Below are 115,343 nucleotides of genomic sequence, written 5' to 3' on the forward strand. Positions count from 1 at the left end.
GACCACGGCCTCGTCGGGCTTCTACTACGTGTTTGTGACGCAGGGCGGCTGCACCGACTCGGCCAGCGTGCGCGTGCTGGTGAACCCGCCGGTGAGCACGACGCTGGCGATGGGCACGTTCTCGGGCCAGTTCTGCGCCGGCACCAACTATGCGGTGAACTACACCGTGGGCGGCGCGGGCCTGAGCAACGGCAGCCTCACGGCGCAGCTCTCGGATGCCAGCGGCTCCTTCGCTTCGCCGGTTGCGTTGGCCAGCATCAACTTCAATGGCACCGGCTCGGGCAGCCTGGGCTTCACCCTGCCGGCCTCGACGGCGGACGGCGCGGGCTACCGCATCCGGCTGGTGAGCACCAACCCGGCACTGACCAGCAGCGACAACGGTGCTAACCTGACCATCTCGAACCTGACCAACGTGGTGGCCGGCTCCAACTCGCCGGTGGCCGCGGGCGCAACCATCACCTTCAGTAGCAGCGGCGTGCCGGCCGGCGCCACCATTGCCTGGACCGGCCCGAACAGCTTCAGCAGCACCCAGCCCAGCCCCAGCATCCCGAACGCCAACGCGGCCAACGCGGGCACCTACAGCTTCACGGCCAGCCTGAACGGCTGCTCGGTGACGCGGCAGGTGCAGGTGGTGGTGGGCGCGCCGGTGCTGGCCCTCAGCACGGGCACGGTGAGCGGCTCGCTCTGCCCCGGCTCGCCCATCACGGTGCCTTACACCGTGACGACGGGCAGCGTGAACGGCGGCAACACCTTCACGGTGCAGCTTTCCAACGCCAGCGGCTCGTTCAGCTCGCCGGTACTTATCGGCTCCTTGAGCAGCAGCGCGGCCAGCGGCACCATTGCGGCCGTCATCCCCGCCAGCACCCCGGCCGGCAGCGGCTACCGGGTGCGCGTGGTGGCCGACAACCCGGCCGCCGTGGGCTCCGACAACGGCACGAACCTGACCGTGGGCGCGCTCACCTTCGCCTGGACGGGCGGCGTGAGTACCGACTGGTTCGACGGCCGCAACTGGAGCTGCGGGCAGGTGCCCACTGCTACCAGCGTGGTGGTCATCAACAGCGGCGCCGGCTTCTATCCGGTCATCAGCGGCAGCACGGCGGCCTTGGCCCTCAACCTGACCATTGCCAGCGGCGCCACGTTTACCAACAACGGGATTTTCAACCTGTATGGCAACGTGACGGTGGACGGCACGGTGCTGGCCAGCAGCACTTCCAGCTGGTACTTCGCGGGCGGGATTACGCAGTTCATTTACGGCACCAACCCGCTGCAGGTGGGCAACGTGTACATCAACGCGGGCTCGACCCTGACGATGAACAACGTGCTGAACGTGTACGCCAGCTGGTACAACTTCGGCACCTTCGTGGGCGGCACGGCTTACAACGTGTACTTCAACGGCACGGGCACGACGCAGGTGATTGGGGGCACGTCCGTGACCACCTTCTACAACGCCTACGTGAACAATGGCGCGGTGGTAAACCTGGGCTTGAACACCGTGTTCCTGAACAATTTCGTGGTGAACGGCACCTTCTCGGCCGTGACCTATGGCGTGGTGTTCGGCGGCGCGGTGGCCCAGACCATCGGCGGCTCCGGCAGCAGCACGTACTACACCGTCACCATCAACAACACGGTGGGCGTGACGCTGGTGAGCAACATCACGGTGCTCGGCGACTGGATTAACAACGGCCTGTTCTCGGGCGGCACGTACTCGGTGATTTTCGCCGGCACGGTGGCCCAGATTATCGGCGGCACGCAGGTAACGAATTTCTACAACGTCACCTTCAACAACCTGATTTCCGTGACGCTGCACCAGAACATTTACGTGCTGGGCGGCTTCGTGAACACCGGCATCTTCTACGGCTGGTACTTGAGCGGCGGCAGCACCCTGGGCTACTTCGTGCGCTTCGGCGGCAGCGTGGCCCAGGTGATTAATGCCAACGCTACGACCTACTTCTACCACTTCTACGCCGACAACGCGGCGGGCGTGAGCCTGGCCACCAACATCTACATCGCCGGCAACTACTACCTGTACTCGGGCACCTTCAGCCCCGGCACCTACACGGTGTTCTTCAACGGCAACGAGCCCGGCGTGGTGCAGACGGTGGGCGGCTACGCGGCGCTCAGCTTCTACGGCTGGAACATCGGCGGCACGTCCTCCGTGCGGCTGCTGCAGAACGTGACCCTGCTGGGCGGCTTCGCCAACCTGGGCACCTTCTACGGCTACAACCTGGTGGGCAGCGTGTACACGGGCTACACCTTCACCTTCGGCGGCTCAGCGGCGCAGAGCCTCACGGGCGGCGGGGTGTACGAGTTCTGGCACGTGACCTGGAACAACCTGGCGGGCATCACGCTGGGCCAGAACATCAGCGTGTGGGGCAACTGGCTGAACAACGGCGGCTACCTGGCCAATGGCTACCTCGTCAATTTCATTGGCAACGTGGCCCAGACCATCGGCGGCTCGGTAAATACCGTGTTCCACCACGTCACCATCACCAACAACGTCTCGGTGAGCCTGCTGCAGGCCGTGACGGTGCTCGGCAACTGGGCCGGCACGGGCGTGTTCCTGGGCAATGGCTACCTGGTGTACTTCAACGGCACGGCGGCCCAAACCATCCTCGCCGGGCTGAACACGCGCTTCTTCGACCTGCGCTTCAACAACCCGACCAGCGTGACGCTGCTCTCGAACATCTACCTGAACGGCAACTGGACCCACGACGGCGGCTTCGTCGCCAACGGCTTCCGGGTGTTCTTCTCAGGCAATGCCTTGCAGACCATTGCGGGCACGGTGCTCACGCAGTTCCACCACCTCACCATCGTGAGTGGCGCCAGCGTGCAGCTGGCCCGCGTCGTCACCATTCTCGGCGACTGGACTAATGACGGCAGCTTCCTGCACGGCAACTACACGGTGACCTTCGCCGGCAGCGGCGCCCAAAGTATCAACGGCGCTGTAGTCACGAACTTCTCCGGCATCACCTTCCTGAACACGGGCACCGTGACGCTGGGCAGTAATATCCGCGTGGCGGGCACCTGGACCAATAGCGGCGTCTTCGCCCCAGCCACCTACACGGTGTTCTTCAACGGCAGCGTGGCGCAGCTCATTGGCGGCACGGCTACCACCACCTTCTTCGGGCTGAATATCCTGAATACGGCGGGCGGCGTGAGTTTGAGCGGCCCCATCTTCATCCGGGGCAACCTGGTGAACGACGGCCTCTTTAGCTGCGCGAGCTACCTCGTGACTTTCAACGGGACGGCCCTGCAGAACATCGGCGGGACCAGCACGACCATCTTCGGCAACCTCACCACCAACAACGCGGTGGGCGTGGCGCTGGGCCAGAACATCCGGGTGCGCGGCGACTTCCGCAACCTGGCCCTGTTCACGGCCGGCGGCTTCACCACCTACTTCGACGGCAGCGCGGCTCAGGGGATTTACTCCACCGGCACGCTCACCTTCCACGACGTGGTGTTTGCCAACCTGGCCGGCGTGACCTTGCAGAACAACGTCTTCCTGACCGGCAGCTGGACCAACAACGGCGGCTTCCTCGCCAACGGCAAATTAGTGACCTTCTCCGGCACGGTGCTGCAAACCATCGGCGGCGCGGTGGCCACGGTGTTCCACCACTTCACCATTGCCACGGGCGCCACGGTGCGGCAAGACCTCGGCATTACACTGCTGGGTGACTGGACCAACAACGGCAGCTTCCTACCCAACGCGCTGCTGGTGTACTTCAACGGCACCGCGTTGCAAACCATCGCCGGCGCGGCCCTGACGACCTTCTACGACGTGACCTTCAACAACGCGGTGAACGTGAGCCTGGGCCAGAACATCGACGTGACGCGCAACTTCGTGAACCAGGGCGGCTACTGCGGCTGCGGCTTCCGCACCCGCTTCAACGGCACGGTGGCGCAGAGCATCACCTGCACCGGCGGCAGGACGCACTTCCACGATATCACCTTTGCCAACGCGGCCGGCGTGACGCTGCTCGACGGCATCTACGTGAGTGGCTTGTGGGTGAACAACGGCGGCTACCTGGCCAACAGCCAGACGGTGATTTTCGACGGCACGGCCCTGCAAACCATCGGCGGCACGGTGCTGAGCGCCTTCTACAACGTGGGCATCACCAACGCGGTGGACGTGCAGTTGCTGCGCGACATCACCGTGACCGGCTACTGGAACAACACCGGCATCTTCCACGGCCAGAGCTTCGGCGTCACCTTCAACGGCACGGCGCTGCAAACCATCACGACCACCGGCGCCACGGCCCGCAGCTACTTCCACCACATTACGTGGGCCAACCTGGTGGGCTGCGTGCTGGGCGGCGACATCTACGTGGCCGGCAACTGGCTCTGCAACGGGCCCTTCAACCCGGCCACCTACACGGTGTACTTCAACGGCACGGTGGCCCAGACCTGCGGCGGCAGCCAGCAAATCCGCTTCTTCGGCCTGAACTGCGCGAACCCCGCCGGCGTCAGCTACTCCGGCCCGGTGTACCTGCTCGGCAACTTCGTGAACACCGGCCTGGTGAACTGCGGCGCCTTCGGCTGGTACTGCATCGGCACGGGCCCGCAAACCATCGGCGGCATCTCGACCACGCCCACGCGCTTCTACGACCTGTTCATTCAGAACGCCAGCGGCGTGACGGCCACCGACAACTGGTTCCTGACCCACCTGCTGACCCTGACCACCGGCAACCTGGCCTCCAACGGCCACCTCACCCTCACGAGCAACGCCGGCGGCACCGCCATGGTGGTGAACCCCGTGGGCGGCGGCGTGGTGACGGGCGTTTCGACCATGGAGCGCTTCATCACCGGCCTGAGCGGGGCGCCCGGCTACCGCCACTACTCCTCGCCCATGAAGCTGAGCGCCGCCGGCATCAGTACCACCGTGCAGGAGTTTGCCGACGACCTGCCGGTGTTCGAACTGAACCCGGCCTACAACTCGGCCGGCAACACGGCCACGCCGTTCCCCACCTTCTTCCAGTACGACGAAACCCGCCTCACGGCCTCCAAACCCGGTTTCGACGACGGCTGGATGGTGCCCACCGCCACCGACGACCTGCTGCCCCTGCGCGGCTACACCGCCCAAACCCTGCCCACCACCACGGTGGACATTTCGGGCCTGCTGCAAACCGGCAACGTGAGCTACAGCCTGGGCCGCGGCAGCCTGGCCAACTCGGGCTGGCACCTGCTCGGCAACCCCTACCCCGCCCCCATGGACTGGGACGTGGCCCGCAGCACCACCGGCATGCTCAGCGGCGTGGCCGATGCCCTCTACGTGTTCGAGCCCAGCGGCCAGTACACCGGCACCTACAAGGCCTACGTGAACGGCCTCGGCCAGAACGGCGGCACCAAGGACCTGGCCGCCATGCAGGGCTTCTTCGTGCGGGCCACTGCCCCCACGGCCAGCGTGAGCCTCACCAACGCCGTGCGCGCCACCAGCTACCTCTCCCCCACCTTCAACCGCCAGGCGCCCACCGGCACCGGCCCGGTAGCAGCCAGCAGCCCGAAACCCGTGCTGCGCCTCGAAGCCCGCAACCTGGCCACCGCCACCGCCGATGAAACGGTGGTGTACTTCGAGCCCGGCGCGGCCCTCGGCTTCTCGGCCCGGCACGACGCCTACAAGGTGCAGCTCAACGGCAACGGCCGCCCCAGCCTCTGGAGCCAGGCCGGCGCCGAGAGCTTCGCCATCAACGGCCTGCCCGACCTGGCCACGGCCCCCGTCATCCCCCTCGGGGTGCGCGTGAGCCAGGACGGCGCCCACGAGCTGACCCTCATGGCGCTCGCCGATGCGCCCGCCGGCACCCAGGTGTGGCTCGAAGACCGGGTGCTGAACCGCCGCCAGAACCTGGCCGCCAGCCCCACCTACGCCTTCACGATGCTGGCCAGCTACACCGGCCAGCGCTTCTACCTCAACTTCGTGGCCGCCTCGCCGCTGGCCGTGACCACCGGCAAGCTGGAAGCCCGCACCGCCCTCTACCCCAACCCCACCACCGGCCGCACCACCCTGGAGCTGGCCGGCCTGCGCGAGCAGGGCCCGGTGCAGGTAGAAGTGGTGAACGTGCTGGGCCAGACGGTGCGCCAGCTGAGCACCCGCCCCAAGCAAGGTTTCCTCTCCGAAACCATCGACCTCAACGGCCTGGCCACCGGCGTGTACACCGTCCGCATCCACACCCAGGAAGGCACGGTGGTGAAACGCCTGGTGAAGGAGTAAGCGCCGAAACCCGAGCAACGAAAAGCCCCGCCAGTGTCTGGCGGGGCTTTTTGTTTGTGACGGCAAGTAAAATCAGGAAATTTATGTGATTGACTCTAAGCACTAGTCAGCCGGTTTTAACGAACCGTCCAAGTTGAAATGTTTGCAGGTATGGTACCGATTGTTGCCGAGTTCTGCATCGGAGTACTTGTAAGCGCCTTGGCCAAAATAGTAGAGTAAAATGACATCTAGCTGCGGGGTAATAAGCCAGACCGAATCCCGGCCGTTTTCTTCTGTCAGCCGGAGCGCAACGCATTGGTTTAGATAAGCGGTTGATACTCCTTGAAGACAATCGCGCCCCGACAGTTGATATTCCTTCATTTTCTCGCTCAGCGAACGGATGTTGTTGAAAGAGACAATGGCCCGCCGGGCGGTATCGGCCGCTAGGAACGTCATTAGGAACGGCACTTGCTGCAGCTGCTGGATATAACGAGGCGCTTGGTGGAGCAGCGAGTCCACTGGAAACAGCTTCCCATTCGTGATAGTAAGGGCAACCCCCAGGTAGACCCCTTGCTTCATTGTGGCATTTTTAGCTTGGAAGTACAACCGGTTTTCTCCGTTCCACTGCCAATCATAAGACCGTTCCTGTTCACTTATCGCCCCAATGACGTAGCGTTTTTGCAGCTGTTTAAATGACTTTCGATAGGTGTGCCAAGACATTAATCCGACCACCTTGGCGCAACGGTCTTGATAGATTTGCTCGGCCAGCTCTGGCACCAAATCCTCTGGTTGAAAAGCGGTCCAGTTAGCGCTAGGCACTGCGGGCAGCAAAGCGAGCAGGCTTTGGGAAATGCCGACGTTGTAATACAAGGCCCCATGCTCATCTTTCCAAGGAATGCCATACTTGTTGCTGCTGGCGGTGAGCGTGGTCTGGTGGTCAGGATATAATAGCGAGACGGTAAAGGTTCGGCCTCCCGAACTATGCAACCGCGTATAGCGGTGCCGCAGAACATACCGCAGAATAGCATAGTCAATGTTTTCCGGCTTGGCTAGCTCTTTTCGGGTGAACCGGATTTGCTCCCGCGTCCACGTCATGCGGTACTGCTTATAATATTTGAACAGGTGCCGCTTTTTAAAGTCAGCGTAGCTAACGTGTAAATCAGCGGGCGTTACGCTGTGCCGTGGCTGGTCCAGTTCATCCAACAGTTGTACCACGGTGGAAGTGGGTACCGCCTGCAAAAACTTTTTTGCAAACGTAGAGTCGTCTCCGACCCGTTGACCAGTTTGATAGACTTGGTAATTTCCGTTCTCCGCTATCAACTCATAGAAGTACTCGTGGCTTCCATAGTACTTGTCGTACGACCGGTCGGCTATGAGAACACGCTTTGGCAGCGGTGCCCCTATGGCCAGGGATGGAATGAGTACCACCCCAAGGAATAGCGCATGGCAGCCCAGCAAAAAACGTTGGAGAGAAGTCACAAGCAGGGATAGAGAATCGGAACAGTGGCAGATATTCATGCGCCGGGCTTCGTCCTGCAAGGTACACTGGACTGGTACTCCAAGTCACTTCTGCAGCGTGGCAATCCGCAATTCTGTGGCATAATGAAACGCTTAAGAAAAGAGTGGGATTCATATCATAAACTTTCGCCTTTTACTAAAATCGAAGAAGTAAAAAAAAGCCCCGCCAGCAACTGGCGGGGCTTTTCGTTTCGCTCGCGGCTTAGGCGGGCTTCTTCGCGTCGGGGTCGTCTTTGGGGCCGCCCCCGCCGAGGACGATGAGCCTGGTGTAGCCCTGGAAGCGCAGCCACACCTCGTGCTTGGTGGGCGAGTTTTCGGAGGGCGTTTTCTATCTTTGAACAGCACGCAACCGCCCGCCCGAACTTCCCGGCTACCCGGCCCGTTTTCACCAAAACGCTTCTCCCATGTCGTTCCAACCCGCTGCCCCATCTGCGCCGCTGAATGAGCTTCAAGTCAGCCTGCTTCGGCTGTTTGGCCACGGCATGACCGATGCCCAGGTGCTGGAGCTGAAGCGGGTGCTGGTTCGCCACTACTCGGCCCAGCTGCAACAGGAAGCCACCCGCGCTAGCGACGAGCGGGGCTACACCGCCGATGATTTTGACCGCCTACTCAATCAGGCGTCCTGATGCGCCGGGTCGTCGTCGACACCAACTGCCTGCTGGCTTCCATCTCCCCGCGCAGCCCCTATTATCAGCTCTATCGGCTTTTCGAAGCGGAGGCGTTTGAATGGGTAGTCAGCAACGAAATCCTGACCGAGTACGAGGAACAGCTCACCAAGCATTACTCGGCCGCCACCGCCCATTTGGTGCTCACCATCCTCACGGTGGCGCCCAACACCCATTTTCAGGAGGCCTATTACAACTGGCAGCTCATTGCGGCCGATGCCGACGACAACAAGTTTGTAGACGTAGCCATTGCTGCCGGTGCCGATTACCTTGTTACCAATGACCGCCACTTTCAGGTGCTGCACACGGTGGATTTTCCACGGGTGCCGGTGGTGTCTTTGGCAGATTTTCTAAAGCTATTCTCATCATAGCTCCGCGCATCTACGCCTGGGAAGTCACAGCCGCGATGGAAACGAAAGCCCCGCCAGTTACTGGCGGGGCTTTCGTTTCCATCGCGGCTTAGGCGGGCTTCTTCGCGTCGGGGTCGCCTTGGGGGCCGCCCCCCGCCGCGAAGCATATTAGCTTTGTCTAATGCAGCCACCGCCTACTACCCAACACGAACACCACATTCTGTTTCAAGCATTCAACACCTCGCCGGAACTGGCGGAGTTTTTACTCAACAACCGTTGGGAGAAGGTGCATGGGCTGACGCCCGGGGTTCGTCGGGTTGTGGTGGAAGTAGGCGGGACGCTCACGGTGAAGCCCCACCACGTTACCACGCTGGCCTGCTTGCTGGAGGAATACCGCCTCGCGGGCGTGGCTATTCGGTTTGAGCCGGGCAATGCAGTCGTGTACGGCTATTTGGAAAGCATTCACTTCTTCGCGCGCTTCGCCGAGTCCGGCGCGGGCAGCCGGGAATTTATGCAGCCGCATGACCCCACTTCTTTTGGCTTGTGGCCCGTAGAGCCGGAAGGCATGAATGACTTCGTGCGCAGTGCTTACCAGCACTACAAGGGTCATTTTTTTCAGGACAAAAGCCTCGATTTTCTGACCATCTACCTAGGCGAGATGTTCAACAACGTCTTCGACCACGCCTTTGCCGCCTCCGCTAGGGAGCGCATCGCCTTCGCGATGCTGCAATACTATCCAAACAGCAAGCGCCTGCTCATTGCCGTTTCCGATTTTGGCATGGGCATTCCCCAAACGGTTAACCGGTACCTGCAAAGCCAACGGCAGGAGCCTGTCACGGCACCCGAAGCCCTACGCAAGGCGCTGGAGTTTCGCTTCACGGCACAGTCCAAGCCGCATAACCAGGGACGGGGCCTCGACACCCTGCGCACTGGGGTCCGGGAGTTGAACGGTACGCTTACCATCCAAACCACCCGGGCCATTTACCATGTCAGCCGCGACGGGACCGAATTTATTCACGAATTATCCGACGTTGCTTTCCCGGGCACCACCCTGGCCGCCAGAATTTACCAGGATGGAATGCGCCCGGAAGAAAACGACTTGCTCGAAGACGAAACCGCGCTGTTTTAAACCAAAATGGCGTATACTAGCTTATTATTCCAACGACCACCCGCCCCAACTCATGTCCACCACAGCTCCTACCAGCCCGGTTCTGACGGTAGCTACCCTCACCCCCGGCACCATTTCCAACGCCGACGGCTACAAGCTGTTGCTGGCACTGAAGGAGGCCATGGCCGTGCAGCCGGGCCCCGTCACGCTCGACCTAACCGACGTCATTGGGTTCTCCAGCTCGTTTCTTAATTCTTCGCTTGGTGCCCTGTTTGAAGAAATGGGAGTGACCGGTTTCAAGCGTCTGCGCCTGAGCAACTACAAGCCCACGCAACTCAAGCAGCTAAAGGACTACATGGCCGACGTAGCGCAAACGCACAACGCCGAGTAGCCATAACACAGTAACAATCTCACAAAAAAGCCCCGCCAGCAACTGGCGGGGCTTTTCGTTTCGCTCGCGGCTTAGGCGGGCTTCTTCGCGTCAGGGTCGTCTTGGGGGCCGCCCCCGCCGAGGACGATGAGCTTGGTGTAGCCCTGGAAGCGCAGCCACACCTCGTGCTTGGTGGGCGAGTTCTGGTAGGCCTTGAGCTGCGTGCGCATTTCCTTGATGAGGTTGGCGTTGCGCCGCAGCAGGGCGATGAGGGTTTTGCGGTCGGTGGCGCCCGCTACCACGGCCGTGCGCTGGCCGGCCTGCTTCTTCTCGAAGCGGGCCAGCTGCTTGGCGGTTTCGGCCAGGTCGTCGGCCGTGAACTCGCGCTTGGCCAGCTGGGCGGCCAGGGGCTGGGCTTCCTTCAGCAGCGCCGTTACCATGGTGGCGAAGGTGGCATCGCCGGCCGCCGCCAGGTCGGAGCGGGAGGTGCGCACGCGGCCGGCCAGGTCCTCGTCGGTGTTGCTCTTGCTGGCGGCGTAGCCTTGCAGGGCGGCGGCCAAGCGGGGCGCCAGGGCCCGGAGCTGGGCTTTGGCGCTGGCCTTTTGCTGGGTGGCGGTGGCGCTGTCGTCGCCCATCACGGCGTCTTCCAGCAGGCGGGCTTTGGCCAGGTTGGCGGCGTGCTCGTCCCGCAGGGGAGCCATGTCGTCTTCCAGGGGTTGGTAGAGGGCCTGGTCGGCTTGCAGGCCGGCGGCGGTGGCGGTGTCGCGCCGCAGCTGGGCGTCGAGCTTGTTGTTGTCCATATCGCTGAGCGTTAGGGGTAGAAGTATTTCCAAACGTAGCAAATATTTCGGTATTGCCGGGCCTTTATTTTGGCGGTTGGAAGTGTTGCAGCAAGCTTGTCATGCAGAGCGCAGCGAAGCATCTCGCGTGGGGTAGCAATGCACTTGTCATGCAGAGCGTAGCGAAGCATCTCGCGTGGGGTAGCAGTTCAATCGTTGTAACATCAGTAATTACTTCGGCACGCGAGATGCTTCGCTGCGCTCTGCATGACAGGCTGGTAGCGGCATGACGGGCTGTGCTCTGCCTGACGGGCCAGTGGCTGTTTATAAATCAATTGCAGGGCCGGTCCAGGAATCCAAATCAATGGCTTCCCATTTGGGATTGAAGCCGATGATGAGCTTTTCTTTCTTGGCGCGGCTCCATCCTTTCAACTCTTTTTCGCGCGCAATTGCCTGGGTTGGGTCGGAGAGGAATTCAAAATAGACCAGCAGGTTTGCTTGGTAGCGACCCGTGAATTTTCCGTGGTTGCCAAGGTTATTGCTGTGTTCGTCAAGGCGGCGGGTTAGGTTATTCGTCACGCCGATATAAAGCACGGTCCGGCTGGGATTGGTAAGAAGGTAGATGTACATAAGAGGGCATTTTGGAACCGTAAGAACGTCATGCAGAGCGCAGCGAAGCATCTCGTGTGTAGCAGTAATCATTTACTCAAGCACGCGAGATGCTTCGCTGCGCTCTGCATGACGTTCTTGTTGCGCTTGTTGAGCTGGTAACGAGTGCTTAGCAGCCTCCAGATGCCCGCCAATGGCTTCAGGATGCCCGCCAACCGCTTCCGGACGCCCGCCAACCGCTTCCGGACGCCCGCCAATCGTTTCGGGACCACAAACCTTCGCTCCAGACGCCCGCCAACCGCTTCGGGACAAGAAACCTTCGTTCAGGACCACAAACCTTGAGTCCGGACCACAAACCTCGGCCAAGTAGTTGCCGGTGGTTGCCGCCCCCTACCGGATGCGGGCGCAGTTGCAATACACCCGAATGGCCCGCGAGCTACCGCTGCTGTTGCTCACGCGCAGCAGCCACGTAGAGCTGGGCGCGTTGGGGTCCGGGGAGCTGAAGTTGACGGTGATGTCCTGCTGGGCGCTGTTGAAGTCGCGGTGGCCCCCGCCCCGGTGACGAGGGAAGTGCCGGCAGGGCAGGTGGCGGTAAACTGGCCGTAGCTGTTGCCGTTGAGCGTGTAATCCGTGTAGCTCAAGGTCAGGCCCAGGTCGAGGGTGCCGGCGAAGCGGGCGTCGCCGTTGGCGCTCAGCTGCAGGGCATCGGTGAGGGTGCCGGCGTTGGTGGTGCGCAGGGTGAGGCCGATGCTGGTGCCAGCCCCGGGGCTGGGCACGCGGGCCTGCACGAAGGCCGTGCCGCTGGTGCCGCTGTAGGGGGCTAAGTAGAGATGGCCGGGCAGAAACACGCTCTGGCCGCTGCCGTTGTTGGGGTCGTCCACGAGGTAGCTGTCGCCGCCCCCGTTCACGTCAAAACGGCCCCGCGGCGCGTCGGGGCCGATGCCCACGTTGCCGGTGTTGCTGATGCGCAGGCCCGCGCTGCCGCCGTTGCCCACCAGGAAGTAGGGGCCGAGGTCGAAGTTGGCATTGGCCTTGGGGTTTTGCCAGGTGCCGTAGCCCACGCCGTCGGACATGAGCACCTTGCCCGCGCCCTGGCTGCCGTCCACGATGCGGATGACCCCACCCGAGCCCACGTAGCCCGGGTGCTGGGCCAGCCCCACCCACCGCAAGGGCCCGCCGGGCTTGCCCGCCGAAAAGATGCCGCCCCAGCCGTCGGCGCGGTAGGCGTTGCCCCACACGGCGTAGTCGATGTCCTGCCCATAAGGCCCCCGGCCGAACCCGGAAAGCATGGTCCGGCTGAAGAGGCGGTTGGATTTGCTGCGCGTCAGCAGGGCCGCACTGGGGTCTTGCACGTTGGCGCTGAGCTCCACCTGGGCCGTCGAGTCGCCCAGCGACAAGGTAGCCGCCCCGGTTAGGCGCTGGCTGTTCAGGTTGAGGGTTTGGGTGGCGGTGTGGTTGCCGAGGTTGTCGCCGCTGGTGCTGGCGTTGGGAATGCTGGTCCAGGCCCCGCCGAAGTAGTACCAGAAGCCCGGTTGGGTGCCGTCGGTCTGAAACACCATCAAGCCCACGGGCGGGTTGCTGATGGCGGTGCGCTGGGCCGCCGTCAGGCGCGGCACCAGCAGGCCCTTGTCCGTGGCCGAAATGTCGAGGGCCGCCTTCGGGTCGGGGGTGGTGGTGCCGATGCCCACCGATTGGGCCGAGGCGGCCAGCGGCAGGCTGAGGAGAGCGGGCAGCAGCCAGCTCCAGGCGTAGTTTTTCTTCATAGCGGTAAAAGCGTGGATAATGGACACAAGAACTGAAGCAGGACTTCAATGGCCAACCAAAAATACAAGCTAATCCCATTTTTGCCCTAGCGTGGTATGTAAACGACCGCAGCCGGTAAGTCGGCCCGGCCCACACGGAGTGCGGCTTCGCTGGCAGCGGGCCCGGGAGCCCTTTTCACGGCCGCAAAGCGGCAGGACACGGGCCCGCAGCCGGTCCCGGCGCACGGCCGCTGCCGGAGCGGCCCGCGGCACTGCTCATGCGGCACGCAAAGCCCCGCCAGCTGCCGGCGGGGCTTTGCGTTTCTCCGGCGGCTTAGGCGGCCGGCGGGTGGGGTGGCTTTTGGGGCCGCCCCGCACGATGAGCCGGGGGTAGCCCGGGAAGCGCAGCCGCCCCGCGGCTTGGGGGCGAGTTCTCGCAGGCCCGGAGCTGGGTGCGCATCGGCTTGAGGAGGCTGTTGTTGCAACGCAGTTGGGCATTGAGCTTGCTGTTGCGCCGAATCTCCGCCCATCTCGGCGGTGGTGGGCAGAATAACGCCGACCTTCGTATTCTATCTGCCGAACCCACCACCGCTGTGATGCCCCTGGCCGCCGCCCTGCCCGACCTGTTGCCCGTTTTCAACGCCACGCCCGGCGCCACGCTGCTGCTGGCGCCCGACTGGACGATAGTGGGTGCCAGCGACGACTACCTGGCCGCCACCCTCGCCGAGCGCGACGCCATTGTGGGCAGGTTCATCTTCGACGCCTTCCCCGACAACCCGCTCACGCCCGAGGCCAACGCCGTGGCCAACGTGCGTGCTTCCCTCACCCAGGTGATGGCCACCCGCCGGCCCCACGACATGGCCCCGCAGCACTACGACGTGCCCGACCGCGCCCGGCCGGGCCACTTTGTGGAGCGCCACTGGCTGCCGCGCCACACGCCCGTGCTCGACGCGGCCGGGCAGGTGCAGTACCTCATTCAATCGGTGCAGGACATCACCGCCAGCCGCGTGGCCGCCCGGCTGCTGCACGAAAGCCAGGCCAGCGAGCAGGCCGCCCGCGCCGAAGCCGCGCAGAGCCGCCACGAGCTCCAGCACTTTCTGGAGCTGGCCCCGGTGGCCGTGGCCCTCTACCGCGGCCCGCAGTTCCACATCGAGCTGGCCAACGCCGCCACGCTGGCCATCTGGGGCCGCACCCTCGATGCCGTGCTGCACCGGCCCGTATTTGAGGCCCTGCCCGAGGCCGCGACGCCCGACGTGCAGGCCCTGTTCGAGCGCGTGTTCACCACCGGCCTCACGCACACCTTCAGCGAGCAGCCCAGCACCATCTACCGCCACGGCCGGGAGGAAGTGGTGTACTGGAACATGGTGTTTGAGCCCCAGCGCGGGCCCGACGGCCGGGTGAGCGGCATTTTCACGGTGGGCACCGAAGTGACCGAGCAGGTGCGGGCCCGCCAGCAAATGGAGCAGCTCAACCAGGTGCTCGAAACCCGCGTGCAGGCCCGCACGGCCGAATTGCAGGAAAGCGAAGCCCGCTTCCGCACCATGGCCGACGCCGCCCCCAACATGGTGTGGGCCGTGCACCCCGATTCGAGCATTCGCTACGTCAACCGCGCGTTTCTCGACTTCGTGGGCCTCGACACCGAGCAGCAGTACGCCGCCACCGGCTGGGGCCCCTACCTGCACCCCGACGAGCTGGCCCTCACGCAGGACACCCTCACCCGGGCCATTGCCCGGCGCCAGCCCTACGTGCTGGAGCACCGCATGCGCCGCCACGACGGGCAGTTCCGCTGGCTGCTGGCCCAGGGCGCGCCCAGCTACCTGGCCGGCGGCGCGCTGTACGGCTACGTGGGCTCGGCCATCGACATCACCGACCTCAAGCAGGCCAACGAGCAGCTGCGCCGCACCAACGCCGACCTCGACAACTTCATCTACACCGCCTCGCACGACCTCAAGGCCCCCATCTCCAACATCGAGGGCCTGCTGGATGTGTTGCGCCAGGAGCTGCCCCCGGCCGTGGCCGCCGAGCCCGAAAGCATTGCCCCCACCCTTGCCCGCATGCTTGATTCGGTGGAGCGCTTCAAGCGCACCCTCAACCACCTCACCGCCGTGTCCGAGCTCCAGCAGGCGCACGAGCCGGCCCTGAGCGCCGTCGACCTGGCCGCCGTGGTGCGCGACGTGCGCCTCGACCTGGTCCCGCTGCTGCACGACACCCAGGCCCAGCTCCACGTGCAGCTCGACGGCCTGCCAGCGGTAGCGTTTTCGGAAAAGAACCTGCGCTCGGTGGTCTACAACCTGCTCAGCAACGCCCTCAAATACCACCACCCCGACCGACGGCCCCACGTGGACGTGCGCGGCCACCGGCGCCCCGGCTTCACAGTGCTTGAAGTGCACGACAACGGCTTGGGCCTGGCCACGCACCAGCTGCCCCGGCTGTTCACCATGTTTCAGCGCTTCCACGACCACGTGGAGGGCTCGGGCGTGGGCCTCTACATGGTGAAGCGCATGGTGGAAAACGCCGGCGGCCGCATCGAGGTGCATTCCCAGCTCGGCGCTGGCACCACCTTCTTCGTGTGCCTGCCCCACGCCGACGACAGCCGGGCCTAAGAGCGTATTCAGGAATTTAACAGAACGTCCTGCTGAGCTTGTCGAAGCATTGCTGCCGCGAAGAGTATATGCCAAGCCCAATTAGCGGGCTTTGTCAGGTAACTACAGAACAGTGGGGCCGGGCCGGGCGTGCTTCTTTGCGCCGTTCAACCCATTTCCCGCCCCATGAAATTTCTCCTTGCGCCGCTGGCGGCCTGCCTGGCAGCTTTTTCGCTCCACGCGCCCGCCCCTACGAAGGCGCCCGTCGCTCCCAAAGACTACGTCATCACCCAGTACGGGGCCAGCACCGACAGCACCAAGCTCAATACCCAGGCCATTCAGCAGGTCATCGACAAGGCCAGCGCAGCCGGCGGGGGCACGGTGGTCATCCCAAAGGGCGTGTTCCTGAGCGGGGCATTGTTTTTTAAGCCCAACACCCACCTGCGCCTGCAGGCCGGCGCCAAACTCAAGGGCTCCGATAACATTGCCGACTATCCGCTGGTGCCCTCGCGCATGGAGGGCCAGAGCCAGCCGTATTACGCGGCGCTTGTCAACGCCAAGCAGGTGAATGGCTTCAGCATCAACGGCCCCGGCACCATCGACGGCAACGGGCTGAAGTTCTGGAAGCGGTTCTGGTTTTACCGCGACTCGATGCAGAAGCTGGGCAAGTACGCCACCAACCTGGAGGTGCACCGCCCGCGCCTGGTGTTCATCTGGGGGTCGAACAACGTGACGATTAAGAACGTGAAGCTGCATAACTCGGGCTTCTGGACCACCCACCTCTACCAGTCCAACAACGTGCTCATCGACGGCTGCGACATCCGCTCGCCCTTCCGGCCCGTGAAGGCGCCCAGCACCGACGCCATCGACATCGACGTGTGCCGCAAGGTGACCGTGCGCAACTGCTACATCTCCGTCAACGACGACGGCATCGCCATCAAGGGCGGCAAGGGCCCCACGGCCCAGAAGCTGCCCGAAAACGGCCCCATCGAAGACGTGCTGATTGAGAACTGCACCTTCGGCGAAGTGCACGCGGCCCTCACCTGCGGCAGCGAGTGCCTCCACGCCAACCGCATCACCATGCGCAACTGCAAGATGGACAACGAGCGCCCCGTGCTGCTCTTCAAAATGCGCCCCGACACCTACCAGCTCTACGAAAACATCACCGTCGACGGCATCACGGGCAAGTGCGGCACCATCGTGACGCTCTCGCCCTGGACGCAGTTTTTCAACATGGCCGGCAGCACCGAAAAACCCTTCGGCACCATTCGCAACATCACCGTTTCGAACGTGAAAGTGAAGTGCAAGCAGTTTGCGGTACTGACTGGCAACCCCACCGACAAGGTGAGCAACATCACCTTCAAAAACGTGACGGCCACCGCCGACCAGGCCACCTTCCCCAACAAATACGCCGACGTGAAATTCGACAACGTGACCCTCAACGGCGAGCCCCTGAAAACCGGTGCCGCCAGCCAGTCGGCCCCGGCCACCACGCCGCTGAAGCCGGACTAGCGCACCCAAAGAAGCGAAACAAAAAGGCCCCGTCAGTAGCTGACGGGGCCTTTTTGTTGTGCCGCCGGCGGCGTAGCGGCCGGCGGGCGTGGCCTGCGGCAGAACAGCTGTTAAAAAAAGCCCGACCTTGCTGTAAGGCGAAACGTCCGGTGGCGTCTGGCTCCACGGCACCTCATCATTCCAGCCCCGCCTATGTCCCTGCTTACTCGTTTCACGGCCGCTTTGGCCCTGCTGGCTTCGCCGGCACTGGCTCAGTCGTCGCCCACCCCGGCGCTCACGGCCTCGGCCCTGGCGGTGGGCAGCGTGGCGCCCGCTTTCAAGGGCCAGGACGCTGCCGGCCGGCCCGTGGAGCTGCGCCAGCTGCTGAAGAAAGGCCCCGTGGTGCTGTATTTCTACCGCGGGCAGTGGTGCCCCTACTGCAACAAGGAGCTGAGCCAGCTGCAGGACTCGCTGCAGGTGCTCACGGCCAAAGGCGCTCAGGTAGTGGTGGTAACGCCCGAAACCCCGGCCAACATCGGCCAGACGGTGGCCAAAACCAAGGCGTCGTTCCCCATCGTACATGACCGGGACCTCACCATCATGAAGGCGTACAAAACCGCCTTTGTGGTCGACGACGCCACGGCCACCAAGTACCTCGGCTACGGCATCGACCTGAAGAAAGCCAACGGCCTCGACCAGAACATCCTGCCCGTGCCCGCTACCTACGTCATCGGCCGGGACGGCACCATCCGGTTTGCCTACTTCAACCCCGACTACCGCCAGCGCGTCAGCGTGCGGCAGGTGGCCCGGGCCCTGTAACACCCTCTTTCACCTGCCCGCTTCCGTCATGGTCCGTTTGCTGCTTCGCTTTTGTGTGCTGCCCCTGCTGTGCGGGGCGGCCGCCTGCTCCCCCTCCGCCGACACTGCAACGGAAGACCCCACGCCGGCCCCGGGCACGGCCCTCTACCGCGTCACCTTCGAGGCGACGTGGAGCGCCGGCACCCACGCCAACTTCCCGGCCGGGGCGCACTTTTCGTCCGTCATCGGGGCTTCGCACCGGGCCGATGCGCTGCTGTTCCGGCCCGGCCAGCCGGCCAGCCTCGGCATCAAAAACATGGCCGAGCGCGGCAACAACACCGCGCTGCGGGCCGAGATAAACGCTCTGCAAAGCAGCGGGGCCGCGTTTCGGCTATTGGAAGCGCCGTACTTCAACTCGCCGGGCAGCGTTTCCGACACCATTCGCCTCGACGCCGCCCACCCGCGCCTGAGCCTGGTGACGATGATTGCGCCCAGCCCCGACTGGTTTGTGGCCCTCGAAGACGAAAACCTGCTCGACGCCACCGGCCAGTGGGCCACGCAGCGTCGCGTGCCCGCCCGCGCCTACGACGCCGGCACCGACAGCGGCCCCACCTTCACGGCCCCCGACCAGGCCACCCTGCCAGCCGGCGTGGTGGCCCCGCTCCTGCTGCCGCCCGCCCAGGGCGCCGCCCCCGACGGCCCGCCCCTGGGCACCTGGCTGCTGGAACGCATCAGGTAGGGCCGGGCCCGCGGCGCTGGTAGCGGGCGGCTGGGTTATTTCTTCAGCGGGTCGTGGCCCCAGTTCATGAGGGAGTAGCGCCAGCGCGAGGTTTCCACGTCCTTCTTATCGTGCGGGCCCTGGGCCGAATGCCGGGCCACGTAGCTGTGCACCTTGTGCATGTGGGCTTCATCGGCGGGCGTAAGGTCGGCCTTTTTCTTGTGCAGAATGTCGATGATGCGCTCGCCGGAATGGTGGCCAATGCTGGCGCCGTCGCCGCTGTCCTGGCCCACCGACTTCGATTCGTCGGTTTTCAGCCATTTCTCGAGCTCCGAAGCCGTCATGTTCACATCGTGTTTGAAGGTGGCGTAGATGTCGCCGGAGTCGGAGGTTGTGGAGGTAGCCATGTGGAAAGGGGAGGGTGGAACTGCTTGTAATTGTCGTACTCCCACCGCCGCTGTTGAGTTGCGCCAAATGCCTCACTGCCCCATCTACCGACCTCCCACTTTCCTTCCTACCAGCCGCCGGGCGACGGCGTGCCGCAGCGCATTACGGGATACTCCAGGCAGGTGATGGTGGCTTCCACGTCGGCGATGTCGCCAGCCGGCAGCGTGGCCCCGCGGGTGTAGCCAATGCGCAGCGTAGCGCCGTTGGACTGCTGCGGCAGGTAGGCTTGCCACAGTGGGCCGCTGGGGTGCAGCCGGGTGCCGTCGGCCAGCACCAGGGTGGTGTGCTCGGTGGGACACATCAGGGTGTTGCCCAGGCACAGGCGCACCGTGGCGGTGGTGCCACAGGGCGCTTCGGGGGACACGTCGGTTTTTTCGGTGCAGCCGGCCAGGCCGCTGGCAGCGCTCAGGCCGGCCAGCAGGCTCAGCGAAAACAGGTACTTCACTCGCATACAGAAGTAGAGAAAAAGGTGAGACGCGGGCGAGGCCAGCCGGCACCTCCCGTTCGAAGCCCTGACCGGCAGAGCAGCTGCGAGGTTGCACGGCCTACCTGGCTTTTGGGAAGGTGGCGGGTGAGGCCGCTGGCTGCCGCGCCGGCGCGGGGCCTACTTCTCAGCTTCGGCTTTCAGCAGGGACAGCCACTGCACGGTTCCGGTGGCCAGCCCACGGGTGAGAGCGCCTTTAAACAAGCGGGCCAGCATCCCCTCCATGCTTTCGTCCACGGTTACTTCGGTGCCGCCGGGCACGGCCCGCAGCGTCCAGTTGTGGATGGCAAACGTGCCCAGGGAGTGGCCGGTCCAGCCGAACTCCGCGGCCGGCGCCACCGTGTGCAGCTCCGACCGGATGCCCACGCCGCTGGATTTCCAGTCGAACGAGGTGCCGGCGGCCAGCGCGCCGCGCAGGCGGGGCCGCTTGATGGCAGGCTGCCAGGCAGCCCAGCCGTCGATGTGGGTGAGCACGGCCCACACCCGGGCCGGCGTGGCGTTGATGACGAGGTGCTGTCGGGTTTGGACCGGGGCGCTGGGGTTGATGAGGACGTTCATGGCGCAGAGGAATTTGAGAGGTGATGGAATGATTCAAAATTCCTCCCGCCGGCCCCCGGCCCACGATAACAAAAGATAAGAAAACCGCTCGGCGGCTACCGGCCCCGCGCCACGCGGTTGCGAATGCGGCTCAGGCTCACGGGCGTGATGCCGAGGTAATTGGCGATGTAGTGCTGAGGCACGCGCTCCAGGATTTTCTTTCGGGGGCCGGTCAGCAGGTCGCGGTACCGCTCTTCGGGGCTGAGTAGCAGCAGGCTAACCATGCGCTCTTCGAGGCCCAGGCCCAGGTACTCGGCCACCAGCCGCCCAAATTTCTGCCAGGCCGGGCGCTGCTCAAACAGCTCTTTCAGCACCGCGTAGTGAAACCGGAGCAGGTGGGCGTCGCTCAGGGCCTCGATGGTGAGCAGCGAAGGCTGGCCGCTGATGCAGCTGGCGTAGGCGCTCATCAGGTGGTTTTCAAAGTAGAAATAGGTGGTGCGCTCTTCGCCGTCTTTGGAGTAGAACTGCCGGAACATGCCGTCGAGCACAAACGCTACTTCGCCGGCCCGCTGTCCTTCGCGCGCAAACAGGTCGTGCTTCTGCAGGCGCACCAGCTGCAGGTGCGGCACCAGCAGGTCCCAGTCATCGTCGCGCAGGGCTATGAATTGGGCGATGTACTGGCGCAGGCGCAGCACGGCATCGGGGGGAGGGGCAGGAAGCATGGCCGGAAAGCGCAAGTAGTGCAGTAATGATAACGGCCCGGCCGCGATTGAAGAGCCGCATGCACTTACCCGAATACTTGGCTGCCCCTACATTTGCCCATTCACCTTCCGCTTCCTGCACCATGAGCTCCCTGATTCAATTCGTTGCCAACTACGACGACCTTTCCACCGATAAGGGCTTTCAGTTCAAGTTCCACTGCGACAAGTGCCACAACGGCTACATGTCGCGGTTTCAGCCCAACGCCATCGGCATTGCGGGCAGTTTGCTGCAGGCGGCCAGCAGCTTGTTTGGCGGGCTGGGTGGGGCCGAAAATGCGGCCTACCACATTCAGCGGGCCGTGGGCGGCAAGGCCCACGACTCGGCTCTGGAAGCGGCCGTGGCCGAGGGCAAGCAGCAGTTCAAGCAATGCACCCGCTGCGGCCACTGGGTGTGCCCCGACGCCTGCTGGAACCACAGCGCCGGCCTGTGCGAAACCTGCGCCCCCGACGAGCAGGAGGAGCTGCGCGCCCAGCAGGCCCAGGCCACCAGCGAGCAGATTTACACCAAAACCCGCGAGCAGAACTATACCCAACAAATCGACTTCCAGAGCCGCGGCGCCCTGCTGCAGTGCCCCAACTGCCAGGCCAAGCTCACGGCCGACCAAAAGTTCTGCGCCAGCTGCGGCACCCCCAACCCCGCCGCCAAAAGCCAGGCCCGCCACTGCACCAGCTGCGGCGAGGCCCTCAAGCCCGAGCAAAAGTTCTGCGCCGGCTGCGGCACCAAAAGCTAGCCGCCTTTGCGGCTGCCGAACCAGCGTGGGCTCGGGGGCTAAAGAAGGCGGATTTGGCGCGACTGCCCCCCTGCGGGGCCGGGTTTACGTACCTCCGCTTGCCGGCCCGCCTATACTTTAGGGGGCCCGTTGTTGGTTTTGCTACGCTATGACGCCTGATTTGCCCCCATCCGAGCTGCCGCCCGACCTGCCTGCGCCGCCCGACCTGCTGCGCGTGCTGCTCGACACGTCCCTGAGCGGCGTGATGCTGATGCGGCCCGTGTACGACGCCGCCGGCACTACCGTGGTGGACCTGACCGTGGTGTACCTCAACGCCACCGCCCAGCACATGCTGCGGCTGCCCGCCCGCCCCGACCAGTCCCTGCTGACGCTGTACCCCACGGCGGAGGCCGTCGGCGTGTTTGCGTTCTACCGCGACGCCTTCCTCTCGGGCAAGCTGGAGCGCCGCCAGAACAACTACCAGCACGATGGCCTCGACGGCTACTTTGTGCTGGTGGCCCAGCGCCTGGGCGACGTGCTGGTGGTGAACTTCGACGACACCAACGGCCAGCCCCGCACCGCCGCCGAGCAGGACCTGCGCGCCAGCCAGACCCGCGAGCAGAAAGCCCACGCCGCCGTGGAGCGCGAGCGCAACATGCTGCAAGCCATCCTGACGCAGGCGCCGGCGGCCTTTGCCTTGTTCCAGGGGCCGGAGCTGCGCATTGCCGCGGCCAATGCCGCGATATGCACCATGTGGGAGCGCGCCCCGGAGCAGGTGCTGGGCAAGCCCCTGCTCGAAGCCCTGCCCGAGCTGCGCGGCCAGGGCTTCGACGCGCTGCTGCACCAGGTGCGCGACACCCGCGTGCCGGTGGAAGGCCGCGAAACCCCAGCCCTGCTCCTGCGCGACGGGCACATGCAAACCACCTACTACAACTTCGTGTACCAGCCCCTGTTCGGGCCCAGGGGCGAGCTCATTGGGGTGGTCGACATTGCGGTGGAAGTCACCGAGCAGGTGCTGGCCCGCCAGCGCGTGCAGGAGCTCAACGACGAGCTGGCGGCCGCCAACGAAGAGCTGCGGACCAGCAACGAGGAACTGCTCGCGGCCAACGCCGCCCTCATCCACTCGCAGCTGGCCCTCTCTGAGCTGAACGAGGAGCTGGAAGCCCGCGTGCAGGAGCGCACCCGCGCCGTGGAGCAGCAGCAGGGCCTGCTGCGCCAGATTCTGCGCCAGGTGCCGGCCTCCATTGCCACCCTGGCCGGCCCCGAGCACCGCTATACCTTCTTCAACGAACCTTACCTGGAGCTGACGGGGCACCGCGCCTACGAAGGCCTGTCGGTGGCCGACGTGCTGCCCGAACTGGACGCCCAGGGCTTTGTGGGGCTGCTGGACCAGGTGTACGCCACCGGCCAGCCGTTTGTGGCCCGCGAAAAGCCCGTGGGCCTGCTCGACCCCGCCACCGGACGCCCCGCCACACGCTACCTCGACTTGGTGTATCAGCCCTTGCGCAACGAGGACGGCCACACCACCGGCATTCTGGCGTTTTTGCTGGAAACGACCGACCGTGTGCTGGCCCGCCAGGCCACCGAGGCAACCGCCCAGCGCCTGCGCCTGCTCACCGATGCCCTGCCCGTGCTCATTGCCTACATCGACCGCGAGCAGCGCTACCGCTTCGTCAACCATGCCTACCGGACCTGGTTCAACCGCGACCCCGAGGCGCTGCTGGGCCAGCCCGCCCGCGCGGTGCTGGGCGAGGCCGCTTACGCCGCCGCCCAACCCTACATCGACCGCGCCCTGGCCGGCGAGCGCCTTTCCTTCGAGGCCCGCATGCCTTACCGCGAGGGCTTCGTGCGGCACACCCGCACCGACTACATCCCCGACGTGCAGCACGGCGAAGTCGTCGGTTTCTACTCGCTGGTGACCGATGTGAGCGAGCAGACCGCGGCCCGCGAGCAGGTGCAGGAGCTCAACGAGGAGCTGGCCGCTATCAACGAAGAGATGCTGGTTGCCAACGAGGAGCTGCGCGACACCAACGACCGCCTCAGCCACGCCAACGTGGACCTCGACACCTTCGTGTACACGGCCTCGCACGACCTGCGCGCGCCCATTGCCAACATCGAAGGCCTGCTGCTGGCCCTGGAAGAGCAGCTGCCCGCCCCCGTGCGCCAGGACGCCGACGTGACCCACCTATTGGAGCTCATGCGCGATTCGGTGGCCCGCTTCCAGCGCACGCTGATGCACCTCACCGACGTGAGCAAGCTACAGCTGGCCCACGCCGAACCCGCCGAAGCCGTAGACCTGGCCGCCCTGGCCGAGGCCGTGCGCCAGGACCTGGAACCCGCCCTGGCCGCCACCGGCGCCCGTCTCAGCGTGGACGTGAGCGCCTGCCCCACCCTGCGCTTCTCGCCCAAAAACCTGCGCAGCATTCTCTACAACCTGCTTTCCAACGCCGTGAAGTACCACCGCCCCGGCCACCCGCCGGTGGTGACGCTGCGTGCCAGTTGCCCCAAGGGCCAGGTGTGGCTCGAAGTGGCAGACAACGGCCTGGGGCTCAGCGACGAAGAGCAGGCCAAGCTGTTTGTGATGTTCCGGCGCCTGCACACCCACGTGCCGGGCACCGGCGTGGGCCTCTACATGGTGAAGCGCATGGCCGAAAACGCCGGCGGCACCGTGCGCGTGCACAGCCAGCTGGGCTGGGGCTCCACGTTTACGGTGGTGCTGCCCGACCTGACCTGAACCCGGCCGCGCCGCCTTACGTAGGTGGGAGCTATGCCCTCCCTATCCAGCGTGCTGCTGGTCGATGACGACGCGACCAATAACTTCCTCAACGAGCGCCTGCTCAAGCGCCACGACGTGGCCGAGCGCATTCTGGTAGCCGAAAACGGGCAGCAGGCACTGGCCATGCTGCGGCAGTCGGGCGCCGGCCCCCAGCCCCACTACCCGTCCCTCATCCTGCTCGACATTCAGATGCCGGTGATGAACGGCATTGAATTTCTGGAAGCTTTTCAGCTGCTGCCACCGGCCCAGCGCCACGCTACCACGGTGGTGGTGCTCACCACCTCGGCCGACGCGCGCGACCTCTCCCGCCTTGATGGCCTGCCCGCCGCCGGCCGCATCAACAAACCCCTCACCCCGGAGAAAATTGACACCGTGCTGCGCCTGCATCTTCAGCGCCAGCGCGCCTGCTGAGGCCGGCATTTAGGGGTTCGTCATCTGCCCCATAAACAGGATGGCGCCCGACGACTTTTCGCGGATGAGAAACAGGAACGGCCGGTTCACGAACGTGGGCTGCGGCAGCGAAGTCACCACAACGCCCACCGACGTGACGGCGGCCGCCTCGGTTCCCTCTTCGTTCACGTCCAGAAACGTTTTGTGCTTCACCTCGCTGATGGACAGGCTGCTGGAATTGCCGGCCAGCATGCGGCTGAAATTGGCCTGGCCGCCGAAAGCCACGCCCATACCCAACTGTGTGAGCATGGCGTTGAGCTTCTGCTCGTAGGCCAGCTGAAACTTGGGCAGGCGCAGCTCCAGGCCGGTCGAGTCGGTGGCAGCCAGCCAGGTGCTCAGCTGGCTGTTCGTGAGGTGGCTGGCCACGTTGGCCAGGGTATTCTGGCCCTGCGGCACAATGAACGTCATGCTGAAGCGCCGGTTGCCGTAGGGCAGGTCCACGAGCAGTTGCTGAGCGTCCTGGTAGCGGCGGTAGCGGCCGGTGGTCAGGCTCATGAAGCTCTTGGTGGCCGAGGTACCGTTTTCGTAGAAAAATGGCCCGGGGCGGGTGTTTTGCGGGTCGAAACGGTAGGTCCAGGCCCCCTTGAAATAGAGCGCGTTGATGAGGTACATCACGTCGTTGGCATCGGTGCCGTCGAGGATGCGCGTAATCTTGCCCCGGGTCTGGGTGTTCACCCAGCTGTTGATGAGGGCCGTGGTGGCCGGCGCCCCAAACGCCACGGGCTGCACCGTGGCCCCGAAATACTGCTGGTTGGTTTGCACAAACGGCGCCTGCAACTGGTATTGCTGCCCCACCCAAATGGAGTTGCCCGTGGTGAAGGTCACCTGCGGGTCGAGCCCGCCCAGCAGCGCAAACAGGCTTTGGAAGGCCTCGTTGATTTGCAGGTCGGTGAGCGGCTGGAAGCCCAGCGTCTGCTTCATGGCGGCCTTGGTGGTGCCGTCGGCCCCGTTGTAGGCCATGGTGAGGGCCGCCGAGATGCTCAGCGGCGAGATGCAGATGTTGTCGGCGGGGGTGGCGGTGCGCAACGCCCCAAAGGCCTGAAAGGCAAAATCGTTGGCGCTGGCCACGGTGTTGCGCTCGGCGCCGGTGAGTGGGCGCACGGGCGTGGCCACGGGCGCGGCCGGGTCGGGCACCGCCACGTCGCGCTTCTGGCAGGACGAAAACAGCAGGCCCCCGGCCAGCAAGCCCAGCAGGGCCGGTTTTGCAGAAAATGTTGACATAATGCAGTAAGGTAAAGTGGCAAACCAATTCGGGGCCGGGCGCGGCCGCCTTCCCTCCCCTGACCGGCGAGGGCCAGCGCCGGTTGCATCGTGCAGGTCATAGTTACCGTCAAGGCTGCCAGGGTACAACGCTCGTTGAGAGTCGTTTTCAAGCTTCATTAGGCTTTTTCAAAAGCAAAAAGGACATTTTCAAAAAAAAATTGCGCGGCCTGTAACGTTCGCCTTCATCGGCGGTATCTACTCCCGAAAGCCCCCTCCTCCCAACTCGCTGAGCATTATCCACCTCTTGCACAGCCCGAACTACCTGGCCTTCTACCCAGGCAACCTTTTTCTGCCGCGAGCATCTTCTTCACAGTAGCCGACCACCAAGCCCCGCATGCACGGCCAAACTGCTGCCAGCTGCCATGAAAAAGCAAGCCCACCAAGTTTGACAAAAATTTCTTCTAAAATTTTGTCGCTGAAAATCAGCAATTAACGGGAACCAAAAAGCAAAAGCAATACAATTACGGCAACAGTACCTTGCTTTACAAAGTACCTACTATACATTTGTACTGTTCGACGCCCAGTACTGTAGCCGACACCTACTCTTCTCCTCCCCCGCCCCGCCTTTTTTCTGCAAAAAATTCACCCTCACCTTTTTTCTGTAAGTACCATGAAACGTTTCCTCTCCCTCCGTCCCGCCCAGCAACTGGCTGGCGCCACCACTTCCACCCGCGCTCAGCGCCTGGCCTCGGCTCCGTTCCTGCGGGCTCTGCTCCTCGGCGGCCTGGCCGTATTGGGCACCGCCGGCACGGCCCTGGCCCAGGACGCCCCCGCCGTGAAAGCCAAGCAAGCCGACGCGCAGTGCCTGTCCTTCACCGTGGAAAACCCCAAGCTGGAAAAAGTGCGCATGGACGTGCTGTGCCTCTCGCACAACACCTTCCTGATGAGCGAAGTAAACCGCCAGGCCTCCTATGGCAGCAAGCTCAACTTTGCCGGCGTGCCGGCCGGTAAATACGCCGTGCTGCTGCGCGTGGGCCGCGAGCGGTACCGCTACAACGTGCAGGTGCAGAAAGGCGAGCAAACCACCATCTCGGTGCCTGAGCTCATGCCTGCCCAAGCCCCGGCCGCCATTGCCTCGGTAACCCGCTAACCGCCCCAGCCAGCGCGGTGGGCCCGCCAACAAGGCCCACCGCTCCATGTTTCGGCCCCCGATGGACGCCCGTGCCCCGCACGGCGCCACCGGGGGCCGAGCCGTTTTCGGGCCCCCTAAGCCGCCGCGGCCAGCGGGCGCTTGCGACTGTACCGGTCGCGGTAGGCCAGCGGCGACACGCCCGTGAGGCGCTTGAACAGCGTGCGGAAGGCCTTAACATCGGTGTAGCCCACCGAGTACATCACCTCGCTCACGTTCTCCTGCGACGATTCGAGGCTCATTTTGGCGGCTTCAATCTTCACGCGCTGCACGTATTCGGCCACGGCGTTGCCGGTGGCCTTGCGGAAGCGCCGCTCAAAGTTGCGGCGGCTCAGGCAGCACAGCGCGGCCAGGTCGTCGATGGTGATTTTGCCGGCCAGGTTCTTTTCTATGAACTCCTGGGCCTTTTTGATGGGCTCGTCGTCGTGCCCCTTCTGGCCCTGGAAAATGACGAACGGCGACTGACTCTGGCGCCCGATGTCAATCTGAAACACCTTGGCGCAGCACACGGCCACGTCGCGGCTCACGTGCTTTTCGATGAGGTAGAGCACCAGGTTGAGGTAGGAATAGGCCCCGCCGCTGCTGTACAGGCCCTGTTCGTCGGTGATGACCTGCTCGGGCACGAGGTGCACCCGCGGGTACATGGCCGCAAACTGCGGGGCGCCGAGCCAGTGCGTCGCGCACTTTTTGCCGTCCATCAGGCCCGTAGCGGCCAGAATGAACGCGCCCAGGCACAAGCTGGCCACTTCGGCCCCGGCGCGGTGCTGGCGCACTATCCAGGGCAGAAACTCCTGGTTGAGCGCCACGGCCTCGGCCAGGTCGCCGTGCGGGGCGGGAATGAGGATGAGGTCGGTGCGGAAGTCTTCGTCGAGCAGGCGGTCGGCGCGCAGCGTGAACAGGCCGCGGTTGAAGGCCTTGTGCCGGGTGAGGCCCACCAGCTCCACCGCGAAAGCGGGCGGCTGGCCCATGCTGGTCAGCAGGTCGTTTACCTGGCACAGCACCTTGTGCGGACCTTCGATGCTGCCCACCACGGCCTCGCCGGCGGGCACCAGTATGGATACGTGCTTCATGGCCCAAATGTAGGCACAAGCCTGGCGCAATCGGCCCCCTATTTAGGCGCAATTACCCCTATTGTCAGCCCGATTTTGCTAATACCTTTGCCAAACCAGTTAGTAATACTAAAACAACTCTCTTCTCCCCAAAACCTCTCGTTATGAAACCCCGCACCACTGCCCGCCTCTACTGGGGCCTCACCGTTCTTTTCTGCCTGATGATGCTGGCCGACGGCGTCGCCGGCTTGCTGCACGAGCAACACGGCGTGGCCGCCATGAAGCAGCTCGGCTACCCCGTGTATATCATGGACATCACCGGCGCGGCCAAAATCCTGGGTGCGCTGGCCTTGCTCCAAAACAAGTACCGCGCACTGAAGGAATGGGCCTACGCCGGCTTTGCCATCGACTTTATGGGCGCAGGCGCTTCGGTGCTGTTTGCGGGCATGGGCATGGCGGCTACCGTTCCCGCCGCAGTGATGCTGGCCGTGCTACTTGGCATGTATTTCCTGTGGAAGCAGTACTTGGCCAGCCGGCCCCGGCAGGAAGCAGCCATTGAGCCAACCGGGACGGCCGGCATTGCCTACGCCATTTAGCCCTTGCTGGGCTTTCCATCTGCTCATCTTTTCACATCAATTCATCAACCGCCTCAATTTCATGCCCTCTCTCAATCCTCATCTTGCATTTCCCAACGGCACGTGCCGCGAAGCCCTCACCTTCTATCAGAGCTGCCTGGGCGGCGAGCTTAACCTGATGCGCGTCGGCGATACGGCCATGGCCGGGCACCTGCCCGCCGAAGCCCAGGACCAGATTATGCACGGCACCCTCACGGCCGGCCCGCTCGTGCTCATGGCCTGCGACGCCCTGGACACCCGCCGCCCGTTTGCGCCCGGCAACAACATCGCCATGTGCCTGAATTGCGACAGCGACGAGGAAATTAACGCGCTTTTTGCCAAGTTGGGTGAGGGCGGCACCGTCATCGACCCGCTGGCGTACATGTTCTGGGGCGGTAAGTTTGGGACGCTCATCGACCGGTTCGGCACGGAATGGCTGTTCCATTTTTGGAACTGTGCCGGCGAGTCGCAACCCAACGCCTAATTCATTATGTGCAAAGTTGTTGCCGCCGAATACCTGACCTTGGACGGGGTGATGGAAAACCCCGCTTGGACTCAACCTTATTTCAACGACGAGCTGGGCGAGTTTCAGGGCGAGCTCATGCAGGCTGCCGATGCCCTGCTGCTGGGCCGCGTGACCTACGAGGCCTTTGCGGGCGCCTGGCCCAACATGCCCGACGCCCCCGGCGCCGACATCATGAACCGCCTGCCCAAGCACGTGGCCTCGCGCACACTCCAAACCGCTGAGTGGAACGCCGAAATCATTCAGGGCGACGTGGCCGCCGCCGTAGCCAAACTCAAAGAGGAGCCCGGCCAGAACCTGCTCATCTATGGCAGCGGCCAGCTGGTGGAATACCTACGCCAGCACCAGCTTATCGACACCTACCGCCTGATGGTGTTCCCGCTGGTGCTGGGCACCGGCAAGCGCCTGTTCACCGCCGAAATCGGCTCGGATTTCAAGCTGAAATCGTCGCACACTACCAGCACCGGCGTGCTCGTCCTCACCTACGAACGGGCCAACGCCTGATACCTCATGGACCTAAAACTCGAACTCATTCCGGTGCCCGTCACCGACATCGACCGCGCCAAGCACTTCTACGCCGAGCAGGTCGGTTTCCGGCTCGACCACGACGTGCGGCCCAACGCCACGGTGCGCGTGGTGCAGCTCACGCCGCCCGGCTCGGGCTGCTCCATTGTGCTGAGCGAGGGCCTAGCAGGTATTGCCATGGCGCCCGGCTCGCTGCGCGGCCTGCACCTGGTGGTCGATAACATTGAAGAAGCCCGCGCCACGCTGGCCGGGCGCGGCGTGAGCATGGGCGAAATCCAGAATATGGGCGGCATCAAATACGCTGGCTTCCGCGACCCTGACGGCAATACCTGGACGCTGCAGGAGATTATCAAGCAGCGGTAGTTAGGTCCGTCCCGGTACTTGTCCTTCGGGGCAAGAAACTTCGCATACTGGGTAAAGCACACCAAACAGAAAGCCGGGGTGAAGCATCGTCTTGTTTCACCCCGGCTTTCTGTTTTGACGAATGATTGATTCAGCTATTGTCACCAATCCGCGCGGCCAATTCTTCCACTTTGCGCTCCAGCTCGGCCACCCGCTCATCCAGCAAAGCCGGGGCGCGCAGATGCGTGGTGAACACACCCTTCACTTCCCAGATTTCCAGCGCCTGGTTCAATTCCAGCTCTTGGCTGCCGTAATCGGGGTTGTCGGCCCGTAGCTTAAGCGTCTGGGTTTCCTCGAAGCGCTCAGCCAGGCGGCGAATGAGGATTTTGCTCTGTGTGACGAATACGTAAACGCTGCCGGATTTCAGCCGCGGCTTGGCTTTGTCGATGCGGCTGCACAGCACAATGTCTTGGTGGCGGAGGCCCTGGCGATGCAGCAGCATATCGGCCCCGGATACTTCGAAGGCCCGGGTGGGGCCCGTGAGTTGGTGGGGCATCTGCACCCAGGGCAACGCGTCGATGAAAGCGGGGTCGTGGTGCCGCACGATGTATTCGAGGGTCCGGTTGCGGTACACCAGCGGGGTCACGTTTTGCTCGCGGTCGGCCTGCGCTATTGGCTCCGGCGCAGGCGCGGGCTGCTGCAGCTGCTCCTTGAAAATATCGAAGTGGTAGAGCTCATTCACGGTAAGCTCTTTTGTAAGTAGCAGGTCTACCGATAAGCCAAAATGCTGAGCAATCTGAATCAGTGTCTCCATTTTCGGCTCCGACCGGCCTTCCTCGTAAGCGCCCACACTGGGCCGCGCCAACCCGAATAATTCAGCAAAAGCGGCTTGGCTTAGCTTTTTAACGGTTCGAAGCTTGCGAATATTCTTACCAACGAAGGACATGTTACGACAATATTATTTCGCTCAAAACATGAGCACCTGTAAAACTTTGCTTATTATTGCGTCGTAAATCTACCACAACCAAACCGAAGCCTTGGCTACAGTCGCTACTTTTTTGAGCAGCGCTTCGCCTTTCCACTTTCACTGCATGACTCACCCCTACTTCGCCACCATCAAAGGCTACCTGCTGGAACTGGGCTTCGACATCTGCCACGCCGATGAACAGGAGAACGTATTTGTCGTCGATAAACCGGAGCTGGCCATCAGGAACCTCGTCATCGGCTGCGGCGACCCGCTGCTGATACTGGAGCAATACCTGCTCGACCTGCCGGCCCCCTCGCTGGACGTGTACCGGCGCCTGCTGCAGAAGAACCGCGACATCATCCACGGCGCTTTCGCCCTCGACGAAACCGGCCGCAAGCTCATCTTCCGCGATACCCTGCAGATTGACACCCTCGATTTGCCCGAACTAGAAGCCTGTGTGAACTCCCTGGGATTGCTGCTGAGCGAGTTTTCGGAGGAGTTGATTCAGTTTTCCAAACCCATCACCGCCTAAGCCTTCCTTGCCATGAACATCCTGAACCGCCTCTTCAAAATCGGCCAGTCGGAAGCCCACGCCGCCGTCAATCAACTGGAAGACCCCATCAAAATGACCGAGCAAGGCCTGCGCGACCTGCGCCAGGACCTCGACAACAGCCTGCACGGCCTGGCCGAAGTGAAGGCCATGGCCATCCGGGCCCGCAACGAAAGCGAAAGCTTCCGCGCCAAAGGGGCCGACTATGAAAACAAGGCGGTGCTTTTGCTCCAGCGCGCCCACAAGGGCGAACTGGAGGCCGCCGAAGCCGACCGCCTGGCCGGCGAGGCCCTCCTCAAAAAGGCCGAAAATGAGGCGCAGGCCGCCCGCGCCGCCACCAACCAAACCCAGTTTGAGCACTCTGCCGCTCAGCTGGACCAGAACGTGGCCACGCTCAGGTCCACCATCAGCCAGTGGGAAAACGAGCTGAAAACCCTCAAGGCCCGCGTGACGGTGAGCACCGCCACCATCACCATCAACAAGCAGATGGCGCAGCTCGACTCTTCGGGCACCGTGGCCCTGCTGGAGCGGATGAAGGAAAAGGTAGCCGTGCAGGAAGCCCTGGCCGAATCCTACGGCGAAATTGCCCAGGCGGGCAAGAGCCTCGACGCCGAAATTGACAAAGCCCTGGGCACGGCCGGGGCCACCAAAGCCAGCGCCGACCTCCAGGCCCTGAAAGCAAAGCTTGGCTACCACGACTAGACCAAACGGGCCGGGCCGGCGTTGGAATCAGCTGAATACTCCTACCTTTAAGCTGCCCTGTATATGCCCATGACCGAACTTTTACAAGCCGCCATCGCTCCGCCTAATCTGGTCGCAACGGGGCTGCTGGTTTTCGTGCTGCTGTACTGGCTCACGGTGATAGTGGGCCTGCTCGACCTGAAAACCGTGGACCTCGACCTGGACGACCACGGCCACTTCCACCACCCCGGCGATTTTCACCACGAAGCGGCCCATGGCAGCTGGCTCAATGGCGCCCTGGCCTTTTTCAACCTGGGTCGCATCCCGCTGATGGTGTTCCTGAGCTTCGTGTTTTTGCCGTTGTGGGTGGGCAGCATTCTGGCCAACTACTACACCAAAAACACCTCCTGGCTGCTCGGAATGGCCTTTTTGCTGCCCTTGTTCGTCGGCAGCCTGTTTGTGGCCAAGTTCCTGACGCTGCCTTTCGTAAAGCTGTTCACGGCCTTGGAAAAAGACCACGACTCCGGCGCAGTCGTCATCGGCAAAGTGTGCACCGTGTTGCTCCCGGCCACGCTCACCCAGCTTGGGCAAGCCGCAGTGCGCATTGATGGGGCCCCGCTCATGCTAAACGTGCGCAGCACCAGCACGCCGCTGACGAAGGGCGACACCGGCCTCATCATCGACTTCGACGCCACGCGGCGCTGCTACCTGGTCGAGCCTTACCACGTGCAATAGCGTGCCCTCGCCCCAACAACAATTTCAACCATCACCTACCCTATTCCAACACTCCTACTCCCATGCTAGCCTCCCTTTCCTGGGCCGTTCTGATTATCGTCGGCCTGTTTCTCCTTGGCTTTTTGGCGGTCATCGCCAAGATGTACAAGAAAGCCGTGCAGGGCGAGGCCCTGCTGCGCACCGGCATGGGCGACGCCAAGGTGTCCTTCTCGGGCATCATCGTGGTGCCCATCCTCCACAAGCTGGAGGTAATGGATATTAAGCTGAAAACCATTGTCATCTCCCGCGCGGGCTCCGAAGGACTGGTCTGCAAAGACAACCTGCGGGCCGATGTGAAGGTGAACTTCTTCATCCGCGTCAATAAAACGCACGAAGACGTGGTGAACGTGGCCCAGAGCATCGGCGCGCACCGCGCTTCCGACCCGCTGGCGCTGGAAAGCCTGTTCGACGCCAAGTTTTCGGAAGCCCTGAAAACGGTGGGCAAGCACTTCGACTTCATCGAGCTGTATAACTCCCGCGAGCAGTTCAAGCAGGAGATTCTGCGCATCATCGGCACCGATTTGAACGGCTACGTGCTCGATGACTGCGCCATTGATTACCTGGAGCAAACGCCGCTGCAGGCCCTGAACCAGGATAACATTCTGGACGCGGAAGGCATCAAGAAAATCATTGCCCTGACCTCGGAGCAGAAGATTCAGGCCAACCAGATTCAGCGCGACCAGCAGAAAACCATCAAGAAGCAGGACGTGGAGGCGCAGGAAACCATTCTGCAGCTCGAAAAGCAGCTGGCCGAAAACCAGGAAAAGCAGTACCGCGAAATTGCCAACATCAAGGCCCGCGAAGCCGCCGAAACCGAAAAGGTGCGCCAGGAAGAGCGCATGAAGGGCGAGAAAGCCCGCATCATGGCCGACGAGGAAATCAAAATTTCCGAGCAGAACCGCGACCGGCAAATCCTGGTGGCCGAGCGCAACAAGCAGCGCACCGACGCCGTGGAAACCGAGCGCGTGGAGCAGGCCCGCTCCCTCGAAATCAACGAGCGGGAGCGCATCGTGGCCCTGGCCCAGATTGAAAAGGAAAAAGCCCTGGAAGAAGAGCGCAAGAACATCCAAGGCATCATCCGGGAGCGCATTACGGTGGAAAAAGCCACGGTGATTGAGGAAGAACGCATCAAGGACACCCGTGCCCAGGCCCAGGCCGACCGCGAAAAGCTGGTGGCCGTGACCAAAGCCCGCCAAGAAACCGAGCAGTCGACCATTGCCCTGGTGGGCACGGCCGAGATGGAAAAACAAGCCGCCGAATTCCGCGCCAAGCAAGCCCTCATCGACGCCGAGGCAGAGAAAGCCGCGGCCGAGCACCGCTCGCAGGCCGTGCGCATCATGGCCGAAGCCGAAGCCAGCAAAGCCAGCGCCGTGGGCCTGGCCGAAGCCCAGGTGATGCAGGCCAAAGCCACCGCCCGCCAGAAAGAGGGCGAGTCGGAAGCCAACGTGCTGCAGCTCACCGCCACGGCCGAAGCCCAGTCCATTCAGGTGCGCGCCACGGCGCAGGCCGAAGCCGACGAGAAGCTCGGCGTGGTGGCCGCCAAGGTGAACCTGGAAAAAGGCCTGGCCGAAGCCAGCGTCATCGAAGCCAAGGCCGACGCCGACCAGAAGCGCGGCCTGGCCGAAGTGACGGTGAACGAGCAGCGCTTTGCGGTGGAGGCCAAGGGCATCGAAGCCAAGGCCGACGCCATGAAAAAGCTGGACGGCGTGGGCAAAGACCACGAAGAATTCAAGCTGCGCCTCGACAAAGACAAGGCCGTGGAACTGGCCCAAATCAACATTCAGAAAGACATTGCCGGCGCCCAGGCCGGCGTGATTTCCGAAGCCCTGAAGTCGGCCAAAATCGACATTGTGGGCGGCGAAACCATGTTCTTCGACCAGATTATCGGCTCCATCACCAAGGGCAAAATGGTGGACCGCGCCGTGCACAACTCCGAAGTGCTGGGCACGGTGAAAGACGCCTTCTTCGGCCACGATGGCGGTGGGGACTTCAAAACCAACCTGCGCCGCTTCGTGGACCAGTTTGGCCTGAGCTCCGACGACGTGAAGAACCTGAGCGTCTCGGCCCTGCTGCTGCAAATGATGAACAAGGCCGGCGACGACGCCACGCGCAGCACCATCACGCAGCTCAGCAGCACGGCCAAAGCGCTGGGCATAGGCGATAAGCCCGTGAAGACGCTGAATTTGGTTTAAGCTCCCAATCCGCGCAAAAAGAACGTCATGCTTCAGCTTCGCTCAGCATGACGTTCTTTTTGGCTCAGGCCCAAGCCGTTCTTCTATTACCACTTCCTGAAACATCCCCTGGCATCCTGCTATGGAACCAACTACCGCGCCCGCGCCGGACGTCAAGCTAGAAGGCGGCACCTACGAAATCCTGCGCAACCGCCTGCAAAAAAGCGGCGCCGACTTGAAGGCGCGCCTTGACAAGCTGAACACCGAGCGCAAAACCGTTTTCGGCGCCATCGACACCAAACTGATTGGGACGGGCCGCATCAGCACGGAGAATAATTGCGTGCCGTGGGACATGGTGCCGGTGGGCCGCCGTTTCCTCTTCGGATTTAACGTCGTTATCGGGCTGAAAACGGAGGTGGAATTATCCGATGTTTTCGGGGCCTATTCCTACGCCAATCATGAGTTTCACCCGCTGCCGCTGGACCTGATTTCTAATGCGCAATTCGCGGAGGAATTTCGGAATTTATACCGCTACTATAAGAACACGCAGTTCGTCAAATTTGCGGTGCTCGGCAGCCATTTGTTTATGGTGTTTCGGGTGGGCAAAAGCGCAAACGACATCAAGACGTTTAAGTGGCTGCTGCAGGGCGACACGCTCACGTACATTGACAACCGCAGCGACCACGAATACGTGTTTCCGCCGCAGCACGAATTTGCCTGGAAACGCACCACGCGCGACATGCAGCGCTCAGGCAAACACCCACACATCAGCGTCGAGGACAAGGTTTTTGTGGAAACCATCCACGGCGACCTCACCATCAAGGTAGAAAACAACACGGCCACCGGGCGCGGTATTTACGCCGAACCGGTGCTCGACAAAGACCAGACACTGGATGATTCGGAGATTTATTACGCGGTAGTTGGCAATATTATTCTGCTGAAAATCCGGCCGTATCAGGAGCAGGATTACCGATATTTCATTTATAATTCCAAGCTGCAAACTGCCCAGCGACTGGATGCACTGGCGGAAGCCTGCGTGCTGCTGCCGGACAACCAGGGCCTGATTTTTCCGCACGGCTTTTACTTGCAAACCGGCGAGGGGAAACTGTTTGAAAAGGGACTGCGCGACATGCTTTTCGAGAAGCGAATTATATCGCCCAATGGAGAAGATTTTCTGTATGTTTTTTACAATAAGGACGACGGCGCGTACCTGCTGCTTTCGTACAACATCATCGCGCAGCGGGTCGATAACCCCATCAGCTGCCACGGCTACGCGCTGTTTGAAAATGGTGAGCTGTGTTACTTCCGCAAAGACGATGAGCCCAAGAAGCACCACGCGGTGCAAATCTGGCAGACGCCCTACGTAGCGCCCGATTTTGAGCTGCCCGTCACTTCCGATTCTTACCTTTACAAGCTGGGCAACAAGGAAATTGTGCGGGCCATGGCCGAGGCCCAGGAGGTGCTGACGCTGCTGGGCAAAGACGACAGCTACGCCGGCCTCTACCTGGATTTGATTCGCCTCACCGGCACGCTGACAGACACCTACCACTGGCTGCGCGAGCCGGCCGCCCAGGCGCTGGCCGAGCCGCTGCGCGACATTCAGCAGGCGGCCAACGCGGCGGTGGAGGAGTTCGACAAGGTGCTGAGCATCCGCAAGAGCACAGGGGCCGAAACCCAGCGCGTGCTGGCCAAAGCCGACGAGCTAACCGGCCGCATTAAGCGCACCACGGCCACGGACGTGAATGAGTACGTGCAGCTGCTGGCCGAATTGCGCACGGTGCGCGGCGAAGTAATTTCCCTCAAGGAGCTGCGCTACGTGGAGCTGCCCACCGTGGAAAAAGCCGCCGCCGAGCTGGAGCAAACCAGCAAAGACGTGGCCAGCCAAACCGTAGACTTCCTGCTGAAAGACGACGCGCTGAAGCCTTACACCGTGCGCGTGCAGGCCATTGCCGAGGCCATCGAAAAGGTGCAGAAAGTGGCCGAGGCCAACGAGCAGGAAAAGCAGGCCAACGCGGTATCCAGTGAGCTGGAATTGCTGATTGAAGTGGTAAGCAACCTGCCGATGGAAGACCCCACGCAGACCACGCGCATCATTGACAACATTTCCACCATTTACGCCAGCTTCAATCAGATTCGGGCGGCCCTGAAACGGCGGCGGCAGGCGCTAGCCGGCACCGAGGCGCAAGCGGAATTCACGGCCCAAATCAAGCTACTCGACCAGGCCCTGGTGAACTACCTGGACCTGTGCGACGCGCCCGCCAAGTGCGACGAATACAGCACCAAGCTCATGGTGCAGCTCGAAGAACTGGAAGGCAAATTTCCCGAGTTCGACCAATTCCTGAGCCAGCTGGCGGGCAAGCGTGAAGAAGTATCGGAGGCGTTTGAGTCGCGCAAGGTGAGCCTGGTGGAAGCCCGCAACCAGCGCGCTTCGGCCCTGCTACAATCGGCGGAGCGTATCCTGAAAGCGGTGCAAAACCGGCTCGGGCGCTTCGAAACCGTAGCCGACATCAACGGCTATTTCGCCTCGGACATGATGGTGGAAAAGGTGCGCCAGACCGTGCAGGACCTGCTCAACCTCGGCGACCCGGTGAAGGCCGACGACATTCAGAGCCGACTCAAAACCGTGAAGGAGGACGCGGTGCGCCAGCTCAAGGACCGCGCCGAGCTGTTTACCGACGGCGGGCAGGCTCTCAAATTCGGCCCCTACGCCTTCACCGTGAACACCCAGCCGCTGGAGCTGACGGTGGTGCTGCGCGACGGCGACCTGCACTACCACCTCACCGGCACCAACTTCTTCCAGAAAATCACCGACCCCGCCGTGCTCGCCGCCCGCGCCGTGTGGGACCAAACGGTGGTGTCGGAAAACGCCGACGTGTACCGCGCCGAGTACCTGGCCTGGCTGGTTCTGCAAGCCGCTCAGCACCCCGCGCCTGCCCAGGACGGCCGGCCCGCCGTGCTCTCGCTGGCTGAGCTGTCGTACCTCACCGTGGCCGAACTTACTACGCACGTGCAGCAATTCATGGCCCCGCGCTACGCCGAGGGTTACCTCAAAGGCGTGCACGACCACGACGCGGCGGCGCTGCTCGAAGCCTTGGTGCGCCTCACCCGCACCGCCGATTTGCTGCGTTACTCCACCGAAGCCCGGGCCGCGGCGGCACTATACTGGCACGGCTTCACGGGGCGCAAGAAGAAGGCCGCCTGGCAGCACCAGCTGCAAGGCATCGGCGTGCTGCTGCAGGTATTTCCAGACTCGCGGGAGTTCGACAATTTGAAAGCCGAATTGCAGCTGGCCATTGAGGAATTTGCGACGGGCACGGGCTTGTTTTCAGCGGCGCAACTGGCAGAAACGGGCGACTATTTGTTCAGCGAATTAACCCGCGGGGAAACCTTCGTGATTGCAGCGGAAGCGGCCGAACTGTATCAGCTGTTCCAGCAGTCGCTGAAGGAACGGAATGCAACCGAGCCGTTTGAGGCATCGGTGGCGCTGCTGGCCGACCAGCCGGCGGCGCAGTTCCAGCTGGTGCGGCAGTGGCTGCAGTCGTTTTTGCAGCAGTTGCCCGCCAGCCACCTGCCCGAATTCCGGGATGAGTGCGCGGTGCTGTTGCTTACTAATTCCTTCGACCCGGCCCGCATCATCCGCACGCCGTTGCGCGAGACGCTAGCCGATTTGCAAGGCTCGCACGCCCGCATTCTTGAGCGGAATTATCAGTTGAATTTCCCGGAATTCCGGCGGCGGCTGCACCATTACACCCGCACGGTGGTGCCGCTGTTTGAGAACTTCGCGACGCTGAAAAAAGAGCTGACGGCGCGCTTTGCCGAGGAGCTGCGGCTGGCAGAATTTCGGCCGCGGGTGCTCTCGTCGTTTGTGCGAAACAAGCTGATTGACGAAGTGTACCTGCCGCTCATCGGCGCCAACCTGGCCAAGCAAATCGGTACCGCCGGGGCCGACAAGCGCACCGACCTCATGGGCCTGCTGCTGCTCGTGTCGCCGCCCGGCTACGGCAAAACCACGCTCATGGAGTACGTGGCCAACCGCCTGGGGCTGATTTTCATGAAAATCAACGGCCCCGCCATCGGCCACGCCGTGACGAGCGTGGACCCCGCCCAAGCGCCCAACTCCGGCGCCCGCGAGGAGCTGCTGAAGCTGAACTTAGCCTTCGAGATGGGCGACAACGTCATGATTTATCTCGACGACATTCAGCACTGCAACCCGGAGTTTTTGCAGAAATTCATCTCGCTCTGCGACGCCCAACGCAAGATTGAGGGCGTGTACCAGGGCCGCGCCCGCACCTACGACTTCCGCGGGCGCAAGGTGGCCGTGGTGATGGCCGGCAACCCCTACACCGAATCGGGCGAGCAGTTCCGCATCCCCGACATGCTGGCCAACCGCGCCGACATCTACAACCTCGGCGACATCATCGGCGACACGGCGGCCACCTTCCTGCTCAGCTACCTCGAAAACGCGCTGGTAGCCAACCCCGTCCTCAGCCGCCTCGCCGCCAAAAGCCAGGCCGACGTGTATCCACTCATCAAACTGGCCGAAACCGGCGACAGCGCCGGCCTCACCTTCGAAGCCAACCACTCGCCCGAGGAAATCAACGAGTACGTGGCCGTGCTGCAAAAGCTGCTCCGCATCCGCGACGTGGTGGCCCGCGTGAACGAAGAGTACATCCGTTCGGCCGCTCAGGCCAATGAGTACCGCACCGAGCCGCCCTTCAAGCTGCAGGGCTCCTACCGCAACATGGCCAAGCTGGCCGAAAAAGTGCGCCCCGTGATGAACGACGAGGAAGTGCGCGCCCTTCTGGCCACCCACTACGACAACGAGGCCCAAACCCTCACCAGCGGCACCGAGGCCAACCTGCTCAAGCTCCGCGAGTTGCTGGGCTGGCTGCAAGATGCCGAAACCACTCGATGGCAAGAAATCAAGGCTACGTTCGTGCGCAACCTGCGCACCAGCAGCGGCGGGCAGCTGCAAAGCGTGCTCACGCAGCTGGAGAATATTTCCAGCGGATTGGGTGGGATTCGGCAAGTGCTGGAGCGGGAGTAGCACCCGAATGACAAACGCCCCGTCAACCCTCGGTGTGCTGCTTTTTTTCGTTGCTTATGTTTTTTATACGGCGCAGGTGTTGGGAGTTCGGCGCAGTTTTGCGAGACTAAAGCTGATTTAAAGGTAGAGTCGCACTGCATTGCTTTTCTGCCTCATCCAATCCACTAAAAAGAGATGGCAATGCTGGTGGTCAGGTTGCCGTAGCTTTGGTTGTCAAGGTTGTCGGGACGCGCAAACAGGCCGTTAATGCCGTTCAAATACCGGCCTTCGACCCGACACACTACGTTGCTGGCGGGCGCGTAATCCAGATTGAGCGAGCCCCCGGCCACGCGGAAATCAGCATCGGTGGCCTCTGGCTTTATGCTTTGGATGAGCACGCCGCGCTCGGCATAGTAGTACTCGCCGCGCAGGGTGCCCGAAAGCTTTTCGGCCAGCCGGTACTTCACGAAGGCCGCGGCGGAATGCCAGGTGTCGTAGCCGGCAGCGGCGCTCTGCTGCTTGCCTACATCAAACACCAGCGCCAGATTGAGTTGCTCGGCTGGGGCGTAGGTCACAAAAAAGTTGTGAAAGTAACGGCGGGCCACGGGCGCCCCCTCGGGCTGCTCGTTGCCATAAAACGTGCTGCTGTTGACCAGCACCTTATCCGACGGTTTCCACTGAATCTGGGTACCGAGGGCCTTGGCCTGGTTGGTTTCGCGGATGTTCTGCCAGCCGTTGAGCACCACGCCGGTCAGGGTCAGCTTCGGGCCGACTTCGTAGGTAAAGCGCACGCCGGATTCAAAATAGGGCGAGTTTTCGGCCATAATGGAGCGCGTTAGGGTCCAGTTGTCCTTCGAAATGGCCGACTCGAACCCAATGTGCGAGCCGAAAATGCCCGCATCCAGCCACGCGTTGGCGAAAGGCCGAAAGCCGGCATAGGCCTCGTACACGTGCCGCAGGACCACGTCTTCGTTGGCGTAGTTGGCGCTCACGTAGGTGCCGGCGTGCAGGCCCAGCGCGCCGCGCACCTTGCCGTCGTCGTACCGCACTCCGAGCAGCGCCTGGTTGATGGCAAATTCGTTCTGGCGGTTGTGTGAGTACAGGAAGAACTGCCGGTTGTTGCCGTTGGCGTACTTGATGTCGTAGCCATAATAGGCATCCACGAAGCCGTAGGTAGTCAGCGGGCCGGGCGCAGACTCGGCTGGGGCCACGGCGGGTGGCACGGCCAGCGCAGGGTCGGTAGCGGGAGTGGTTTGGGCCAGGGCCGCAGTGGTTGCAAAGGCCACAAGAATCGGCAACAAAAGGTTTTTCATGAGTTGCGGCCGCCTTTGGGGCAGCCAATAGGGCAAAAAAAGGCCGCGCTGCTTCGTGCCGCGCGGCCTATTGAATCGGCAAGCTCATGAATTCATTACAACTGAACCAGCAACAGATATGACGCCCCTCGCTACGCTTGCGGGTACGTTAGCCCCGGCGCAGGCCCATGCGCTCTACCGTTTCGCCCTCGAAATCAAACTCTATCAGAATGGCCGGCTCGTCGCCCACCACCCAGCCGTCGTGGCCGGGCGCGATGGCCACGGCCTGCGGCGCCACAAACTCTTCTACGGCCCCGTCGGCGTACTGAATGCTAATCTGGCCACTGGCCAGAAAGCCCACGTGCGCGTGCATGCACAGCGGCGTGCCCACCACGTCCTTCAGGTTATTCGACCAACGGAAACCCACCGGGTACACAATGCGCTTCACGCGGGCATTGCCGGTGGGCACCACGTCAACTTGCACGCCGCCGACTTCGCGGCGCGTGGCGCCCTTCATCGGGCCGAGCAGGGAGGAAGTATTCATGCCCTAACGTACTACTTATTATTCACTTCGGCGCAGGAGCCACCACCATGGTGTTGGCGGGCAGCGGCACTTCACGGGAGGTTTCGAAGTCGCCGGGCGCAGCGGCGGTTTCGTCCACCTTGCGCTGCACCACGCGCAAGCGGTGGCCGTCCACGGTCAGCACGGCCAGGTCTTGGCTGATGCCGGTGGCGGCCGAGTAGCTGCGGAAGCCCATGAGCATGCCGCTGGGAAAATTGGCAGCTTTGGCCTTGGCGGCATCCACTACGTCGGGCTTGCCCACGAATTTGCCCAGGTCGATGTCGATGGGCTGCCGGCCCTGCAGCACAAGATGGGCGCTGGTGCGCGGGTGGGCGGGGTCGTCGGGGTCGGGACTGGGCTTGAAGCGGAAGGAGGCTTTCATGGTTTCGGCTTCGGCCAGCTTGGGTGCGGTAGCGGGCGGGGCGGCCACGGCATCGGCGGGCGGCGCGGCGGCAGCATCGGTGGCCGAGTCGGCCCGGGCAGTGGCGGCGGACGTGGCGGCCGTTTCGGGCGCAGCGGCCACGGGAGCCGACGTGACGGGGGCCGTCTGGTTGCAGCCGGCGGCCAGCAGCGCCAGGGCTGTGCCCAAAAACAAGGTGGTACGGTTCATGAAAAACAGCTTGCCCCGGCCAACCGGCTGGCTCGGGAAAGCAAGATTAAGCAAAACGCAGCGCATCAGCGCACTTCCGGCGCGGCCGGCCGGCGCGTGGCCCACAAGCCCAGCAGCGGCCCTGGCGCCAGCAACCAAAACCAGAAGTCCGCCTCAACTTTATGGAGCACGATGGCAAAGCATTGCAAGCTTACAATCGTCAGGGCGAAGCCCAGGCAGGTGACCCAGGTAAGGGCCGTGCCCTTGGCTGCTGCCGGAGCGTTCTGGGCCACCAGGGCCGAAAACTGCGGCGAATCGGCCGCGACGGCCATGCCCCAAACTCCCATCACCACACCAAAAGCCGGCAGCGGCAACTGCAACTGCAGCGGACTCAGCAGGCAGCAGGCCCCCGAAATGGCCAAGGCCGCCCGCGCCGTGCGCCGGCTGCCCCAGCGCCGGGCCAGATAGCCGCCCGCCACGCAGCCCGGCGCCCCCAGCGCAATGACAGCGAAGGACCACCCCGGCCCCAACTCCCCTACCTCGTGGTGACGCACCTGATACGACCACAGCCACAGCGGCACAAACGCCCAGAACGTGTACAGCTCCCACATGTGGCCGAAGTAGCCCAACGCCGCCGCCCGAAATGGCCGGACGCGAAAGGCCCGCCAAACGGCCCCGGGCTCCGGCCGGCTGCCGGCGCGGCGAAAAGGCCCGTCGGGCACGCGCCACCACAGCAGCAGGCCGCCCGCCAGTGCCAACCCAGAAGTGGCCAGCACCACGCCGCGCCAAGCGCTCTGCGCCGCCAGCAACCGCACCAGGTGCGGGAATGCCGTGCCCAGCACCAGCGCGCCCACCAGGTAGCCGAGGGCCTTGCCCAAGCCGCCTTCGAAATAATCAGCGGCGATTTTCATGCCCACCGGGTAGATTCCTGCTAGGAAAAACCCCACCGCAAAGCGAAGCGTCAGCAACGACGCCGCGGTCTGACCGGGCAGCAGAAGGCCGGCGTTGAACAAGCTGCCGGCGATGGCGCACAGCAAGAACAGCCGCGCGGGCGACATCCGGTCGGCCAGGGCCAGCAGCGCAAAGCCCAGCGTACCGACGATGAACCCAAACTGCACGGCCGACACCACCGTGCTCAGCGCCGTGCCGGCGAGGTGAGAGTCGTGCAGCAGGCCCGGCAGCACGGCATTGCCGGCAAACCAGAGCGAGGTACAGGCAAACTGCGCGGCCACCACCAGCGGCAGCACCCGGCCAGCCGGCGGAGGCGTCGTTTTCAACTCGGAAATAACTTCTTTGGCACCATGAAGCGCTAAACATACGCATCACGCGCCCAAGCCCGGCCAGCAACAAAAAGCCCCGCCGGACTGGGCGGGGCTTCTAGCACATGAAACGAGCTTACCAGCGGCGGCCGAAGCCGCGGCCACGGTAATAATAGGGCCGCGGGGCTACGTATATCGGTCGCGGGGCCACGTACACTGGGCGCGGCGCGTAATACACGGGGGCGGCGGCACGGCATACACCACAGGCGGGCGGGGCGGGTAGTAGCGAGGACCGTAGTAGGCCCGGGGCGGTGGATAATATCCACCGCCAATGGTGACGGAAACCTGAGCGCTGGCCGCGTGGCTGCTCAGCAGCAGCAGGAACAGGCCGAGAGCGAGAAACAAGGATTTGGGTCGCATAAGGCATTGCGCCGGGGCGCATGGTTAGAGTTGAAACTCAATTTACGCACCTTCGACCACAATACCTGCGCCGGGTTTAACGGCACCTTACGGCAGCGGTATGCGGAACGTGGCCTCGGTGGCCCCGCCGAAAATGCCGTAGCCGTTGCGCACGTTGGAAGCCAGCGGCGCGGGCTCGGCAAAGGGGTTGCCGTCGCTGTCGTAGTAGCGGCGGCGCGAGAGGTAGAAGTTGTAAGTGTCGGCCGTGATGCTGCTCACGTACACTTCGATGAAGCCCGGCTCGGGGCAGCGCGGGGTAAATGGAAAACAAGGGGTATAAAAGCGCACGTCAGAGGCCAGCACAATGCGCTGGCCGTTCACGTCGGTGTCGGCAAAGGGGTACACGCTGTATTCCTGCTGCGGGCTCGAGAGCTGAAACTGCCCGATGCTGCCGGCGGTGTTGCTCTGGCTGTCGTAGTCCACTTCGATGGCCGACCAGTTGCCGGGGTTGCCCTGCTTGTCGAGCAGCCGCGCAAAGGCCAGGTAGTAGTTGGCCGTGGCGGGGTCATCGCGCAGCACCAGGCTCAGCCGGCCCGTGTATTCGCCCGAGTTGGGGCCGGCCGCGGTGCGCGGCGTGTAGGTGCCGCTTTCCACTACCGGCGCCGCGGGCAGCGTGAGGGTGCTTTCGGCCGTTCCGAAGCCAGGCAGCGTGGCGCGCAGCGTGTAGGCCTTCCCTACCTGCGGCCGGAAACCCAGCACCGGCTTGTAATAGCCGGGAGGGCCCAGAAAGAACCCCGACTGCGGGTCGGTGCCCGAGGGCCGGGGGCGGTAGCGCTCCACCACCTGGCCGGCGTCGTCGTGCAGGTCCACGGTGGCGTCGGTACGGCCTTCGAGCTGGCGGGTATCGAAAGCGCTCTGACTGTTGCTGATGTAGAGCTGCCGCCCCCGAAACAGCGCCGCAAAAGAAGAGTCCTGCGGGTTGGGGCTCAGGGTGAAGGCCAGGGCCACGCGCGGCGTGTGCGGCGGTTCGGGCAGGTCCACGGTGGTTTCGCAGCTGCTCAGGGCAGCCGTCAGAAGCAGCAGGGCGGTGAAGGAAAGGTTTTTCATTGTTGGCTGGCCTACTTTAGGCCGTCATGCTGAGCGCAGTCGAAGCATCTCTACCACAGCAGCAAATAATTATTTAAGCGGTAGAGATGCTTCGACTGCGCTCAGCATGACGGCCTTGGGGAGCATTCAAATTGAAGCGTTAAAACCGGAACGTCTTGCTGAACGACGGCAAAATGGGAAACAGCGACACCTGGCGGTAGCTCAGCTTATCGCTGCCCTGGCCGCGGCCCAGGTAGATGAAATAGGGGTTTTTGCGGTTGTAGGCGTTGTACACGCTGAAGCTGTTCACCACCTCGCCCCAGCGCTTTTTCTTGGTGTGGCTCAGGTCGAGGTCGAGGCGATGGTAGGCCGCCATGCGGTAGCTGTTGCGGGTGCCGTAGTCCTCGAAAGTGGGGCCGGTGTTGGGGCCCAGCGAATAGCGGCCCTGCGAAAGCGTGACGGCCTGCCCCGTGCCGTACACAAACGTGCCCGACAGCGTGAGCGTGGGGCTGAACTCGTGGATGACCACCAGCTTGAAGTCGTGCCGCCGGTCGTATTTGTAGGGGTAAGTCAGGCCCTGGTTCAGCTCCGCGAAGCGGCGGTTGCTCCAGGCCAGGGTGTAGCCTATCCAGCCGGTGGTTTTGCCGGTTTTCTTCTGCAGAAACAACTCGCCGCCGTAGGCCCAGCCCTGGCCGCTTGTGATTTTGGCCTCGTAGTTGTCGTCGGTGGTGCCCACAAAATCGGCGCCCTCGCGGAACTCAATCAGGTTCTGCATGGGCTTGTAGTAGGTCTCGAAGCTCAGCTCAAAGTCCTCGCCCTTGAAGCGCAGGTTGCGGGCGGCGCCCAGGCTGAACTGCTGCGCCTTCTGGGGCTGGGTTTTGGCCGTGGCGGGCACCCACAGGTCGGTGGGCAGGCCGATGCCGCTGTTGGTGAGCAGGTGCACGTACTGCGTGGTGCGGGCGTAGGCGCCTTTCAGGGCCCAGTCTTCGGTGAGCAGGAAGCGGGCGGCCAGGCGCGGCTCCACGCTGGGGTACAGCTTTTTTTCCACCAGAAACGAGTTCAGGCGCAGGCCCACGTTCACCTTCAGGCGGTCGGTGAGCTTCAGGTCGTCCTCGGCGTAGAGGCTGGCCTCGTCGGCGCCGATGCGGCGGCCGGTGGCCTGGTTCTGGGCCGGGTCGACGCTGCCTTCGCTTTGCAGGGCGCCGGGCCGGAACTGGTGCCGGATGTACTGCCCGCCGAAGCGGATGTAGTGGTTGGGGTTGGGCACGTAGTCGAAATCGACCTTCGCGCTCACGTCCTGAATGTTGGAGAGGTAGTTCAGGCTGAACTTGTCGGTGCGCGTTTGGCCGGTGCCGTTGGTGTACCGGTCTTCTTGCGTCGAGCCCACGTCGAACTGGTAGCGCGTGAAGGTGAGGTGGCTGTTCATGAACAGCCGGTCGTTCACCACGTGGTTCCAGCGCAGGGCCACAATGCGGTTGCCCCAGCCCAGGGCGCTTTTCTGCTTGTAGTAGTCGCCGTTGTCGCGCTTGCTCTCGTCGTTGGCGTAGAACTCGTCGTAGCCCATGTAGCCGCTCAGGTAGAGGCGGTCGCGGGCGCCCAGCTTCCAGTTCAGCTTGCCGTTGAGGTCGTAGAAATAGTAGCCGGCCACCAGCCCGTTGCCCTGCGCCATGATGAGCGGCCGGGCCAGAATGTCGATGTAGGTGCGGCGGGCCGAGAAGATGAATGAGGCCGTGTCCTTCTTGATGGGTCCTTCCAGCGTGAAGCGCGAGGCAATGAGCCCGATGGCGCCCTCGCCGTGCAGCTTCTCCATGTTGCCCTCCTTCATCGTGATGTCGACCACCGACGACAGGCGCCCGCCGTAGCGCGCCGGAAACCCGCCCTTTATCAGCTCCACGTTCTTGATGGCGTCGGCGTTGAACACCGAGAAGAAGCCGAACAGGTGCGAGGCGTTGTAGATGGGCGTGCCGTCGAGCAGCATCAGGTTCTGGTCGGGCGAGCCGCCGCGCACGTAGAGGCCGCTGCTGCCTTCGCCGCCGGCCTGCACGCCGGGCAGCAGCTGCAGCACCTTCAGCACGTCGGTTTCGCCAAACAGGGCGGGCAGCAGCTTAATCTGGGCCACCGGAATGTTGATGGTGCCCATGCGCGTGCTTTCGGCCACTTTTTCCTCCTTGCTGCCCACCACTTCCACGCCCGCCAGCTCCGCCGACGACGGCTTCAGCCGGAAATCGTGGGTGAAGCTGCGGTCAGCTTTCTGGGCCAGTCGCAGCCGCTCGTAGCCCAGCGCCGACACCAGCAGCCGCACCGAATCGGAGGAGGCCGCCAGCGTGAGCGAGTAGAAGCCAAACGTGTTGGTGGTGGTGCCCTGGCCGCTGGCGGGGTGCACCACGGCCACGCCCGGCAGGCTCTCGCCGGTGGCGCCGTCGCGCACGTAGCCACTGATGGTGAAGCGGTTGGTTTGCTGCGCGTGGGCGGTAGCGGCCCCCAGCAGCGCCGTGCTGCTCAGCACGGCCATGCGGAAAAACAACTTCATGCAGAAGGGAAAGGTGGAAAGAAACCGGAGCCTACGCCCCGGGCGGCGCCTCAACGGAAAAACGCCAGCTTTATTGGAGAGCATATTCCAAGCGCTACAGTTGCCTGGAGTTGTAAAAAGAATGCTGTAAAAAAGAACGTCATGCTGAGCTTGTCGAAGCATCTCGCGTGCGGCAGTAATCAATTACTTGCGCGGTAGAGATGCTTCGGCTTCGCTCAGCATGACGTTCTGGAATGTAACCGGCAATGCAGCTGCTACCGCTTACTTCTTGCGGTACTCCGAGTTCAAGTAGGCCAGCACCGGCTCGGTGATGTCGAGGTCTTTCTGGCCGTAGGCGATGGTGCCGCTGGGGGCCGCAATCAGAATCAGCTTGTAGCCGTGGCTTTTGCCGTAGGCCTGCACCTTCTTGTTCACGCTTTCAAGCACGGTCTGGGTCAGCTTGGCTTCTTCTTCCTGGGCTTGGGCTTGGATGCGCTGCTGGGCCTGGCCCGACTCCTGCTGCTGGGCCTGCAGCTTCTGCTCGGTGGCGGCGCGCTGCTCGGCGGTCATGCTCTGGGCCTGCTTCTGGTAGGCCTCCACGGCCGAGCGGAAGTTGGCAATCAGCTTCTGGTTCTGGCCTTCCCAGCCGCGGGCTTTGGCTTCGAAAGCGCGGCGGGCGTCTTTCATGCCCTGGTAGCCGTCCAGCATCTTACCCGACTCCACGTACACGATTTTGCCTTCATTGCTGGCGGCGGGCGCCGGGGCTTCAGTGGCTGCGGCAGTGGCAGTTTCGGCCGGCGCGGCCGCCGTGGTGTCGGCGGTGTTCAGCTCCGGCGAGGCCAGCACGGCCGTCGACTTATCGGTGGCAATGGCCGGGGCCACGGGCTTTTGGTTGAAATGCAGGAAATACAAACCGGCCACGGCCAGGGCCAGCACAATGTTAATGGTAAGCTGAATCGGGTTTTTCATTGAAATGCACAGGTGAGGAAAAAACAAAAGTAAGGCGGAAGGTTGGGCTTAGTGGAGGAATGAAGAAGGATTAGAAGATTGGCTTCGTCTGTCATCCTGAGCGCAGCGAAGGACCTTTTCCCGTTTGCACGACTTGTTCTGGCGTGAGAGAAGGTACTTCGCTGCATTCAGGATGACAGACGGGCCTTTTTCCTCCTTGAGTGCAGCGCCCCTACTCCGGCACGGCAATGTGCAGCAGGGCGTCGCCCTGGTTCACCACGGGCATGTAGTTTAGCCCGATGACGTAGCCGCTCAGCGGCGACTCCAGCCGCACCGACTGCTGTCCGTACGGGTCGGCCACGGAGCCGTAAATCTGCCCTTTCTCCACAAACTGGCCGTTTTCGACGTGTGACCGGAACAGCCCCGCAAAACGAGCCCGCAGCCACGTGTGCCGCCGGCACACAATGCCGGGCCGGGCAGGGGCCGGCGCTTTGGGCCCCATGCCCAGGTGATGCAGTACGCGCAGCGTGCCCGCCAGCGCCTCCTCAATGCCAGGCTCGTCGAGCCGCAGGCTCTCGCCGGTTTCGTACACGATGACGCGCTTGCCCAGCCCGTGCGCCGCCTCGCGCAGCGAGCCCGCCCGCAGGGCCGCGTGCAGCGTAAACGGTGCCGCAAACGCCGCCGCCAGCGCGTCCACCTCGGGGTCGACGCCGAGCAGGCCGCGCACTTGCGGGTAGTTGGCCCGCGCCGCGCCGCCCGTATGAAAATCGATGCCGTAATCAATCAGGGGCATGATTTCGCGCATGAAGCGGTGCGCCACGCGCCCGGCCAGCGACCCGCGCGGAAACCCCGGAAACGAGCGGTTCACGTCCTTGCCGTCGGGCACGTCGCGGCTGAAATTCAGAAACCCGTAGATGTTGAGAATGGGGATGGCGATGATGCTGCCCCGCAACGGCTGCAGCAGTTCGCGCCGCACCAGCCGCCGAATGGTTTCGATGCCGTTCACTTCGTCGCCGTGCATGCCGGCCATGAGCAGCAGCGTGGGCCCCGGTTCCACGGCCCGAAACACGTGCACCGGCACGTCAATCACCGTGCCCGAGGGCAGCCGCGAAATCACCAGGCGCGTGAGCACCTGCTCGCCCGGATGAATGGTGAGGCCGTTGAGGTGGAAGGAAGTGGCGGGCGCGGGCATGGGCGTTGGACGAGGTCATGACGAAGAAGGGGCCGAATCAAAGGAAGGTCATGCAGAGCGCAGCGAAGCATCTTTACCGCCCCGTTGTACCGCCCATCCACTTCCTTCCTTACTTCCCGGCTGGCACGTCCGACTGCGCATCCACAGCCTGGCTGGCGCCTTTCTTGGGTTTCGGCTTGGCTTTTTTCTTGCTGGCCAGCGCGGTGGTGTAGTCGATGATGCGGCCGGCAATGTCCTGCTTGGTGGCTTTTTCGATGCCTTCGAGGCCCGGCGAGGAATTGACTTCGAGCACCAGCGGGCCGCGCTTGCTCTGCAGCATGTCGACGCCGGCAATGCCCAGGCCCAGGGCCTTGGTGGCCAGCAGCGCCGCCGCCTTTTCGGCGCGCGTAAGCTTGACGAGGGTGCCGCTGCCGCCGCGGTGCAGGTTGGAGCGGAACTCGCCCTCCTTACCCTGCCGCTTCATGGCGCCCACCACTTCGCCGTCGACCACGAAAGCGCGCAGGTCGGCGCCCTTGCTCTCGGCAATGAACTCCTGCACAATGATGCGGGCCTTGAGGTTGTGAAACGCCTCAATCACCGACTGCGCGGCTTTGGCCGACTCGGCCAGCACCACGCCCAGGCCCTGGGTGCCTTCCAGGAGTTTGATGATGACCGGGGCGCCGCCCACCTGCTCTATCATCGTGGGCACGTCTTCGGAGAAGTTGGTGAAGGCCGTTTTGGGCATGCCCACGCCGGCGCGGCTCAAAATCTGCATCGAGCGGAGCTTATCGCGCGAGCGCACAATGGCTTGGCTGTCGATGGCGGTGCGCACCTTCATCATCTCAAACTGGCGCACCACGGCCGTGCCGTAGAACGTGACCGAGGCCCCGATGCGCGGAATGATGGCGTCGAAGCCTTCGAGCCGCGCACCCTGGTAAATGATGCCGGGCGTGCCCTTTTCGAGCACGATGTTGCACTGCAGGTGGTCGATGACCACGGCTTGGTGGCCCTGCGCGACCGCAGCCTCCACCAGCCGCTTGGTGGAATACGAGTTGGGCTCACGCGAGAGAATGGCCAGTTTCATCGGGTGGAGGAAGGGGTGAATTGATTTGGCAAAACTACTCAGGGGCGGCTGCGGCGCGCGGCCGCGTGGGCCAGGGCTTTGTAGGAAAGGTTGCGCTTGGCCACGTCCACCACGAAGCGGCCTTGCCGCAACAGGCTGCGGCCCAGTAGGACAGGGTACTTCATGTCGGAGCGGTCGGAAAGCGAAAATTCGGCGTCAAATTCTTCGCCGTACAGCTGCACCACGGCCCGAATGACGTAGCGCTCCTGCACCTCGCCGTTGGAGGAGCGGATGTCGCGCAGGGCAAAATCGGTGAAGGCGAGCGGGCGGCCGTTGGCGTCGGCGTGGTCGGGGTCGAGCAGGCGCACCACCAGCACCGGCCGCTGCTGGGCGTCGGTTTCGATGTGGATGTCGGTGCAGTGAATGGCGCTGGTGTAGGCGCCGGTGTCCACCTTGGCCTCCACGCCGCCGAGGGCAAAGGCGGGAAAGTCGATGAGCTCGCGGCGGCCGAGCAAGCGCTTGGGAGGGCGAGGGCGGTTCATGGTGGTGAAGATAGGGCCGGCCGCCGCTTATCGGGGCCGGGCCGGCGCCCAAACCCATGGCGTGGAAAGCAGTCCGGCCTCGGCTGGAGCACTTTCAGATTGATACGAGGCGCGCTCCGGCCGGGGCCGAAACGTCCTCACATCAATCTGAAAGCCCTCCGACCTCGGCCGGACCGGGTTCAATTCTCTTTTGCAGAAGAAAGGACTGGGTACTGTATTCTAAGCCGTTGATTAGCGGTATTTATCAAGGGGGTCGGCGGCACCCTGCTCACGCGTCAGGCGCTCGTACTCGCGCTGGGTGCGCTGCTCACGGCTCAGGCCGCCGTAGCCGTAGGCGGCCAGGCCGCTCAGCAGCACCCCAACTCCCCAGAAAGCAGTGCTCCAGAGGGGCCAGGGAATTTCGCCGGTGTGATGGCGGTCCGTCAGGGCCCAAATGGCCCAGAGCAAGGCGTTCACCCACAAGTAGGTGAAGAGATGCGATTGAAACTTGGCCCGGGACTTTGCTTTCTGCCACAGGTAAGGGTCGCGTTGCAGGGGTTCCATGAGCTTGAGGGGTTGGGGTTGGTTGGAATTGATGGTCAAATATGGCCTTTCGGCCCGGGGCCGCGCCACTTCCTGTAGCCGAAGCGTCGAAGACCGTAGCTGAAGCAGTAATTGCGGCTGCCGAAGCGCACGGTATGAATCGCACCTGGGCGCCCGGCATTACACATCACACCAAGCCACCACGTAAAAACGTCATGCTGAGCTTGTCGAAGCATCTCTACCGCGCAACTAATCCTTGCGTGCGGTAGAGATGCTTCGACAAGCTCAGCATGACGTTCAATTGCAACAATCTAGTTTCCGCCTTCCGCGTGCTCTGCACGCGATAAATCCGGCGGCTTAGGCCAGTTCGCCCACGCCTTCCACCCGCTCGGCCACTTGCTGCATCAGCCACAGCGGGGTGCTGGTAGCGCCGCAAATGCCCACCGACTGCGCGCCGGCCAGCCACTCGTCGTTCACCTCCGTCTCGTTTTCAATGAAGTAGCTGCGCGGGTTCACGGCGTTGACCACCGAAAACAAGGCCTTGCCGTTGGAGCTTTTGCGGCCGCTCACGAAGAGCACCACGTCGTATTCGGTGGCAAACTTGGCCAGGGCGGGTTCGCGGTTGCTCACCTGCCGGCAAATGCTGTCGTTGGCGTCGAAGCTGTCCAATTGGCCGCCGGCGGCCTGAATGCGGGCCTCCATCAGGGCCTTCATCTTGTAGAAGCCGGCCGTGCTTTTGGTGGTTTGGCTGAAGAGCGTGACGGGGCGCGAGAAGTCGATTTGGTCCAAATCGGCCTCGTTCATCACGATGATGGCGCGGTTGCCGGTCTGGCCCGTGAGGCCGGCCACTTCGGCGTGGCCCGGCTGGCCGTAAATCACAATCTGGCCGTTTTGGCGCTGGCTCAGGTCGAAGGCATGCTTGACGCGGTTTTGCAGCTTGAGCACCACCGGGCAGCTGGCGTCAATTAGCTCCAGGTTGTTTTCGAGGGCCAGCTGGTAAGTTTCCGGGGGCTCGCCGTGGGCCCGGATGAGGACTTTGGTGTCGTGCAGCTCGGCCAGCTGCTCGCGGTCGATGATGCGCAGGCCCAGCTGGTGCAGGCGCTCCACCTCCATGCGGTTGTGCACGATATCGCCCAGACAGTAGAGGTTGTGGCCCTGCGCCAATTCGTCTTCGGCCATCTGAATGGCGAATTCGACGCCAAAGCAGTAGCCGGAATTTTTATCAATCGTGACCTTCATGCTGGGAGTTTAACACCGCGCGGCGGCGAGGGGTTCGCCGGAGCAAAGGTACGGATTAGCCGGGCGGCAAGGCGCACACATTGCCCTTGCCTTTAATCTCCGTTTAATCCCAGCCCGCGGCGAACAGCGCCGACGACACCCTATCGAGCACGAAGTCGACCTGCTCGGTGATGGTGATGTGCGTGGTGTCGAGCAGCACGGCGTCGGGGGCGCGGCGCAGGGGGCTTTCGGCGCGGGTCGAGTCGAGGTGGTCGCGCTTGCGCAGGTTCTCAATGATGTCGTCCAGGGGCACGATTTCACCCTTTTCGGCCAGCTCTTCCTGGCGGCGCCGGGCGCGCAGCTCCACGTCGGCGGTCATGAAGATTTTCACCTCGGCATCCGGAAACACGGTGGTGCCTATGTCGCGGCCGTCCATCACCACGCCGCGCTTGCGGCCCATTTGCTGCTGCTGGGCCACCATGGCGTGCCGCACCATCGGGATGACCGAGACCTCGCTCACCGAGTTGGAGATGCGCATCTGGCGGATGTCGTCTTCGCGGTTGGTCCCGTTGAGGAACAGCTCGTTGCGGCCCGTGCGGCGGTTGCGGCGGAAGCTGATGTGAATGGAGCGCAGTGCCGCCTCAATGCCCAGCATGTCGTCGAAGGCAATGTGGTTTTCGAGCAGGTACAGCGTCACGGCGCGGTACATGGCGCCGGTGTCGACGTAGGCGTAGTGGAGCAGCTGGGCCACGGCCTTGGCGGTGGTGCTTTTGCCACAGGAAGAGTAGCCGTCAATGGCGATAACGAGTTGTTTCATAACGACGCGGGCGGCCATTGGCCCCGCAAGATTACGAAATCCAACCCTTACGCGCCGGCGCCGGGGCTTTCAGGCGGGCCGGCACCGAGGCAAAAAAAGCGGCCACCGACGCGCTTTCTCCCTCATTCAGTTGCGTATTGACCAGTTGGAAAGGGTTGAAAAAAAATCTTCCGGCCATGCCCACGCCGGTGGTGCCGTCCTTGCCCGTGCCCCATTCGCCGCGGTACACCCGCACCAGGCATTGCCCCAGAAAGCAACCCAGCGCCATCACCACGCCCTCGCGCTCGGCGGCGGGCAGCACGCCCCGCTGCGCCGTGATGAAATGGTCGAGGTGGGCCACGGCCTCGGCGTCGAAGGCCGGCAGGTTGAGCTGCTGGCGCACCTGCTCGGCGGCCAGTTCAATGGATTCGAGGGGCGTGGGGTTGGTTTCGGGCATGGCAATGACGTGAGGCGTGAGGCAAAAGCGGCCGGATTCAGCCCGCTGGTTCGCAAAGTAACACGCCCGCTGCCCCGAGGGTTGTCGGCGCCACGGGCCTGGCCCGGCTTTGGGGGGCGCTTAGTTGCTGCGGGCCTTCTTGTCGGCGATGTATTCGTTGAGCACCGCCGGCAGCTTGTCGGTGGTCAGGGAGCCCCATTTAACTTCCTTGCTCAGCCGCGCGTCGTCGGCAATCAACGGCTCGACAATGGCCCGCAGGTTGCTGCCCGACTTAGTCAGGCTCAGCCATTGTGGGCTGTCGTCGCGCTTGAGTATCCACGCTTTGGTCATCTCGTACTCGGTGGCGTCAGACCTATAAGTATTTCCGGCAAAGCCGTTGGGCGTGGCCACGGCGCCGTAGTGCACGGCATCTTCGCGCTTCATGGTGCCCCTGAACTGGTAGAGCGCCAGCCCCGCCCCCACCGCGCCCACCCGTACGAAGGCAATGCGGTACTCCTGCTCGTCGGCCCCCACCGTTACCTTGAAGTCTTTCAGCACCACAAACGAGTCCTGCTCCATCACGAAGCTGCCCACTTCGAGCGGCGTGTAGGCAGTTTTGGCGCCGGGGCTCACGGACACAATCTTGTTGTAGTCGAGGTAGGCAATGGGGCCGTCCACCGTGCGGCCGTCGCGCAGGTGAATGCGGCCGGGCAGGGCCTTGGGCAGCTTGGCGGGCACGTCGGCGGCGGGCTTGCCAAACTGGTAGGTGTTCTTTTTCTGGCCCCAGGCATTGGTTTGGGCCGGCACGGCCGGCGAGGCAAAGGCGCCGGCCAGCAGCAGGGCAAAAAAGGTCTTAGTCATGGCTTGCTGCGGGGCCGGTTAGGCCAGTGGGCACTTGCTTGGGAGAAATGGTCAGGACTTGGCTTTGGCGGTTTTGCGGGCCACGTATTGGCTGAGCAGGGCGGGCACGTCTTCGCGGCGCAGGCTGCCCCAGCGCACCGAGGCCGCCAGCACTTGGTCGTCGGCCACCAGGGGCTCAATTACCTCGCGCAGGTTGCGGGCGCCGGAGGGCAGCGTGAGCCAGCGCGGGTTGCCGTCGCGGCGCAGCAGCCAGGCCGTAGTCATCACAAAGGTTTCCTGGCGGCCGCCGTACACCGGAATGGCCGTGTTGCCGGCGGCCATGTGCAGGGCCAGGCCGGCCCCCACCAGGGCCAGATTGCCGCCGTTCACCTGCTGGCGCGACATCGTGCCCCGAAACTCGTAGAGCTCCAGCCCGGCGCCGGCTGCGCACACCCGCATGAAGCTGCTGCTGTAGTGCTCGGCGTCGCGCACGAGGGTGACGTAAAAATCGCGCAGCACCGTGAACGAGTCGGTGCCCATCACGAAGCTGCTCACCTCGTCGGGCGAGTAGGTTTTTTCGGCGCCGTCGGGCCCGAGGGCTTTGAGGACGTCGCCGTCTTCTAGCCGCAGCTGGGCGGGCAGCAGGCGGCCATCGGTGAGGTGCAGCCGACCGGGCTGCAGCGGCGGCAGCTTCTTTTTCTTGCCTTGAGCCCAGGCGGGCGTAGTCAGGGCAAGGCCGATGAGCAGGAATAGCGTTAGTCCCGCCCGGAACCCGGGCAGAATACGAGTAGAAAAAGCCATAAGCGCCGGCAAACGTGAAAGGATGGGCCGGCAATAATAGTGGTTCTGACCGAATTATAGTCGGTTAGTAACAGCCCGTGAGCTACAGCAGCTACACGCTTCCCAAGCGGCCATTGCACGTCCAGGGCCGGCTATTGCGGCCGCGCACTGTGTCAGCCGCCTCCCCCGCTTTTCACCGGTGCAGGCCACGCCTAGTGCCCGCAAGGGCACGGCACGCTCTTGCCGCGGCTGTGGTGCTTGTACCAGCTGGTTTTTTTCTGCTGCGAGGTGCGGCGGGCGCAGCCGCTCAACAGGCTGCCGCCCAGCACGAGCACCGTCATCACCAGCACCAGCCACGACCAGGATTTTTTCATAGCCAACTTATTTTATCTCAAAGTTAAGGTTCTTTGCGGCCCCGCCCACCGGCCGTCGTTTTTATCTCCCGCTCGCGCATGACTCCGTCCTTTTCGCTCACCGCCAACGTCGTCGACGTTTTCGCTCGTTCCATTCAGCCCGCCATTGTTTCGGTCGAAGGCGGACGCATCGTGGCCATCTCCCCCACCGACGAGGCCACGCCCGACCCGGCCCTGCCCTACGTGCTGCCCGGCTTCGTCGACGCCCACGTGCACGTGGAAAGCTCCCTGCTGGTGCCCACCGAGTTTGCGCGCCTGGCCGTGACGCACGGCACGGTGGCCACCGTCTCGGACCCGCACGAAATCGGCAACGTGCTGGGCGTGGCCGGCGTGGAGTTCATGCTCGAAAACGCCAGCCATTCGCCGTTCAAGTTCTGCTTTGGGGCGCCCAGTTGCGTGCCGGCCACGCCGTTTGAAACGGCCGGGGCCGAAATCACGGCCCAGGACATTGCCCGGCTGTTTGAAAACCCCAAGATTGGCTACCTGGCCGAAATGATGAACTGGCCCGGCGTGCTGCACCGCGACGCCGACGTGATGCAGAAAATTGCCATTGCCCAGGCCGCCGGCCGCCCCGTGGACGGCCACGCCCCCGGCCTGCGCGCCGACGACGCGGCCCACTACGCCAGCGCCGGCATCAGCACCGACCACGAGTGCTTCACCGCCGAAGAAGCCCGCGACAAGCTGGCCGTGGGCATGAAAGTGCTCATCCGCGAGGGCTCGGCGGCGCGCAATTTCGATGCCCTCATCGAGCTCATGCCCGAGCATTACGCCAACCTCATGTTCTGCTCCGACGACAAGCACCCCGACACGCTGGTGCTGGGCCACATCAACCAGCTGGTGCAGCGGGCCGTGGCCCTGGGGCACGACGTGTTTCAGGTGCTGCGCGTGGCCTGCATCAACCCCGTGAAGCACTACAACCTGCCCGTGGGCCTGCTGGGCGAAGGCGACCCGGCGGACTTTATTGTGGTGAAAGACCTGCGCGATTTTGAGGTGCTGCAAACCTACCTCAACGGCGAGCTGGTGGCTGAAAATGGCCAGTCGCGTCTGCCGGCCGCGCCCATTGCGGTGGTTAATAACTTCCACGCCGGGCCCGTGGCTGCGTCCGATTTCCAGCTGCCGGCCCCGGCATCGGCCCAGCCCACCGCGCGCGTCATCCAATGCTTCGACGGCCAACTCATCACGGCGCGCGTCGACCTGCCCGCGGCGGTAGAAAACGGCTTGGTCGTGCCTAACGTGGGAGAGGACGTGCTCAAGCTGGCCGTCATCAACCGCTACCAGCCCGGCGTGGCGCCGGCCGTGGCGTTCATTCGCGGCTTTGGGCTGCAGCACGGCGCGCTGGCCAGCAGCGTGGGCCACGACTCGCACAACATCACCGCCATGGGCTGCGACGACGCCAGCCTGGCCCGCGCCGTAAACCTGGTCATTGGGGCCAAAGGCGGCCTGGCCGCCGTGGGCGCCGACGGCCGCGAAATCCTGGTGCCGCTGCCCGTGGCCGGCCTCATGTCGGACCAGGCCGGCACGGCAGTGGCCGAGGCCTACGCCGCCGTCGACGCCTTGGCCAAGGAGCTGGGCTCGCCGCTGGGCGCACCCTTTATGACGCTTTCGTTTATGGCGCTGCTGGTCATTCCCAGCCTCAAGCTCAGCGACAAAGGCTTGTTCGATGGGCAGCAGTTCACGTTTGTGGACGCGGTGGAATAAGCGTCACCGCAATTTTTCTCGCGGTTTTTGCGTAGGGAGCGGGGCTTGCCCCCGCTCCCTACCTCGTTTTGCTTGTTATGAAACTGCTGCCGCTTGCGTTGCTTGTTCTTTTCTTTTTACTGCTGAGCGGTATAACTCACCCCGCCGCCGCTCAGAAGTACCGCACGGCCGCCGGCCTGCGCAGTGGCGGGGGCAGCTACGGCCTCACCGTGCAGCAACTGGTATTGCCCAAAACCACGCTCGAAGGGCTGGGCATGCTGTCTGAGCGCGAACGCAGCGCCACGGTGCTGGCCGAGCGGCATTTCGGCATCCTCGGCCCCAGCCTCAACTACTACCTCGGGGGCGGCGGCCACTTCGGCACCCACAAGGACGATGGCAACTTCTGGGGCTTCGATGGCCTGATTGGGGCCGAGTACAAGCTGCCCTTCGGCCGCATTGTGCTCTCGTTCGATTTCAAGCCCACCGTCGAGTTCAACTCCGCCGACTGGAACCGCTTCCCCACCGCTTTTTCGATACGCTACATCATCCTCAAGCAGAAGAAGACGGGCATTTTTCAGGACATTATCGACAAGGTGAAGGGCAACTAAAAAGCCCCGAACCAGATTGATTCGGGGCTTTTTAGTTGGCAGGCGCAAAGCTTACTGAAACCGCTTTTCGAGCAGCTTGAGCATCTTTTCTTCGGTGAGGGGCTTGGTGAGGTACTCCACGTTGGGGTACTTGGCCACGCGGGCCGTATCGGCGCCGTGCATGGAAGTGGTGAGCACGGCCATCACCGTTTTATCCTGCACGGGCTTGGGCAGGGCGTTGTAGAGCTCCAGAAACTCGAAGCCGGATACGCCCGGCATTTTCAGGTCCACGAACACCAGGTCGGGCGCGGGGACCGCGCTGCCGCCCTGGGTGCTGCCCCACAGCTGCTCGAAGGCCTCATCGGCCCGCGAGAAGGTGCTCACGTGGTCGGCCACGGCCAGGCGCCCCAACAAGCGGTTGTTGAGGAAGCTCGTCGTTTCGTTGTCGTCAACGAGTACAATGTGGTTCAAATTAGCGGACATGGATAAAGAGTTATTTCTGGCTTCCACGAAGATACCGCACAGGCACGGCTCCGGCAATGGTTCTGCTTTTACAGCCAGCCCTGGGCGCGCATCCAGTCGTCGTTGTAAATCTTGCCGAGGTAGCGCGTGCCGTGGTCGGGCAGCAAAATCACCATCGTGTCTTCTTCTTTCAAATGTTCCCGGGCGTACTCCAGCGCGCCGTGCACCGCCGAGCCGCAGCTCCAGCCCACAAACAGGCCTTCTTCTTTAGCCAGCCGGCGGGTCATGAGGGCGGCGTCCTGGTCGGTTACTTTCAGAAACAGGTCGATGACGTCAAAGTTGACATTCTTGGGCAAAATATCTTCGCCGATGCCTTCGGTTTTGTAGGGATAAATCTCGTTCTCGTCGAAAATGCCCGTCTCTTTATACTTCTTAAAAACTGAGCCGTACGTGTCGAGGCCCAGCGTGAAGATGTTGGGGTTCTGCTCCTTCAGGTACTTGCTGACGCCGCAGATGGTGCCGCCCGTGCCCACCCCGGCCGCCCAGTGCGTGATTTTGCCCTCGGTGCCGTTCCAGATTTCGGGCCCCGTGTGGTCGTAGTGGGCGGCGGTGTTCGAGAGGTTGTCGTATTGGTTGGGGTAGAACGAGTTGGGCGTTTCCTGGTTGAGGCGACGGGCCACGGAGTAGTAGCTGCGGGGGTCGTCGGGGGCCACGTCGACGGGGCACACCACCACCTCGGCGCCCACGGCGCGCAGGATGTCCTGCTTCTCCTTACTTTGCTTGTCGCTCATCACGAAGATGGTTTTGTAGCCCTTCGCAATGGCGGCCAGGGCCAGGCCCATGCCGGTGTTGCCGCTGGTGCCCTCGATGATGGTGCCGCCCGGCGTGATGATGCCGGCCTTTTCGGCGTCTTCCACCATGCGGATGGCCATGCGGTCCTTCACCGAGTTGCCGGGGTTGAAGTACTCCACTTTGGCCAGCACCGTGCCCTTGATGCCGTCGGTGACTTTGTTGAGCTTAACAAGGGGAGTATGGCCAACGGCCTCGATGACGTGATTGAAATACATTGAAATCTGGTGGGTGGGGATGGTTTGGGTGAGGCCGCAAAGGTAAGGACTGCGGCGGCGGGGCGCAGTTGGTTGAGCGGGCGAGACTAAAAAGAACGTCATGCTCATCTGGCGTACGCGCAGCCGAAGCATCTCGCGTGCAGTCACTAAACCTGGCGATTGGTTTACGTACCCCACGCGAGATGCTTCGGCTGCGCTCAGCATGACGTTCTGATAGTTTGTGTCATAACGTTCTGAACCGGCGCCTTGCCCTAGCCCCAAAAAGCCCTACTTTTGCACCACCGTTGCCCGTCCGGGCCACCCTTCCCACCCCCATCAAATTTCCCAAAAACACCTCCGAATGAGCGTTCTGGTCAATAAAAATTCCAAGGTTATCGTGCAGGGCTTCACCGGCTCCGAGGGTTCGTTCCACGCCCAGCAGATGATGGACTACGGCACCAACGTGGTGGGCGGCGTGACGCCCGGCAAAGGCGGCTCCGAGCACCTCGGCCGTCCCGTGTTCAACACCGTGGCCGAAGCCGTGGAGAAGGCGGGCGCCGACACCAGCATCATTTTCGTGCCGCCGGCTTTTGCCGCCGACGCCATCATGGAAGCCGCCGACGCCGGCATCAAGGTGATTATCACCATCACTGAAGGCATCCCGACCAAGGACATGATTGCCGTGAAGCAGTACCTATCCGAGCGCCCCGAGGTGACGATGGTGGGCCCCAACTGCCCCGGTGTGATGACCGCCGGCGAATGCAAAGTGGGCATCATGCCCGGCTTCATCTTCTCGAAAGGCAAAATCGGCATCGTGTCCAAGTCGGGCACGCTGACCTACGAAGCGGTTGACCAGCTCACCAAAGCCGGCCTGGGCCAGACCACGGCCATCGGCATCGGCGGCGACCCCATCATCGGCACCACCACCAAGCAGGCGGTGGAGCTGCTCATGAACGACCCCGAAACCGAAGGCATCGTGATGATTGGCGAAATCGGCGGCGGCATGGAAGCCGAAGCGGCTCGCTGGATTAAAGAAACTGGCAACAAAAAGCCCGTGGTGGGCTTCATCGCCGGCCAGACGGCCCCTCCCGGCCGCCGCATGGGCCACGCCGGTGCCATCGTGGGCGGCGCCGACGACACGGCCGCGGCCAAAATGGCCATCATGCGCGAGTGCGGCATTCACGTGGTGGATTCGCCCGCCGAGATTGGCGACACCATGCTACGCGTGCTGGGCGGCAAGTAATTTCTGCTGCACTACTTATGACGAAAAAAGCCCCGGCAGTTGCCGGGGCTTTTTTTATGGCTTTTTCAAAATCAGGATGTCCGACAACGCAGAAAAAGGAATATTTCTTAGTGAGTCCCGAGAAGAATAAAGACGCAGCGTGTCGTTTCGTAACCAGAACGTGTCATCAGCAAAAAGCCCGTGACTTTGGGCCCAGCGAGAAGTCTTCACCGCTTTACCCTGACCGAAGCTTTTTGACCGCAGTATCAATCGTTCGGATGACATTTTCCAATATCCTTGGTCAATTACTGGCTTCCTACTGTTATGACTCTGAATATAATAACGATAAGTAGAATCGGTATAGCAGGTGAGGGACAGCCACAGGTGGTAAGTATCGCCGCCCACATATTTCACTTGCGGTATTCGTGTGCTTGAACACGATATAAGCATTACCCAAACCCCATAGATAAACAGTCGCATTCCCTTCGTCAATACAGCGTCTACTCCTCCAGCGTGGTGTTCTTGTCTAGGTTGATGACGATGCCAACCTGGAACACCGAATTGGCAGCCTTCAGGTACTTATTGTTGCGGAAGCCAAAAATCTGTCCGCTGATGAGCTGCAGCTGCACGGGGCCCGCAATCTGGGTGCGGGTGAAGGTGATGGGCTCGAAAAACACGTTGTTTTCGCCGGGCGTGGGCAGGCCGTCGATGCGGAAGTTGTTGAGCTGCATGTAGCTCATGCGCAGCGCCGCGCCGTAGGTGAGCGGAAAGTCGTGGTTGAAAAGGTGGATGTTGTCGCGCTTTTTGCGGGCGTAGTTCACCTGGGCAAATATTTTGGACAGGCTGCCTTCGAGCTGGCGGGTGGTTATTTGGGCATCGTTGCGCTCGGCGCGCTGGGTAGCGCCGCCGCCGGCTCCTACGTACACCTCCAGCACGCGCTTGTCGGGCAGGCGGGTGAAATAGCCGAGGCTGGCTTCGCCGAAGTCGATGTCTTCGGTTTTGTCGGATTTCTTACGGTGCAGCGAGGAAAACGTGCCCGCCACGGCCAGGTGGTTGGTGAGGCCGTAGGCCCCCTGCAGGGCATAATTGGTGTGCTGATTGGTGCTCACGGCCCCGTAAAACTCGCCTTGGTGCGTGAGCATGGGCGTGTGCGGCGGCGGCGGAAAATAGAGCGAGGCGCACCCCGTTACCCCCGTAAACATCAGCAAAAGAACAACGCGCAGCAAGTGCTTCATACAGTCAAACAAGAAGAAAAAAGACGTCAGACAACGCCTGATACGGCAAGTTCGCGTTTCTGCCGGACTTCGCGACGCATTTCTACCGTTGGGCTCAGCCGGGCAGGCAAGCCGCAGCGTATGTAAGCCCATTCACCCCCTTACCGCTCCGCCCTTATGCCTGCTGATTCTTTCGATGCCATCATTATCGGGGCCGGCCAGGCCGGCACGCCCCTCGCCTACGCCCTGGCCGAAGCCGGCCGCCGCGTGGCCATGGTGGAAAGCGACTACCTCGGCGGCTCCTGCATCAACTACGGCTGCGCACCCACCAAAGCCCTGCTGGCTTCGGCCCAGCGCGCCCACCACGTGCGCACGGCTGGCGCGCTGGGCATTGAGGCGCCCGAGCCGGTGGTGAACTTCGGCGCCGTGATTGAGCGCATGCACCACCTGCGCCAGAACTCGCGCGACAGCCTGCACCGCAAGCTCACCGAAGACCGCGAAGGCATCACGCTCATCCGGGGCCGGGCTCGGTTCACGGCCCCCCACAGCCTGCACGTTGCCCTGGTGGGCGGGGGCGAGCAGCCAATTACCGCGCCGCTCATCTTCATCAACACCGGCACCAAAGCCGCCGTGCCCGACCTCGACGGGCTGCCCGACAGCGGCTACCTCACCAGCGACTCGCTGCTGCTGGGCCTTACCGAGCAGCCCGAGCACCTGCTCATCATGGGCGGCAGCTACATCGGCGTCGAGTTCAGCCAGATGTTTCGGCGCTTAGGCACGCGCGTCACCATCGTTGACACCAAGCCGCGGCTGATGTCGCGCGAAGACCCCGACGTGAGCCACCCGCTCGAAGAATTGCTCACCGCCTCGGGCGTGGAACTGGTGCTGAGCGCCGAAACCCGCCGCGTGTCCCGCGCCGCCGACGGCCGCATCACCCTCACCGTGGACACCAAAGACGGCGAGCGGCGGCTGCACGGCAGCCACCTGCTGGTGGCCGTGGGCCGCGAGCCCAACACCCGCGACCTTGGCCTGGAGCACACCAACATCACGCTGAACAAGAAAGGCTACATCGAAGTCAACGAGCACCTGCAAACCGGCACCCGCGGCGTGTACGCGCTGGGCGACGTGAAGGGCGGCCCGCAGTTCACCCACATCAGCTACGACGACTACCGCATCGTGCGCGATGCCCTGCTGCATTCCGGCAAGCGCACCACCGCGCACCGCCCCCTCCCCTACGTGGTGTTTACCGAACCGCAGTTGGGCCGCATCGGCCTCTCGAAAAACCAAGCCAAGGAACAGGGCATTGCCTACCGCGTGAGCCGGCTGCCGGCCCGCACCATCGGCCGGGCCCAGCAAACGGGCGAAACCGATGGCTTTGTGGAAGTGCTGGTGGGCGACGACGACCGCCTGCTCGGCGCGGCCGTGTTCTGCGAGCAGGGCGGCGAAATCATGACCATGTTCCAGCTGGCCATGGCTGGCAGCCTGCGCTATCAGGAGCTGCAGAACATGATTCTGGCCCACCCCACTTGGGCGGAAGTGCTGAACAATGCTTTTCAGCGGCTGAAGCCGGGGGAATAGCGTCATGCTGAGCGCAGTCGAAGCATCTCGCTTGTGGTAGTAATCCAACCGAAAGGGTTTACTGCTCCACGCCAGATGCTTCGACTGCGCTCAGCATGACCGTTCAGTACCCCAGTCCAATCAGGCGAGCTGCTTTTCCTCCAAAAACTCGCGCACCGAGGCCGAGTCGTTCAGCACCTTCAGCGCCACGAGGTGCAGCAGGGTGGTCAGGCTGTAGCCCAACCAAGGGCTCCCCCATTTCCAGGCGGTGAACAGTATCAGAGCGCCGAACAGAAACTGGAGCCCGTTGACAAACAGGGCAAGGCTGCGCGCATGCTTCCACCGCCCGAACAGCAGTAGAATCACCAGCACATCCAGGGACTGCCCGTGGCCGACGTTGCCGGTTTCACTCACAAACCACAGCTTGTAGTGCGCCGGCAGCCAAGAGCTGAGCAGCATGCAGATGGATACCAGAATCAATAGGCGAAAACCTTTGCTGTTGATGGGCATGGCGGCGTGGGCCAGTGGGTGGGCGGATTGGGACACGAAGTAAAGGGATTGGGTGAAAAAGGCAATGCCCCGCCAAGGACAGCCGATGGCCCCGGCGGGGCATCCAACGCTTCCGCAAGCCATTCAATGGCTCCGGAAAGGCGTCCAATGATTCCGCAAGTCATTCAACGCCTCCGCAAACCGTTCCAACGGTTCCGCAAGCCGGTCAACGGCCCCGCATACGCTGCCAACGCGTCCGCAAACCCGTCAACGCATCCGGAAAGACTTCCAACGGCTCCGGAAATGCTGTCAACGCATCCGAAGAGGCATCCAACGCTTCTTACGGTCTGGCATATTGGCAAAAAAACGTACTATTACGGTGCACATTCTCAACCCTTTTTCTACAACACGCATGGATGACCTACAGCTACCCTTTGCCTTCCGCATCAACGAGCTACTGCCCATAGCCCGCCTGCTGCGCGCCAGCTACCAGCGCGACCGCGCCGACTTTGTGGACCTGCTGCCCGAGGACTACAAGCCCAAGTTCCTGGCCGACTACGACGCGGCCGTGCTGGCCGTGGAAAAAGCTACGCGCAGCAGCGTAGCCGTGGCCCGACGGCAGAACATTACCGAGCGCATCGACGCGCTGCTGGCGGCGCTGCCGCAGCTGCTCAACCGCCTCGAAGCGCGGGTGCGGCGGGCCGAGGGCCTGACGGTGCCGGCCAAGAAGTTCGGCATCGAGCCGGCCCGGCGCGACCGCAACAACCACGAGCACGAGGGTCTGGCCGATTCGCTGAAAACCCTGCTCCAGAACATCGAGGCCAACAAAGCGGCCCTGCTGGCCAAGGGCCAGACGCAGGCCGAAATCGACCAGTTGCAGGAACTCTACGACGACCTGGTGGCCGACAGCACCGCCCAGGGCAGCAGCCTGAGCGACCAGCGCCTGCTCACAGCCGACAACGTGCAGGTGTTCCGCGCCCTCTACAAGCCAATGAAACAACTGATGGACGACGGCAAAAGCCTCTACAAAACCAGTGACAAAGCCAAGCTCAAGGACTACACCCTGCGCAACGTGCGCCAGCAGGTGCGCAAGGAGAAAGGCGGCGACGCGCCGACGGGTAGCCCGCAACCGGGCTAGGCTTTTGGATTATGCATGAAAAAGGGCACCCGCTTGGCGTGGGTGCCCTTTTTTGTGTGCCTTTGGAAGAACCGGCGCGAGTTATGTTGTGCTAAACTCGCGCCAGTTGGGACGTCAGAGGGGGCAGGACTTGGTATTTAAACATCATTGAGTCATCTGTCCCATCAATACTCGCGTGAAACTCTCGCTTACTTCTTATTACGATAAGAATACTGGTATCAAGACTTACATATCTATTTGTGAGTTCTAACTGAAGATTAGAACTATCCTGCCAGTCTTTTCCCCAAATAATATATTCTAATCTCTCGCCTTGAGGGTCTGTTGCAGACACTATGAATTCGAGGATATCACCTACTCTGAGAACAGTTTTTGTACGAACCACTGCTGATTCACCTATTTTCCAGCTGTTTCCATAATTATCATGAACACTCTCTAATCTCGGGAAATAACTTTCTCCTGTCTCTTCCATACTTCTAAATTTTGTAATCCGGTTACGAATTTCCCCAGCAATTCCTATAGCGAGGTGTTTTTGATAACTTAGTAATTCTCGTCCATGAGCATTTGAATTTCTGCAATTTTCTAAAATACCTAAGAACACGTCGAGTTCTTTTTTCTCACCGAAAGCGGATTTAAACAACTCCCAATTCTTCCCAAGAATATTTCCCAAATCATAGAAATCGGAATAGTATATAATTCGAGGGTCACATGTAGAATAACGTTGTTTCTTTTTCTCCACTTCAAGCTTCTCTCCCCATTTTTTAATTCTGTCTTCTGGAAGGCCGCATTTGGTCACCCATTCCTGGCCGAATTTATTTTCGAGCACAGCTGAGATATAATCTCTCAAAACGTTCTCTACATCTTGTAGTGCTTGCTTTTCATTCATGGATTTGACAAATTAAAACCCCCGCGCCAGCCAAAGCCGACGCGGGGGTTTCTAATGGTGCTTAGGCTGAAGCCAAGCTACTACATATTCTTGATAATCTCCTGGGCGAATTCGCTAGTTTTCAACAGCGTGGCGCCTTCCATCTGGCGTTCGAAGTCGTAGGTGACGCGCTTACTGGCGATGGCGGCTTCGAGGCCTTTGTTAATGAGGGCAGCGGCTTCTTTCCAGCCCATGTACTCCAACATCATCACGCCGGAGAGGATGACCGAGCCGGGGTTCACCTTGTCCTGGTTGGCGTATTTGGGGGCCGTGCCGTGGGTGGCTTCGAAGATGGCGTGGCCGGTGAGGTAGTTGATGTTGGCGCCTGGCGCGATGCCGATGCCGCCCACGATGGCGGCCAGGGCGTCGGAGATGTAGTCGCCGTTCAGGTTCAGCGTGGCCACCACCGAGTACTCGGCGGGGCGCAGCAGAATCTGCTGCAGGAAAGCATCGGCGATGCTGTCCTTGATGATGAGCTTGCCTTGCTCCTGGGCTTGCTTTTGCAGCGCGTCGGCCACCTGCACGCCCTGCTTGGCCACGATTTTATCGTACTGGGCCCAAGTAAACACCTTGGCGCCGAATTCCTTCTCGGCCAGCTCGTAGCCCCAGGTCTTGAAGGCGCCCTCGGTGAACTTCATGATGTTGCCCTTGTGCACCAGCGTCACGCTGGGCAGCTTGTTGTCGAGGGCGTACTTGATGGCGGCGCGCACGAGGCGCTCGGTGCCTTCCTTGCTCACCGGCTTGATGCCGAACGAGGACGTTTCGGGGAAACGGATTTTCTTCACGCCCATCTCGTCCACCAGGAATTCCAGCATTTTCTGGGCCTGGGGCGTGCCGTTCATGTACTCGATGCCGGCGTAGATGTCCTCGGTGTTTTCGCGGAAGATGACCATGTCGGTCAGCTCCGGGTGGCGCACCGGGGAGGGCACGCCGTCGTAGTAGCGCACGGGGCGCACGCAGGCATACAGGTCGAGCTCCTGGCGCAGGGCCACATTCAGCGAGCGGATGCCGCCGCCCACGGGCGTGGTCAGCGGGCCTTTGATGCCCACGAGGTAGTCGCGGAAAGCGTCGAGGGTTTCGTTGGGCAGCCAGTTGTTGGTGGCTTTGTAGGCTTTCTCACCGGCCAGCACTTCTTTCCACACCAGCTGCTTTTTGCCGCCGTAGGCTTTTTCCACTGCGGCGTCGAACACCAGCTTGGAGGCGCGCCAGATGTCCGGACCCGTACCGTCGCCCTCAATAAAGGGAATGGTGGGTTTGTCCGGGACCGTCAGCTTGCCGTTTTTAATGGTGATTTTTTGCTCTGCCATGTGGGTAATTTGTTGTCAGTTGTTAGTTGTCCGTCGTCAGGGTTTTGGTGGTAGAAGTCGTCAATTGCCGGGCGGTGGCGGCCCCGTGGCTATCAGCCTGACAACTGACAACCAACAACTGACAACTGGGTATTAGTAGCCGAAAATCTCTTTCAGCGTGAGCTGCTGCACCTGGCCATACTTGGCCAGCTCCTTAAAGTTTAGTCGGTCTTTGGAGCCAATAACAAGAATAACTTGGTTTTGTCCCTTAATCTTGGCTTGCTGAAATTTCTTCAGCTCGTCGAAAGTCATCTTTTGGGTGCTGGCGTATACGTCGCGGCGGATGTCATAATCCAGTCCCAGGCGCTTGGCCCGTTCGTAGCTCATCAGGATGTTGCCCTTGGTGATGCGCTCGGTGCTGATGCTGTTGCGGATGGCGTTTTTGGCGATTTCCAGGTTGGCATCGGCCACGGGCATGTCGGTTAGCAACGCCTCCATGCCGGCCATGGCCTCGGGTAGCTTGTCGCTCTGGGTGCCGATGTAGCTCAGGTTGTAGTTGGAACGGCCCAGCTTGTCGGCGTTCGAGTAGCCGGAGTAGGCCGAGTAGGCCAGCGCCTTGCTCTCGCGCAAATCCTGAAACACGATGCTGCCCATGCCGCCGCCGAAATACTCGTTATAAAGCGCCACCGTGGGGGCCAGGTCCTTGCTATACAGGTCGCCCTTGGTCAGGAACAGGATTTCGGCCTGCACCATGTTGTAGTCCACCCAATAGACCTTTTTGTCCTTCAGCGGCTGCTCGGCGAAGTCTTTAGCAGCCGGTGCGGGCGTCAGCTTGGCGGGCGTGCGGTGGTCGGCTTTTAGCACGGCCACGGTAGCGTCTTGGGCACGCGGGCCATAGTACAGCACCCGATGCTGATACGTCGGCAGCTTCTTAATCAGAGCGGTAAGTTGCTCCGGCTTCAGCGCCTTCAGCTCTTTCTCGCTCAAGATGTTGGTGAAGGGGTTTTTCGGGCCGTACTTCACGTAGTTCACCATCGCCTGATTCAGAATCACGCGCTTTTCGAGCTTGGCGTCCTGGCGCTGCTTGAGCACGCCGGCCACCATATTTTTCAGGGCGGCAGCATCGGGCTTGGGCGCGTTCAGCAGTTGCTCAAATAACCGGAGTGCTGGCTCCAGATTGGCGTCGAGGCCGTTGAGTGTGACGAAGGTGCGGTCGGCCCCGCTGTTCACGCTGAACGAGCAGCCCAGCTTGTAGAACTCCTGCTGCAGCTGCGCGGCCGAGTACTGGCCCGCGCCGAGGTATTGCAGGTAGTCGGCGGCCAAGCCCCAGCGCGGGTCCTGGTTGTTGCCCAGGTCGAACACATAATACAGATTGAACAGGCCATTTTCGGCGTTGTGCGTGTAGTACAGCGGCAGGCCGGGCTTGATTTCGGTTTCCTGGATGTCCTTTTTGTAATCCACAAACACCGGCTGCAGCTCCGTGCTGGGCATGGCCGTGAGTTGCTTGTAGTAAGCCGAGGCCGCGTCGCGGTTGGCCGGCACGGGCGTGATGGCGGGCTTCACCACCTTCACCTTGTTTGGGTCGGTGCCGGTGCGCTTGAACACGGTCACGTAGTTCTGGCCGTAATGGTCGTTGGCAAATTTCACGATTTCGGCCTTCGTGATTTTGCCGAAATCGTCCTGCTGCTGCAGGTAGTCCTTCCAGTCGATGCGCTCGATAAAGGCCTCGTACATGGCGCTGGCGCGGGCCTCGTTGCTTTCGTAGCTCTTGGTGCGCTCCAGCTTTTCGTTGTTGATAATGGCCGGAATCAGCCAATCAGGAAAGTTGCCGGCTTTCACCTTAGCCAGCTCGCCCAGCAGCAGCGCTTTCACGTCCTCCAGCTTCTGCCCCTGGCGCGGCGTGCCGTAAATGACGTGCGTGGAATAGTCGTCGTTCAGGTCCGTAAACGAGGCGGCTTGCAGCACCTTCTGCTGCTGGTTCAGGTCGAGGTCGATGAGGCCGGCCTGGCCGTTGGTCAGGATTTTATCCAACATGCGCAGCCGCACACCGTCTTTCGAGGCCTTGCCCGGCAGGCGGTAGCCCAGCATCACGTTCTCCGACTGCGGCCCCAGCACTTCCTTGGTGATGGGCGCCGTCATGGGCGCTTCTACTGGTGCATTGAAGGCCGGCACCGGCTTGCTCGGCATGGCGCCGAAATATTTATCAATCAGCCGAATGGTCTGGTCAAAATCTAGGTCACCACTTAGGCACAGCGCCACATTGTTGGGCACGTAGTACTGGCCGAAATACTTTTTAATCTCCGTGATGGACGGGTTTTGCAGGTGCTCAATCGTGCCGATGGTCGTCTGCGTGCCGTAGGGGTGCGTGGGATAGAGCGCGCCATTCAGCGCCTCAAACTCTTTGTTGAAGTCTGAGTCCAGCCCGCGGTTCTTCTCCTCGTACACGGCCTCCAATTCGGTATGGAACAGGCGCGGCACCATTTCGCGCAGGCGCTCGGCCTGGATGGCGGCCCACTTCTCCAGCTGGTTGCTGGGAATGTCTTCCTGATACACCGTTTCCTCGTTCGAGGTATGGGCGTTGGAGCCCTTCGCGCCGATGGCTCCCATTACCTTGTCGTACTCGTTCGGCACGGCGTACTTAGCCGCTACGCCCGAAATCGAGTCAATCTGGTGGTAGGTGCGCTTGCGGGCGGCGGGGTCGTTGCGCTGGCCGCGGTATACTTCGTACAGCGCTTCAATCTTGTCGAGCTCTACTTTTTCCTTGGCCCAATCCTGCGTGCCCAGTTGCGAAGTGCCCTTGAACACCATGTGCTCGAGGTAGTGCGCGAGGCCGGTGGCGGTAGCGGGGTCGTTCTTGGAGCCGGCGCGCACGGCCAGGTAGGTCTGGATGCGCGGGGCATCCTTGTAATCCGACAGGTAAACTGTCAACCCGTTGTCCAGGTGGTAGATGCGCACGCCCAGTGGGTCGCCGGGCACCGATTCGTAGCGGTATTCTTTGGGGGCGGCGGGAGCGGAAGCAGGCGCTACAGTGGGTGCAACTGTTGCAGTCGTAACTGGCTTGCTTGATTGGCACTGAGTGGCAAGTCCCAGCGCTGCCAGGGCCGGAAACAGCAGCAAAAAGTTGTTTTTCACGAAAGGCGTAAGCGGGTAGCTGGGGGATTCAAAAAACAAAGGTAGCTGGCTGATAGGGGAATACAAAACGAATTTTCGTCTTATCTTGGCAGATTATTCCGCCCGGAACCAAGCAACGGTTCGCCCAGCGCATTTCTCCCCAAACGTTTGCGGGATTTTCCTGAGCTGTAGAGACGCAACACATCGCATCTCGTCGTTGAACGGCTTGCATTGTGGCGGTGCCACGACGGCGCGGATGCTGAGACGCGCAGTGTCGCGTCTCTACTTCATCCTACCCTTTTCCTTAAAAGTCGGCTTCCAGGCCCAGACGTTGCTTGGCCTCGCGCAACGCCGGGAACCGCTCGGCCAGGTACTCAAACTTGTCCGAAGACGTGTAGAGCTTACGGGCCGTGGGCGCGGCCGTGCTCACCACGGGCTGCACGTTGAGGCGGGAGTTGCCGGTGCGGCGGCGCAGCTCGGCCAGAAACTCCACCCGCATTTCGTTGAACTGGTCAACCTGAATGGGGTTGTCGACGGCCAGCTCGATGGTGTGGTCGGCGTCGGCCACCACGGGGCGGTTCAGCACCCAGAATTCGCTCATGCGGTCCTGGGCGCGGCGCTCTTCGGCCAGTTCCTTCCACACCCGCTCCAGCAGGGCGGGGTCGACGGGCGCCACCGGGCCGCTGCTGGTCTGGGGCTCGGCCAGGGCGGCCGTGTTTGCAGCGGTGGCCGCGGCGCGACTGCTGAGGCTTTTGAGGCTGGGCAGCTTGCTGCCGGTCAGGCTGGGAATTTTGGCAAAGGCGGCCTGGGGCGTGGGGCGTGGGGCGGGCTCCACCCCCTCAAAGCTGGGCACGCCAATTTCGACGTGCGGCAGCGTGTCGCGCATCTGGTGGCGCTCGGTAACGGCCGCCGTGGGCTCGCTCTCGATGCTGGGCGTGTCGTGCAGCTCGTCTACGCCGTTTTCGATGGGCAGCGGCTCGGGGCCATCGGCCGGGGCGGGGCCGGTGGCCACGGGCGCCCCGGCCGGCATGGGCAGCGGCGCCGGCGCAGCGCGAGGCGCCGATACGTAAGGAGCGGCCGGCGACTCGGTGGCGTAGGCAGCGGGCGCTGCGTGCGAAGCTGTCGGCGTAGCTCCCGCGGCTATCGGGGCGGGTTGGGCGTGGCCGTTGCTGCCGTTGTTGGCGGGCGCCGGCGTGGCCGGCGCTTCGCTGTTACTTAAGCTGCTAGTTTTTTTTTTAGCCTCGCCGTTTCCGGCAGGGCTTAGCTCGCGAACGAACTGCACAGCGCCATTTAAGTAGGCCAGCTTCATCAGGGCCAACTCGACGTGCAGGCGCTGGTTTTTGGCTTGTTTGAACTCCCGGTCGCACTGGCTGATGAGGTTGAGAGCCGAAAGCAGGAAGGCCAGCGGCGCGGCCTGAGCCTGTTGCACGTACTTCAGCCGGATGCCCTCGGACACTTCCAGCAGTTGCACGGTCACGGCGTCTTTGCACACCAGCAGGCCGCGCAGGTGCTCGGCGGTGCCCACCACGAAGTTGTGCAGGTCGAAGCCGTTCTGCATCACCTCATCGAGCAGCAGCAGGGCGGCCGAGAGATTTTCGGTGAGCAGGCTGTCGACAAGGCGGAAGTAGTAGTCGTAATCGAGGATGTGCAGATTCTGCACCACCTCCTTGTAGGTAAGGTTGTTGCCGCCGAAGGTCACCATCTGGTCGAACATCGACAGAGCGTCGCGCAGGCCACCGTCGGCTTTTTGGGCCAGCAGGTGCAGGGCGTCGTCTTCGGCCGATACACCTTCCTGGGTGGCCACGTAGCGCAGGTGCCCGCGCATGTCCTCTACCTTGATGCGGCTGAAATCGAAAATCTGGCAGCGCGACAGGATGGTGGGAATAATCTTGTGGCGCTCGGTGGTGGCGAGGATGAAAATGGCGTAGCTCGGCGGTTCTTCCAGCGTCTTCAGAAACGCGTTGAAGGCCGCATTCGAGAGCATGTGCACCTCGTCAATAATGTAAATCTTGTACTTGCCGGCCTGCGGGGCGTAGCGCACCTGCTCCACCAGCGAGCGAATGTCCTCCACGGAGTTATTCGACGCCGCATCGAGCTCGTGTACGTTGAAGGAGGCGTTTTCTTGGAAGGCCACGCACGAGGCGCAGGTGCCACAGGCCTCGGTTTCGGCCGTGAGGTTGGTACAGTTTATCGTCTTGGCCAGGATGCGGGCGCAGGTGGTTTTGCCCACGCCCCGGGGGCCGCAAAACAGGAACGCCTGAGCCAGGTGCTGGCTCTGAATGGCGTTTTGCAGCGTGGTGGTGACGTGCTGCTGCCCCACCACGCTGCGAAACGTGGAAGGACGGTACTTGCGGGCCGAAACGACGAAATTATCCATAAGTTCTGTCTACAAAGTTACCCAGAAACGGGCGGCTTTGGAAGGGAAATCGGGCAGGTTTGGGACCAACTGACGTTACCGCAACGGTCATGCTGAGCGCAGTCGAAGCATCTCTACCGCGTAACTAATTCACTGCTTGCAACGAAGCGGTAGAGATGCTTCGACTGCGCTCAGCATGACGTTCTTTTATTCCGACGCTCCCAATCTGCCTACCTATCAAACACCTAAACCGCCGGAAACCTTCCCTGCTCCCCCATCGTTTCAACTTCACCGCGTACCTTCGCGGCCCGCTTCGGCGGAAATCGTTCTTTACCATTTGGGGATGACCGGAATTGACAGCTTGCGCAAATTGCGGGTAAGCGTGCCAGGAGTTGATGGAAGCTCTCCTGTCAAAAAATCTATCGAAAAACACCCGGCGACTATTCGTACGCCATGGCTGCCTAGTTTAGAATTAGGTAACGTCATCGTTCCGCCCGGGTAAGTTTCTACACCTGGGAGTTCGGAGCGTCGTAAGTAGAAAATAGCCTCCGCAGAGCTGTGATGCGGGGGCGAAACTCAACTGCAGCTAAGGGAAACTCAAGGGCCTGACTGACGCCTGAGGCTCCTCGAAAATTCAAGTCTGGATACGCACGTAGAAAGCACGCCAATTTCCTTGTCTGGACCAGGGTTCGAATCCCTGCATCTCCACTTTAAACCCCGTTTGCAGCTTGCAGGCGGGGTTTTTCGGTTTTAGACAGTACCGCCCCTCTCGTTGGGTGAGTTCACCAGCGGCCCGCATTGCGCAGCAAACTTGATGGGCGGCGGCCGTATTTTTAATTGCCCCGCAATAAATATTTTACTTGCCCAGACTGTTGAGGGCGGTGCTGGGAATGCGAATGCTGACCTGGGTGCCGTGGCCCGGGGCAGAGACGATGGCCAGGCGGCCGTCGAGGAGGCGCACCCGGTCGCGTAGGGCTTTGAGGCCGCTGCTGTTGGGGCGCGGCAGGTTGGGGTCGAAGCCGTGGCCGTTGTCGACGGCCTGCAGCAGCAGGAAGCCGTCGCGCTCGGCCAGTTGCAGCGAGGCCTCGGTGGCGCCGGCGTGCCGCACAATGTTGTTGGCCAGCTCCTGGGCCATGCGGAACAGGGCCAGCTCCAGGGCGGGCGGCACTTCGGGAAAGCTGCCGGCCACGCAGGTAAACTGCGGCCCGCCCGGCGTGGTGAGACGCTGGCAGATGTCGCGCACGCTGGCCACCAGGCCAAAGTCTTCGAGGATGGTGGGAATGAGTTGGTGCGAAAGCGAGCGGGTTTGCTGAATGGCAGTTTTGAGCAGTTGCACCGTTTGGCGCTTGCCGTCGGCAAAGGCGGCGGGCCCGGCAGCTACCGACAGCTGGTCGAGCCGCAGCTGGGCGGCGTAGAGGAGCTGGCCCAAGCCGTTGTGCAGGCTTTCGGCAATGCGACGGCGCTCGGTTTCCTGGGCCTCCAGCACGGCGTTGGCCAGCTGTTGCTGCTGCACCAGTTGCAGGCGCAGCAGCTCGGCGGTGGCCTGCTGGCGGGCCGTGATATCTTGCCAGGTCACCACCAGGCCGTCGCCGAGGGGCGTGGCCGCCACGTGAAACCACGCCTCGGTGCCGTTGTGCGGGTAAGGCACCTCAAAATCGACGGGCTGCTGCTGCTCGGCCGCCTGGCGCAGGCGCTCAAACACGCCACTGGGGCCCACGCCGGGCTCTTCTTCCAGCAGGCGGCGGCCTACCACGTCGTGCCGCTGCAGCAGGCGCTGGGCGGCTTCGTTGGTGAGCACCCATTCAAAATCGACGAGTTGTCCCTTGGCGTCGCGCACGCTCTTCATTACCTCGAAGCTGGCCAGACTGGCGTTGAACACGGTGTGCAGTAGCTCCTGGCCTTCGCGCAGGGACTGCTCCAGCTGTTTGCGGGGCGTAATGTCGAGCGACGCCGAAATCAGGCCGTCGTCGAGGCGGGTGTACTGCACGTCGAACCAGCGCCCGCCCTGGCCAAAGTCGTGGTAAAGCTCCAGGCGCTGGGGCCGGCCGGTTTCGATGACCGCACGCATGATTTCCCACACCGGCAGCTTGCGCAGGCCGGGCAGCTGGGCGCTCACCAGCTCGTGGACGGGCACGGGCGTGGCAATGGCCTGGGTCAGGGACTGGTTGACGGCGGCCGAGCGCAAATCGACCAGCTGGCCCGCCTCGTCGCGCACGGCGTGGAAGTAGCCCAGTTGCACGGGCACAGCCTCAAACAGGGCGTTGAGCTGGGCGTGCGCCTCCTGCAGGGCCAGCTCGGCCTTTTTGCGCCCCCCAATGTCTTCCACCGTCACCAGCAACCCATCGTGGAAGGGCACCACCGTATACCGGAACCAGGAGTCGACGCCGTCGCCGCGGTAGCAGTCCTCAAAGTCGAGCGGCTGGCCCGTGCGCGCCACGCTGGCGTAGTGCTCAAACAAGCCCGACGCCACCGTGTGGGGCCAGTCGACGAGGCAGCGAGTGCCGGCCACACGGCGGCCGGCCATAGCGTCGGCGGCGGCGTTGGTGAGCACAAAGTCGAAGTCGACAAGGTCGCCGGCCTCGTTCCGCACGTTGCGCAGCATCTGAATGGCCAGTGAAGAGCTGTCGAAAATGGCCGCCAGCAGGTCGCGGCTGGTGCGCAGCTCGGTTTCGGCGCTCTTGAGCTCGGTCACGTTGTGGGCCAAAGCCAACACGCTTTGCACCTGCCCGTTGTGCACTTCGGGCACCAGCAGCGAGTGAAAAAAGACCGGGCCCTTCGGCATGTCGTATTGGCTGTAGTGCTCCTCGGGCTGGCCCGTGGCAAACACACGCTGCAGCTTGGCCATGTAGGACGCGCTTTGCTCGGGCGGCGCGCCCATCTCGGCCATGGTGAGGCCTAGGAGCTCGGCTAGGGGGCGGCTGGCTTCGGCGGCCATGGCGGGGTTGCCGTACAGCAGGCGCAGGTCGGGGCCCCAGCGCACCACGGCGTCGGGGGTGTGGTCGGCCAGGGCGCGGTACTGCTGGTGCTGCCGCACGCGCAGGCTCACGTCCTGCCAATACACCAATAACTCGTCGGGGCCCGACTGGGTGGTCATTTCAATCCAGCGCCCGGCGTGGGGCAGGAAATATTCGCCCTTCACGGGTTGGGCCCCGCTCAGCGCAGCGAGCAAGGCCTGGCGCAGGGCGTCGGGAAAGTCGGGGGGCAGGGCCTGGGCGAGGGGCTGGCCCTGCAAGGCTTCGCCGGGGCGGCCCAACAGCTCAGCCGCCAGCGGATTGACGAGGCGGAGGAGGCCGTCGGGCCCCAGCACAAGCACGGCCCAGGGCATGGTGTGCACGATGCGCTGATAGAGCGAATCGGCGGCGGGCGGCGCGGAAGCAGCGTAAGGAATGGCGTTCATTGCGGACGGGCCCACTACCGTTCTTGCCCAACGACCCGGTGGTTGCCCGCAGCGCCTCTCGGCCCGGCCACCCAGCGGCCGGGGCGGCGGCAGGGGTAGTGGTCAGCACGAAAGTAACGAATTTGCGGAGGCCGCCACCGGGCGCGCCGGGCCTGCTTTGGCCCAAGCCCAACCGTAGGCACGGTGGCAAATCACGTGCTCAGCCGCCTCTCACCTCTCACCTCATAGTACCAGCTCTTGCAGCAGCCGCGCCAGCGTGTGGCCGGCATCGGCGCACAGGCCGGGGTGCACGGGCGAGGTCTGCACAATGGTGCTGCGCATTGCCGTGAGCCAGCGAAACCGCTCGGCCAGCGGCAGCTGCCCGATGGTGCCGCCGGTGGCCCGACCCTGGCAAATGCGCTCGAAGGCGTGCAGGCGGGCCGCCACCTCGTCCAGGTCGAGGCCGGGGGCAAAGGCGCGCAGGCGGGCTTCGGACACGGCGCAGCGCACCTGCAGAAAGCCCTGGGCCCGGCACAGCAGCACCACGCCTACATTCATGAACTCTTCGCGCTCCACGCGGGGCACCACGCGCAGCACGGCGTACTCAAATAAGTGCATGGCGGGCAGCTTGGGCTTCCTGAACAAAGGTTTCGGAGGCCGCGAGGCGGGCTTCGAGAAAGCGCACGTAGTCGGCGCGCTGCGCGGCGGCGGGGGCGTCGCCGTTGGTGAGCCACTCGTCGGGCACCAGCGCCACAATGGCGCGCAGCACCTCGGGCGTGAGGCGGGCGCGGCCGTCGGCGTCGGCGGCGGCCAGCTCGCTGGCCTGGGGCAGCAGCACGTGGTCCTTCACCTGCGGGAAGGAGCGCGGGCGGGGCGCGGCCCATTCAGGGCCGGCGTGGTGGGCGTAGAGGGCCGCGCCGTGGTCGATGAGCCAGAGCTCTTTGTGCCACATCAGCATGTTGGTGTTGCGGGGCGTGCGGTCCACGTTCAGGGTGAGGCAGTCGAGCCACACAATCTGGGAAGCCAGGCGCGCGTCGACGGTGGTCACCAGCGCGTCGAAGGTGATGGCGCCGGAGAGGTAGTGCAGGGCCAAGTTGCGGCCGGTGCTGGCGCGCAGCAGGTCCTGAATTTCCTCGTCGGGCTCGGTACGCCCGAAAGCCTCGTCGAGCTCGCAGAACACCAGTTCGGGCACGCGCAGGCCCAGGGCCCGGGCCAGCTCGCCCACTATCAGCTCGGCGATGAGGGCCTTCACGCCCTGCCCCGCCCCCCGAAACTTCACCACATACAGAAAGCCGTCGTCGGCCTCGACCAGGGCCGGCAGGGAGCCGCCCTCTCGGAGCGGGGTCACGTAGCGCGTCACGGCCACGGTGCGGAGTTGGGGGGTAAAGGAAGCCGGCATACAGCAGGAAAACGAAAGGCCCGGCAAAGGTCGGACAATTCGGGAAGTTTTAGCCAGCACCACTGCGGCGTAACCCGACCTATCTATACGCCAACCAAAATATAACAAAACCCAGTAGTTAAATATCAGTTTCAAGAAGCGGTAAATAATATATCATATTCGTTTGAAAGGCACACTAAATTCAATACATTTGAATTATACCCTCGCATAATTGCTATTATGGCATTCAGAAAAGAATATGATATGAAAATTCCAATCAAACGACCTTGGACATAGTCATATTTTTCAGTTCTTTTTTCTTTTAAAATTCATATTTCACATCAAACTCAAATTTTACCCATATGAAACATTTTGACTTTGCTGGAAACAAGTTGGATTCCCTGGCATGGGGTCCGGGCCGGTGGTCGCGGTGGACGGGCTGGCGCGTGCTGCTGCTGTGCTTGCTGTTTGGATTGGGCGCGGCCCGCCCGGCCCGCGCCAGCCATTACCGGTATAGCTCGCTTACGTGGCGCACGGTAGCCACAGACCCCAGCCTGCGCACCATTGAATTCAAGGTGAGCCGCGCTTACCGGCGCAGCGCCACCGCCTTTTCTCAGGTCACGGTGGGCTCCACGCTACCGGCGGAGCAGCTTGATTTTGGCGACGGCAGCAGCAGCCTCATCACGTTGGTGGTGACTTCCGTGGACGTGGCCGGAGAAGTTTTTTATGGCGAAACCAACATCGTGCACACCTACGCCACGACGGGCGATTTTGTGGCTTCGTTCACGGATTGCTGCCGCCTGAGCACGCTGGTCAACAACGCCAACGGGGCGTGGTACGTGAGCAGCGCCATCAACGTCGGCACCGGCAACAACTCGCCCGTGTCGACGCTCTCGCCGGTGGTTAACCTGGCCACCGGGCAGGCCAATGCGTCTTTTCTGCTGCCGGCCAGCGACCCCGACGGGGACCCGCTTACGTTTTCGCTGGCCACGGCGGCCGACCTCAACGGCAATGCGTTTGTGAACGCGCCGGGCCTGGCCGTGGACGCCAACACGGGACGGGTAAGCCTCAGCACGACGGGGCTGGCCGTGGGCGGACTCTACAATGCCATTGTGAAGGTGAGTGACGGCCGCACGAGCATTCTGGTCGATTTCATTATCAGCATCACGGCGTCGTCTACGCCGCCCGTCTTCGACTACAGCGTGACGCCGCCTAATGGCTTTGTGTACCGGCTGGCGCCCGGGCAGACGCTGAGCTTTGGGGTGCGGGCCACCGATGCCGATGCCGGTGACACCGTGCGCCTGCAAGCTTTTGGCCTGCCGCTCACTGCTACTACGGCGCCGGCTTTTCCGGTGAGCGGCAACCCCGTGCAGAGTCGCTTTTCGTGGACGCCTACTGCGGCCAACCTTGGTACTTCGGTTGTCTATTTCGTAGCCCGCGACCTGACCGGCGTCCAAACTTCTACTTCGGTGACGATAGAAGTGAGCACCCGGCCGCAATTTGACGTTCCGCCTACGCCGGCCAACCAAAGCCTGATGCAAGTGACGCCCGGCACGAACCTCAGCATGGCGGTGCAAGCTTCGGCGCCCAATGCCGCCGACCTGGTGAGCATTGTAGGCGCAACGGGCACTGTGCCGGCCATGGCATTCTCCTCAGGGTGGCCCACGGCGCAGGGCAACCCCACGCGCACCCAACTAACCTGGACGCCAGCCGCCGCCGACTGGGGCCCGCACGCCGTAACGTTTACGGCCCGCAGCGCCAGCAACCAGCAGGCCACGCACACGCTCAACCTCCTGATTAACTCAGCGCCTTCCTTCACTTCGCAGCCCGCCAACCTGGCGCTGACGGTGGGCCAGTCGTTTGTGTACACCATCACGACCACCGACCCCGACCTGCCCTACGGCGACCGCCTCGACGTGCTGGCCACTACCCTGCCCTCCTGGCTGCGCTTCGTGAACAACGGCAACGGCACGGCCACCCTTAGCGGCACGGCCACGCGCGCCGGCGCCTACCCCGTGACGCTGGACGCCGAAGATATTTACCACCACGGCAACAGCTACGGCCGCGTGATGCAGGCCTTCACCATCAACGTGGCGGGCTGCTCGGTGGCCGCCACCGCCACGGCCACCAACCCCACCTGCGCGGGCGCGGCCAACGGCAGCATCGCGCTGGCCGTGACCGGGGCCACGGCCCCCGCCACCTACGCCTGGACGGGCCCCAACGGCTTCCGGGCCGCGACGCAGAACCTGAGCGGCCTGGCCGCCGGCACCTACGCCGTGACCGTGACCGGCGCCAACGGCTGCACCGCCACGGCCCAGGCCACCCTCGCGCAGCCCGCGCCCGCCGCCGCGCCCGCCATCACGGTGAGCATTGTGGGGGCCGTACCGGTGAGAAGCCTGCCAAACACCATTTTCCTGGGCTACGGCCCCCAAACGGCCACCCTCACCGCCACGGGCGGCACCAGCTACCGCTGGAGCCCGGCCGCCGGCCTGAGCAACCCCACCAGCGCCAGCCCCGTGTTTGCGCCCAGAAGCGCGGGCCAGTACGTGTACACCGTGACGGCCACCAACGCCAGCGGCTGCACGGCCTCGGCCTCGGTGACGCTGAACGTGGTGGAGGCCCGCTGCGGCAACAACGACAACAACCCCAAGGTGCTGGTGTGCCACAACGGCCACGAAATCTGCATCTCGCCCAACGCCGTGCCGGCGCACATCGGCCCCGGCTCGACGCACAATGACCTGCTGGGCAGCTGCAACACCAACGCTGGCGGCTCCATCCCGGCGCCCGTGCTGCCCGATGTGGTGCTCACGGCCTTCCCCAACCCGGTGGCCAGCACCACCACGGTGAACTTCCAAGCGCCGGTGTCGGGCGTGGCCTCGGTGCGCGTCTTCAACCAGATGGGCGTGCAGGTGGCTACTCTGTTTGAGGGCCCGGCCGTGGGCGGCCGCGAGTACCAGCTGGAAGTAGACGCCAGCCGCTGGCCCGCCGGCCTCTACCTCTGCCAGTACGTGGGCGGCGGCCAAACCAGCACCCAGCGCCTGATGGTGAACAAATAGCCGTCCTTCACCCGCAAGCAAAAGGCCCCCTGAAGCACTTCAGGGGGCCTTTTTTTACGTGACGCAAAATGGGCTACCGGGCGCTCAGGGTGCGGCGCAGGGTGAGGTAGTCGAGGTAGTAGAGCACCTTGACGGACACCGAGTTGTTGTGCGGCGTGTTGATGGTGTTGTTGAAATTGTCGAAATACAGCGGCGTGGCTTCTTCGGCCTGCAGGAAGGTGGAGCCGGCGTTTTTCCAGACGATGCTGACCTGCGAGCCGGGCGCAAACCACCACGAGTACACGGCGTCGACGTTGAAGGCGTTGTAGGTGTTGTCGCGGTTGCGGCGGTAGTCCACCAGCTTTTCGTCGCCGTCGTTGCCCAGGGCCGAGAAGTCACGGTAGTGCACGTTGCTGGTGTAGTGGCGCAGGCGCAACGTGAACGACATGCGGTTGGTGAAGGTGTAGGCCGTCGACACCACGTTGGAGACGGTGGCCACGTCGCGCCGGCCCAGAATGACCTGGCCCAGGAAGGGTTGGTCAAGCGGTTCGGCGCCGTCCATACCGCCGTTCACGTAGCCGATTTGGTTGCGGTACAGGCTCCAGTCGATGCTGTAGCGGAAGGTGAGGTGGTCATTCACGCGGTAGCGCGGGTAGAGGCCGAAGCTGTAGCCCGTGCGCCGGGCCCGGGGCAGGCGCTCGTCCAAATTGTAGTGCTGCACCCCGAAGTTCCACCCGTAGGCAAATTTCTTCCGCGTGTCGGAGTTCTCAAACAGCACGATGCGGGCGTTGCCGGGCACGCGCACATATTTGGAGCCCAGCGGGCTCACGCGCGGCTCGTAGAAGTCGTGCGTCACGGGGTCGAGGTTGAAATCGAACCCAAACTGGTTGAAGCTTTTGGTGAAGGTGGTGTTGGCGCCGAGGTAGTAGCCGAACGACTGGTACAAGGTGGGCTTGTAGAGCAGCGAATGGTTGATTTCGCTGAAGACGGAGAAGTTGTTCACCTTCCAAAACGGCTTGTAGATGCGGTAGGCCGCGCCCAGGCCCTGCGAGATGTTGTTGTTGCCGAACAGAATGCCCAGGTCGTTGGGGTTGTAGGTATTCGACTCGATGCCGTGGTTGGCGTACCAGGTGAAGTTGCCCGAGATTTTGCTTACGCCAACCTGGTATTTAAAGCCCTCGCGGTCGGACACTGCCTCGTCTTTGCCAAACACCTGGCCGCGGCGGCTGGAGTACACCACGCGGCCGTCGACGGCGTAGGAATTGGCCTTGTTGGCGAAGCGGAAGAGGCCGCCGGTCACGTTGGCGTCGTAGGTGGCGCCGGCGCGGGTCACGTTGGTGTTGATGAGCGAGACGTAGGAGTTGTTTTTCAGGCTCTGGTCCAGCACCACGATGTTGTAGTTGGCGAAGGGCTGCGTGAGCACGCTGCGCTCCTCCCCCGTTTCCCGGTTGCGGATGGTGGCGTACACATCGTTGCTCAGGGCGTTGAACACGCCGATGCCCAGCCCCTTGCCGGTGCGGCCCGACACCTTGGTGGCGTTGAGCAGCGGCGTTTCGGAGGGGTTGCGCACGATGCGCTCATTGGTGCCGGTTTTCACGTCGTAGAAACCGACGGGCGTGGCCCCCACCCTTCTGGAATAAAACAGGTTGCCCTTATTGAACAGCTCGGTGCCCTCCGTAAAAAACGGCCGGTTCTCGTTGAACTGCACTTCGAAGGGCGAGAGGTTGAGTACCTGGTTGTCGCTCTGCACCTGCCCGAAGTCGGGCACCAGCGTGGCATCCAGCGTGAAGCTCTCGTTGATGCCCCACTTGAGGTCAGCCCCGCCGTTGAAGCTGGTGGTGGTGCGCTTGGTGCCTTCGGCATTCAGCGGATTGTGGTTGACGTAGGTGCTCACGTAGGGCGTGAGCGAGAGGCGCAACGGCGGCTTCAGGTCCTTCAGGCCGGTGAGCAGGCCCCACTGGTTCACGAAGCCGCTCACCTGCGGCTTCACCTCCGTCCAGAAAAACTTTTGCCGGGTCACGCGCCGCTGCCGCCCGAAATTCAGGCCCCACACCTGCTCCGCGGCACTGCTGAAGCGAATGGCCGAATAGGGAATGCGCAGTTCGGCCACCCAGTCGGTGCCGCGCAGGGCGGTACGCGAGTCCCACACGGCGTTCCAGTTGCCGTCTTCGCCGTTGGTGGGCGACATGCGGGCGTCGAGCTGCACGCCACCAGAGGAGACAATGAACTCGTAGCCGTTGAGGTGGTCGTTATACGTGTCGAAAAACACCCCGAACCAGTCCGAATTGCCGAGGTTGTCGCGGGCGCTGAGCTCACGCAGCACCGAATCGGGCGAGATGTCGTGCATCACGGCGCCCACGTAAATGGCCGCGTCGTCGTAGAGCACGCGCACCTCGGTGGGGTATTTTTCCCGCCCGCCCGGCTTGGGCTCGTATTCGTAGAATTGGGTGGCAATGGGCGCGGTCTGCCACACGGCCTCGTCGAGCAGGCCGTCGAGCTTGGGCGCCTCCGTGATGCGCACGGCCTGCAACTGGCGCCTGGGCGCAGCCGCGGCGGCAGAAGCAGGCGCGGCCGCGGGGGCCTGGGCCCGGGCCGCCGGCCAGGATATGGCCAGCAGAGCCAGCAGAATGAAGGAACGCAGAGAAAAGGTGGGGCACATAGGACAGCAGAGAAAAGGACAACAAGGAGCATTCAGCGCCCGTGGAGTTGCTTGCGCAGCAGAAAAAAGCACGGGAGCAGGGCGGACTTTGCAGGCTGGTTTCACTCACCAAAACCAGTCCGTAGCCGCTGGCACCGGAGCGCCAGCTTGCAGACCAGCGCCCCCGTGTTGCCCCACTCCCGTTGCTTAGTTCTTTCGCCCGAAGGGCTTGTTTGCAGGCATATTTTTCCACGGCAGAAAGCCAGACAGGCCTCCTTTTGCGCGGAAACTCCCGTTGTGTGGAATGGTTACTTCCGCTTGCGGAAATACACGTCGTTGCTGATGGATTCGAGCTTGACGAGCGGGCCGCTGCCCTTCAGCGTGCCGCGCACCTGGTAGCCCACGATGGGGTTTTTGCGGGGCTCCGAGGAAAAGGCGATGTCCTGGTCGGTGTATACCTCGCCGGTGATGGTTTTCAGGGCCAGCTCGGCGCCCAGGGTGGCAGGCCAGGCCACGTCCACGAAGCCGCTCAGCGACTTGGCCTCGATGGGCCCGGTGAGGCCCGCGATGTCGATGTTGCCGCTGAGGGTGCTCACGCGCAGGCTCACATCGGCCGGCACCGTGATGTCGTATTCAATCACGGCGCACACCTGGCGGTAGGTTTCGCCGTCGCGGGTTTTGCCATCGCTGCGGTAGGTGTAGGTATCGCCGTAGTACGAGCCGCCGGCGGGGCAGTCGCCGGGCTCGGCCTTGCGCAGCATCTCCTTATCAAACTCCGACGTCACTTTCACTTCGTCGCCGCTCTGCTCGGTGCCGAGCAGCAGGGCGTCGTTGAGGCGGTTCTGGTTGATGCTCACCGAAGCTTTCAGCGTCATTTTGCCGCTGGCGCCCGCCCGAATGCGGATGCTACTGGCCTGCTTCAGGTTGAGGAAGAGGCGCTGGCCTTTGGCCAGGTCCACGCTTTTTTCGATGATTTTTTGGGCGAAGGCCGAAGGCGTGCCGGCCATAGCCAGCAGCGTGAGGAAGAAGAGAAGAAAGCGGCGCATGGGGATGGTTTTTGCAGAAGTGGAAGGTGGAGAGTAGGACACAGCTGTCGCCGTGTATATGTCATGCAGCGCGCGGCGCGGCATGACCGGTTTTCAGGGTTCGGCTGAAGCCGTGCCCTACTTGGCTTTGCGGACGAAAATGTCGCCGCTCACCGTCTTGAGCGACACCGAATTACCGCCGCCATTGATGGTGCCGTCCACCACCTGGCCGCCAATGTGCTGCATGTTGTCGCCCTTGCTGCCGAGGCTCAGGTCGAAGTCGGTATACACCTCGCCCGATACCGAACGCAGGTGCAGCGTGGACTTGGTGTTCGAGGGCATGCTCACGTCCACGTCGCCGCTCACCGTCGAGATGGAACTGGGGCCCTGACGCATGGGCGCAAACCGCACCTGGATGTCACCGCTCACGGTGTTGGCCACCACGGGCCCGGTCACGTTGGTGAGCTTGATGTCGCCGTTTTTCACGCTCAGCTCCAGGTCGCCGGCCACATCGCGCACGGTCACGTCGCCACCGTTCCAGTTGGTTTGCATGAACTGCACCGACGCGTTACGCGGCACCTGAATCACGTAGTCGGCCTCTTTGCGCGAAGCGCGCACAATGCGTACCGTGTTGTCGGTCTGCGTCACCGAAAGGCCGATTTTGGTATTGTCGACGGCCGAGTTGTAGATGGGCCGCAGGCCTTCGGCGCGCTTGGGCGCCTCCTCAAATCCGTTGCCCTTTATCACCAGGTCGTTGCCGTCGATGCCTTCCACGGTCACGTCGCTGCCCGACATTTCGAGCACGATTTTGCGGTCTTTGCCGCCGAGTTTGGTCCGGTATTCTTGAGCCTGGGCCGTGTGGGCCGCCAGTGCGCCCGCCAATGCGAGCAGTAAGAACTTGTTCATATAGAGTAAAAAAATTAAGCAAGTGATGTCCTGGCACGGCGCCGGGCTGCGGCGCCGCGTGCAGAAAAAAGGGAGAAAAAGGGTGGAGAAACGAGGGTGACTATATCAGTTTGCCAATGCCGGCCTCGGCTTGGGCGCGCACTACCGGCAAGGCATCAGGACGCTTGGAAAGCTTTTCGAGCTGGGGCACGGCGCGGCGCACGCGCATGGCCACCACCATATCAATCAGCGTAATCTGCACGTTGGGGTCGGTTTGGATGGCGAGCGAGTGTACCAGGCCTTCGCGCACTTGCGGGTCCTGGCGCAGGCGGTAGAGGGCCTCGCAGGCGGCCAGCCGCACGTTGGGGTTGGCGTCGAAGTTGAGCGTGTTGAGCAGCACCTGCACGGTGGGGTCGCCGGGCTCGGTTTGCTTGCTGGTGTTGGTCACCAGCTGAATCCGGTCGCTGGCCGAGGCTTGGCGCATGGACTGGGCTAACTCTACGGGGGCCGGCTTGCTATTCGTGGCCACGCTATTAGCACTGCCACTGTTCCAGCTCAGGTTGCGGCCCAGCAGCACACCGGCGGCAATGAGCACGATGCTGGCCGCCACGCGCATCCAGGTATTGGCCAGGGCGGTGGGCCACATCGATACCACCTTGGCCTCGGGCTGCACCGGGGCCGTCGCCACCGGCGCTTCGGGTTTCAGCAGCTGCTTTTGCTGCTCCAGCATGGCCATGAAATTGGCGCGCAATGCCGTACGGGGCACTTCGGGCAGGGCTGCGTCCAAGTCGTCGGAAAGAGCGCGGAGCTGGGTTACCTGCAGCTGGCAGGTGGGGCAAGCGGGCAAATGGGCGGCCACGCGCTCGGCCTCGGCGGCCGACAGGCTGCGCTCGACGTAGGCCGGCAGCAGCGCTTCGAGCTCGTGGCAGGCAGATAGTTCGGGCGTTTTCATGGTCTTAATTGGCGAAATAGATTTTGCGCAGCGCCTGCAGGGCACGGTGGGCTTTCACCCGGGCGGCTTCGGCGGTGCAGCCCAGCAGCTTCCCGATTTCCTCGTAGCCGAACCCCTGAAAGCGGTTCAGCACCAGGATTTCGCGCTGCGGAGTGGGCAGCAGGCTCAGGGCCTCGTGCAGGTCGTCGTGATGGGTGTTCACGCGCATTTGGGAGAAGGCCGCGCCGCGCAGGGCCCCGGTGCGCTCCACGTCCTCCACGTCGGCATCGGCGGCGCGCAGCTTTTGCTGGCGCTGCCAGTTGTCGGCGTGCACGTTGCGGGCCATCTGGTACACCCAGGCCTTGAAGGGCTGGGTGGGCTGGTAGCTGCTGCGGTATTTGAGGATGCGCTCGAACACGGTTTGGGTGAGGTCTTCGCTGGTTTCGCGGTCGTTGGTGAGGCGGGTGAGGTAGTTGAACAAGGGCCCGTGGTAGCGCTCGAACAAGGGCACGAGTTGGTCCAGGTCATCGGCGCGCACGGCGGCCATCAGTTCTTCGTCGCTCGTACTCGTGGCAGTCACGGGTGGGATGTTGGGGGTGAGTTGAAAGGAGTACCGGAGTTTGGCACAGGCGTTACAAGGTGCTGAAAAAAATTTGGGCACGACGGGTGAAACAGGCCCCCGCAATTCGGTAACTCGCTTGTAATGTTGAGGTAATGAGGCGGCAATAGTTTTGGCTGATTATTCACCCAGCCCTCTTCCATGCCCTCACACCCTTACTCTTCTCGCCTTTCCATTGCCTTCGCGCTGGCTATGAGCGCTGCCGGCACCGCCGCCCAAGCCCAGTCCGTGGCCCAGAGTTTCGAAAGCAGCACCGCCGATACGTGGGCCTTCACCCCCACCCCGGCTACTTACAACGACCTCGCCGCTACCGACCAATGGTCGGTGCTCACCACCATCGGCACGGCCGGCACCGGCGTCACGGTCACTACGCCATCGGCTGGCACCAACCTGTGGGGCGGGCGCGATTTGGAAGGCCCGCTGACCAATAACCTGAGCATTTGGCATTACCTCGATTTTGCGCCGGTAGCCATTGCCACGGGCGCTACAGCGGCCAACACGATTACCTTCAAGTACAACAGCACGGGGTTCGACACGCCCGACTCGCTGGCCTACGTGGTGCAGTTCGACAACGGCACGACCTGGCCCGTGCCGCGCACCTACACGCAGCTCAACAAAAACACGGCTGCCTGGACCACCGTGGCGGTGCCCGTGCCGGCCGGCAGCACCCACGCCCGCCTGCGCCTGGCCGTGCGCCAGAACGGCAACGACGACTGGGTGGCCTTCGACGAAATCAGCCTGGGCCGCAGCGCCGCCGTGGTGTTGCCCGACCTGGGTTTCACCGGTGCCACCACGCCGCTGATTGTGACCGAAAACGCCGGCACCGTGACGCTGCCGCTCAGCCTGCGGAATGCCAACGCCACGGCCAGCACGGTGCAGGCCGTGGTGGCGCCGCTGGGCACGGCCACGGCCAGCGCCGATTTCACCTTCGCCACCACCCAAACCATCACCTTCGCGCCGGGCAGCACCACGGCCACGCTCACGCTGCCCATCATCGATGACGCCACGGCGGAAGCCGCCGAATACTTCACGGTGCGCCTGCAAAATCCCACCAATGCCACCCTGACGGCCGGCGCTACGGAGTTGATGGTGTTCATCAAGGACAACGATACGCAGGCGCCCACCCGCACCAACAACCTCAGGCTGAACCTACTGGGCAGCTACCAAAACGGCGCCAGCGGCACCAACTCGGCCGAAATCATTGCCCACGACCCCAGCACGCAGCGCCTGTACGTGGCCAATTCGGTGGGCGGCAAGCTCGACATCCTGAATTTCGCCACGCCGGGCATGCTTACCTCGGTGGCCTCCATCAACATCCTGCCCTACGGCGGCATCAACTCGGTGGCCGTGCGCAACGGGCTGGTGGCCTGCGCCATCGAGAACTCGGCACCGCAGCAAAACGGCAGCATCGTGTTTTTTGACCAAAACGGCACGTTCATCAAGCAAGTGACCGTGGGCGCCATGCCCGACATGATAACCTTCTCGCCCGACGGCCACTACCTGCTCACGGCCAACGAGGGCGAGCCCAACGCCACGTACTCCGACGACCCCATCGGGTCGGTATCGGTAGTGGACATGACGGGCGGCATCGCGGCCGTGACCCAGGCCCGCGTGAGCACGCTGGATTTCAGCGCCTACAACGCCCAGGCCGCGGCCCTGCGCACGGCGGGCATTCGCATCTATGGCGGGCCGGCGGCCGGACCGGCCAGTTCGGTGGCCCAGGATTTGGAGCCGGAGTACGTGGCCATTTCGGCCGATTCGCGCACGGCCTACATCGGCTTGCAGGAAAATAACGCCATGGCCACGCTCGACCTCACCACGCTGCAGTTTACCAGCCTGCGCGCCGTGGGCTTCCAAGACCACAGCCAGCCCGGCTTCAGCTTCGATGCTTCGGACCAGGCCGCCGAGGTGCTGATGGCTAACTGGCCGGTGCGCGGCATGCGCCAGCCCGACGCCATTGCCGCCTTCGACCTGCCCGCCAGCCTGGGCGGGGGCCGCTACCTGCTCACGGCCAACGAAGGCGACGCCCGTGAGTATACAGGCACCGGCGGCCTCGTCGAAGCCGTGCGCCTCGGCGATGCCGGCTATGTGCTCGACCCCACGGCTTTTCCGCAGGCCGCCCTGCTGAAAAACGCCAGCGCCCTGGGCCGCCTCAACGTGACCAACAAGCTGGGCGACACCGACGGCGACGGCGACTTCGACCAGATTTATGCCTTTGGCGGCCGCTCGTTCAGCATCCTCAACGCCGGCACCGGCGTGCTGGTGCACGACAGCGGCGACCTGCTGGAGCGCGTGACGAGCACCGACGCGGCCTTCGGCGCCATCTTCAACGCCAGCAACACCACCGGCAACCCCGTCCGGAAAAACCGCTCCGACGACAAAGGCCCCGAGCCGGAAGGCGTCACCATTGGCATGATTCGCGACACGGTGTATGCCTTTGTGAGCATGGAGCGCGTGGGCGGCGTGGTGGTGCTGAACGTGAACGACCCCGCCAACCCGCGCCTGGTGCAGTACATCAACAACCGCAGCCTGACCACCGGCACCGGCGACCAGGGCCCCGAGGGCATCGTCTTCGTATCGGCTGCCAACAGCCCCACCGGCGCCCCGCTCCTGCTGCTGGCCAACGAGGTGAGCAGCACCGTGGCCGTGTACCAAATCGGCCTGCGCGGCGTGGTGACGAGCGCCAAAAACGGCGCCCCGGCCCCCGAAGCGCTGCACTGCTACCCCAACCCCGCCGCGCCCGGCGCTGCCGTGCGCCTGAGCCGCCCCGTGGCCGGCGCCCTGCTCGACGGACTGGGCCGCGCAGTGCGCCAGCTGCCCACCGCCACCGACCACCTGGACGTGCGCGGCCTACCGGCCGGCCTGTACCTGTTGCGCGCCACCGACGGCGCCACCAGCCGCCTGGTGGTGCGGTAAGGTGTGCTTAGCTTGACCTAAAACTCTGGAAGTAAAAAGGCCCGCTGTGCTAAGCACAGCGGGCCTTTTGCTAGCTAGTAGCATCAGCACCAGGTTTCTCTATTTGGCTGCCGAACCCGTTTTTTTCAAGTACTCTGCCGCGCCGTTGTTGTTCGGATTGAGGGCCAAGGATTGTTTGTAGTTTTTGATGGCCAGCGTACGGTCGCCCAGCAGCTCGTAGGTTTCGCCCAGGCTGTCGTAGACGTTCCAGGACTTGGGGTACATACTCACGTTCAACTTGAATATTTCGAGCGCCTGCTTAGGCTGGCCCTGCTGGACTAGCGCGTAGCCCCAGGTGTTCAGGTAATCTTCGGTGAGGTGCAGTTCGGGGTGCTGCTTTTTGACTGCGGCTACCGCCTCTGGAGCTTGGGCAAAGTTGCGGCGCAGCAGTTTGGCTTGCAGGGCGGCCAGGGCTGGCGGTGTGCCGTAAGCAGCCGCCAATACTTCCTCGGCTACTGCCCGCAGGCTACTTTGTGTGCCGGGGTCCGACTCGTTGGAAAGCAGCACGATGCCGAATTTTAGCTCCGGGTACACCGCGCAGTAGCTGGCGAAGCCGAAGGTGCCACCAGTATGTTCTAGCTGGCGCTTGCTGTCCACTGTTTTCGACATCACCCAACTCAAGCCCACGGCTTCTTCGTCGAGTCGGCCCCACGTAGGGCGGTGGGTCAGGGCTACGGCGGCATCGTTTTCGTTGAGCTGGTACTGCAGGTACTTGGTCATGTCGGCGGCGCTGTACTGCAAGCCGCCCGAGGCATACATAGTAGCTGCGCTGGTGCGCGGCATGGGCGTGCCGTGCTCATTGTAACCCACAGGCAGCGGCGCTTCGGTGGCGGCGTTGAGCTGCAGTGGCTTGTTAATATATTCGGCTACCAGCTTTGGGAAAGGCCGCTTGTACACGTTTTCGAGCACGTAACCCAGCAGCTGAGCTGCGGTGTTGGAATGGCGGGATGTGAGGCCCGGAGCAGCTTCCAGCTTCACTTGGCGCAAGTCCGCCAAGAAGTTCTCCTTGGTGTAGCCCTTGAGCGATTCCACCATCAGAAAAGGAATGGAATCGGGCCTGGCCCGCTGGTAGGACGCCGGGTGGTCGGGCAAATTGTCGGGCAGGCCCGACGTAGTATTGGCTAAGTGCAGCAGTTGAATGGGCTGGCCTGCAAACTCCAAGTTGGCGTAGGTACCAGGCAAGTATTTTCGCACGTCATCGGTCAGCTTCGCTCGTTTTTCCATCACAGCCTTGGCCAGCAGCAAGCTCCCAAAGGTTTTGCTGATTGAGCCGATTTCATACACCGTGTTTTTGGTTGGTGTCAGGCTCTTGCCTTTCTCCGTGGTGCCGAAGTTGTAAAACTGAGTCCGGCCGTCTTTGATGATTCCCACCGACAGCCCCACCCGCGAGGGCTGCTGGATGAAGGCGTTGCCAATGCGCTGCACCGCCGCCGCTAGCTGCGCTGGAGTGGTAGCAGCGGCGGTGCTCGAACGCAACTGCCCAACAGCTGGCAACTGCATTAGGAAAGCGAAGAGGCAGGTAATTGCCGAGAAAGAAGGGATGGTCATGCTGGTACCGACGTGAGGGCACGGCAATTCGGGTTGGGCTACTTAACCTTCCGTAGGTAAATGTTGCCGTTAAAGGTTTTCATCATCACTTCGGCGCCGCCGCCGTTGATTTGGCCATAGGTCCAATCGTCGGTGCTGAGGCGGGTGAGGCCATTTTGGGAGGTGCGCGTCACTTTGGGGGCTGACTTATCTACGGCCACATCGAAGTCGCTGTACACTTCGCCGCGCTCCGATTTCATTTTGAGCGAGGCCTTGGCATTGCCGGGGAAGGTCACGTCGACTTTGCCGTTGAGGGTGGAGAAGGCCATGGGCGCGCCGTTGTTCACGCTTTTGAAGGTGGCTACGAGGTTGCCGTTCACGGTATTGGCCACGGCCGAGCCCGACACGTTGGTGAGTTGAATGGCACCGTTGACGTTGGAGACCTCCAGCTGGCCATTCACGTTTTCGATGAGGATGTCGCCGTTGTTCACCGTGCTGAGCTGCAACGAGAAGTTCTGCGGCACTTTAATGGTGAGGTCGACCGGGTGGGCGTGCGACTGCGTGGAGATTTCCACGTGGTTGTTCTTCTCCTCGGCGGTCAGGTTCAGCCCGCTCACCGACGAGAGGCGCTTCATGCCGCCGGGCGGCGTAGGGGGTTCGGGCGTGCGGCGGCTGGCCTTGGCGGCGCGGGCGGCGGCGTCAATCACCACGTCTTTGCCGCTGTAGCCAGTCACGTGGATGAAACCGTTCACGAGGCCCACTTCCAGCGAGCCGGGCTTGCCGGGCGAGGTGAGGGCCACGGTCAGAGATTCTTTGGTGTCGTCTTGCGCCTGGCTGGCCAGGGCACTGCCGACCAATAGGAGGGCCAGCGTCAGCCGGCGCGCCAGTTGCACGGGGGATAATTGGAGGGAAATAGTCATTGCGAGGGGTGGTTTAACTACATTTTGGAGACGGTCACGTCGCCGTTGAGGGTTTCGAAGCGGAAGTCGGGCCCGCCCTTGCCGATGCGCACGGCGGTGTCTTTGGTGAGCTGGTACACGGTGCCGCCGCCCTTGCCTTCCTTGTTTTTGGTGACTTGCACCGGCAGGATTTCGGCGTCGGGAAAGTCGGTATAAAACTCGCCGTGCATGCTCTTGAAGTGCAGGTTGGCGCCCAGGCTGGCAGGGTATTTCACCCGGATTTTGCCGTTGATGGTGTGGTAAGACGAGGCGCCGGCCGGGTTGGCGGCGTAGGTGGCGTCCACGTTGCCGTTCACGGTGTGGGCCCGGGTGGTGCCCCGCACGTTGGTGAGGGTGATGGGGCCGTTCACGTTGTTCACGTGCAAGGGGCCGGTCACGTCCTTCACTTCCATCGAGCCGTTGTTGACGGTGCCCACGTGCAGGTTCATGGCGTAGGGCACCTTCACCACAAAGTCGAACTCGTAGCGGTAGTCAATGTCGCGGTCGCGGCTGTTCCAGCGGTTGTGGTTTTCGTGGGGGCGCGAGTCGTAGGGCCCGGCGATGTACACCACCACGCTGTCGCCGTGCTGGGTGAAGCCCAGTTGAGCTTCCTTCTTGCCCTGTTCCAAAGTAGCCGCGTCGTCGGCCCGGACGGTTTTAGTGGCTTCTACCACCACTTTGCTGCCGGCGTAGCCTTCCACTCGCACCGAGCCGAAGATGTTGTAGAGGGCCAGCGTACTCTTGCCGGCATCGGCCGTGAGGGTAAATTCTTTGTTGATTGTTGAGGTGGCTTCCTTGCTTTGGGCCCGGCCGGCGGCGGCGCTACACAGCAAGAATAGCAGGGCGAGCAGTGGCCGGTTGGAGCTGCGGCGAAACGAGAGTCTGGTCATGGCGGGGGGAGGATTGGGGCGCGGCGGGCCGGCCGGTTGAGAGGGTTTGAATGCTTTCCTGAATTTTGCTTTTCACCGATTCGTCGAGGTTGGGCTGCTTCAGCAGCTCGCGCATCTGCTGCACCGAGCGGCGCTCCTGCAACTGCACCATCACGTCGGCCAGGGCGGTTTGCACCAGCGGCGAGTCCTGCTGGGCCAGCGAATGCACAAGGCCTTCGCGCACCTGCGGGTCTTCGGCCAGGGGCGCCAGGGCTTCCAGGGTGGCCAGGCGCACGTTCACGTTGGGGTCGTTGTTGAGCGTGCTGAGCAGGGCATTCACCACTTTGCCGGTGGGCTCGTCGAGCTGCTTGGTGTAGCTCACGGCCCGCAGCCGCTCGGTGGCCGAAGGGTTTTTGATGAGCGAAAGCAGCATCACCTGCTTCATGTGCGTCACCTCGCTGGCGAGGTCGGCAATCTGCTGCTGTTGGTTGCCGGCGGCTGGCGGCTGGCGGTTCAGCCAATACCCGCCAATGAGCCCCACTCCTATCAGGCACAGGCTGTACACGGCCCGCAGAATGGGCCGGGGCACGTCCAGGTGCAGCCACCACTGCCACAAGCCTTTCAGCGAGTAGTCCGGCGTGGCTTTCACTTCTTCCTTGAAGGAAGCCAGCATGGCGTAGAACTCGGGGCGCAGGCTCGGGCCGGGCTCCGGCACGGGCACCTGCCCCAGGGTTTGCCACAGGCGCTGGGTTGTTTGCAGCTCCTCGCGGCACTCGGCACACTCGGCCAGATGGGCCCGGAGCTGAGTCTGCTCGGCGTCGGAAAGCTGGCTGCTGAGATAGTCAACCAGCTGGTCTTTTACGTGGTCACAGTTCATAGCGTAGCTTAATTTTCGATGCGGAGATAAGTCGTTTTCAGCTCGTTCATGGCGCGGTGTACGCGCACCTTCACGGCGCCTTCGGTGGTGCCCAGCACCTGGGCAATTTCCCCGTATTTCATTTCCTGAAAGCGGCTCAGCACCAGCACCTCGCGGTGGTCAGGGCTGAGCTGGGCCAGGGCCTGGTGCAGCACGGCCACTTCCTGGGCCCGCTCCAGGCCGGCGTCGGCGGGGCTGCCGCCACCCAGGTGCTCGGCCACGTCGTCCACATCGGCGTGGTGCCGGGCGTGACGGTTTTTCTTCACGTGGTCGGCCAGCACGTTGCGGGCCAAATGGTACATCCAGGTGCGGAACTCGCCCTCGCCGGTGAAGGTGTGGCGATACTTCAACATGCGGTAGAACACGTTCTGCACCAAGTCCTCGCTGGCGGTCGAGCTGCCCAGCATGTGGTAGAGAAAGCCAAACAGCGGCCGGTGGTAGCGCTCAAAAAGCAGGCCCATGCGGTCCACGTCGCCGGCTTTCACCCGTAGCATTAAGGCATTGTCCGATAGCGAGTCCACGCAGTAAGGAGGGGATTATTGGGGTATTTGCCTGTGGACACCGCCGTGCCCGGCGAAGGTTACCGGAAGGTGACAAGATTTTTTATTCCGGTGGCGGCCATCTCGGGCATTCGCGCACCGGAGCCCTGAAAATCAAATAGAAAACCACAAATAAATAGCTGATTTACTGAATACTGGGGTAATTCCTTCGCAACCTTGCCCCCGCACCGGTCCGTAAAGCCCCGTCCACAACGCTTCCTTCCTTTCCACATTTCCAATTCGTTTCGTCATGAAAACCACCAAAATCCTCCTCGCCCTTCTCCTGACTACCGGCCTAAGTAGCGCGGCCTTTGCCCAAACCACTTCGGGCACCATGGGCACCACCTCGGGCAGCACCACCAGCGCCGGCTCGATGAGCGGCCGGCCGGCTACCGGCTCCACCACCGGCACCATGAACACCAGCACCAGCGGCTCCAGCACCAGCGGGTCGATGTCGGGCAGCACTTCGGGCACCATGGGCACTACCTCGGGTACTTACGGTACCACGTCGGGCACCATGAACACCACTTCGGGCAGTACCACGGGCAGCACGGGCAGCACCACCGGCAACATGGGCACCACTTCCGGCAGCACCATGGGCACCACCAGCGGCACCACCTCGGGCGCCAGCACGTCGGGCCGCATGAAGTCGAAAGACAAAGCCTCGAAAGGCAAGATGAAAACCTCGACGCCTCGCTAGCAACTTTTTGCGGCTCAGGGCCGTAAGGCACTTAAGCAAACCGGCTGTTTCACCAGAAGCAGCCGGTTTTTTAGTGTCCACCCTTTCCCCAGCTCCCCATGAAACCCTTCCTCCTACTGGCCGGCCTGCTGCTGGCCGCCTCGGCGCAGGCCCAAACCGTGCCCTTCGACCCCACCGCGCCCGTGCGCGGCGGCAGCCAGGGCCAAACCACCATTCCGCCCGTGAACCCGGCCCTCAACCAGAGCACCATTCAGGGCCCGCCCGAAATGCAGCGCACGCCCACCAACCGCGACGCTCAGCGCAGCCGCCCGCTCGACAACACGGGCGGGGCCCTGCTGCCCGCTGGCACGCCCGAACTCTCGCCCACGGCCGTGCCCGACGTGCGCGAGCAGCCCCTCATTCGCGACAACAAACCCCGCCAGTCCAACGAAGTGGTGCCCAGCCGCTCGCGCCGCAGCAACAGCAGCAACGTGCCGCGTTAACCCTTTTCTTGCCGCACGAAAAAGCCCCGCTCACTAACATGAGCGGGGCTTTTCTGATTAACCTTAAGCAGCCTACTTCTTCTTGCTTTTTTCGGCGTGGGCCAGCAGGTCGCTGCCATGCTTGCGGAGCAGGTCGGCCAGCTCTAGCAGGGGCTTTTTCACGTCGGACGCGGCGCCGGCGCTAAGCTGGCTGGTTTGGTTGCCCAGCATGGTGAGCGAGTTGCCGATGGCCGTGGCGCTCAGAGCGCCGCTGGTGAGCAGCGACTGCAGGTTGCCGATTTCGCGGGCAATGTCCTGCAGGCCGGGCTCGCCGCTTTGCAGGAAGGTTTGCTGCCAGGTTTCGGTGTTATCCATGGCCGAGCCCAGGGGCAGGCTGGTGAGGCCGTTTTTGAGGGCGCTGACGGTGGCAAGAAGTTGGTCGGAGGGCATTGGATTGACGAATTGATTGGGGAATGTGCTGATGTGCTGAAAAAGGGTTGGACCAACGGGCTATAACTCTTCGCTTTTAACCTTTACGTCCTTTTTCGCGCGTTTGGCTTTGGTGGGCGCGTTGGGGTCGGGCGGCAGGTTCAGGGGAGGCACCGGGATATTGGGCGCGGGCGCGCTCAGGCCCAGCTCGCGCAGAATGGCCACGGCGCGCAGGGCGCTGGCTTCCTTGTTTTTGATTTCAAGCATCATGTCGAAATTCAAGCCTTGGAGGTCGGCGAGGAAGCCGCGGAAAAGGTCGTCTACCAGGTCGTCGGTGTGCTTGCCCTTGCGCTCGCCCAGGGCCTGCGAGCTGTAGTCCATCATGGGCACGCCGTCGGCGGTGGGGTGCCAAGTGGCAGCGGCCAGGCGCAGGGCCTCGTGCATGGGCTCGCCGTGGTTGAGGCACTCGTGGTGAAAATTATCGAACAGAATGGGCACGCCGGTGAGTTCGTGCAGGTGCAGGCAGTCGCGCAACGAGTACAGCCGGTCATCGTTTTCGACCACCACGCGCGCCTTCACGGCGGCGGGCAGCGTGGCGTGCACCTGCGCAAACCGCTCAATGGCCACTTCCCGCTCGCCGTACAGCCCGCCCACGTGAATCTGCAGCTTGGCCGTGCCATCGAGGCCCATCAGGTCCAGCATCGAGCCCTGGTACACCAGCTCCTGAATGCTGCGCTGCACGATGTCGGGGCTGGGCGAGTTCAGCACCACAAACTGGTCGGGGTGAAAGCTCACCCGCAGGTCATTGGCCTTGATGTAGTCGCCGATGGCCCGGAAGTCGGCCGCGAAATGCGTCTGCCAGGGAAAGGTGTTGATTTCGTGCGAGCCGAAGGGCACAATGCCCGAGCCCATCCGAAAGAAAAGCAGGCCCTGGGCCACGTTCCATTCCAGCATGCGGCGCAGGCAGGCCAGGTTGGCCGTCACGGCCGCCACCAGCCGCTCCTCGCTGTAGGAGGCCAGTCGGAAGGTGTTGGCGGCGCTGCAGTCCATCGCCTCGTTCACGCAGGGATACCCAATTTTCATACGTTGGGCTTACGGGTAAAAGCAGTTAGCAGTTTATTAGTACAGAAAAGAACGTCATGCAGAGCGCAGCGAAGCATCTTTACCGCACAGCCAATTCATTTACTGGTGGCGGGCAAGATGCTTCGCTGCGCTCTGCATGACGTTCTTCTTGTCTGCTATAAGTTCTACGGCTCGTAGCCGCGGTTGTCCTTGAAAGCCTTGTTGTACTCGGCGCGGGCTTTGCGGAGTTTCTCGGCCTTCAGCTCGGCTTCGATTTCCTCCATCTTGCGCCGCTGCTTGCCCTCGCGCGAAAACTGGTCGTAAATCAGGCTCACCGGGCTCTGGATGGTGGGCACCGGCGCCTTGGGCGCGGTAGAGTCGACGGCGAAGAGCGGCTGGGGCTTGGGCGGGCGCTTCACGGCGCTGGTCACGGGCGGCTTGGGGCGCTTGATGTTGCGCAGGGCCCGGTTGATGACGGCGCGGTCGGCGCGGTCGCTCACCACCTGCACATTCCCCAATTGCACGCTGTCGCGCTGCAACTGAATGCGCACCACCAGCTGCGACAGCCCGGTGCCGCCCATGGCCATGCGCTGGGTTTTGAAGCCCAGGGACCGAAACAGCACCGTGTCGGTGGGCAGCACGTCGAGGCCGAAATTGCCGGCGGCGTCAGTCACCACGCCGCGGCGGGTGCGCTGCACCTGCACGGTGGCACCGGGCACGGGCAGGCGCGAGCCGGCTTCGGCCACGCTGCCGCTCAGGCGCACGGTGTTGGGGGCCTGCGCGCGGGCGCCCAGCGCCAGCAGCCACAGCCCCGCCAGCAGGGCCAGCGGCTGGCTCCACCGCGGCCAACCGGCACGCACACAAGGCACTACTTCAATACACATCAACAGAATACGCACAACGCTACCACAAAGTAGCAACCCAATGAGCCAAAAAAAGCCCGCGCCGTTGCAGGCGCGGGCTTTTCAGCGACGGTTCGGCCATTTGCATCGACCAAACCCGTGCTTTCCGATTTTGGTGCCGTTGGCACCGTCGGGCTACTTGATTTTGGCTTTGCCGCCGTCTTCGGGCTTCATTTTGATGGTGCCGTCATCGCCGGCCATCTTCATTTTGTTGCCCTGGGCATCTTTCACTTTGATGTCGCCGTCGGCTTTCACTTTCATTTTACCGCCATCGGCGCTGCCCGACGACATGGTGCCGGCGTCGGCGCTCATGTTGCTGCCATCGGTGGTGGTGCTCGACGAGCTCATGTCGGAGCTCATATTCGAACCCGAATTCATGTCCGACGAGTTGGACATGGCCGAGTCGTCTTCGTTTTCCATGCCGTAGTAGGTGGTGCGGCTCGACTCGTAAGCCTGATACTGCGTGGGGTCGGTAAACACGTTTTTGAATTCCGCGTCCGTCTCGGTCATCGACGCCCGCATGGCGGCGGCCATGCCGGTGGTGTCGGTGGCGTACTGGCTACGCATGTCGTTCATTTTCTTGTACCGGTTCACGTACACGGTGCGGATTTTGGTCTTGGTGGCCTCGTCTGTAATCTTCATGTCGGCCACCATTTTGTCGGCAATGCGCTGGGCGCGGGCCTCAATTTGGGCTTCCGTCATCGGGCCTGTGGTCGTGGTTGTCGTGGTCGTCGTCATGCCGTCGCCGGCAGCGACGGTGGTGTCGGTGGTTTTTTCCTGCGAGCAGGAAGCCAGCGAAAGGGCAGCAGCGCCCGCGAGCATCAAGAGGGAATTTTTCATGAGAAGGGATGAGAAGGGAATAAAAAGACAACCGTAATTGGTTTGGGGGCGCTTTACGGCAATCTAGCAATTGTTGTTTCCTTCCCGGCAGGCTGGCACTGCAGGAACGTCAGCGTCGCTGCGCTTTGCATGACGTTCTTCCTTGACGCTTTTCAGTCTCTGCCTACGCCCGGCGCAGCTCGAACACGGTGATTTCGGGCAGGAAGCCCACGCGGCCGGGGTAGCCCAGGAAACCCAGGCCCACGTTCACGTACAGTTTCTGGCGGCCCTGCTCGTAGAGGCCGGCCCACTGCTTGTACACGTACTGCACGGGGCTCCATTTCATGAACGGCAGGTTCACGCCGAACTGCATGCCGTGGGTGTGGCCGCTCAGGGTGAGGTCGATGTCGGGGTAATTCAGCACCTGCGCCTCCCAGTGCGAGGGGTCGTGCGAGAGTAGAATTTTGAAGGGCGCGTCGCCGCTGGCGGCGTGGGCCTTGGGCAGGTTGCCGTGCTTGGGGAAGTTGGCGTGGCTGCTCCAGTTCTGCACGCCCACCACGGCGATTTTATCGCCGCCGCGCTCAATGGTGTGGCTGGTGTCGTTGAGCAGCGTCCAGCCGATTTTGGCGTGGTTCTGCATGAGACGCTCCAGGTTGGCGCGCTTCTCGGCCGGACTTTCCCACTGCACGTAGTCGCCGTAGTCGTGGTTGCCGAGGCTGGAAAAGATGGGCAGCTCGGACTTGATGCCCTGCAGGGCCGGAATGTGCGGCTCAACCTCGGTGGCGCGGTTGTTCACCAGGTCGCCGGTCATCAGGATGAGGTCGGCGCCCTGGCGGTTTATCATGGCCACGGCCCGCTCCAGCGGCTCGGTGGAGTTGAAGCTGCCGGTGTGCAGGTCCGAAATCTGCAGCACTTTGAAGCCGTCGAAGGCCGGGGGCAGGTTGGGAAACCTCAGCTGCACGCGGCGCACGGTGTAGTCGGTGCCGCCCTTGGCCATGCCCCATAGCAGCCCGAAAAACGGAATAGCGCCCAGCCCCAGGGCCAGCTTGGCCAGAAACTCGCTGCGCGGAATGGCCTCGCCCGCCCCCCCGCCGGCCGCGTGGCCGAGCTCAGGACCCAGCGGCCCAACCGGGTCAGGTCTTCGAGCAACAGCGGGATGAGCATGACCATTTTGGCGGCCAACAGCAGCAGCGGCAGGCTCATGAGGTAGCTTTTGAGGACGGTGTTGCCGGTTTGGCGCGTGCTGCCGGCCCAAATGGCCAGCCACCACACCACGCCCGTGAGCACCCAATAGCCTATCGACACCCAACGCCGCACGCCCGGCGACGAATGCTGCACCAAGGTGCGCACCGCCTGATACCCATACCATTCGGCCAACACAATCAGGCCCAACACCAACCACAACACAAACGGATTTCGCATATTCTAACAACAGAGCGGAGAAAGCCCCCGCAGCATAACGCAGCGGCGGCGCCCAAGTTTAAACGCAGCCCGCAGGCTTTTGCTTTACATTTAACGGACATTTCACCTTCTGCCACTTCCGCGCTGTATGGAACCGCTTGACCCTCTGCCTTCTGCCGCTCCCTCCTACCCCACCCCCACCGCCTCGGGCATCAAGAGCTGGGCCGAGGACGACCGGCCCCGCGAAAAGCTGCTGAGCAAGGGCCGCGCCGCCCTCTCCGACGCCGAGCTGCTGGCCATTCTCATCGGCTCGGGCACCACGAAGCTCACGGCCGTCGACGTGGGCAAGCTCATGCTGCAGGGCGTGGGCCACGACCTCAACGCCCTAGCCCGCGAAAGCGTGAAGCAGCTCTGCCGCCACCCCGGCATCGGCGAGGCCAAGGCCATCACGGTGGTGGCCGCCCTGGAGCTGGGCCGCCGCCGCAAGGAGGCCGACGCGGCGCCACGCAACACCATCACCTGCTCACGCGACATCTACAACCTCATGCGCCCGCACCTGCTCGATTTGCCGCACGAGGAATTCTGGGTCATCCTGCTGAACCGGGCCAACGTGGTGATGCGCAAAACCGCCATCAGCCGCGGCGGCGTGGCCGGCACCGTGGCCGACCCGAAGATGATTTTCAAGGAGGCGCTGGAGCAGCTGGCCAGCAGCATCATCCTGGTGCACAACCACCCCAGCGGCAACCGCAACCCCAGCGGCGCCGACATTCAGCTCACCAAAAAGCTGAAAGAAGCCGGCAATTTTCTGGATTTGCCCATTCTGGACCACCTCATTTTTGCCGAGCAGGGCTACTACAGCTTTGCAGATGAGGGGATACTGTAGTAGCAGGGCAAAAATTATGACACCAGCCAGAAAAACCTTTCGCCTTGTAAAACAGCGCCGTGCGCCGGCCATTTTCCGACAACACGTTCGCGCGCTGCTTCCCTACAACCAAAACCGCTACCTCCGCTACCGGCACAGCGACGCAGACTCGCATACTCCCTGGTACGGGGCGTCTTTTCAATTAGCCAGCGAAGCGCACAACATTTCGCAAGGGATAGACTTTGGGCTGCCAAAATTTCTGGACCATTACGAGGCGTTTTTTAAGCAGTTGGTCGCACAGTTTGATGACGGCTCGTGCTGGCTAGTCACCCACGATATCAAGGGCTATAGCTGGTGGCCGAACGACGAGCCCACGTTGCCCGCGCTACGCGCCCTGTTTGCCCAGCACCGCGTGCCCAACACCTTCAAAGGCGCCTTGCAATTGACAAAGCCGGAGCTTTTCCGCCATGCCCGGGAATTCCTATCCTACCCCACTGGCGTGTTCGGCCGAGAAGGGGCCCTGTACAGTGATGTGGACGTTTCCCATGGCAAAAGGCCATTAGTCATCAAAATATCGGCTCATTTGAACGTGGACTTCCTGAGTACTGACCAAGAGCTTGTACGAGCGGTGGTGAAGCAGCATCGCAAGCCGGTCTTTACCATAAAACCATACCGGGGCACTTCCTTCTAATTACCCACTCCTTTCACTACCCGAACGGTTTTCGTAAACCTGTCGACTCTCCTGCCGTGTGCGGGGCCTTTTTATGAAAAACGAAATCGACGTGCGCCTGTGCTTCTGGGAATTTGAGGACCTGCCCCCCGAAGCCATCACCGAAATGCTAGGCGTTGAACCCACCAAAGTGATGCGCCAAGGGGAGCCACGGGGCCCCAAGGGCCTGCGCGTATGGCCCTACAACGGCTGGGTCTGGGAGGCCAGCGCCGACAAATCGGTGCCTTTCGAAGACCAATGCACCACCGTGCTTGACTTGCTGGTGGCCCACCGCGACGCTGTGCTAAGCTTCTGCCACCGCTGCACGCCCGAGCTTTCCTGCGCCTTACGGGTCTACGTCGACAACGGCGAGAGCACGCCCTCGGTCCACCTTAACACCCGCTACCACGCCCTGGCCAGCGAGTTCAACCTCAGCTTCGACCTAGACCTCTATTGCATGCCCAATGGAGAAGCACAGGCGTGAGTTCCATTTCCGAACCTCGATTCTCTTCGACCACCTCATTTTTTTCACAAAGAGCCATTGTAACAAGAGCCTTACGAGGGAGCAGGGTCTTCCTTCGTCTGAACTTGTGCGGAGCAATCGGGTTATGGTCACACTTTTTCGGCAGCAGTTCCTCCCAAAAGGTACGGCCACCTGAAAAATTTGACCACACTTCTCACTCAATTCACAAAAGACCGATGAAACTTACCCTCCTTCTGGCGGCCACGCTGGCGGCCTTCACCGCGCAGGCCCAGACGGCCGCCCCTGCGGCGCGCGCCGCCGCCGACCAGATTGCCACCAAGAAAGGCCCGCTCACGGTGCAGCCCATCACGCACGGCAGCGTGGTGCTGACCTGGGGCGGCAAAACCATTTACGTGGACCCCTACGGCGGGCCCGCAGGCTACACCGGACTGGCTGCCCCCGATGTGGTGCTCATCACCGACATTCACGGCGACCACCTCGACCCCAAAACGCTGGCCGGCCTTTCCCTGGGCAAAGCCCTGATGATAGTGCCCCCGGCCGTGGCCGCGCAGCTGCCTGCCGAGTACAAGAAGCAGGTGCGCGTGCTGCGCAACGGCCAGAAGCTCGACACGCTGGGCATGAGCGTGGCGGCCATCCCGATGTATAACCTGCCCGAGGCGGCCGACGCGCCCCACACCAAAGGCCGCGGCAATGGCTACGTGCTGGGCTTGGGCGGCAAAAACGTGTACCTGTCCGGCGACACCGAGGACATTCCCGAAATGCGCGCCCTCAAGAACATCGACGTGGCGTTTGTGTGCATGAACCTGCCCTACACCATGGACGTGAACCAGGCCGCCCAGGGCGTGCTGGCCTTCAAGCCCGCCATTGTGTACCCCTACCACTACCGCGGCCAGAACGGCCTGAGCGACGTGGCCAGCTTTAAGAAGCAGGTGAACGCCGCCGACAAAAAAATCGACGTGCGCCTGCGCAACTGGTACCCCACGGCCCAGTAACGCCCCGCTGCCAATGCAAAACCGTCCTGCCGAGCCAACTGCTCAGCAGGACGGTTTTGCGTTTTTGCGGTTTTTCGCTGGCGCGCGTCTGCCGCTACTTCGCCGCCTCGATGGCCGCCACGGCCTGGTCGACCAGACTGGCCGCCACCGCCGCATTGGCCCGCTTGCCTTGCTGCTGCTGCACCTCCCGCAGCAAGCCTTCCACGCGCTGGTAGTCCACGTAGCGCTTATACTGCACGGTAAGGTCCCGGATGCGGGTGATGCCTTCGGCCAGCGCCGTCGGGTCATCAATGCGGCCCAGCATCTCGCCGAAGCCCTGCAGCATCTGGAAACGGCCGTTGGGGTCGGCCGCGTCGAATTTCGTGCGCATCCAGGGCCACTGCGATACGCTGCCCGCCTGCCCGTACACCAGCACAATGGCCCCCGTCAGCGGGCCCTTGCTATCGGCTTCAAAAGCCTTGGCCCGGGCCAGCGCCTGCGCCGGGTTCAGGGGCAGCAAGGCTTCCAGCGCCGCAGCCTGCACCCGGTACGACGGGCTGCCCAAAGCCTTGCCGAACAGCGGCGCGTAGCTTTTCTGCTTGAGCGAACCCAGCGCCGCCAGGGCGGCTGCCTGGGCTTGCGGCGCGGCATCGGTGGCAGCCATTTTTTCCAGCATGGGCGTAGCGGCTTTGCGCAGGGGTGCGTTTTTGAGGTCGAGCACCTGCACGGCCATCTCGCGGAGAGCAGGCGTTTTGTCGCCCAGGCCGGCGAGGAGGACTTTCTGAGCCTGCGGGTCGGCGGGTTTGCTTTGGGCGGCGCGCAGGGCCTCGCGGCGGTCGAGGTAGCGGGCGGCGTGGCGCTGCTGGTAGGCAAACTCAGCCAATGGTTTGTGGTCTTCCTTCTGCCACACCAGCACCTTTTGGGCGTCCACGTTCACCAGGTCGGGCCGGGCCGCAAGGGGCATGGTGAAAGTCTGGCTGGCCTCGGTCATCATCACCGACTGGTGCTGCACCTTGCCGCCCACGTAGTAGTCGATGGTGAAAGGCAGCTGAAACGGCTGGCCCGCCTGGGTCTGCTTCACGGTCACGGACTGTACTTTCCGGGCGACATCCCAGGCGTAGTCGATGGTGACGACGGGGTGGCCAGCGCCGTAATACCACTGGGTAAAAAACCAGTTCAGGTCCTGGCCCGACACTTCTTCCAGCGCCAGGCGCAGCTTGTGGGCCTCGCCGGTGCCGAAGGCATTTTCGGTTAAATAGCGCTTCAGGCCCTGAAAAAACACCTCCTCGCCCAGGTAAGCGCGCAGCATGTTCAGGATGTTGCCGCCCTTCTGGTACACGACGCCGTCGAACATGTCGTCCTTCTCGGCGTAGCGCGCCCGCACCACCGGCAGCAGGAAATTGGCGGGGTCGCGGAAGTAGGTACGCAGGCTAATGTCGGCTTGCTGGGCGGCGGCATCGGGGCCGTACTCGTGCTCGGCCCAGATGATTTCGCTGAAGTTGGCGAAGCTCTCGTTCACGGTGAGTTGGCCCCAGCTTTCAGCCGTCACGTAGTCGCCAAACCACTGGTGAAACAGCTCGTGGGCGATTTCGCGCTCCACGCCGGCGTACTGCCAGTCCAGCAGGTCGCGGGCCGAGCCTTGGGCGTGCTCGCCAAACAGCGAAGCCGTGGTGTTTTCCATGGCGCCGGCCACGAAATCGCGGCACACCACCTGGTGGTACTTGTTCCAGGGGAAGTCGACGCCCAGTCGCTGCGAGAAAAACTCCAGCATGCGCGGCGTCTTGCCGAAAATGGCGCGGGCCTGGGCGGCGTACTGCGGCTCCAGGTAATAATTGACCTCCTTGCCGCGCCACGTATCCTTCGTGATGCGGAAGTCGCCCACGGCCATCATGAACAGGTAGGGCGCGTGGGGCTCGTCCATTTTCCAGGTGTCGGTGCGCAGGCCGGGAGCGGTGGCCACCTGCTTCACCAGCTGGCCGTTCGAGAGCGTGACGTACTTGGCAGGCACGGTCATCGAGATTTCCTGGGTGGTTTTCTGGTTAGGTTCGTCGATGGTCGGGAACCAGGCGGAGTTGGAATCCGGCTCGCCCTGCGTCCAGATTTGCACGGGCTTGCCGGCCACGGCGCTGTCCGGATTGATGAAGTAGAGGCCTTTGGCACCTTCGATGGCGCGCCCGCCCTTCACGTTCAATTCGTCGGGCTTGGCCGTGTATTCAATGTAAACCGTGTAGGCCTCGCCGGCTGGCACCGGCTGCTTGAGATGAATCAGCAGCTGCCGCTGGTTGTACTCGTATTTCAGCGTCGACTGCGCGTTGCCCTGCACCAGCGCCACGGTAGCAATGTTCATGCCCTTGGCGTCGAGCCGCAAGGAATCGGTGGCCGCGGCGTAAGGTTTAAGGGTGACCCACTCCCGGCCAATCAGGTGGCGTTTTTCATAATCAAACTCAACATCGAGGCGGGTGTGCACCATGTTGTTTATTTGCCGGGCCGCCGGGCGGTAAGGGGCGGGCTGTTGGGCGAAGGCTGGCGCCGCGGCCAGCAGGAATAGTAGAAACCGAAGTTGTTGCATGAGGCAGAAAAGGAGCGCCGAAGGTAGCGCGGCTACCTGATGCCGCTGCGGCCCCGGCAGTTGGCTGCCTGCTCAAAAAGAAGAAACATGATTAAGAAAATAGCCCTGGCGGCCGCCATCATCGGCATCGTCTTGTATTCGATAAACGGCAGCCGGCCCGATTCCGGCGCATATGCGGCACAGATGCGCAAAGCCCGCGGCGAGAAAAACCGCTCGTTTCGCGAGTCGGCCCAGTCGCCTCTCTCGGAAGCCCAAAAGGCGCAGTTCGACAGCCTCAAATACTACCCCGCCGATTTAGCGCTGGTAGTCGAAGCCACCGTTTCGCGCAATGCCGCGCCCGACACCACACTACTCCAAATGAGCGACAACCGCGCAGAAAAATACCTGCGCTGGGGCCAGGCCAAATTCCGCATTGGCACCCAGGCTCAGCAGCTGGCGCTGTACCTGAAAGCCGACGGCAAGGATTCTACCCTCTTCATTCCCTTCACTGACGCCACTAACGGCCGCGAAACCTACGGCGGCGGCCGCTACCTCGACGCCGCCCTTCCCGAGCCCGACGCCACCGAAATTAAGCTCGATTTCAACCAGGCCTACAACCCCTACTGCGCCTACAACAACGACTACAGCTGCCCCGTGCCGCCCGCCGAAAACCGGCTGGACGTGCCCATTGCGGCCGGCGAGAAGTCGTTTCACGAATAGCAACGGCACCCGAGTAGCGCAGCCCAGCCTTGCCCGCGCAACCGATTCACGTTTACGGAGCTTCACGGTGCGCCGTACCTTTGCCACGTCGTCAGCGGCCTGACAACTGACAACTAGCAACGGACAACTCATCATGCGCATTTCCCTCGATTGGCTTAAAACTCTCATTCCGACCGACAAACCCGCCGCCGAGATTGGCGCTCTGCTCACCGGCTCGGGCCTGGAAGTGGAAAGCATGGAGGAGTTGGAAAGCATTCCTGGCGGCCTGCGCGGCGTGGTGCTGGGCACGGTGCTCACCTGCGAGCGCCACCCCGACGCCGACAAGCTCAGCCTGACCACCGTGGACGTGGGCGACGGCACGCCCCGGCAGATTGTGTGCGGCGCCCCCAACGTGGCCGCCGGCCAGCGCGTGGTGGTGGCCCTCGAAGGCGCCGAGCTGCACCCCGCCTCCGGCGAGCCCTTCAAAATCAAGAAAAGCAAAATCCGCGGCGCGGCCTCCGAAGGCATGATTTGCGCTGAGGACGAAATTGGTCTGGGCCAGTCGCACGCCGGCATCATGGTGCTCGATACCGACCTGCCCAATGGCACGCCGGCCGCCGACTACTTCGGCCTGGGCTCCGATACGGTGTACGAAATCGGCCTCACGCCCAACCGCGCCGATGCCGCCTCGCACTACGGCGTGGCCCGCGAGCTGCGCGCCCTGCTGGGCCAGCCCTGCCACCTGCCCGACGTGAGCGGCTTCGCGGCACCGGAGTCGGCTGCGGCCAACGTGAAGGTGACGATTGAGGACGTGGAAGCGGCGCCGCGCTACGCCGGCCTGCTGCTCGACAACGTGCAGGTGGGACCCTCGCCGGAGTGGCTGCAGCGCCGCCTGCGCAGCATCGGCCTGAGCCCCATCAACAACGTAGTGGACGTGACCAATTTCGTGCTGCACGAGTTGGGCCAGCCCCTGCACGCCTTCGACGCCGACCAGATTACCGGCAACCACATCCGCGTGAAGCGCGCCGAAGCCGGCGAAAAGTTCGTGACGCTGGACGGCGTGGAGCGCAGCCTCAAGGCCGAAGACCTCGTGATTGCCGACGCCAACGGCGCGCCGATGGCGCTGGCCGGGGTATTCGGCGGCAAGACTTCGGGCGTGAGCGAAAGCACCACCCGCGTATTCCTCGAAAGCGCCTACTTCGGCCCCGTCGCCGTGCGTCGCACTTCCCAAACGCACCAGCTAAAAACCGACGCCTCGTTCCGTTTCGAGCGCGGCACCGACCCCAATATGGTGCTCACCGCGTTGCAACGGGCGGCGCTGCTGCTCCAGGAAGTGGCCAGTGCCACCATCGCCGCGCCCGTGGTGGATGAGTACCCCGCGCCTGTGCAGCCCATCACCGTGCGCCTGCGCCTGCCCCGCGTGGAGCGGCTGGTGGGCCAGTACATCGCACCCGAGCGCATCCGTCAGATTCTGACGGACCTGGACATTGACATCGAAATCACCGAAGAAAACCTCGACCAAGGCGACCAGGCCACCTGGGTGCTGACCGTGCCGCCGCACAAGGTGGACGTGGCCCGCGAGGCCGACGTGATTGAGGAAATCCTGCGCATCTACGGCTACAACAACGTGGCGCTGCGCCCGAACAACTCGGCCTCGTTCCTGGCCAAGTTCCCGAACCCCGACCCGGAGGTGACGCGGGTGAAAGTGGCCTCGCTGCTCAGCGGCCAGGGCTTCTCGGAGATTCTCACCAACTCGCTCACCAACTCGCAGTACTTCGAGAAGGAAGGCGAGCCGGAGGCCTCGCTGGTGCGCATTCTGAACTACAACAGCGTTGACCTGAATGTGATGCGGCCCACGCTGCTGCACTCGGGCTTGGAGATTATTCGGCACAACCTCAACCGTCGCCAGCGCGACCTGAAGCTGTACGAATTCGGCAAAGTGTACGCGCAGAATGAGAACGGCAAGTACCAGGAAAAGAACAAGCTGGTGATTTATCTGACGGGTAATGCCACGGCCGAAACCTGGCAGCACAAGTCGGATAAAGCGGCGTTCCACGACCTGGCGGGCGCGGTGCAGCAGGTGCTGGCGGCCCTGGGCTTCGGCGGGGCGGCCTCGCAGCCGGTGCAGCACGCCTACCTGGCCGGCGGCCTCGCGCTGCTGGTGCACAACCAACCCGTGGCCCAGCTCGGCGCCGTGTCGGCTTCGGTGCTCAAGAAAATGGACGTGGGCCAGCCGGTGTGGTACGCCGAGCTGGATTGGGACGCGCTGAGCAAGAAATACAAGCCCACCCTCACGGCCCGCGAGCTGCCCAAGTTCCCCGAGGTGCGCCGCGACCTGAGCTTGGTGGTGGATGCGTCGGTGACCTTCGACCAGCTCCAACAGATTGCCCGGAAGACGGAGAAAAAGTTGCTGCAAAGCATCAACGTGTTCGACGTGTACGCCGGCGAAAACCTGGGCGCGGGCAAGAAGTCCTACTCGGTGAGCTTCACGCTGCAGGACTACGGCCAGACGCTCAGCGAGCAGGCCATCGACCAGGTAATGCAGAGGCTCATTCAGCAGTTTGAGAAGCAGGCCGGGGCCGTCATTCGGCGCTGATTTTCTTCCCCGACCCTCCACCTTGCCGAGGCGCTCCAGTTTCTGAATGCCGGAAACATGGGGGCCTCGGTTACTTTTTATCGGCACCCTCCTGTAATCGGGTATCCCCGACGGCGATAGATCGGTGTCAGGAGTGCAACTTTGGTCTCAGGTGTGCGGCTTCTTCGCTAAGTTGCAGCCTGATTTCAGCAATATTTTCATAAAACCCCGCCTTTACTTGCAAGAATGAACCTAAAACTATTGTCTACCCTGGGCTTGGCATTGGCCACCACTGCCAGCTTTGCGCAGCAAAAACCAGTCAGCAAAGGCACCAAAGCGCCGGCCGCCAAAACCACGTCGATGGCCACGCTGCCCAGCGGCACCAGGCTGGTTGAGAAAGTGACCAAGCAGCCCGGCCAGGTGATGATTCCCTACGAGAAGTACGTGCTGCCCAACGGCCTCACGCTCATCGTGGCCGAAGACCACTCCGACCCGCTGGTGCACGTGGACGTGACCTACCACGTGGGCTCGGCCCGCGAGCAGATTGGCAAGTCGGGCTTCGCGCACTTCTTCGAGCACATGATGTTCCAGGGCTCCGACCACGTGGGCGACCAGCAGCACTTCAAGCTGGTGACGGCCGCCGGCGGCTCCCTGAACGGCAGCACCACCGAGGACCGGACCAACTACTTTGAGACGCTGCCCAGCAACCAGCTCGAAACCGGCCTGTGGCTGGAAGCCGACCGCATGGGCTTCCTGCTCGACGCCGTGAGCCAGAAGAAATTCGAGATTCAGCGCAGCACGGTGAAGAACGAGCGCGGCCAGCGCGTCGACAACGCGCCCTACGGCCAGGCGCAGGAGTACCTCATCCGCACGATGTACCCCTACGGCCACCCCTACTCTTGGTCGGTTATCGGCTCGCTCGAAGACCTGGACCGCTCGAACGTGGACGACCTGAAGAACTTCTTCCTGCGCTGGTACGGCCCCAACAACGCCACCCTGACCGTGGGCGGCGACGTGAAGCCCGCCGAAGTGGTGAAGCTGGCCGAGAAATACTTCGGCTCCATCAAGCGCGGGCCGGCCGTGCCGGTGCAGAAGCTGCCGGCCCCGGTGCTCACCGCCGACCGCTACGTGAGCTATACCGACAACATCCGCTTCCCGATGCTGCAGATGTGGTTTCCGACCGTGCCCCAGGGCCACCCCGACGCCGTGGCCCTCGACGCCTTGGCCGACATTGTGGGCGGCGGCAAAACCTCGCTGCTCTACAAAAACCTGGTAAAAAACCAGAAAACCGTGCAAGCCAATGCCTACCAGCGGAACAACGAGCTGGCCGGCAACCTGGTGATTACCGCCCTACCGCTCCCCGGCAAGGGCCTCGACAGCACGGAAGCCATTGTGCACAACACCTTGAAAGAGTTTGAGAAGCGCGGCGTGACCGACGGCGATGTGCAGCGCTTCAAGGCCCAGACCGAGGCCCAGGTCATCAACGGCCTGGCCAGCGTGCAGGGCAAGGTGAGCCAGCTGGCCGCCAACCAGACGTTCTTCGGCAACCCCAACTACCTCACGGTGGAGATGAAGGAGCTGAAGGCCCTCACCAAAGCCGACGTGCAGCGCGTGTACGACAAGTACGTGCGCGGCAAGCACGCCGTGATTCTGAGCGTGCTGCCCAAAACCGGCGGCGTGGCCGCCGCCAAGCCCGACAATTTCACCGTGGATAAATCGGGCTACAAAGCGCCCGACTATGGTTACGCGGGCCTGAAATACGTGAAGCCCGTCGACACCTTCGACCGCAGCAAGCAGCCCGCCGCCGGGGCCAACCCCGTGGTGAAGGTGCCCGCGCTGTACCAGGAAACCCTGCCCAACGGCCTGAAGGTGGTGGGCACCAAGAACACCGAAATTCCGGCCGTGACCATGCGCCTCACCATCCGCGGTGGCCACCGCTTGGAGCAGGCCATGCCCGCCAAGGCCGGCGTGGCCCAGCTCACGGCCAGCATGCTGAATGAAGGCTCGGAGAAATACACCAGCGAACAATTCACCACGGAGCTCGACAAGCTGGGCTCCAGCGTACAGGTGAGCGCCGGCGATAACGAAACCACCGTGTACGTGCAGAGCCTGACCAAAAACCTGCCTGCTACCATGGCCCTGCTGGAGCAACGGCTGCTGCACCCGCGCTTCGACGCCCAGGACTTTGCCCGCGTGAAAAAGCAGCAGATGGAGCGCCTGGCCAACGTCGTCAATCAGCCCACGGCCATTGCCGACATGACCTACAACCGCCTGCTCTACGGCACCAGCAACATTGCCGGCACGCCGGTGGCCGGCACCACGGCCTCGGTGGGCAGCCTCACGCTCGACGACGTGAAGAGCTTCTACAACACCTACTACGCCCCCAACGTGAGCTACCTCGTGGCCGTGGGCGACGTGGACCAGCCCACGCTGGATGCTAACATCGGCTTCCTGAAAAACTGGGGCAAGAAGGACGTGACCGTGCCGACCGACATGGCCGGCGTGCAGCCCGACAAGACCACCATTTACTTCGTGAACAAGCCGGGCGCCGCGCAATCGGAAATCCGCGTGGGCTACCTCACCGACCTGAAGTACGACGCCACTGGCCCGTACTACAAAGCCTACCTGTCGAACTACGTGCTGGGCCAGGCCTTCAACTCGCGCATCAACCTGAACCTGCGTGAGAACAAGGGCTACACCTACGGCGCCCGCTCGGGCTTCAACGGCACGCGCTACGCGGGGCCGTTCACGGCCTCGGCCGGCGTGCGCGCCGATGCCACGGCCGCGTCGGTGAAGGAATTCATGAGCGAAATCCAGAATTATCCGAACGGCATTTCCGACGAGGAGTTAGCCTTCACGCAGTCGTCCATCGGCCAGAGCGACGCTCTGCGCTACGAAACCGGCCAGCAGAAAGCCGGCTTCCTCTCGCGCCTGGTGGAGTACGACCTCGACCCGACCTACGTGAACCAGCAGACGGAAATCCTGAAAAACCTGAAGAAGGAGGACGTGCAGGCCATTGCCAAGCAATACCTGCCGGCCGACAAGATGTACATCGTGGTGGTGGGCGACGAGAAGCAGCTGCCCTCGCTGCAGGCCCTGGGCTACCCCGTGGTGCAGCTCGACCTGGAAGGCAAGCCGGTGGCCGCTGCAGCCGTGCCGGCTGCTCCCGCCGCCCCCGTAGTAGACGACAAAATGAAGACGAAGACCGACGACGGCAAGCTGAAAGTGAAGACCAAAAAAGCCAAAAGCTAGCCCGTTCGGCTAAATCCTGCCTGCAGGAACGTCGTGCTGAGCAGAACGAAGAACATTCGTTTTGTTTGGCACGACGTTTTTGTTTGTGCGATTTCCGGGTCGGGCAAGTAGTAATACGTGCCATATAAATCAAGTACTTATACTTGGAAATGCGGGCAAAATACAGCGGAGCTTTGACGGAATACTTCGCTCACCTTTCTGCTCACTGCCATGAAAAAGCAACACCTTCTACCCGTCCTGCTCGGCGCCGGCTTTTGGCTGGCCAGCTGCTCATCCAACAATTCCAAAACGGAAACCGAAACCACAACCAGCGCCCCGGCCGCCGACGCCACAGACACCACCGGCGCTAAGATGGCCGCCCGGCCCGGCCCCAACGTGCAAGCCGTAACGTTGCCCAATCCCGGCATTCCCGGCTTTAAATTCCCGGAAGACAGCACCGTCATTAACGGCTGGATTCAGAACCGCGACGCGGCTAAAATCAGCCAGCACGGCTGGGGCATCTGGACGGCCCTGTCCTCGCCGACGCCGCAGCGGCTCAACGGCGACACCCTGCGCGTGTATGAAACCTGGCCCACCAAAGACGAAGTAGATGCCGCTCAGCAAGCAGCGCCCAAAGCCAATTTCCGCGCCATGCTCTTGCAACGGCCCACGCTGCGGCGCCGGCTAAATCGACCCCGGCAGCTATTCCGCGACCCGGACTTCCGCCAGGGGCTGAAGGCCCGGGCCAAAGTGGCCAGCGCCCACGCCATGACGGCCGACTCGCAGGAAGACGTCTTCGAATCGGTGAGCTACGACCCGGTGGCGGCCTCCTTTATTGTGCAGAACAAGCTGTTCTGGGCTTCCACGCTGCAGGGCATGATAAACAAAGGCCAGGGCGACATCCCGCAGCTACCCCGCGAAGCCATCGCCATCAAGCCCGTGTACGAGGTGGTGCCCGGCGGCAAGCGCGGCCGCGGCCTGTACCAGATGAAGGTGTGGACCGGCACCACCAACGCCCGGGTTCCCTTCGGTCAGGAAAAATGGTCGAGCTGCGTGTACGTCGACACCGCCAACGGCGGCAAAGGCCAGGGCCAGGTGAGCCCGGGCTGCGCCCCCGCCACCCCGGCCACCACCTACAACCTGCGCGACTTCGTGCACTTCAAGCTGACGGCAGAAGAAGCCGCGGCCATGAACGCCGAGCTCGACCCCGGCACGCCGCCCGTGGCCTACGCCGGCGACTACGCCATTCTCGTGGCCATGCACATCACCACCAAAGAAATCAAGCGCTGGACCTGGCAAACCATGTGGTGGGCGCCCAACCCCGACCGTGCCCCGCTGCCTAGCAACCCCGGCGTGGTGGCCCAGCGGCCGGTCCAGCTCGTGGGCGCGCCGCGCCACTACGCCATGGCCATTTCTTACCAGATGATTGACCCGGTGCAGCCCTTTGCGGGCGGCAAAAGCGTAGGCCAGTCCATTTACGTGTTCAACCCCTACCTGGAAGCCGGTTTCGGGCCGGGCACGTTCAGCAACAGCGGCCACCTGCGGGAGTCCTCCCGGGTGGTCACCAACGGCTTGGTGGTCATCAACGACGTGGGCGTGCGCACCAACTGCATGAGCTGCCACGCCCAGGCCAGCTTCACACCCTTCGCGGCCATCACGTCCAAAAAGATGCTC

General features: G+C 62.7%; 96 protein-coding genes, 1 other RNA gene and 1 pseudogene (2 of these 98 running past the window's edge). 41 read left to right on the forward strand and 57 right to left on the reverse strand.

Features of this window, described 5'->3' with window-relative positions:
• On the forward strand, window positions 1–6,205 hold the 3' portion of the coding sequence (locus MUN81_RS18720; protein ID WP_245113256.1) for a T9SS type A sorting domain-containing protein. It extends 3,578 nt beyond the left edge of the window; the window shows 6,205 of its 9,783 coding nt (coding positions 3,579–9,783); its start codon lies off the left edge, out of view; it ends in the stop codon at window positions 6,203–6,205.
• A 102-nt stretch (window positions 6,206–6,307) separates the two neighbouring features.
• Here MUN81_RS18720 and MUN81_RS18725 read toward each other — a convergent pair whose 3' ends face one another.
• Window positions 6,308–7,663, reverse strand: a complete 1,356-nt coding sequence (locus MUN81_RS18725) for a hypothetical protein (protein ID WP_245113258.1) — start codon at window positions 7,661–7,663, stop codon at window positions 6,308–6,310.
• A gap of 443 nt (window positions 7,664–8,106) precedes the next feature.
• Between MUN81_RS18725 and MUN81_RS18730 the strand changes: the two genes are divergently transcribed.
• The 4 genes from MUN81_RS18730 (at window position 8,107) to MUN81_RS18745 (ending at window position 10,216) form a co-directional block, all read left to right on the forward strand.
• Complete coding sequence (locus MUN81_RS18730; protein WP_245113260.1) at window positions 8,107–8,328, forward strand: hypothetical protein; 222 nt, start codon at window positions 8,107–8,109, stop codon at window positions 8,326–8,328.
• Window positions 8,328–8,738, forward strand: coding sequence for a putative toxin-antitoxin system toxin component, PIN family (locus MUN81_RS18735; protein WP_245113261.1), 411 nt, complete (start codon window positions 8,328–8,330; stop codon window positions 8,736–8,738). Before MUN81_RS18730 ends, MUN81_RS18735 begins: the two co-directional genes overlap by 1 nt.
• Before the next feature lie 160 nt (window positions 8,739–8,898).
• Window positions 8,899–9,846 carry a hypothetical protein gene (locus tag MUN81_RS18740; protein WP_245113263.1) on the forward strand — a complete coding sequence of 316 codons (948 nt, stop codon included), beginning with the start codon at window positions 8,899–8,901 and terminating at the stop codon, window positions 9,844–9,846.
• 52 nt (window positions 9,847–9,898) lie between these two features.
• Window positions 9,899–10,216 carry a DUF4325 domain-containing protein gene (locus MUN81_RS18745; protein ID WP_245113265.1) on the forward strand — a complete coding sequence of 106 codons (318 nt, stop codon included), beginning with the start codon at window positions 9,899–9,901 and terminating at the stop codon, window positions 10,214–10,216.
• A 71-nt stretch (window positions 10,217–10,287) separates the two neighbouring features.
• Here MUN81_RS18745 and MUN81_RS18750 read toward each other — a convergent pair whose 3' ends face one another.
• From MUN81_RS18750 to MUN81_RS18760, 3 genes are all read right to left on the reverse strand, one after another.
• Window positions 10,288–10,995, reverse strand: a complete 708-nt coding sequence (locus MUN81_RS18750; RefSeq protein WP_245113267.1) for a hypothetical protein — start codon at window positions 10,993–10,995, stop codon at window positions 10,288–10,290.
• 303 nt (window positions 10,996–11,298) lie between these two features.
• The gene (locus tag MUN81_RS18755) at window positions 11,299–11,604 is read right to left on the reverse strand and encodes a GIY-YIG nuclease family protein (RefSeq protein ID WP_245113275.1); all 306 of its coding nucleotides are present in this window, start codon (window positions 11,602–11,604) and stop codon (window positions 11,299–11,301) included.
• 431 nt (window positions 11,605–12,035) lie between these two features.
• Entirely contained in the window at window positions 12,036–13,346 is a 1,311-nt protein-coding gene (locus tag MUN81_RS18760; protein ID WP_245113277.1) for a hypothetical protein, read from the reverse strand.
• Window positions 13,347–13,921: 575 nt separating this feature from the next.
• Between MUN81_RS18760 and MUN81_RS18765 the strand changes: the two genes are divergently transcribed.
• The 4 genes from MUN81_RS18765 (at window position 13,922) to MUN81_RS18780 (ending at window position 18,935) form a co-directional block, all read left to right on the forward strand.
• Window positions 13,922–15,928 (forward strand): PAS domain-containing protein, encoded by a 2,007-nt coding sequence (locus tag MUN81_RS18765; protein WP_245113279.1) that lies wholly within the window; start codon window positions 13,922–13,924, stop codon window positions 15,926–15,928.
• 165 nt (window positions 15,929–16,093) lie between these two features.
• Window positions 16,094–17,419 carry a glycosyl hydrolase family 28 protein gene (locus MUN81_RS18770; RefSeq protein ID WP_245113281.1) on the forward strand — a complete coding sequence of 442 codons (1,326 nt, stop codon included), beginning with the start codon at window positions 16,094–16,096 and terminating at the stop codon, window positions 17,417–17,419.
• A 192-nt stretch (window positions 17,420–17,611) separates the two neighbouring features.
• On the forward strand, window positions 17,612–18,217 hold the full coding sequence (locus tag MUN81_RS18775; protein ID WP_245113283.1) for a peroxiredoxin-like family protein: 606 nt from the start codon (window positions 17,612–17,614) through the stop codon (window positions 18,215–18,217).
• Window positions 18,218–18,245: 28 nt separating this feature from the next.
• The gene (locus MUN81_RS18780) at window positions 18,246–18,935 is read left to right on the forward strand and encodes a spondin domain-containing protein (RefSeq protein ID WP_245113285.1); all 690 of its coding nucleotides are present in this window, start codon (window positions 18,246–18,248) and stop codon (window positions 18,933–18,935) included.
• A 35-nt stretch (window positions 18,936–18,970) separates the two neighbouring features.
• On the opposite strand, the gene MUN81_RS18785 is transcribed toward MUN81_RS18780, so the two are convergent.
• The 4 genes from MUN81_RS18785 to MUN81_RS18800 form a co-directional block, all read right to left on the reverse strand.
• A complete protein-coding gene (locus MUN81_RS18785) occupies window positions 18,971–19,321 on the reverse strand; it encodes a DUF3140 domain-containing protein (protein ID WP_245113286.1) in 351 nt (116 codons plus the stop codon).
• Between the two features lie 107 nt (window positions 19,322–19,428).
• Window positions 19,429–19,812 (reverse strand): hypothetical protein, encoded by a 384-nt coding sequence (locus MUN81_RS18790; protein ID WP_245113288.1) that lies wholly within the window; start codon window positions 19,810–19,812, stop codon window positions 19,429–19,431.
• Window positions 19,813–19,965: 153 nt separating this feature from the next.
• Window positions 19,966–20,403, reverse strand: coding sequence for an SRPBCC family protein (locus tag MUN81_RS18795; RefSeq protein WP_245113290.1), 438 nt, complete (start codon window positions 20,401–20,403; stop codon window positions 19,966–19,968).
• 95 nt (window positions 20,404–20,498) lie between these two features.
• Window positions 20,499–21,104: a Crp/Fnr family transcriptional regulator gene (locus tag MUN81_RS18800; protein ID WP_245113292.1), complete on the reverse strand. Its 606-nt coding sequence runs from the start codon at window positions 21,102–21,104 to the stop codon at window positions 20,499–20,501.
• A gap of 122 nt (window positions 21,105–21,226) precedes the next feature.
• On the opposite strand from MUN81_RS18800, the gene MUN81_RS18805 reads away from it, so the two are divergent.
• From MUN81_RS18805 to MUN81_RS18815, 3 genes are all read left to right on the forward strand, one after another.
• The gene (locus MUN81_RS18805; protein WP_245113293.1) at window positions 21,227–21,874 is read left to right on the forward strand and encodes a zinc ribbon domain-containing protein; all 648 of its coding nucleotides are present in this window, start codon (window positions 21,227–21,229) and stop codon (window positions 21,872–21,874) included.
• Window positions 21,875–22,022: 148 nt separating this feature from the next.
• Window positions 22,023–24,587 (forward strand): PAS domain-containing protein, encoded by a 2,565-nt coding sequence (locus MUN81_RS18810; protein WP_245113295.1) that lies wholly within the window; start codon window positions 22,023–22,025, stop codon window positions 24,585–24,587.
• A gap of 33 nt (window positions 24,588–24,620) precedes the next feature.
• Entirely contained in the window at window positions 24,621–25,040 is a 420-nt protein-coding gene (locus MUN81_RS18815) for a response regulator (protein ID WP_245113297.1), read from the forward strand.
• A gap of 9 nt (window positions 25,041–25,049) precedes the next feature.
• On the opposite strand, the gene MUN81_RS18820 is transcribed toward MUN81_RS18815, so the two are convergent.
• The gene (locus tag MUN81_RS18820; protein WP_245113298.1) at window positions 25,050–26,300 is read right to left on the reverse strand and encodes a serpin family protein; all 1,251 of its coding nucleotides are present in this window, start codon (window positions 26,298–26,300) and stop codon (window positions 25,050–25,052) included.
• Between the two features lie 652 nt (window positions 26,301–26,952).
• Here MUN81_RS18820 and MUN81_RS18825 point away from each other — a divergent pair.
• Window positions 26,953–27,432 (forward strand): hypothetical protein, encoded by a 480-nt coding sequence (locus tag MUN81_RS18825; protein WP_245113299.1) that lies wholly within the window; start codon window positions 26,953–26,955, stop codon window positions 27,430–27,432.
• Between the two features lie 116 nt (window positions 27,433–27,548).
• On the opposite strand, the gene MUN81_RS18830 is transcribed toward MUN81_RS18825, so the two are convergent.
• Window positions 27,549–28,541: a helix-turn-helix domain-containing protein gene (locus MUN81_RS18830; RefSeq protein ID WP_245113301.1), complete on the reverse strand. Its 993-nt coding sequence runs from the start codon at window positions 28,539–28,541 to the stop codon at window positions 27,549–27,551.
• A gap of 143 nt (window positions 28,542–28,684) precedes the next feature.
• On the opposite strand from MUN81_RS18830, the gene MUN81_RS18835 reads away from it, so the two are divergent.
• From MUN81_RS18835 to MUN81_RS18850, 4 genes are all read left to right on the forward strand, one after another.
• The gene (locus tag MUN81_RS18835) at window positions 28,685–29,116 is read left to right on the forward strand and encodes a DoxX family protein (RefSeq protein ID WP_245113303.1); all 432 of its coding nucleotides are present in this window, start codon (window positions 28,685–28,687) and stop codon (window positions 29,114–29,116) included.
• A 61-nt stretch (window positions 29,117–29,177) separates the two neighbouring features.
• Window positions 29,178–29,618 carry a VOC family protein gene (locus MUN81_RS18840; protein WP_245113305.1) on the forward strand — a complete coding sequence of 147 codons (441 nt, stop codon included), beginning with the start codon at window positions 29,178–29,180 and terminating at the stop codon, window positions 29,616–29,618.
• A 6-nt stretch (window positions 29,619–29,624) separates the two neighbouring features.
• Window positions 29,625–30,161, forward strand: a complete 537-nt coding sequence (locus tag MUN81_RS18845; protein WP_245113307.1) for a dihydrofolate reductase family protein — start codon at window positions 29,625–29,627, stop codon at window positions 30,159–30,161.
• Between the two features lie 6 nt (window positions 30,162–30,167).
• Window positions 30,168–30,545 (forward strand): VOC family protein, encoded by a 378-nt coding sequence (locus tag MUN81_RS18850; RefSeq protein ID WP_245113309.1) that lies wholly within the window; start codon window positions 30,168–30,170, stop codon window positions 30,543–30,545.
• A 130-nt stretch (window positions 30,546–30,675) separates the two neighbouring features.
• On the opposite strand, the gene MUN81_RS18855 is transcribed toward MUN81_RS18850, so the two are convergent.
• Window positions 30,676–31,266 carry a S24 family peptidase gene (locus tag MUN81_RS18855; protein WP_245113310.1) on the reverse strand — a complete coding sequence of 197 codons (591 nt, stop codon included), beginning with the start codon at window positions 31,264–31,266 and terminating at the stop codon, window positions 30,676–30,678.
• Between the two features lie 349 nt (window positions 31,267–31,615).
• Here MUN81_RS18855 and MUN81_RS18860 point away from each other — a divergent pair, with 349 nt between their 5' ends.
• From MUN81_RS18860 to MUN81_RS18880, 5 genes are all read left to right on the forward strand, one after another.
• The gene (locus tag MUN81_RS18860; RefSeq protein WP_245113312.1) at window positions 31,616–32,023 is read left to right on the forward strand and encodes a YbjN domain-containing protein; all 408 of its coding nucleotides are present in this window, start codon (window positions 31,616–31,618) and stop codon (window positions 32,021–32,023) included.
• 12 nt (window positions 32,024–32,035) lie between these two features.
• Window positions 32,036–32,743 carry a PspA/IM30 family protein gene (locus MUN81_RS18865; RefSeq protein ID WP_245113314.1) on the forward strand — a complete coding sequence of 236 codons (708 nt, stop codon included), beginning with the start codon at window positions 32,036–32,038 and terminating at the stop codon, window positions 32,741–32,743.
• Between the two features lie 69 nt (window positions 32,744–32,812).
• The gene (locus MUN81_RS18870) at window positions 32,813–33,457 is read left to right on the forward strand and encodes a hypothetical protein (RefSeq protein WP_245113316.1); all 645 of its coding nucleotides are present in this window, start codon (window positions 32,813–32,815) and stop codon (window positions 33,455–33,457) included.
• A gap of 62 nt (window positions 33,458–33,519) precedes the next feature.
• The gene (locus MUN81_RS18875; protein WP_245113317.1) at window positions 33,520–35,688 is read left to right on the forward strand and encodes a flotillin family protein; all 2,169 of its coding nucleotides are present in this window, start codon (window positions 33,520–33,522) and stop codon (window positions 35,686–35,688) included.
• Between the two features lie 121 nt (window positions 35,689–35,809).
• On the forward strand, window positions 35,810–40,714 hold the full coding sequence (locus MUN81_RS18880) for a DNA repair ATPase (protein WP_245113319.1): 4,905 nt from the start codon (window positions 35,810–35,812) through the stop codon (window positions 40,712–40,714).
• A 164-nt stretch (window positions 40,715–40,878) separates the two neighbouring features.
• Here MUN81_RS18880 and MUN81_RS18885 read toward each other — a convergent pair whose 3' ends face one another.
• From MUN81_RS18885 to MUN81_RS18970, 18 genes are all read right to left on the reverse strand, one after another.
• Window positions 40,879–41,979: a porin gene (locus MUN81_RS18885; protein WP_245113321.1), complete on the reverse strand. Its 1,101-nt coding sequence runs from the start codon at window positions 41,977–41,979 to the stop codon at window positions 40,879–40,881.
• 175 nt (window positions 41,980–42,154) lie between these two features.
• A complete protein-coding gene (locus MUN81_RS18890; protein WP_245113322.1) occupies window positions 42,155–42,529 on the reverse strand; it encodes a hypothetical protein in 375 nt (124 codons plus the stop codon).
• Between the two features lie 22 nt (window positions 42,530–42,551).
• Window positions 42,552–43,157 (reverse strand): hypothetical protein, encoded by a 606-nt coding sequence (locus MUN81_RS18895; protein ID WP_245113324.1) that lies wholly within the window; start codon window positions 43,155–43,157, stop codon window positions 42,552–42,554.
• Window positions 43,158–43,222: 65 nt separating this feature from the next.
• Window positions 43,223–44,413 carry an MFS transporter gene (locus MUN81_RS18900; RefSeq protein ID WP_245113326.1) on the reverse strand — a complete coding sequence of 397 codons (1,191 nt, stop codon included), beginning with the start codon at window positions 44,411–44,413 and terminating at the stop codon, window positions 43,223–43,225.
• Window positions 44,414–44,581: 168 nt separating this feature from the next.
• Window positions 44,582–44,800 carry a hypothetical protein gene (locus MUN81_RS18905; protein WP_245113327.1) on the reverse strand — a complete coding sequence of 73 codons (219 nt, stop codon included), beginning with the start codon at window positions 44,798–44,800 and terminating at the stop codon, window positions 44,582–44,584.
• A 102-nt stretch (window positions 44,801–44,902) separates the two neighbouring features.
• Complete coding sequence (locus MUN81_RS18910; RefSeq protein WP_245113335.1) at window positions 44,903–45,901, reverse strand: DUF4249 domain-containing protein; 999 nt, start codon at window positions 45,899–45,901, stop codon at window positions 44,903–44,905.
• 139 nt (window positions 45,902–46,040) lie between these two features.
• Window positions 46,041–48,410 carry a TonB-dependent receptor gene (locus MUN81_RS18915; protein WP_245113337.1) on the reverse strand — a complete coding sequence of 790 codons (2,370 nt, stop codon included), beginning with the start codon at window positions 48,408–48,410 and terminating at the stop codon, window positions 46,041–46,043.
• Between the two features lie 261 nt (window positions 48,411–48,671).
• Complete coding sequence (locus tag MUN81_RS18920) at window positions 48,672–49,358, reverse strand: OmpH family outer membrane protein (RefSeq protein WP_245113338.1); 687 nt, start codon at window positions 49,356–49,358, stop codon at window positions 48,672–48,674.
• 211 nt (window positions 49,359–49,569) lie between these two features.
• Window positions 49,570–50,529 (reverse strand): succinylglutamate desuccinylase/aspartoacylase family protein, encoded by a 960-nt coding sequence (locus MUN81_RS18925; protein WP_245113340.1) that lies wholly within the window; start codon window positions 50,527–50,529, stop codon window positions 49,570–49,572.
• A 109-nt stretch (window positions 50,530–50,638) separates the two neighbouring features.
• Window positions 50,639–51,592 (reverse strand): 30S ribosomal protein S6--L-glutamate ligase, encoded by a 954-nt coding sequence (gene rimK, locus MUN81_RS18930; protein WP_245113341.1) that lies wholly within the window; start codon window positions 51,590–51,592, stop codon window positions 50,639–50,641.
• Window positions 51,593–51,630: 38 nt separating this feature from the next.
• A complete protein-coding gene (locus MUN81_RS18935) occupies window positions 51,631–52,113 on the reverse strand; it encodes a RimK/LysX family protein (protein ID WP_245113343.1) in 483 nt (160 codons plus the stop codon).
• Window positions 52,114–52,344: 231 nt separating this feature from the next.
• Complete coding sequence (locus tag MUN81_RS18940; RefSeq protein WP_245113350.1) at window positions 52,345–52,656, reverse strand: 2TM domain-containing protein; 312 nt, start codon at window positions 52,654–52,656, stop codon at window positions 52,345–52,347.
• 336 nt (window positions 52,657–52,992) lie between these two features.
• Window positions 52,993–53,874 carry a 4-hydroxy-3-methylbut-2-enyl diphosphate reductase gene (locus tag MUN81_RS18945; RefSeq protein ID WP_245113352.1) on the reverse strand — a complete coding sequence of 294 codons (882 nt, stop codon included), beginning with the start codon at window positions 53,872–53,874 and terminating at the stop codon, window positions 52,993–52,995.
• 103 nt (window positions 53,875–53,977) lie between these two features.
• Window positions 53,978–54,670 (reverse strand): (d)CMP kinase, encoded by a 693-nt coding sequence (gene cmk, locus MUN81_RS18950; protein WP_245113354.1) that lies wholly within the window; start codon window positions 54,668–54,670, stop codon window positions 53,978–53,980.
• 31 nt (window positions 54,671–54,701) lie between these two features.
• A complete protein-coding gene (locus MUN81_RS18955; protein ID WP_198978352.1) occupies window positions 54,702–55,106 on the reverse strand; it encodes a hypothetical protein in 405 nt (134 codons plus the stop codon).
• A gap of 120 nt (window positions 55,107–55,226) precedes the next feature.
• Window positions 55,227–55,946 carry a hypothetical protein gene (locus tag MUN81_RS18960; protein WP_245113356.1) on the reverse strand — a complete coding sequence of 240 codons (720 nt, stop codon included), beginning with the start codon at window positions 55,944–55,946 and terminating at the stop codon, window positions 55,227–55,229.
• Window positions 55,947–55,997: 51 nt separating this feature from the next.
• On the reverse strand, window positions 55,998–56,726 hold the full coding sequence (locus MUN81_RS18965) for a hypothetical protein (protein WP_245113358.1): 729 nt from the start codon (window positions 56,724–56,726) through the stop codon (window positions 55,998–56,000).
• 191 nt (window positions 56,727–56,917) lie between these two features.
• A complete protein-coding gene (locus MUN81_RS18970; RefSeq protein WP_190922841.1) occupies window positions 56,918–57,079 on the reverse strand; it encodes a hypothetical protein in 162 nt (53 codons plus the stop codon).
• Window positions 57,080–57,157: 78 nt separating this feature from the next.
• Here MUN81_RS18970 and ade point away from each other — a divergent pair, with 78 nt between their 5' ends.
• Window positions 57,158–58,816 carry an adenine deaminase gene (ade, locus tag MUN81_RS18975; protein WP_245113360.1) on the forward strand — a complete coding sequence of 553 codons (1,659 nt, stop codon included), beginning with the start codon at window positions 57,158–57,160 and terminating at the stop codon, window positions 58,814–58,816.
• Window positions 58,817–58,893: 77 nt separating this feature from the next.
• Window positions 58,894–59,403, forward strand: a complete 510-nt coding sequence (locus MUN81_RS18980) for a hypothetical protein (protein ID WP_245113362.1) — start codon at window positions 58,894–58,896, stop codon at window positions 59,401–59,403.
• Window positions 59,404–59,454: 51 nt separating this feature from the next.
• On the opposite strand, the gene MUN81_RS18985 is transcribed toward MUN81_RS18980, so the two are convergent.
• Both MUN81_RS18985 and MUN81_RS18990 read right to left on the reverse strand, forming a co-directional pair.
• Window positions 59,455–59,865, reverse strand: coding sequence for a response regulator (locus tag MUN81_RS18985; RefSeq protein WP_245113363.1), 411 nt, complete (start codon window positions 59,863–59,865; stop codon window positions 59,455–59,457).
• A gap of 71 nt (window positions 59,866–59,936) precedes the next feature.
• A pseudogene (locus MUN81_RS18990) lies at window positions 59,937–60,911 on the reverse strand (pyridoxal-phosphate dependent enzyme); the annotation flags it as partial.
• A gap of 340 nt (window positions 60,912–61,251) precedes the next feature.
• Between MUN81_RS18990 and sucD the strand changes: the two are divergent.
• Complete coding sequence (gene sucD / locus MUN81_RS18995) at window positions 61,252–62,133, forward strand: succinate--CoA ligase subunit alpha (protein ID WP_245113365.1); 882 nt, start codon at window positions 61,252–61,254, stop codon at window positions 62,131–62,133.
• Window positions 62,134–62,150: 17 nt separating this feature from the next.
• Window positions 62,151–62,465 (forward strand): hypothetical protein, encoded by a 315-nt coding sequence (locus MUN81_RS19000; RefSeq protein ID WP_245113367.1) that lies wholly within the window; start codon window positions 62,151–62,153, stop codon window positions 62,463–62,465.
• 147 nt (window positions 62,466–62,612) lie between these two features.
• On the opposite strand, the gene MUN81_RS19005 is transcribed toward MUN81_RS19000, so the two are convergent.
• Entirely contained in the window at window positions 62,613–63,347 is a 735-nt protein-coding gene (locus tag MUN81_RS19005) for a hypothetical protein (protein WP_245113369.1), read from the reverse strand.
• A 156-nt stretch (window positions 63,348–63,503) separates the two neighbouring features.
• Here MUN81_RS19005 and MUN81_RS19010 point away from each other — a divergent pair, with 156 nt between their 5' ends.
• A complete protein-coding gene (locus MUN81_RS19010) occupies window positions 63,504–64,904 on the forward strand; it encodes a mercuric reductase (protein ID WP_245113371.1) in 1,401 nt (466 codons plus the stop codon).
• 120 nt (window positions 64,905–65,024) lie between these two features.
• On the opposite strand, the gene MUN81_RS19015 is transcribed toward MUN81_RS19010, so the two are convergent.
• Complete coding sequence (locus MUN81_RS19015; RefSeq protein WP_245113372.1) at window positions 65,025–65,429, reverse strand: hypothetical protein; 405 nt, start codon at window positions 65,427–65,429, stop codon at window positions 65,025–65,027.
• A gap of 355 nt (window positions 65,430–65,784) precedes the next feature.
• Here MUN81_RS19015 and MUN81_RS19020 point away from each other — a divergent pair, with 355 nt between their 5' ends.
• Entirely contained in the window at window positions 65,785–66,510 is a 726-nt protein-coding gene (locus MUN81_RS19020; RefSeq protein ID WP_245113374.1) for a hypothetical protein, read from the forward strand.
• Between the two features lie 91 nt (window positions 66,511–66,601).
• On the opposite strand, the gene MUN81_RS19025 is transcribed toward MUN81_RS19020, so the two are convergent.
• The 4 genes from MUN81_RS19025 to MUN81_RS19040 all read right to left on the reverse strand — a co-directional run bounded on the left by MUN81_RS19025 (window position 66,602) and on the right by MUN81_RS19040 (window position 74,206).
• Window positions 66,602–67,393 carry a Swt1 family HEPN domain-containing protein gene (locus tag MUN81_RS19025; protein WP_245113382.1) on the reverse strand — a complete coding sequence of 264 codons (792 nt, stop codon included), beginning with the start codon at window positions 67,391–67,393 and terminating at the stop codon, window positions 66,602–66,604.
• An 80-nt stretch (window positions 67,394–67,473) separates the two neighbouring features.
• Window positions 67,474–68,739 carry an NADP-dependent isocitrate dehydrogenase gene (icd, locus tag MUN81_RS19030; protein WP_245113384.1) on the reverse strand — a complete coding sequence of 422 codons (1,266 nt, stop codon included), beginning with the start codon at window positions 68,737–68,739 and terminating at the stop codon, window positions 67,474–67,476.
• 132 nt (window positions 68,740–68,871) lie between these two features.
• Complete coding sequence (locus MUN81_RS19035) at window positions 68,872–71,889, reverse strand: M16 family metallopeptidase (protein WP_245113386.1); 3,018 nt, start codon at window positions 71,887–71,889, stop codon at window positions 68,872–68,874.
• 244 nt (window positions 71,890–72,133) lie between these two features.
• Window positions 72,134–74,206 (reverse strand): DNA polymerase III subunit gamma/tau, encoded by a 2,073-nt coding sequence (locus MUN81_RS19040; protein ID WP_245113388.1) that lies wholly within the window; start codon window positions 74,204–74,206, stop codon window positions 72,134–72,136.
• A gap of 318 nt (window positions 74,207–74,524) precedes the next feature.
• Between MUN81_RS19040 and ssrA the strand changes: the two genes are divergently transcribed.
• Window positions 74,525–74,896: a transfer-messenger RNA gene (gene ssrA / locus MUN81_RS19045) on the forward strand.
• A gap of 145 nt (window positions 74,897–75,041) precedes the next feature.
• Here ssrA and MUN81_RS19050 read toward each other — a convergent pair.
• The 3 genes from MUN81_RS19050 to MUN81_RS19060 all read right to left on the reverse strand — a co-directional run bounded on the left by MUN81_RS19050 (window position 75,042) and on the right by MUN81_RS19060 (window position 78,960).
• The gene (locus MUN81_RS19050) at window positions 75,042–77,582 is read right to left on the reverse strand and encodes a PAS domain-containing protein (protein ID WP_245113390.1); all 2,541 of its coding nucleotides are present in this window, start codon (window positions 77,580–77,582) and stop codon (window positions 75,042–75,044) included.
• 222 nt (window positions 77,583–77,804) lie between these two features.
• Window positions 77,805–78,188 (reverse strand): DUF3037 domain-containing protein, encoded by a 384-nt coding sequence (locus MUN81_RS19055; RefSeq protein ID WP_245117416.1) that lies wholly within the window; start codon window positions 78,186–78,188, stop codon window positions 77,805–77,807.
• Window positions 78,166–78,960 (reverse strand): HipA family kinase, encoded by a 795-nt coding sequence (locus tag MUN81_RS19060; protein WP_245113395.1) that lies wholly within the window; start codon window positions 78,958–78,960, stop codon window positions 78,166–78,168. Before MUN81_RS19060 ends, MUN81_RS19055 begins: the two co-directional genes overlap by 23 nt.
• A 341-nt stretch (window positions 78,961–79,301) precedes the next feature.
• Between MUN81_RS19060 and MUN81_RS19065 the strand changes: the two genes are divergently transcribed.
• Window positions 79,302–81,995: a T9SS type A sorting domain-containing protein gene (locus MUN81_RS19065; RefSeq protein WP_245113396.1), complete on the forward strand. Its 2,694-nt coding sequence runs from the start codon at window positions 79,302–79,304 to the stop codon at window positions 81,993–81,995.
• 73 nt (window positions 81,996–82,068) lie between these two features.
• On the opposite strand, the gene MUN81_RS19070 is transcribed toward MUN81_RS19065, so the two are convergent.
• From MUN81_RS19070 to MUN81_RS19090, 5 genes are all read right to left on the reverse strand, one after another.
• A complete protein-coding gene (locus MUN81_RS19070; RefSeq protein ID WP_245113398.1) occupies window positions 82,069–84,633 on the reverse strand; it encodes a DUF5916 domain-containing protein in 2,565 nt (854 codons plus the stop codon).
• A 287-nt stretch (window positions 84,634–84,920) separates the two neighbouring features.
• Entirely contained in the window at window positions 84,921–85,658 is a 738-nt protein-coding gene (locus MUN81_RS19075) for a hypothetical protein (RefSeq protein ID WP_245113400.1), read from the reverse strand.
• Between the two features lie 117 nt (window positions 85,659–85,775).
• Window positions 85,776–86,543 (reverse strand): DUF4097 family beta strand repeat-containing protein, encoded by a 768-nt coding sequence (locus MUN81_RS19080; protein WP_245113403.1) that lies wholly within the window; start codon window positions 86,541–86,543, stop codon window positions 85,776–85,778.
• Window positions 86,544–86,643: 100 nt separating this feature from the next.
• Entirely contained in the window at window positions 86,644–87,474 is an 831-nt protein-coding gene (locus MUN81_RS19085) for a HEAT repeat domain-containing protein (protein WP_245113405.1), read from the reverse strand.
• 4 nt (window positions 87,475–87,478) lie between these two features.
• Complete coding sequence (locus MUN81_RS19090) at window positions 87,479–88,033, reverse strand: RNA polymerase sigma factor (protein ID WP_245113407.1); 555 nt, start codon at window positions 88,031–88,033, stop codon at window positions 87,479–87,481.
• 180 nt (window positions 88,034–88,213) lie between these two features.
• Between MUN81_RS19090 and MUN81_RS19095 the strand changes: the two genes are divergently transcribed.
• Window positions 88,214–90,988 carry a choice-of-anchor I family protein gene (locus tag MUN81_RS19095; protein ID WP_245113413.1) on the forward strand — a complete coding sequence of 925 codons (2,775 nt, stop codon included), beginning with the start codon at window positions 88,214–88,216 and terminating at the stop codon, window positions 90,986–90,988.
• A 99-nt stretch (window positions 90,989–91,087) separates the two neighbouring features.
• On the opposite strand, the gene MUN81_RS19100 is transcribed toward MUN81_RS19095, so the two are convergent.
• The 5 genes from MUN81_RS19100 to MUN81_RS19120 all read right to left on the reverse strand — a co-directional run bounded on the left by MUN81_RS19100 (window position 91,088) and on the right by MUN81_RS19120 (window position 95,771).
• Window positions 91,088–92,527: a serine hydrolase gene (locus MUN81_RS19100; RefSeq protein ID WP_245113415.1), complete on the reverse strand. Its 1,440-nt coding sequence runs from the start codon at window positions 92,525–92,527 to the stop codon at window positions 91,088–91,090.
• Between the two features lie 86 nt (window positions 92,528–92,613).
• Complete coding sequence (locus MUN81_RS19105; RefSeq protein WP_245113416.1) at window positions 92,614–93,474, reverse strand: DUF4097 family beta strand repeat-containing protein; 861 nt, start codon at window positions 93,472–93,474, stop codon at window positions 92,614–92,616.
• Between the two features lie 17 nt (window positions 93,475–93,491).
• The gene (locus MUN81_RS19110) at window positions 93,492–94,382 is read right to left on the reverse strand and encodes a hypothetical protein (protein ID WP_245113418.1); all 891 of its coding nucleotides are present in this window, start codon (window positions 94,380–94,382) and stop codon (window positions 93,492–93,494) included.
• On the reverse strand, window positions 94,315–95,238 hold the full coding sequence (locus tag MUN81_RS19115) for a HEAT repeat domain-containing protein (RefSeq protein ID WP_245113420.1): 924 nt from the start codon (window positions 95,236–95,238) through the stop codon (window positions 94,315–94,317). Before MUN81_RS19115 ends, MUN81_RS19110 begins: the two co-directional genes overlap by 68 nt.
• Before the next feature lie 8 nt (window positions 95,239–95,246).
• Entirely contained in the window at window positions 95,247–95,771 is a 525-nt protein-coding gene (locus MUN81_RS19120; protein WP_245117418.1) for an RNA polymerase sigma factor, read from the reverse strand.
• Window positions 95,772–96,066: 295 nt separating this feature from the next.
• On the opposite strand from MUN81_RS19120, the gene MUN81_RS19125 reads away from it, so the two are divergent.
• Together MUN81_RS19125 and MUN81_RS19130 are read left to right on the forward strand one after the other, a co-directional pair.
• On the forward strand, window positions 96,067–96,516 hold the full coding sequence (locus MUN81_RS19125) for a hypothetical protein (protein ID WP_245113421.1): 450 nt from the start codon (window positions 96,067–96,069) through the stop codon (window positions 96,514–96,516).
• A gap of 98 nt (window positions 96,517–96,614) precedes the next feature.
• The gene (locus tag MUN81_RS19130) at window positions 96,615–96,998 is read left to right on the forward strand and encodes a hypothetical protein (protein ID WP_245113422.1); all 384 of its coding nucleotides are present in this window, start codon (window positions 96,615–96,617) and stop codon (window positions 96,996–96,998) included.
• Window positions 96,999–97,070: 72 nt separating this feature from the next.
• On the opposite strand, the gene MUN81_RS19135 is transcribed toward MUN81_RS19130, so the two are convergent.
• The 6 genes from MUN81_RS19135 to MUN81_RS19160 form a co-directional block, all read right to left on the reverse strand.
• Window positions 97,071–97,427, reverse strand: a complete 357-nt coding sequence (locus MUN81_RS19135; RefSeq protein ID WP_245113424.1) for a hypothetical protein — start codon at window positions 97,425–97,427, stop codon at window positions 97,071–97,073.
• A gap of 60 nt (window positions 97,428–97,487) precedes the next feature.
• Window positions 97,488–98,489: a UV DNA damage repair endonuclease UvsE gene (gene uvsE, locus MUN81_RS19140; RefSeq protein WP_245113433.1), complete on the reverse strand. Its 1,002-nt coding sequence runs from the start codon at window positions 98,487–98,489 to the stop codon at window positions 97,488–97,490.
• Window positions 98,490–98,653: 164 nt separating this feature from the next.
• Entirely contained in the window at window positions 98,654–99,328 is a 675-nt protein-coding gene (locus MUN81_RS19145; protein WP_245113434.1) for a carboxypeptidase-like regulatory domain-containing protein, read from the reverse strand.
• 177 nt (window positions 99,329–99,505) lie between these two features.
• A complete protein-coding gene (locus MUN81_RS19150; protein ID WP_245113436.1) occupies window positions 99,506–100,210 on the reverse strand; it encodes a hypothetical protein in 705 nt (234 codons plus the stop codon).
• 163 nt (window positions 100,211–100,373) lie between these two features.
• Entirely contained in the window at window positions 100,374–101,186 is an 813-nt protein-coding gene (locus tag MUN81_RS19155; protein ID WP_245113438.1) for a metallophosphoesterase, read from the reverse strand.
• A complete protein-coding gene (locus MUN81_RS19160; RefSeq protein ID WP_245113440.1) occupies window positions 101,141–101,611 on the reverse strand; it encodes a hypothetical protein in 471 nt (156 codons plus the stop codon). Before MUN81_RS19160 ends, MUN81_RS19155 begins: the two co-directional genes overlap by 46 nt.
• 127 nt (window positions 101,612–101,738) lie before the next feature.
• Here MUN81_RS19160 and radC point away from each other — a divergent pair, with 127 nt between their 5' ends.
• From radC to MUN81_RS19180, 4 genes are all read left to right on the forward strand, one after another.
• On the forward strand, window positions 101,739–102,473 hold the full coding sequence (gene radC, locus MUN81_RS19165) for a DNA repair protein RadC (protein WP_198978321.1): 735 nt from the start codon (window positions 101,739–101,741) through the stop codon (window positions 102,471–102,473).
• Between the two features lie 16 nt (window positions 102,474–102,489).
• Window positions 102,490–103,143, forward strand: coding sequence for a hypothetical protein (locus MUN81_RS19170; RefSeq protein ID WP_245113442.1), 654 nt, complete (start codon window positions 102,490–102,492; stop codon window positions 103,141–103,143).
• 73 nt (window positions 103,144–103,216) lie between these two features.
• Complete coding sequence (locus MUN81_RS19175; protein ID WP_245113443.1) at window positions 103,217–103,645, forward strand: DUF4279 domain-containing protein; 429 nt, start codon at window positions 103,217–103,219, stop codon at window positions 103,643–103,645.
• A gap of 215 nt (window positions 103,646–103,860) precedes the next feature.
• Window positions 103,861–104,637 (forward strand): MBL fold metallo-hydrolase, encoded by a 777-nt coding sequence (locus MUN81_RS19180; protein WP_245113445.1) that lies wholly within the window; start codon window positions 103,861–103,863, stop codon window positions 104,635–104,637.
• A 94-nt stretch (window positions 104,638–104,731) separates the two neighbouring features.
• Here MUN81_RS19180 and MUN81_RS19185 read toward each other — a convergent pair whose 3' ends face one another.
• Window positions 104,732–107,185, reverse strand: a complete 2,454-nt coding sequence (locus MUN81_RS19185; protein WP_245113450.1) for a M1 family metallopeptidase — start codon at window positions 107,183–107,185, stop codon at window positions 104,732–104,734.
• 87 nt (window positions 107,186–107,272) lie between these two features.
• On the opposite strand from MUN81_RS19185, the gene MUN81_RS19190 reads away from it, so the two are divergent.
• The 4 genes from MUN81_RS19190 to MUN81_RS19205 form a co-directional block, all read left to right on the forward strand.
• Window positions 107,273–107,884 (forward strand): DUF1684 domain-containing protein, encoded by a 612-nt coding sequence (locus tag MUN81_RS19190; RefSeq protein WP_245113452.1) that lies wholly within the window; start codon window positions 107,273–107,275, stop codon window positions 107,882–107,884.
• A gap of 133 nt (window positions 107,885–108,017) precedes the next feature.
• Complete coding sequence (gene pheT, locus MUN81_RS19195; RefSeq protein ID WP_245113458.1) at window positions 108,018–110,459, forward strand: phenylalanine--tRNA ligase subunit beta; 2,442 nt, start codon at window positions 108,018–108,020, stop codon at window positions 110,457–110,459.
• 225 nt (window positions 110,460–110,684) lie between these two features.
• Entirely contained in the window at window positions 110,685–113,690 is a 3,006-nt protein-coding gene (locus tag MUN81_RS19200; RefSeq protein WP_245113460.1) for a pitrilysin family protein, read from the forward strand.
• Window positions 113,691–113,900: 210 nt separating this feature from the next.
• Window positions 113,901–115,343 carry the 5' portion of a hypothetical protein gene (locus MUN81_RS19205; RefSeq protein WP_245113462.1) on the forward strand. The gene runs 126 nt beyond the window's last position, so 1,443 of the gene's 1,569 nt are visible here — the first part of the coding sequence; its start codon is at window positions 113,901–113,903; its stop codon lies off the right edge, out of view.

This window comes from Hymenobacter sp. 5317J-9, assembly GCF_022921075.1.
Lineage (GTDB): Bacteria > Bacteroidota > Bacteroidia > Cytophagales > Hymenobacteraceae > Hymenobacter.

Bases quoted from the DNA above. Each gene is read 5' to 3' on its own strand.
- MUN81_RS18895 (WP_245113324.1), bottom strand. From the start codon at position 43,157: ATGAACCGTACCACCTTGTTTTTGGGCACAGCCCTGGCGCTGCTGGCC.
- MUN81_RS19050 (WP_245113390.1), bottom strand. From the start codon at position 77,582: ATGAACGCCATTCCTTACGCTGCTTCCGCGCCGCCCGCCGCCGATTCG.
- uvsE (WP_245113433.1), bottom strand. From the start codon at position 98,489: ATGAAAATTGGGTATCCCTGCGTGAACGAGGCGATGGACTGCAGCGCC.
- MUN81_RS18815 (WP_245113297.1), top strand. From the start codon at position 24,621: ATGCCCTCCCTATCCAGCGTGCTGCTGGTCGATGACGACGCGACCAAT.
- MUN81_RS18980 (WP_245113362.1), top strand. From the start codon at position 58,894: ATGAAACTGCTGCCGCTTGCGTTGCTTGTTCTTTTCTTTTTACTGCTG.
- MUN81_RS18985 (WP_245113363.1), bottom strand. From the start codon at position 59,865: ATGTCCGCTAATTTGAACCACATTGTACTCGTTGACGACAACGAAACG.
- MUN81_RS18755 (WP_245113275.1), bottom strand. From the start codon at position 11,604: ATGTACATCTACCTTCTTACCAATCCCAGCCGGACCGTGCTTTATATC.
- ade (WP_245113360.1), top strand. From the start codon at position 57,158: ATGACTCCGTCCTTTTCGCTCACCGCCAACGTCGTCGACGTTTTCGCT.
- MUN81_RS19185 (WP_245113450.1), bottom strand. From the start codon at position 107,185: ATGCAACAACTTCGGTTTCTACTATTCCTGCTGGCCGCGGCGCCAGCC.
- MUN81_RS18875 (WP_245113317.1), top strand. From the start codon at position 33,520: ATGCTAGCCTCCCTTTCCTGGGCCGTTCTGATTATCGTCGGCCTGTTT.
- MUN81_RS18840 (WP_245113305.1), top strand. From the start codon at position 29,178: ATGCCCTCTCTCAATCCTCATCTTGCATTTCCCAACGGCACGTGCCGC.
- MUN81_RS18960 (WP_245113356.1), bottom strand. From the start codon at position 55,946: ATGACTAAGACCTTTTTTGCCCTGCTGCTGGCCGGCGCCTTTGCCTCG.
- MUN81_RS18810 (WP_245113295.1), top strand. From the start codon at position 22,023: ATGACGCCTGATTTGCCCCCATCCGAGCTGCCGCCCGACCTGCCTGCG.
- MUN81_RS19085 (WP_245113405.1), bottom strand. From the start codon at position 87,474: ATGAAAACGCCCGAACTATCTGCCTGCCACGAGCTCGAAGCGCTGCTG.
- MUN81_RS19120 (WP_245117418.1), bottom strand. From the start codon at position 95,771: ATGCTACGGGTGAAAGCCGGCGACGTGGACCGCATGGGCCTGCTTTTT.
- MUN81_RS18880 (WP_245113319.1), top strand. From the start codon at position 35,810: ATGGAACCAACTACCGCGCCCGCGCCGGACGTCAAGCTAGAAGGCGGC.
- MUN81_RS18890 (WP_245113322.1), bottom strand. From the start codon at position 42,529: ATGAATACTTCCTCCCTGCTCGGCCCGATGAAGGGCGCCACGCGCCGC.
- MUN81_RS19010 (WP_245113371.1), top strand. From the start codon at position 63,504: ATGCCTGCTGATTCTTTCGATGCCATCATTATCGGGGCCGGCCAGGCC.
- cmk (WP_245113354.1), bottom strand. From the start codon at position 54,670: ATGAAACAACTCGTTATCGCCATTGACGGCTACTCTTCCTGTGGCAAA.
- MUN81_RS19075 (WP_245113400.1), bottom strand. From the start codon at position 85,658: ATGCGCCGCTTTCTTCTCTTCTTCCTCACGCTGCTGGCTATGGCCGGC.
- MUN81_RS19155 (WP_245113438.1), bottom strand. From the start codon at position 101,186: ATGGCCAAGGGCGGCACCGACTACACCGTGCGCCGCGTGCAGCTGAGG.
- sucD (WP_245113365.1), top strand. From the start codon at position 61,252: ATGAGCGTTCTGGTCAATAAAAATTCCAAGGTTATCGTGCAGGGCTTC.
- MUN81_RS18920 (WP_245113338.1), bottom strand. From the start codon at position 49,358: ATGAAAAACCCGATTCAGCTTACCATTAACATTGTGCTGGCCCTGGCC.
- MUN81_RS19180 (WP_245113445.1), top strand. From the start codon at position 103,861: ATGAAACTTACCCTCCTTCTGGCGGCCACGCTGGCGGCCTTCACCGCG.
- MUN81_RS19190 (WP_245113452.1), top strand. From the start codon at position 107,273: ATGATTAAGAAAATAGCCCTGGCGGCCGCCATCATCGGCATCGTCTTG.
- MUN81_RS18955 (WP_198978352.1), bottom strand. From the start codon at position 55,106: ATGCCCGAAACCAACCCCACGCCCCTCGAATCCATTGAACTGGCCGCC.
- MUN81_RS18795 (WP_245113290.1), bottom strand. From the start codon at position 20,403: ATGAACGTCCTCATCAACCCCAGCGCCCCGGTCCAAACCCGACAGCAC.
- radC (WP_198978321.1), top strand. From the start codon at position 101,739: ATGGAACCGCTTGACCCTCTGCCTTCTGCCGCTCCCTCCTACCCCACC.
- MUN81_RS19040 (WP_245113388.1), bottom strand. From the start codon at position 74,206: ATGGATAATTTCGTCGTTTCGGCCCGCAAGTACCGTCCTTCCACGTTT.
- MUN81_RS18790 (WP_245113288.1), bottom strand. From the start codon at position 19,812: ATGCGAGTGAAGTACCTGTTTTCGCTGAGCCTGCTGGCCGGCCTGAGC.
- MUN81_RS18830 (WP_245113301.1), bottom strand. From the start codon at position 28,541: ATGAAGCACGTATCCATACTGGTGCCCGCCGGCGAGGCCGTGGTGGGC.
- MUN81_RS19105 (WP_245113416.1), bottom strand. From the start codon at position 93,474: ATGACTATTTCCCTCCAATTATCCCCCGTGCAACTGGCGCGCCGGCTG.
- MUN81_RS18825 (WP_245113299.1), top strand. From the start codon at position 26,953: ATGAAACGTTTCCTCTCCCTCCGTCCCGCCCAGCAACTGGCTGGCGCC.
- MUN81_RS19000 (WP_245113367.1), top strand. From the start codon at position 62,151: ATGACGAAAAAAGCCCCGGCAGTTGCCGGGGCTTTTTTTATGGCTTTT.
- MUN81_RS18845 (WP_245113307.1), top strand. From the start codon at position 29,625: ATGTGCAAAGTTGTTGCCGCCGAATACCTGACCTTGGACGGGGTGATG.
- MUN81_RS19115 (WP_245113420.1), bottom strand. From the start codon at position 95,238: ATGAACTGTGACCACGTAAAAGACCAGCTGGTTGACTATCTCAGCAGC.
- MUN81_RS18860 (WP_245113312.1), top strand. From the start codon at position 31,616: ATGACTCACCCCTACTTCGCCACCATCAAAGGCTACCTGCTGGAACTG.
- MUN81_RS19135 (WP_245113424.1), bottom strand. From the start codon at position 97,427: ATGCCCTCCGACCAACTTCTTGCCACCGTCAGCGCCCTCAAAAACGGC.
- MUN81_RS19175 (WP_245113443.1), top strand. From the start codon at position 103,217: ATGAAAAACGAAATCGACGTGCGCCTGTGCTTCTGGGAATTTGAGGAC.
- MUN81_RS18820 (WP_245113298.1), bottom strand. From the start codon at position 26,300: ATGTCAACATTTTCTGCAAAACCGGCCCTGCTGGGCTTGCTGGCCGGG.
- MUN81_RS18805 (WP_245113293.1), top strand. From the start codon at position 21,227: ATGAGCTCCCTGATTCAATTCGTTGCCAACTACGACGACCTTTCCACC.
- MUN81_RS18800 (WP_245113292.1), bottom strand. From the start codon at position 21,104: ATGCTTCCTGCCCCTCCCCCCGATGCCGTGCTGCGCCTGCGCCAGTAC.
- MUN81_RS18865 (WP_245113314.1), top strand. From the start codon at position 32,036: ATGAACATCCTGAACCGCCTCTTCAAAATCGGCCAGTCGGAAGCCCAC.
- MUN81_RS18910 (WP_245113335.1), bottom strand. From the start codon at position 45,901: ATGAAAAACCTTTCCTTCACCGCCCTGCTGCTTCTGACGGCTGCCCTG.
- MUN81_RS18970 (WP_190922841.1), bottom strand. From the start codon at position 57,079: ATGAAAAAATCCTGGTCGTGGCTGGTGCTGGTGATGACGGTGCTCGTG.
- MUN81_RS19125 (WP_245113421.1), top strand. From the start codon at position 96,067: ATGAAAACCACCAAAATCCTCCTCGCCCTTCTCCTGACTACCGGCCTA.
- MUN81_RS18870 (WP_245113316.1), top strand. From the start codon at position 32,813: ATGACCGAACTTTTACAAGCCGCCATCGCTCCGCCTAATCTGGTCGCA.
- MUN81_RS19130 (WP_245113422.1), top strand. From the start codon at position 96,615: ATGAAACCCTTCCTCCTACTGGCCGGCCTGCTGCTGGCCGCCTCGGCG.
- MUN81_RS18730 (WP_245113260.1), top strand. From the start codon at position 8,107: ATGTCGTTCCAACCCGCTGCCCCATCTGCGCCGCTGAATGAGCTTCAA.
- MUN81_RS19110 (WP_245113418.1), bottom strand. From the start codon at position 94,382: ATGACCAGACTCTCGTTTCGCCGCAGCTCCAACCGGCCACTGCTCGCC.
- MUN81_RS19095 (WP_245113413.1), top strand. From the start codon at position 88,214: ATGCCCTCACACCCTTACTCTTCTCGCCTTTCCATTGCCTTCGCGCTG.
- MUN81_RS18965 (WP_245113358.1), bottom strand. From the start codon at position 56,726: ATGGCTTTTTCTACTCGTATTCTGCCCGGGTTCCGGGCGGGACTAACG.
- MUN81_RS18915 (WP_245113337.1), bottom strand. From the start codon at position 48,410: ATGAAGTTGTTTTTCCGCATGGCCGTGCTGAGCAGCACGGCGCTGCTG.
- MUN81_RS18745 (WP_245113265.1), top strand. From the start codon at position 9,899: ATGTCCACCACAGCTCCTACCAGCCCGGTTCTGACGGTAGCTACCCTC.
- MUN81_RS18770 (WP_245113281.1), top strand. From the start codon at position 16,094: ATGAAATTTCTCCTTGCGCCGCTGGCGGCCTGCCTGGCAGCTTTTTCG.
- MUN81_RS18750 (WP_245113267.1), bottom strand. From the start codon at position 10,995: ATGGACAACAACAAGCTCGACGCCCAGCTGCGGCGCGACACCGCCACC.
- pheT (WP_245113458.1), top strand. From the start codon at position 108,018: ATGCGCATTTCCCTCGATTGGCTTAAAACTCTCATTCCGACCGACAAA.
- MUN81_RS19005 (WP_245113369.1), bottom strand. From the start codon at position 63,347: ATGAAGCACTTGCTGCGCGTTGTTCTTTTGCTGATGTTTACGGGGGTA.
- MUN81_RS18925 (WP_245113340.1), bottom strand. From the start codon at position 50,529: ATGCCCGCGCCCGCCACTTCCTTCCACCTCAACGGCCTCACCATTCAT.
- MUN81_RS19025 (WP_245113382.1), bottom strand. From the start codon at position 67,393: ATGAATGAAAAGCAAGCACTACAAGATGTAGAGAACGTTTTGAGAGAT.
- MUN81_RS18945 (WP_245113352.1), bottom strand. From the start codon at position 53,874: ATGAAGGTCACGATTGATAAAAATTCCGGCTACTGCTTTGGCGTCGAA.
- MUN81_RS18740 (WP_245113263.1), top strand. From the start codon at position 8,899: ATGCAGCCACCGCCTACTACCCAACACGAACACCACATTCTGTTTCAA.
- MUN81_RS18785 (WP_245113286.1), bottom strand. From the start codon at position 19,321: ATGGCTACCTCCACAACCTCCGACTCCGGCGACATCTACGCCACCTTC.
- MUN81_RS19060 (WP_245113395.1), bottom strand. From the start codon at position 78,960: ATGCCGGCTTCCTTTACCCCCCAACTCCGCACCGTGGCCGTGACGCGC.
- MUN81_RS18775 (WP_245113283.1), top strand. From the start codon at position 17,612: ATGTCCCTGCTTACTCGTTTCACGGCCGCTTTGGCCCTGCTGGCTTCG.
- MUN81_RS19100 (WP_245113415.1), bottom strand. From the start codon at position 92,527: ATGCAGTTGCCAGCTGTTGGGCAGTTGCGTTCGAGCACCGCCGCTGCT.
- MUN81_RS19020 (WP_245113374.1), top strand. From the start codon at position 65,785: ATGGATGACCTACAGCTACCCTTTGCCTTCCGCATCAACGAGCTACTG.
- MUN81_RS19200 (WP_245113460.1), top strand. From the start codon at position 110,685: ATGAACCTAAAACTATTGTCTACCCTGGGCTTGGCATTGGCCACCACT.
- MUN81_RS19065 (WP_245113396.1), top strand. From the start codon at position 79,302: ATGAAACATTTTGACTTTGCTGGAAACAAGTTGGATTCCCTGGCATGG.
- MUN81_RS19070 (WP_245113398.1), bottom strand. From the start codon at position 84,633: ATGTGCCCCACCTTTTCTCTGCGTTCCTTCATTCTGCTGGCTCTGCTG.
- MUN81_RS18780 (WP_245113285.1), top strand. From the start codon at position 18,246: ATGGTCCGTTTGCTGCTTCGCTTTTGTGTGCTGCCCCTGCTGTGCGGG.
- MUN81_RS18835 (WP_245113303.1), top strand. From the start codon at position 28,685: ATGAAACCCCGCACCACTGCCCGCCTCTACTGGGGCCTCACCGTTCTT.
- icd (WP_245113384.1), bottom strand. From the start codon at position 68,739: ATGGCAGAGCAAAAAATCACCATTAAAAACGGCAAGCTGACGGTCCCG.
- MUN81_RS18765 (WP_245113279.1), top strand. From the start codon at position 13,922: ATGCCCCTGGCCGCCGCCCTGCCCGACCTGTTGCCCGTTTTCAACGCC.
- MUN81_RS19170 (WP_245113442.1), top strand. From the start codon at position 102,490: ATGACACCAGCCAGAAAAACCTTTCGCCTTGTAAAACAGCGCCGTGCG.
- rimK (WP_245113341.1), bottom strand. From the start codon at position 51,592: ATGAAACTGGCCATTCTCTCGCGTGAGCCCAACTCGTATTCCACCAAG.
- MUN81_RS19080 (WP_245113403.1), bottom strand. From the start codon at position 86,543: ATGAACAAGTTCTTACTGCTCGCATTGGCGGGCGCACTGGCGGCCCAC.
- MUN81_RS18935 (WP_245113343.1), bottom strand. From the start codon at position 52,113: ATGAACCGCCCTCGCCCTCCCAAGCGCTTGCTCGGCCGCCGCGAGCTC.
- MUN81_RS18940 (WP_245113350.1), bottom strand. From the start codon at position 52,656: ATGGAACCCCTGCAACGCGACCCTTACCTGTGGCAGAAAGCAAAGTCC.
- MUN81_RS19160 (WP_245113440.1), bottom strand. From the start codon at position 101,611: ATGCGAAATCCGTTTGTGTTGTGGTTGGTGTTGGGCCTGATTGTGTTG.
- MUN81_RS18735 (WP_245113261.1), top strand. From the start codon at position 8,328: ATGCGCCGGGTCGTCGTCGACACCAACTGCCTGCTGGCTTCCATCTCC.
- MUN81_RS18760 (WP_245113277.1), bottom strand. From the start codon at position 13,346: ATGAAGAAAAACTACGCCTGGAGCTGGCTGCTGCCCGCTCTCCTCAGC.
- MUN81_RS19150 (WP_245113436.1), bottom strand. From the start codon at position 100,210: ATGAAAAATTCCCTCTTGATGCTCGCGGGCGCTGCTGCCCTTTCGCTG.
- MUN81_RS18850 (WP_245113309.1), top strand. From the start codon at position 30,168: ATGGACCTAAAACTCGAACTCATTCCGGTGCCCGTCACCGACATCGAC.